The 104,239-nt window shown below is 57.0% G+C and carries 91 protein-coding genes, 2 tRNA genes and 1 pseudogene (1 of these 94 only partly in view); 48 read left to right on the top strand and 46 right to left on the bottom strand.

From position 1 onward, the window contains the following. Positions 1-113 (bottom strand): annotated as a pseudogene (locus NC979_RS09590) (photosystem II D2 protein (photosystem q(a) protein)); the annotation flags it as partial. Between the two features lie 519 nt (positions 114-632). Here NC979_RS09590 and NC979_RS09585 point away from each other — a divergent pair. The 5 genes from NC979_RS09585 to NC979_RS09565 all read left to right on the top strand — a co-directional run bounded on the left by NC979_RS09585 (position 633) and on the right by NC979_RS09565 (position 2,519). Continuing rightward, complete coding sequence (locus NC979_RS09585) at positions 633-908, top strand: UPF0367 protein family (protein ID WP_190514887.1); 276 nt, start codon at positions 633-635, stop codon at positions 906-908. A 28-nt stretch (positions 909-936) separates the two neighbouring features. After that, positions 937-1,626 (top strand): ATP-binding cassette domain-containing protein, encoded by a 690-nt coding sequence (locus NC979_RS09580; RefSeq protein ID WP_190514886.1) that lies wholly within the window; start codon positions 937-939, stop codon positions 1,624-1,626. 111 nt (positions 1,627-1,737) lie between these two features. After that, positions 1,738-1,965: a DNA-directed RNA polymerase subunit omega gene (locus NC979_RS09575; RefSeq protein WP_073610122.1), complete on the top strand. Its 228-nt coding sequence runs from the start codon at positions 1,738-1,740 to the stop codon at positions 1,963-1,965. Positions 1,966-1,988: 23 nt separating this feature from the next. Continuing rightward, positions 1,989-2,357, top strand: a complete 369-nt coding sequence (locus tag NC979_RS09570) for a DUF1818 family protein (RefSeq protein ID WP_190514885.1) — start codon at positions 1,989-1,991, stop codon at positions 2,355-2,357. 88 nt (positions 2,358-2,445) lie between these two features. Then, a tRNA-Pro gene (locus NC979_RS09565) sits at positions 2,446-2,519 on the top strand. Positions 2,520-2,703: 184 nt separating this feature from the next. Here the strand turns inward: NC979_RS09565 and NC979_RS09560 are convergent. Further along, on the bottom strand, positions 2,704-3,489 hold the full coding sequence (locus tag NC979_RS09560; protein WP_190514884.1) for an RNA polymerase sigma factor SigF: 786 nt from the start codon (positions 3,487-3,489) through the stop codon (positions 2,704-2,706). 337 nt (positions 3,490-3,826) lie between these two features. On the opposite strand from NC979_RS09560, the gene NC979_RS09555 reads away from it, so the two are divergent. After that, entirely contained in the window at positions 3,827-4,561 is a 735-nt protein-coding gene (locus tag NC979_RS09555; RefSeq protein ID WP_190514883.1) for an HAD family hydrolase, read from the top strand. A gap of 119 nt (positions 4,562-4,680) precedes the next feature. After that, positions 4,681-5,340 carry an NAD(P)H-dependent oxidoreductase gene (locus NC979_RS09550; protein WP_190514882.1) on the top strand — a complete coding sequence of 220 codons (660 nt, stop codon included), beginning with the start codon at positions 4,681-4,683 and terminating at the stop codon, positions 5,338-5,340. 18 nt (positions 5,341-5,358) lie between these two features. On the opposite strand, the gene NC979_RS09545 is transcribed toward NC979_RS09550, so the two are convergent. The 4 genes from NC979_RS09545 to NC979_RS09530 all read right to left on the bottom strand — a co-directional run bounded on the left by NC979_RS09545 (position 5,359) and on the right by NC979_RS09530 (position 7,834). Beyond that, on the bottom strand, positions 5,359-5,922 hold the full coding sequence (locus NC979_RS09545) for an NUDIX hydrolase (RefSeq protein ID WP_190514881.1): 564 nt from the start codon (positions 5,920-5,922) through the stop codon (positions 5,359-5,361). A gap of 62 nt (positions 5,923-5,984) precedes the next feature. After that, complete coding sequence (folK, locus tag NC979_RS09540) at positions 5,985-6,488, bottom strand: 2-amino-4-hydroxy-6-hydroxymethyldihydropteridine diphosphokinase (protein WP_190514880.1); 504 nt, start codon at positions 6,486-6,488, stop codon at positions 5,985-5,987. A gap of 3 nt (positions 6,489-6,491) precedes the next feature. Beyond that, positions 6,492-6,812 carry a thioredoxin gene (gene trxA / locus NC979_RS09535; protein ID WP_190514879.1) on the bottom strand — a complete coding sequence of 107 codons (321 nt, stop codon included), beginning with the start codon at positions 6,810-6,812 and terminating at the stop codon, positions 6,492-6,494. Positions 6,813-6,973: 161 nt separating this feature from the next. Further along, on the bottom strand, positions 6,974-7,834 hold the full coding sequence (locus NC979_RS09530; RefSeq protein WP_190514878.1) for an alpha/beta fold hydrolase: 861 nt from the start codon (positions 7,832-7,834) through the stop codon (positions 6,974-6,976). Positions 7,835-8,026: 192 nt separating this feature from the next. On the opposite strand from NC979_RS09530, the gene NC979_RS09525 reads away from it, so the two are divergent. From NC979_RS09525 to NC979_RS09505, 5 genes are all read left to right on the top strand, one after another. Further along, positions 8,027-8,806 carry a DUF1350 family protein gene (locus NC979_RS09525; protein ID WP_190514877.1) on the top strand — a complete coding sequence of 260 codons (780 nt, stop codon included), beginning with the start codon at positions 8,027-8,029 and terminating at the stop codon, positions 8,804-8,806. 87 nt (positions 8,807-8,893) lie between these two features. Further along, positions 8,894-9,319: an ATP-binding protein gene (locus NC979_RS09520; RefSeq protein ID WP_190514876.1), complete on the top strand. Its 426-nt coding sequence runs from the start codon at positions 8,894-8,896 to the stop codon at positions 9,317-9,319. Between the two features lie 26 nt (positions 9,320-9,345). Further along, positions 9,346-10,167, top strand: a complete 822-nt coding sequence (locus tag NC979_RS09515) for a TIGR00297 family protein (RefSeq protein WP_190514875.1) — start codon at positions 9,346-9,348, stop codon at positions 10,165-10,167. Between the two features lie 881 nt (positions 10,168-11,048). Beyond that, positions 11,049-13,595, top strand: a complete 2,547-nt coding sequence (locus tag NC979_RS09510) for an EAL domain-containing protein (RefSeq protein WP_190514874.1) — start codon at positions 11,049-11,051, stop codon at positions 13,593-13,595. 283 nt (positions 13,596-13,878) lie between these two features. Continuing rightward, on the top strand, positions 13,879-14,247 hold the full coding sequence (locus NC979_RS09505; protein WP_190514873.1) for a thioredoxin family protein: 369 nt from the start codon (positions 13,879-13,881) through the stop codon (positions 14,245-14,247). Positions 14,248-14,306: 59 nt separating this feature from the next. Here the strand turns inward: NC979_RS09505 and ribD are convergent, their stop codons facing one another. Continuing rightward, positions 14,307-15,440: a bifunctional diaminohydroxyphosphoribosylaminopyrimidine deaminase/5-amino-6-(5-phosphoribosylamino)uracil reductase RibD gene (ribD, locus tag NC979_RS09500; RefSeq protein ID WP_431191049.1), complete on the bottom strand. Its 1,134-nt coding sequence runs from the start codon at positions 15,438-15,440 to the stop codon at positions 14,307-14,309. Positions 15,441-15,566: 126 nt separating this feature from the next. Between ribD and NC979_RS09495 the strand changes: the two genes are divergently transcribed. The 3 genes from NC979_RS09495 to NC979_RS09485 all read left to right on the top strand — a co-directional run bounded on the left by NC979_RS09495 (position 15,567) and on the right by NC979_RS09485 (position 19,148). Then, the gene (locus NC979_RS09495; RefSeq protein WP_190514872.1) at positions 15,567-16,724 is read left to right on the top strand and encodes an aminotransferase class I/II-fold pyridoxal phosphate-dependent enzyme; all 1,158 of its coding nucleotides are present in this window, start codon (positions 15,567-15,569) and stop codon (positions 16,722-16,724) included. 237 nt (positions 16,725-16,961) lie between these two features. Further along, a complete protein-coding gene (locus tag NC979_RS09490) occupies positions 16,962-18,668 on the top strand; it encodes an ABC1 kinase family protein (protein ID WP_431191048.1) in 1,707 nt (568 codons plus the stop codon). Between the two features lie 117 nt (positions 18,669-18,785). Beyond that, positions 18,786-19,148 carry a hypothetical protein gene (locus NC979_RS09485; protein ID WP_190514871.1) on the top strand — a complete coding sequence of 121 codons (363 nt, stop codon included), beginning with the start codon at positions 18,786-18,788 and terminating at the stop codon, positions 19,146-19,148. Between the two features lie 351 nt (positions 19,149-19,499). Here NC979_RS09485 and NC979_RS09480 read toward each other — a convergent pair whose 3' ends face one another. After that, on the bottom strand, positions 19,500-19,697 hold the full coding sequence (locus NC979_RS09480; protein WP_190514870.1) for a hypothetical protein: 198 nt from the start codon (positions 19,695-19,697) through the stop codon (positions 19,500-19,502). 222 nt (positions 19,698-19,919) lie between these two features. Here NC979_RS09480 and NC979_RS09475 point away from each other — a divergent pair, with 222 nt between their 5' ends. After that, positions 19,920-21,827 (top strand): DMT family transporter, encoded by a 1,908-nt coding sequence (locus tag NC979_RS09475; RefSeq protein ID WP_242023799.1) that lies wholly within the window; start codon positions 19,920-19,922, stop codon positions 21,825-21,827. A gap of 218 nt (positions 21,828-22,045) precedes the next feature. On the opposite strand, the gene NC979_RS09470 is transcribed toward NC979_RS09475, so the two are convergent. Beyond that, positions 22,046-22,132: transfer RNA gene (locus NC979_RS09470), tRNA-Ser, on the bottom strand. 137 nt (positions 22,133-22,269) lie between these two features. Between NC979_RS09470 and NC979_RS09465 the strand changes: the two genes are divergently transcribed. The 6 genes from NC979_RS09465 (at position 22,270) to NC979_RS09440 (ending at position 27,497) form a co-directional block, all read left to right on the top strand. Beyond that, a complete protein-coding gene (locus tag NC979_RS09465; RefSeq protein WP_431191047.1) occupies positions 22,270-22,734 on the top strand; it encodes a 2Fe-2S iron-sulfur cluster-binding protein in 465 nt (154 codons plus the stop codon). Positions 22,735-22,777: 43 nt separating this feature from the next. Then, a complete protein-coding gene (locus NC979_RS09460) occupies positions 22,778-23,611 on the top strand; it encodes an inositol monophosphatase family protein (protein WP_190514869.1) in 834 nt (277 codons plus the stop codon). Positions 23,612-23,757: 146 nt separating this feature from the next. After that, positions 23,758-24,714, top strand: coding sequence for a J domain-containing protein (locus NC979_RS09455; RefSeq protein ID WP_190514868.1), 957 nt, complete (start codon positions 23,758-23,760; stop codon positions 24,712-24,714). Further along, positions 24,714-25,955 (top strand): ATP phosphoribosyltransferase regulatory subunit, encoded by a 1,242-nt coding sequence (locus tag NC979_RS09450; protein ID WP_190514867.1) that lies wholly within the window; start codon positions 24,714-24,716, stop codon positions 25,953-25,955. Before NC979_RS09455 ends, NC979_RS09450 begins: the two co-directional genes overlap by 1 nt. Before the next feature lie 128 nt (positions 25,956-26,083). Continuing rightward, entirely contained in the window at positions 26,084-26,311 is a 228-nt protein-coding gene (locus NC979_RS09445) for a 4Fe-4S dicluster domain-containing protein (RefSeq protein WP_190514866.1), read from the top strand. A 64-nt stretch (positions 26,312-26,375) separates the two neighbouring features. Then, entirely contained in the window at positions 26,376-27,497 is a 1,122-nt protein-coding gene (locus NC979_RS09440) for a sensor histidine kinase (protein ID WP_190514865.1), read from the top strand. A 45-nt stretch (positions 27,498-27,542) separates the two neighbouring features. Here the strand turns inward: NC979_RS09440 and menD are convergent, their stop codons facing one another. From menD to NC979_RS09425, 3 genes are all read right to left on the bottom strand, one after another. Beyond that, positions 27,543-29,324 (bottom strand): 2-succinyl-5-enolpyruvyl-6-hydroxy-3-cyclohexene-1-carboxylic-acid synthase, encoded by a 1,782-nt coding sequence (menD, locus tag NC979_RS09435; protein ID WP_190514864.1) that lies wholly within the window; start codon positions 29,322-29,324, stop codon positions 27,543-27,545. A 17-nt stretch (positions 29,325-29,341) separates the two neighbouring features. Continuing rightward, positions 29,342-30,778 carry an isochorismate synthase gene (locus NC979_RS09430; protein WP_190514863.1) on the bottom strand — a complete coding sequence of 479 codons (1,437 nt, stop codon included), beginning with the start codon at positions 30,776-30,778 and terminating at the stop codon, positions 29,342-29,344. Positions 30,779-31,059: 281 nt separating this feature from the next. Continuing rightward, positions 31,060-32,772 (bottom strand): diflavin flavoprotein, encoded by a 1,713-nt coding sequence (locus NC979_RS09425; protein WP_190514862.1) that lies wholly within the window; start codon positions 32,770-32,772, stop codon positions 31,060-31,062. A 535-nt stretch (positions 32,773-33,307) separates the two neighbouring features. On the opposite strand from NC979_RS09425, the gene NC979_RS09420 reads away from it, so the two are divergent. The 3 genes from NC979_RS09420 (at position 33,308) to NC979_RS09410 (ending at position 36,603) form a co-directional block, all read left to right on the top strand. Then, positions 33,308-34,351, top strand: a complete 1,044-nt coding sequence (locus NC979_RS09420; RefSeq protein WP_199308632.1) for a WecB/TagA/CpsF family glycosyltransferase — start codon at positions 33,308-33,310, stop codon at positions 34,349-34,351. A gap of 132 nt (positions 34,352-34,483) precedes the next feature. Further along, positions 34,484-35,320: a 3'-5' exonuclease gene (locus tag NC979_RS09415; protein WP_190514861.1), complete on the top strand. Its 837-nt coding sequence runs from the start codon at positions 34,484-34,486 to the stop codon at positions 35,318-35,320. A gap of 149 nt (positions 35,321-35,469) precedes the next feature. Next, on the top strand, positions 35,470-36,603 hold the full coding sequence (locus tag NC979_RS09410; RefSeq protein ID WP_242023798.1) for a WG repeat-containing protein: 1,134 nt from the start codon (positions 35,470-35,472) through the stop codon (positions 36,601-36,603). Positions 36,604-36,605: 2 nt separating this feature from the next. On the opposite strand, the gene NC979_RS09405 is transcribed toward NC979_RS09410, so the two are convergent. Next, the gene (locus NC979_RS09405; RefSeq protein ID WP_190514860.1) at positions 36,606-37,496 is read right to left on the bottom strand and encodes an alpha/beta fold hydrolase; all 891 of its coding nucleotides are present in this window, start codon (positions 37,494-37,496) and stop codon (positions 36,606-36,608) included. A 209-nt stretch (positions 37,497-37,705) separates the two neighbouring features. Between NC979_RS09405 and NC979_RS09400 the strand changes: the two genes are divergently transcribed. Then, positions 37,706-38,320 (top strand): hypothetical protein, encoded by a 615-nt coding sequence (locus tag NC979_RS09400; RefSeq protein WP_190514859.1) that lies wholly within the window; start codon positions 37,706-37,708, stop codon positions 38,318-38,320. A 15-nt stretch (positions 38,321-38,335) separates the two neighbouring features. Here the strand turns inward: NC979_RS09400 and NC979_RS09395 are convergent, their stop codons facing one another. Continuing rightward, positions 38,336-39,055, bottom strand: coding sequence for a COP23 domain-containing protein (locus tag NC979_RS09395; RefSeq protein WP_242021473.1), 720 nt, complete (start codon positions 39,053-39,055; stop codon positions 38,336-38,338). A gap of 368 nt (positions 39,056-39,423) precedes the next feature. Here NC979_RS09395 and NC979_RS09390 point away from each other — a divergent pair, with 368 nt between their 5' ends. Next, complete coding sequence (locus NC979_RS09390) at positions 39,424-41,442, top strand: AMIN domain-containing protein (RefSeq protein ID WP_190514858.1); 2,019 nt, start codon at positions 39,424-39,426, stop codon at positions 41,440-41,442. Between the two features lie 100 nt (positions 41,443-41,542). Here the strand turns inward: NC979_RS09390 and NC979_RS09385 are convergent, their stop codons facing one another. Beyond that, positions 41,543-41,977, bottom strand: coding sequence for a DUF1824 family protein (locus tag NC979_RS09385; protein WP_190514857.1), 435 nt, complete (start codon positions 41,975-41,977; stop codon positions 41,543-41,545). 98 nt (positions 41,978-42,075) lie between these two features. Between NC979_RS09385 and radC the strand changes: the two genes are divergently transcribed. Continuing rightward, a complete protein-coding gene (gene radC, locus NC979_RS09380; protein WP_190514856.1) occupies positions 42,076-42,807 on the top strand; it encodes a RadC family protein in 732 nt (243 codons plus the stop codon). Positions 42,808-42,970: 163 nt separating this feature from the next. Here the strand turns inward: radC and NC979_RS09375 are convergent, their stop codons facing one another. From NC979_RS09375 to fabI, 4 genes are all read right to left on the bottom strand, one after another. Beyond that, positions 42,971-44,104, bottom strand: a complete 1,134-nt coding sequence (locus NC979_RS09375; protein ID WP_190514855.1) for a hypothetical protein — start codon at positions 44,102-44,104, stop codon at positions 42,971-42,973. Between the two features lie 195 nt (positions 44,105-44,299). Further along, on the bottom strand, positions 44,300-46,915 hold the full coding sequence (locus tag NC979_RS09370) for a CPBP family glutamic-type intramembrane protease (protein ID WP_190514854.1): 2,616 nt from the start codon (positions 46,913-46,915) through the stop codon (positions 44,300-44,302). 161 nt (positions 46,916-47,076) lie between these two features. Next, a complete protein-coding gene (locus NC979_RS09365) occupies positions 47,077-48,237 on the bottom strand; it encodes a serine hydrolase domain-containing protein (protein ID WP_347403883.1) in 1,161 nt (386 codons plus the stop codon). 177 nt (positions 48,238-48,414) lie between these two features. Beyond that, positions 48,415-49,191 (bottom strand): enoyl-ACP reductase FabI, encoded by a 777-nt coding sequence (fabI, locus tag NC979_RS09360; RefSeq protein ID WP_190514852.1) that lies wholly within the window; start codon positions 49,189-49,191, stop codon positions 48,415-48,417. A gap of 126 nt (positions 49,192-49,317) precedes the next feature. Here fabI and hisA point away from each other — a divergent pair, with 126 nt between their 5' ends. Together hisA and NC979_RS09350 are read left to right on the top strand one after the other, a co-directional pair. Then, positions 49,318-50,091: a 1-(5-phosphoribosyl)-5-[(5-phosphoribosylamino)methylideneamino]imidazole-4-carboxamide isomerase gene (gene hisA / locus NC979_RS09355; protein ID WP_190514851.1), complete on the top strand. Its 774-nt coding sequence runs from the start codon at positions 49,318-49,320 to the stop codon at positions 50,089-50,091. A 74-nt stretch (positions 50,092-50,165) separates the two neighbouring features. Continuing rightward, a complete protein-coding gene (locus NC979_RS09350) occupies positions 50,166-50,960 on the top strand; it encodes a hypothetical protein (protein ID WP_190514850.1) in 795 nt (264 codons plus the stop codon). Positions 50,961-51,096: 136 nt separating this feature from the next. Here NC979_RS09350 and NC979_RS09345 read toward each other — a convergent pair whose 3' ends face one another. The 5 genes from NC979_RS09345 to NC979_RS09325 form a co-directional block, all read right to left on the bottom strand. After that, positions 51,097-51,519, bottom strand: a complete 423-nt coding sequence (locus tag NC979_RS09345; RefSeq protein ID WP_488656484.1) for a GFA family protein — start codon at positions 51,517-51,519, stop codon at positions 51,097-51,099. 251 nt (positions 51,520-51,770) lie between these two features. Further along, on the bottom strand, positions 51,771-52,652 hold the full coding sequence (locus tag NC979_RS09340; RefSeq protein ID WP_190514849.1) for a nucleotidyltransferase domain-containing protein: 882 nt from the start codon (positions 52,650-52,652) through the stop codon (positions 51,771-51,773). A gap of 100 nt (positions 52,653-52,752) precedes the next feature. Further along, the gene (locus NC979_RS09335; RefSeq protein WP_190514848.1) at positions 52,753-53,727 is read right to left on the bottom strand and encodes a LysR family transcriptional regulator; all 975 of its coding nucleotides are present in this window, start codon (positions 53,725-53,727) and stop codon (positions 52,753-52,755) included. 236 nt (positions 53,728-53,963) lie between these two features. Further along, a complete protein-coding gene (locus NC979_RS09330) occupies positions 53,964-55,487 on the bottom strand; it encodes a beta-barrel domain-containing protein (RefSeq protein WP_190514847.1) in 1,524 nt (507 codons plus the stop codon). A 131-nt stretch (positions 55,488-55,618) separates the two neighbouring features. Further along, positions 55,619-58,603 (bottom strand): type I secretion system permease/ATPase, encoded by a 2,985-nt coding sequence (locus NC979_RS09325; protein WP_190514846.1) that lies wholly within the window; start codon positions 58,601-58,603, stop codon positions 55,619-55,621. Between the two features lie 422 nt (positions 58,604-59,025). On the opposite strand from NC979_RS09325, the gene NC979_RS09320 reads away from it, so the two are divergent. After that, positions 59,026-59,595 (top strand): hypothetical protein, encoded by a 570-nt coding sequence (locus NC979_RS09320; protein ID WP_190514845.1) that lies wholly within the window; start codon positions 59,026-59,028, stop codon positions 59,593-59,595. A 2-nt stretch (positions 59,596-59,597) separates the two neighbouring features. Here NC979_RS09320 and NC979_RS09315 read toward each other — a convergent pair whose 3' ends face one another. After that, entirely contained in the window at positions 59,598-60,419 is an 822-nt protein-coding gene (locus tag NC979_RS09315; RefSeq protein ID WP_190514844.1) for a carbonic anhydrase, read from the bottom strand. A 228-nt stretch (positions 60,420-60,647) separates the two neighbouring features. Here NC979_RS09315 and NC979_RS09310 point away from each other — a divergent pair, with 228 nt between their 5' ends. Next, positions 60,648-61,067 (top strand): peptide chain release factor 1, encoded by a 420-nt coding sequence (locus tag NC979_RS09310; protein ID WP_190514843.1) that lies wholly within the window; start codon positions 60,648-60,650, stop codon positions 61,065-61,067. A gap of 41 nt (positions 61,068-61,108) precedes the next feature. Next, positions 61,109-62,056 (top strand): hypothetical protein, encoded by a 948-nt coding sequence (locus NC979_RS09305; protein WP_190514842.1) that lies wholly within the window; start codon positions 61,109-61,111, stop codon positions 62,054-62,056. 157 nt (positions 62,057-62,213) lie between these two features. Here the strand turns inward: NC979_RS09305 and rbp are convergent, their stop codons facing one another. The 10 genes from rbp to NC979_RS09255 all read right to left on the bottom strand — a co-directional run bounded on the left by rbp (position 62,214) and on the right by NC979_RS09255 (position 71,514). Continuing rightward, positions 62,214-62,522: an RNA-binding regulator gene (rbp, locus tag NC979_RS09300; protein ID WP_190514841.1), complete on the bottom strand. Its 309-nt coding sequence runs from the start codon at positions 62,520-62,522 to the stop codon at positions 62,214-62,216. Positions 62,523-62,689: 167 nt separating this feature from the next. Beyond that, entirely contained in the window at positions 62,690-62,923 is a 234-nt protein-coding gene (locus NC979_RS09295) for a Calvin cycle protein CP12 (RefSeq protein WP_190514840.1), read from the bottom strand. Between the two features lie 126 nt (positions 62,924-63,049). Further along, positions 63,050-63,676 carry a ribonuclease H-like domain-containing protein gene (locus tag NC979_RS09290; protein ID WP_190514839.1) on the bottom strand — a complete coding sequence of 209 codons (627 nt, stop codon included), beginning with the start codon at positions 63,674-63,676 and terminating at the stop codon, positions 63,050-63,052. Between the two features lie 67 nt (positions 63,677-63,743). Beyond that, positions 63,744-64,166 (bottom strand): DUF29 domain-containing protein, encoded by a 423-nt coding sequence (locus NC979_RS09285; RefSeq protein ID WP_190514838.1) that lies wholly within the window; start codon positions 64,164-64,166, stop codon positions 63,744-63,746. Between the two features lie 42 nt (positions 64,167-64,208). Beyond that, positions 64,209-65,453: a tryptophan synthase subunit beta gene (trpB, locus tag NC979_RS09280; protein ID WP_190514837.1), complete on the bottom strand. Its 1,245-nt coding sequence runs from the start codon at positions 65,451-65,453 to the stop codon at positions 64,209-64,211. A 69-nt stretch (positions 65,454-65,522) separates the two neighbouring features. Next, positions 65,523-66,047, bottom strand: coding sequence for a gamma-glutamylcyclotransferase (locus NC979_RS09275; RefSeq protein ID WP_199308631.1), 525 nt, complete (start codon positions 66,045-66,047; stop codon positions 65,523-65,525). 304 nt (positions 66,048-66,351) lie between these two features. After that, on the bottom strand, positions 66,352-68,166 hold the full coding sequence (locus NC979_RS09270; RefSeq protein ID WP_190514835.1) for a diguanylate cyclase: 1,815 nt from the start codon (positions 68,164-68,166) through the stop codon (positions 66,352-66,354). A gap of 68 nt (positions 68,167-68,234) precedes the next feature. Then, positions 68,235-70,088 carry an ABC transporter ATP-binding protein gene (locus NC979_RS09265; protein ID WP_242023794.1) on the bottom strand — a complete coding sequence of 618 codons (1,854 nt, stop codon included), beginning with the start codon at positions 70,086-70,088 and terminating at the stop codon, positions 68,235-68,237. A gap of 109 nt (positions 70,089-70,197) precedes the next feature. Next, positions 70,198-71,121, bottom strand: coding sequence for a glycosyltransferase family 2 protein (locus tag NC979_RS09260; protein WP_190514834.1), 924 nt, complete (start codon positions 71,119-71,121; stop codon positions 70,198-70,200). 210 nt (positions 71,122-71,331) lie between these two features. Then, positions 71,332-71,514, bottom strand: coding sequence for a CsbD family protein (locus tag NC979_RS09255; protein WP_190514833.1), 183 nt, complete (start codon positions 71,512-71,514; stop codon positions 71,332-71,334). Between the two features lie 195 nt (positions 71,515-71,709). Here NC979_RS09255 and NC979_RS09250 point away from each other — a divergent pair, with 195 nt between their 5' ends. The 3 genes from NC979_RS09250 (at position 71,710) to NC979_RS09240 (ending at position 73,893) form a co-directional block, all read left to right on the top strand. Continuing rightward, on the top strand, positions 71,710-72,393 hold the full coding sequence (locus NC979_RS09250) for an ATP-dependent Clp protease proteolytic subunit (RefSeq protein ID WP_190514832.1): 684 nt from the start codon (positions 71,710-71,712) through the stop codon (positions 72,391-72,393). A gap of 116 nt (positions 72,394-72,509) precedes the next feature. Beyond that, positions 72,510-73,145, top strand: a complete 636-nt coding sequence (locus NC979_RS09245; RefSeq protein ID WP_190514831.1) for an ATP-dependent Clp protease proteolytic subunit — start codon at positions 72,510-72,512, stop codon at positions 73,143-73,145. Between the two features lie 76 nt (positions 73,146-73,221). Further along, entirely contained in the window at positions 73,222-73,893 is a 672-nt protein-coding gene (locus NC979_RS09240) for a J domain-containing protein (protein WP_190514830.1), read from the top strand. A gap of 22 nt (positions 73,894-73,915) precedes the next feature. On the opposite strand, the gene NC979_RS09235 is transcribed toward NC979_RS09240, so the two are convergent. From NC979_RS09235 to NC979_RS09225, 3 genes are all read right to left on the bottom strand, one after another. Next, entirely contained in the window at positions 73,916-74,989 is a 1,074-nt protein-coding gene (locus tag NC979_RS09235; RefSeq protein ID WP_190514829.1) for a glycosyltransferase family 4 protein, read from the bottom strand. A 51-nt stretch (positions 74,990-75,040) separates the two neighbouring features. Continuing rightward, a complete protein-coding gene (locus NC979_RS09230; RefSeq protein ID WP_199308630.1) occupies positions 75,041-76,399 on the bottom strand; it encodes a HEAT repeat domain-containing protein in 1,359 nt (452 codons plus the stop codon). Positions 76,400-76,749: 350 nt separating this feature from the next. Next, on the bottom strand, positions 76,750-77,769 hold the full coding sequence (locus NC979_RS09225; protein WP_190514828.1) for a DMT family transporter: 1,020 nt from the start codon (positions 77,767-77,769) through the stop codon (positions 76,750-76,752). Positions 77,770-78,023: 254 nt separating this feature from the next. Here NC979_RS09225 and sppA point away from each other — a divergent pair, with 254 nt between their 5' ends. Then, complete coding sequence (sppA, locus tag NC979_RS09220; protein ID WP_190514827.1) at positions 78,024-78,878, top strand: signal peptide peptidase SppA; 855 nt, start codon at positions 78,024-78,026, stop codon at positions 78,876-78,878. A 120-nt stretch (positions 78,879-78,998) separates the two neighbouring features. After that, the gene (gene aroH / locus NC979_RS09215; protein WP_190514826.1) at positions 78,999-79,376 is read left to right on the top strand and encodes a chorismate mutase; all 378 of its coding nucleotides are present in this window, start codon (positions 78,999-79,001) and stop codon (positions 79,374-79,376) included. 95 nt (positions 79,377-79,471) lie between these two features. Here the strand turns inward: aroH and crtR are convergent, their stop codons facing one another. Further along, positions 79,472-80,359 (bottom strand): beta-carotene hydroxylase, encoded by an 888-nt coding sequence (crtR, locus tag NC979_RS09210; protein ID WP_190514825.1) that lies wholly within the window; start codon positions 80,357-80,359, stop codon positions 79,472-79,474. Positions 80,360-80,687: 328 nt separating this feature from the next. Between crtR and pyk the strand changes: the two genes are divergently transcribed. Then, positions 80,688-82,478, top strand: a complete 1,791-nt coding sequence (gene pyk / locus NC979_RS09205; protein WP_190514824.1) for a pyruvate kinase — start codon at positions 80,688-80,690, stop codon at positions 82,476-82,478. Between the two features lie 121 nt (positions 82,479-82,599). Here pyk and psaM read toward each other — a convergent pair whose 3' ends face one another. Beyond that, complete coding sequence (gene psaM, locus NC979_RS09200; protein ID WP_190514823.1) at positions 82,600-82,695, bottom strand: photosystem I reaction center subunit XII; 96 nt, start codon at positions 82,693-82,695, stop codon at positions 82,600-82,602. Between the two features lie 245 nt (positions 82,696-82,940). Here psaM and phoU point away from each other — a divergent pair, with 245 nt between their 5' ends. The 7 genes from phoU (at position 82,941) to NC979_RS09165 (ending at position 91,124) form a co-directional block, all read left to right on the top strand. Further along, the gene (phoU, locus tag NC979_RS09195) at positions 82,941-83,597 is read left to right on the top strand and encodes a phosphate signaling complex protein PhoU (protein ID WP_190514822.1); all 657 of its coding nucleotides are present in this window, start codon (positions 82,941-82,943) and stop codon (positions 83,595-83,597) included. Between the two features lie 511 nt (positions 83,598-84,108). Continuing rightward, positions 84,109-86,517: a ribonuclease R family protein gene (locus NC979_RS09190; protein WP_190514821.1), complete on the top strand. Its 2,409-nt coding sequence runs from the start codon at positions 84,109-84,111 to the stop codon at positions 86,515-86,517. Positions 86,518-86,708: 191 nt separating this feature from the next. Next, positions 86,709-87,353 carry a flavin prenyltransferase UbiX gene (locus NC979_RS09185; protein ID WP_190514820.1) on the top strand — a complete coding sequence of 215 codons (645 nt, stop codon included), beginning with the start codon at positions 86,709-86,711 and terminating at the stop codon, positions 87,351-87,353. 49 nt (positions 87,354-87,402) lie between these two features. Beyond that, the gene (locus tag NC979_RS09180) at positions 87,403-88,569 is read left to right on the top strand and encodes a hypothetical protein (RefSeq protein WP_190514819.1); all 1,167 of its coding nucleotides are present in this window, start codon (positions 87,403-87,405) and stop codon (positions 88,567-88,569) included. Positions 88,570-88,621: 52 nt separating this feature from the next. Beyond that, positions 88,622-89,197, top strand: a complete 576-nt coding sequence (locus NC979_RS09175; RefSeq protein ID WP_190514818.1) for a shikimate kinase — start codon at positions 88,622-88,624, stop codon at positions 89,195-89,197. Positions 89,198-89,242: 45 nt separating this feature from the next. Further along, positions 89,243-90,148, top strand: a complete 906-nt coding sequence (gene argB, locus NC979_RS09170; protein ID WP_190514817.1) for an acetylglutamate kinase — start codon at positions 89,243-89,245, stop codon at positions 90,146-90,148. Between the two features lie 133 nt (positions 90,149-90,281). Then, entirely contained in the window at positions 90,282-91,124 is an 843-nt protein-coding gene (locus NC979_RS09165; RefSeq protein ID WP_190514816.1) for an NAD-dependent epimerase/dehydratase family protein, read from the top strand. A gap of 218 nt (positions 91,125-91,342) precedes the next feature. On the opposite strand, the gene NC979_RS09160 is transcribed toward NC979_RS09165, so the two are convergent. Together NC979_RS09160 and NC979_RS09155 are read right to left on the bottom strand one after the other, a co-directional pair. Further along, entirely contained in the window at positions 91,343-91,969 is a 627-nt protein-coding gene (locus NC979_RS09160) for a glutathione S-transferase family protein (RefSeq protein ID WP_190514815.1), read from the bottom strand. Between the two features lie 263 nt (positions 91,970-92,232). After that, positions 92,233-92,976, bottom strand: coding sequence for a metal ABC transporter ATP-binding protein (locus tag NC979_RS09155; RefSeq protein ID WP_190514814.1), 744 nt, complete (start codon positions 92,974-92,976; stop codon positions 92,233-92,235). 107 nt (positions 92,977-93,083) lie between these two features. Here NC979_RS09155 and NC979_RS09150 point away from each other — a divergent pair, with 107 nt between their 5' ends. After that, complete coding sequence (locus tag NC979_RS09150; protein ID WP_199308629.1) at positions 93,084-94,145, top strand: metal ABC transporter substrate-binding protein; 1,062 nt, start codon at positions 93,084-93,086, stop codon at positions 94,143-94,145. A gap of 74 nt (positions 94,146-94,219) precedes the next feature. Here the strand turns inward: NC979_RS09150 and NC979_RS09145 are convergent, their stop codons facing one another. The 3 genes from NC979_RS09145 to NC979_RS09135 form a co-directional block, all read right to left on the bottom strand. Continuing rightward, the gene (locus tag NC979_RS09145; protein WP_190514812.1) at positions 94,220-96,394 is read right to left on the bottom strand and encodes an amylo-alpha-1,6-glucosidase; all 2,175 of its coding nucleotides are present in this window, start codon (positions 96,392-96,394) and stop codon (positions 94,220-94,222) included. 184 nt (positions 96,395-96,578) lie between these two features. After that, the gene (locus tag NC979_RS09140) at positions 96,579-97,964 is read right to left on the bottom strand and encodes a collagen-like protein (protein WP_190514811.1); all 1,386 of its coding nucleotides are present in this window, start codon (positions 97,962-97,964) and stop codon (positions 96,579-96,581) included. An 844-nt stretch (positions 97,965-98,808) separates the two neighbouring features. Next, positions 98,809-101,130, bottom strand: a complete 2,322-nt coding sequence (locus tag NC979_RS09135; RefSeq protein ID WP_190514810.1) for a GUN4 domain-containing protein — start codon at positions 101,128-101,130, stop codon at positions 98,809-98,811. Positions 101,131-101,343: 213 nt separating this feature from the next. Between NC979_RS09135 and NC979_RS09130 the strand changes: the two genes are divergently transcribed. Continuing rightward, on the top strand, positions 101,344-102,282 hold the full coding sequence (locus tag NC979_RS09130; RefSeq protein WP_190514809.1) for a cation diffusion facilitator family transporter: 939 nt from the start codon (positions 101,344-101,346) through the stop codon (positions 102,280-102,282). A gap of 47 nt (positions 102,283-102,329) precedes the next feature. Here the strand turns inward: NC979_RS09130 and NC979_RS09125 are convergent, their stop codons facing one another. After that, on the bottom strand, positions 102,330-104,239 hold the 3' portion of the coding sequence (locus NC979_RS09125; protein WP_190514808.1) for an ABC transporter ATP-binding protein. It continues 25 nt past the right edge of the window; 1,910 of the gene's 1,935 nt are visible here — the last part of the coding sequence; the start codon falls outside the window, past its right edge; its stop codon occupies positions 102,330-102,332.

The raw sequence follows: 104,239 nt of genomic DNA, 5'->3' as shown, positions 1-104,239 counted from the left end.
AACAGCAAAAGGCCCGACCACCCAATAAACACAAAGCGATCGCGCTTTAGCCAGTCGTCAAGGACGTCGAACCATCCTCGCTCGGCTTGCGCGCGTCCCATTGCTATGGTCATACGCTAATCTCCGTAACTATCTAACAACAAGGTATATACACGGAAGATGATGCCGCTACTTCTAGCCCATAAACAGTCGACTGACCCAGTCAACCAACTATTCATAGATTATGAGTAGTGTTTACTATTCTTTACCGTACGTATCATTATAAGGGGTATTTTTAGGAGGGCCCATTGGGGAACCTAGATTATCTTTAAATTTCAACAGTTTTGATAAGTATTTTTGCTTACCTTTTGAGGAATGAATTTAGATTGTTCTAGTTCAAACTTATTCCTTTAAAGTGCTGTAGCTTGGCCCAAGTGTTAAAAGGGACAAGCGGCATTTCCTCACTCTGATTAGGGCTGTAGCTGTCCAATGCTAGACAGCAAGCTACTAGCTATCACCCACACAGATAGCTCTTTACTCTGTCAGAGCTGTAGTTGTCGAGTAGGAACCTTTACACTCTATATATAGATAGGCAAGCTTAGATCAAGCCACCTGCGTCTCTAAATATTCTGTTTACTGAGTAGTAGTCAACCATGTTCACGATCGAGTTAACGCTGAAACACACGCCAATGCCCCTTTCCGTGCAAAAGAAGGAACCAAGTGAGGCACAGGCTCTTTTTGGCTCAATTACAGAGAGCCTACGCAACAGCAATGGCCATCTAATCGAAATCACCTGCGACCAACAGCCTCACAAACGCATCAGCGTCTTGGGTAGCGAGATTGCAGCCGTTCAAATTTTTGAGAAAAGCGGTACGGCTACAGCATCAGGTCGCCCACCGGGGTTCTTCTCCTTAAGTAGCGATCAGTAAGCGATCGCTGCTTAAGGAGTCAAGATCAGTGCCTAGTAACATTGCTTCAGCTCAAGAGCCTAGTGCCATTTGGGTCAATCAGTTGCAGTTTCAATGGCCATCGGGGCTGTCAGTTCTGCAAAATTGTTCGCTCGCGGTGCAGCCTGGTGAGTTCTGCATGCTGCTAGGCAACAACGGTAGTGGCAAGTCAACCTTGCTAAAGATCCTGGGAGGGCTGCTGAAACCTCAAGCGGGAGAGTGGTCGGTTGAAAAGCCCTTGGGGTTCGTTTTTCAGAACCCCGATCATCAGTTGGTAATGCCTACTGTGGGCGCCGACGTAGCGTTTGGCCTAGTGGATGAGCACCTTCCCTTAGCAGAGATTCGCAATCGGGTTGACGATGCATTGTCCGCTATCAATCTGTTGGAGCTCAAGCGTCGACCCATCTATGCCCTCAGCGGCGGGCAAAAGCAGCGGGTGGCAATTGCTGGGGCCATTGCCCGACACTGCCAGGTGCTACTACTAGATGAGCCTACTGCCCTACTCGATCCCGATAGCCAAATCGATTTGGTGAAACGGGTAAGAAATCTGGTTAAAGAGCGGGGGCTAACAGCTTTATGGGTAACCCACAGACTGGTGGAACTTGACTACTGCGATCGCGCCTTTCTGCTGGAAGCAGGGCGGGTACTGGATGAAGGCGAGCCGGCTCGCCTTAAGCAGCGGTTACAAAGCCAAGCCTAAATGTCTTCGATGGCTGTCTGGATCTATCTCTAGGCAGCCAAGTTTAGTCAGAGGCGGTGATACCAAAGATTCTTGGTAGAATGAGGGCTTGACTCATTTATTCAGGTTGTTATGGCTAAGCGCTCCCCTTTCGACAGTACGCAGGTTATGCGACGCACCGAAGACCTGATTCGGGCCGCTTCAAACCGCTACCGCATTACGGTACAAGTAGCTAATCGAGCCCAGCGGAGACGATTCGAAGACTTTGAAAACTACGAAGACCCAAAGATGAAGCCCGTGCTGCGAGCCATCATCGAGATGTCCGATGAGTTGACCCAGCCTGAGATTATTGGCGAGTAGTAACAGCAAGACCGGCCGCGTTCATGGGTGAGCGGTTTACGAAGGAAGGCAATGGGTGGCGGCTCGGCTGGGACGCCACCGCTCCTAAATACTGTGGGCTATTGGCTGGCTCTAATTGGGCTATAGAGTTAACCAAGACTGAGTTTCGTGCCTTTCGACGGTTAGCAATGGAAATAAGTGAAACTATGCAAGCGATTGCCAGCGAACTTATGGACGATGAACGCGTTACCTGTGAAGCAGAAGCCGACCACCTGTGGATAGAAGCAGAAGGCTTTCCAGAAGCCTATGGCATACGGTTTATTCTTAAGTCAGGTCGTCAATGCGAAGGTGAGTGGGACGTGGAGGCGACCCAGCAAATGTTGCAGGCCATCTTCCATTTCACAGTGTTTTGAGGGTTTTCTAGAACAGATTGCAACTTTCTCGGATTTCATCTGGCTATGTACCTCCCTGTGTTATTCTAGTTAAGCACGATCAAAAGACCGGGGCGTAGCGCAGCTTGGTAGCGCACCACTTTGGGGTAGTGGGGGTCGTGGGTTCAAATCCCGCCGCTCCGATATACAAAAAGCCTTGCCAGTTGGCAAGGCTTTTTGCTGTCTAGGATTTCCAGTTTTGGTCTGCCTATCTTTACGGAAGACCTAAGCGGTACACCCTAAAACGGGAAAGCCGTAGATAGTCTTGGACAGACTACCTACGGCGATCGCTCTCGTAACAACTTTAGACAAGGAATCCGTGCTTAGACTAGGGATCCGTGCGAAGCTCTTGAGGTTGCAGATAAGCAATCATTTCATCTACACCCCGTTGAATGCGTCGGGTAACGGTCATAGGGCTGACGCCGATTTTCTCAGCTACCTCTTTGCGGGACAGACCTTTGAAGAAGACAAACTCAATGGCAGTGCGGGTTTTAGCCTCAAGCTGGTTCAACGCCCGCTGGATTTGTTGACGATCTTCTTCCAAAGCTTGCATGAGTTGATAGTGACTGTCAGGTAGGGTCTCACCTAAGGTGATATTAGAGTCAACCTGCTGGCACACAGTTGCATCAAGGCTGAGGGGAAGGCGATTTTTGTGAGCCATTTTGACTTCGCGCCACTCTTTAACCGGTACACCCAGTGCCTCAGCCATTTCGCTATCGCTGGGGTTGCGGCCTAAAGAGCGCATCAGCTCCATCTGCAATTTTTGAGACTCTTTTTGTAGATCTTGCCAGCGGCGGGGAATCTTAACTGTAGTGCCGCGATCGCGCAGGAAGTGCAGCATCTCACCGCGAATATAGGGTACGGCGAAGGAGCTAAAGGCACAGCCTTGACCAGGGTTAAACCGCTCAATGGCACGAATCAAACCGATGTAGCCAATCTGCTCAAGATCTTCATAGGGCTCAGAACACTGGTGGCTGACGCGGTGGGCAATTTTGCGCACTAGTCCAGCATTGAGTTGCACCAACCGGTTACGCAGTTGTACAGAGGGAGACTGCTTGTACTGCATGAGCAGTTCCATGCCACGGGAGCGAATTGTCGAAGTTTGAGTAGCCATATCTGCGGGTGTCCTTACGAGAGCGGGTTCGCTGAGAACTGTCCTTATTCTCGGGATTGACACCGATATTCACCATCGTTGATCCACGGTACTCCGGCGGAAGGTCAACGCTAATCTCCGTAATTTTACGGGGCAAGAATCCGTAGTTCGAAGTGCAGCTAAACGCCTTTAATCTAGAGATGATGTTTGACTGTCATACTGAACTGAACTGATTGGCAATACCGCGAACTCGTTGATCTAAAAGGCCGGAAGAGCCTTTTTTTAGCGGCCAAAACCGGGCTAAGCTAGAGGCTGCGTCCAAGACATTACATCTCTTAACATCCCTCCGATTAGATTAATGGCTCTTAAGGCAGTTTTACTCGACTTCAACGGTGTCGTGATTAACGATGAGGCCATCCATGGGCGGTTGATTGAGGAGTTGCTCCTAGAAGAGAATCTTCGACCCAACCCCCAGGATCTGGCGGAATATTGCCTAGGCCGCTCTGATGCCGCTTGTCTCAGTGAGCTACTTACTCGTCAAGGACGAGTGATATCCGAGGGGTACTTAGAAAAATTGCTTGACCGTAAAGCTGCTCGCTACCGAGAAGTACTGACCGCCTTAGATCAACTGCCGCTATATCCAGGCCTCGATGATTTGATTTACCAAATTAGGGCAGCCCAGCTCAAGCTAGCTATTGTATCTGGAGCAAGGCGCGAAGAAATTGAAGCCGTCCTGACGCAGACAGCTTGGGGAAAGTATGTGGAGCTGATTGTTTCGTCGGATGATCTAACTATCGGAATTAGTAAGCCTTCCCCAGATGGATATTTACTCGCCATTGAACGCCTCAATCAGCAGTTTGCCGATTTAGCTCTACAGCCGACAGATTGCCTAGCCATAGAAGATTCCTTCGCTGGTATTGAAGCCGCTAAACGGGCAGGAGTACCCGTACTAGGCGTGGCCCATGTCTACCCGTACCAGATGATTCACCGTCGCGCTACATGGGCGATCGATCATCTCTACGAACTGAGCCTAGACTGGCTGAAACCCTACTACGGATCTGGGCCTGATAGAACCGAACAGGTTTCAGCGTAAATGTGGTCGGTGTTAACGCAGTGGGTAGCTCCGTGACTTAGGATGCCATACAAGAACGTTGTCCGCAAATCCTATCGTTCTTGTCTTGAGTCTGCTGTTACTGCACTTCCACAACCGCCATGACACATTCACTTACTACTCCTGACCAGGTTATTCAGCAGTTGAACTGGCGCTATGCTACCAAGCAGTTTGACTCAGGCCGCAAAATTTCTGATGACACATGGGCAGCCCTGGAGCAGAGTCTGGTGCTATCTCCGTCTTCCTTTGGGCTGCAACCCTGGAAGTTTTTCGTGGTGAGGAACCCGGCCTTGCGTCAGCAGCTGAAAGAACATGCCTGGGGTCAAGCTCAAGTTACCGATGCCTCTCACCTAGTGGTGCTGGCTATTAAGAAAGACGTGGGTAATACGGAGGTTGACCAGTTCGTAGAGCGCATGGCAACGGTGCGCCAGATGCCTGCCGAAACGCTTGATGGCTATGGCAACATGATCAAGGGTTTTTTGGCGGAGCCTCCTTACCCCATCACCATGGACAATTGGGCAACTCGGCAGGTTTATATTGCTTTAGGGTTTTTGATGTACTCTGCGGCCCTCCTCGGGGTTGATACTTGCCCAATGGAGGGCTTTGACCAACATAAGTTCAACGAGCTGCTGCAACTACCCGAGCAGGGCTATTCGGCGGTGGTGCTATGTGCAGCAGGCTATCGTGCCGACGATGACAAATATGCCACCTTACCTAAGGTGCGTTATGCTCCGGAAACCGTACTGGGATACTACGATTAGCCTAGTTTTTTGACTGACTTATAGAGCTGCTAGCTTCTCTAAATAGGGTTTTGCCAGGTAGAAGCTAGCAATAGATTTAGCGTCTACCGCTTCCCCAGCCAAAATCGCTTTCTCAAGCTGGGCGGGGGTAAGCCGCACGACTTCGATGTCTTCATCGTCATCGGCGTCGGGAGGCAACTCGATAGCATCTAGGTCAGTTGCTAGAAATGCATAAATAATTTCATCTGAGTAGCCAGGAGCCAAAGGAAAGTTGCCAATGGGTAGCCAAGTTTGAGCGCTGTGGCCGATTTCTTCTTGGATCTCTCGACGAATGGTTTCGGCAGGGGATTCATCAGCCTCGATTGTGCCGGCTGGAAACTCTAGCAGTCGCCCAAGCACCGCGAAGCGATACTGACGCACCATAATTAACTCACCACTGGCGGTTACGGGTACAGCTAAGGCCCCGCCAGGATGGCGAATGCATTCCCAGTCGCCTTCTGCTCGGTTTGGCAGGCGCAGGCGATTGACCTCAAAGTTGAACTTGCGACCCTCATAAAACAAGCGCTGCTTGAGCAGTTGAGGAGGCTCTTGACCCAAAGGCATAGGTAACGGCGAAGAAAGGGCGCAGGCGGTCAACCTATTGTAGCGGGCTGAGAGCGCGTAGATTAAGTGAGGGCGCCGATTGGGCCAAGTGGCTGAACTCCAGTAGGGTCAACAGCCTGACGTAGGGAGCGTATCGATTGACCACTGACAGGATCGCGCCAGTGCGGAGCAATCTCGGCTAGAGGGATAAGCACGAAGGCGCGCTCCCGCAGGCGGGGGTGGGGAACTTGTAGGGCTGGTTCAGTGATGATCGATTGGCCATAGAACAGCAAATCGAGGTCAAGGGTGCGTGGGCCCCACCGCTCACGACGCACTCGACCGAAGTGCTGTTCTATGGCTAGTAGCTGAGCGAGTAGGTCTTGGGCTGAGAGGGAGGTCTCGAGTAGAGCACAGGCATTTAGAATATCGGGCTGGGGGGGGCCAATGGCGACAGTTTTATAAAGGCTCGACTGCGCTATGACATCGATGTAGCGATTTTGATGCAGAGCCGTGAGGGCTTGCTGCAAAGTTTTTCGAGAGTCGCCCAAGTTGCTGCCCAGGGCGATCGCACAGGGTACAACCGTCATGCCCTAGCCCAGATGGGGCTGAAGCCGGGCCACCAGCTGGTCAGCTGGCAGCACGCCTTCGATGCGCTCTACGGGCTGCCCGGCTTTGAATAACACTAGCGTAGGCAGGGCTGCAATTCGATGTTGAGAGGCAATTTGCGGATACTTATCGGTGTCGATTTTGACAATTTTGAGCTGTCCTTTGAGCTGGCTGCTGACGGTGGTTAGAATGCCTGCCATCATTTGACAAGGGCCACACCAGGTAGCGTAAAAATCGACCAGCACGGGGCCTGAAGCTCCAGCCAGTAAGTCTTCAAAACTCTGAAACTGCTGTTTAACCGCCATTGCGTACTCCTTTGGTAACCGTATTACCTAAGCAACAGCATTGCCCATTTATTCAGCATAAGCTATCGATTTAGGAATCATTTTATTGTTCTAACTCACTATCCATTGGGCTGAGCCATGGGCAAAGAAAGATGGCATTAACTCGACTCGTCGGAAATTAGCTACACGGCCATCTGACGCAGGAAGATATCGAGGGCGGCGGCGACTTTCTCGGCCCAGTCCTCTTGGGCATAGTGACCAACTTCTTCTAGGGTTTGTAGTTCACCGTTGGGTAGGGTTTGAACGGCAGCCTCAGCTAGACTAACCGGCAGCCAAGGATCCTTTTGACCCCAGAGCACTAGGGTGGGGTGATCCCAGTGGGGCAAGGCTGCGGCGATCGCCTGACTGCTGGCTTCAATATCCATGCGGCGCACAGTGGTCATCAACGCCCGCCCCACGTCGGAGCTTTTTAGAAACGGACGGCGGTATACGTCTAAATCAGCGTCATCGATTTGGTAGGGGCCACCGCCTTCTAAGGTGCGATCGACCAAGAGCGGATCTTGGGTAATCATATCGCCAGCCAGGGGTAGGCCCATCTGGCGAATCTTCCAGGGCAATTTGGCACCAGGGCCAATGGGAGCATTGATCATGACCAGGCGATCGACTCGCTCGGGGTGCTGGAGGGCGTACTGAATACCGACGGAACCGAGGAATCCCTGGGCCACTAGATGCACCTGGGGTAGCTCTAAGGCGTCGATAAAACCACCCAAGGCGGAGGCCAAGGCAGCGGGGGTGTAGTCAAAGTCGCGGCGATCGGGTTTATCGGAGAAGCCATGGCCAAGCCAATCGGGGGCGATCGCTCGAAATCCCCGTTGGGCTAGAGTAGGCATGACCTGCCGCCAGCTGTAGCTTTGCGATACCAGACCGTGGAGCAGCAGTACTGGCAGCCGGGAGGAATCGCCTAGGGGCTGAAGGTCACGGTAGAACCAGGTTAGCCCGTTGACCGATATCGTGCGCTCTACGATCGCAGCATCTTGACTCATAGCCTTTCCTTAACCCAGCCCACCGAGCTTACCGCCCCACGGAATTGGAATCAACAGCGGCAACTTAGCCAGGCCAATCTCCCCAACTCAGCAGCGGTGATACCGCCACTGCCCCAAACTGGCTACAGTAATAAATAGAGAGGGATCCCCCTCCACTGTAATCTTGGGCAAAGGCTACCACTACAAAGCAAAATGAACTGGCAAGAGGTCTCCGGCAACTGGATTTTAGTGCCGCCTAACCCCACGGCGATCGTGCATTTTTTGGGGGGAGCATTTGTGGCAGCTGCCCCCAGTGTCACCTACCAATGGCTGCTAGAGAATCTGGCTCGGCAGGGTTATTTGGTGGTAGCAACGCCCTTTATCAACACCTTCGACCATGCAGCTATTGCCCAGGAAGTGCTGGTCACCTTCGGTCAAGCGCTGCGGTATCTCGACAAGCGAGGGCTAGCTGACTACCGGATGCCCATTTACGGCCTAGGGCACAGCATGGGCTGCAAAGTCCATTTGCTGATCAATAGCCTGTGGAAGGTAGAGCGCGCTGGCAATATCTACATGAGTTTCAACAACTACCCAGCCCGGCGAGCGATTCCCTTTTTAGAGCAGGTGGTGCAGTTTAACCCTGCCTTCAATATGGAATTTACCCCCGACCCTGAGGCTACTCTGGCTTTGGTGCGCGATCGCTATCCTGTGTCCCACAATCTGCTCATTAAATTCCGCAGCGATACTATCGACCAAACTCGTCCCCTGTCGGAGGTGCTGGTGCGACGGTTTCCTCAGTCCACTACCGTTCAAATTTTGCAGGGTTCTCACACTACCCCCATTGCCCAAGAGCTAAGCTGGCAGCCAGGAGAAGCCTTCAGCCCCCTCGATGCTTTGGGGCAATTTATGCGCCAGGAGTTTTATCGAGACCTGACTCACCTACGCCACCATTTGCTGACCTGGCTCAATCTTTCAAGTGTAATGGGTCAATAGGCGATGTAAAACTCTTGCCCTTAAGGCTTTTGCCAAGGTGGGGTTAGGCCTATGATGCAAAGGTGAGCTATCTAGCCGTTGCCTGCTTTGACTTACCAGCACACTAGCCAAATTGAAACCCAAACCGATCCAACGGCGCTAAAGTCGGTACTGGCGTGGTTTGACCAGTTTCAAGCAACGCCTATCCCCCACAACATTTGGCTTCAGTGTCAGCTCGCTCTAATTGAGGGATTTACCAACGCGGTGCGCCATGCCCACGCCGGGCTGCCCCTAGAAACCCCCGTTTGCATTGAAGTGTCGGTGAGCGATCGCACCATCGATATTCGCATTTGGGATCGCGGCCCCGGATTCGATTTAGCCTCAATGCTGAGGCACAAAATTAGCGTCAACACTCCTGACTCAGAGGGAGGACGGGGACTGAAGATCATGTACCTCGTCGCCGATCGCCTCACCTATGAACCTGCCCCCGACCAGGGGAACTGTCTACATCTGCACAAGACCTTTGCCCTATAGGATAACAATGCCTCTAGAGTGACACTATGGCTCTATCTGAAGTTTTCCTAGCGCTAATCCCATCTGTTCAAGGCTCCGGTCAGCTAACCGACTGGCTTATAGGCGGGCTGGTAAATACCCTGCTGCTGGCGATCGCCTGGCAGTTACCCAAAAAGCTGCTGACCCCCGCGGGCTACGGCCACGCCTGGATGCTAGGGGTGATCATTTGGGGCTGTCTAGGCTGGCGAGGCTACATCGTGATGATGGCTTACTTTCTGGCCGGGACAGCGGTTACCCGCCTAGGTAAAAGCCGCAAGGAGGCGGCGGGTATTGCTGAGGGGCGATCGGGGGTGAGAGGGCCAGAGAATGTATGGGGCTCTGCCCTAGCGGCGGCGGTCTGTGCCGGGGCGATCGCAATTCTCAGCGCCACCGCTAGCTTCGCCAGCCAAGCCCTCTGGTTACCGTTGCTAGCGCTGGCCTACGTCAGCAGCCTCAGCACCAAACTCTCCGACACCACCGCCAGTGAGGTGGGCAAAGCCTACGGTCGCCATACCTTTCTGATTACCTCGCTCAAGCCAGTACCAGCTGGGACCGAAGGGGCCGTTAGCCTAGAGGGCACCCTGGCTGGAGTAGCTGGGTCGGTGGTGATGGCGCTGGTGGGCTGGGCCGTGGGGTTCCTTAGCCTCTGGGGCATCATCATTTGTCTGGTGGCGGCCTTTGTAGCAACCACTGTAGAAAGCCTCATTGGAGCCACACTACAAACCCGCATACCTTGGTTAACCAATGAAGTCGTCAACGGTATGAACACGACTCTTGGTGCCCTGATTGGACTCTTGCTGGGCTTAGCAGGAACACAGATAAACCAGTGATGGAGATCGCGGCTAGAATTCCGTAGGTTTACAGATGACTGGTTCAAACCTGCATCAGGAACATCAAGCCATGACGCTACTCCTCTCTCTAGCGCTTACCAAAATCCGGAAAGTTTTAGGAATTTTTATACAATCCTCACAAACTTTTGTCTTGAGTTTGGAAAAGTTCCGTGAATTTTCGTAATCCTAAGTTCCGTGGGTCCTCTGTCGATGGTCATTGCTAGCTTCAGCCTTAATAGATTTAGGCTTTGCTATGTTGTAAAGCGGGCCTGGGTCATTCATGTTGTTTAGGGAGCGTCTAACCCTCAGGTTATTTACATGCCTGAGGACACAACGATAACTGTTATGCAAACTTCACTAGAGCACACGGTTCGTTCTCACCCCTCGGTTCTTGCTATTGGAGCGATATCGCTAGCTATTTTGATCATTTTTCAGGCCCTTGACACAGGGTCAGCTGCTAGCGCCAAAAGCCGAGACGAATTTCCAGGCCGACGCCAGGGTGGCGGCACCCACTGGGTGACTCCGCTTCAACCTAGCGACTACTAGTGAAGAACAATCGCCCCGTGCCATCTATCGCGACGGCGGAAGCAGATTAGCAATAGAGATATTGAAATCAAATATCAATCAAAGGCGGCAGTCCCAAATATAGGGACTGCCGCCTTTGACTTGTATTACAAAAGCCAAAGCCAGCATCACTATCAGCCTTAGCTGTTAGGCTACAGGGGCGATCGCGAGCAACTACCCGACGAGAGCTACACAACTCAATCTGGGCATGCTTAACAAATGTCCTTCACCTCGATTGGCTTTCCGGTTAGGGCACTGGGTGTGCTAGCTGAGAGATTCTTCGTCATTTAGTTTCTGTCTTCAAAGGCCCAGCGATTGTGAAAGCGACGCTCAACAGAATAAACCACCGACTGCGGCGCCGGGTGGTTCCCCAAGTGCTCCACTGGTGGGGAGCGACCCCACTGACCACCGGAGGCAAGATTGTACTGTTGGCCAGTTTAATGGCCAGCGCCCTAGTGACCAGCGCCAAAGTATTGACCGTTTTAGAACCGGCTGAGCTCTTTCTCTTCGACCATCTGGTGCGAACGCGCCCTAGCCAAGACCTCGACCCTCGCATGACAATTGTGGGCATTACCGAGGCAGATATTCGCCAGTACGGCTGGCCCCTCAGTGACGAGCTATTAGCCGATGTCATTAAAACTCTGCAAGTTCATACCCCAAGGGTGATAGGGCTAGACCTCTACCGCAGCACGCTGAGTCCGTCTGGGTCGGCTGACCTGATCGAAGCCTTAGCCGCCCCCAACCTGATGGCCATCATGAATGTGGGCAGTACCCAGGGCCAGGGCGAAGTGCCTCCCCCGCCCACCATTGAGCCAGAGCGGGTCGGCTTCAACGATTTTCCCATCGATTCTGACGGCATTATCCGCCGCAACTTGGTTTTCGTGCGCAGTCCTGACGGTGGCTACTATTCCTTCGCCCTGCGGGTGGTTATGGCCTACAAGGGCTATGCATCCGAGGCTTTAACTGCTGAGGCAAATCACCTCTACCTGGGCGATCGGGCTATTCTAGTGCTCTCTGCCCGAGATGGTGGCTACCAAAACGTAGACAGCAGAGGCTACCAAATTTTGCTGCGCTATCACGCTGACCAGATGCCAGCTCGCCACATCTCCATTAGCCAAGTACTCAGCAAACAGTTTGATCCAGCCTGGATTGACGACAATATCGTCCTCATTGGCACCACCGCCGCCAGCCTCAAAGACCGCTTCTACACACCCTTCAGCTTCAATCAAGACGGCGAACCGACCATGCCTGGGGTAGTCATCCACGGGCAGATGGTGCGCCAGCTGCTTGATATTCTTACCGGACAGCCCGCCAGCTACCGATTCCTGCCGCCCTGGGCCGAAGGACTTTGGCTTTGGAGCTGGTGTTTAGCCGCCGGCACCCTAGTTTGGGTCGTTAAGGGCCCTAGCGAGTTGCTGCTGACCTCCGGACTACTCCTGGGGGGCCTAGGAGTAGTTGGCTGGCTAGGGGTTAATGGATTAGTGTGGCTCCCCTTAGCCGAGCCGGCATTAGGAATGGTAATTGCAGCAGCAGTGGTTTTAGCTTACAAGCTGCTCTACCGCACCACCCATGACTCCCTCACCGGCCTGCCCAACCGCGAAGCCTTTATCAATACTATTCAGCAGGCTCTCTACCACCGACAAAATCCCGATCAGCCTGTGATAGTGGCGTTTATGGGTATCGATCGCTTCAAAGTAATCAACGAAAGTCTGGGGCACCAGGTGGGTGACGAGGTGCTGCAAATGATGGCTGGGCGACTGGTGCAGCACACACCTCCGGAGGCTCAAATAGCCCGGGTCGGAGGCGATGAGTTCGCCCTCCTACTCACCCAGCTCTCTAGCACCGCTGCCGGAGAACTGATGGATCAGCTTCAGTACGTCCTTTCAGAACCTCTAACCCTGCATGGCCAAAAATTGCCCAGCACCCTCAGCATTGGGGTAGCTATCAGCCAGCCGGGGTTAGAGCACAAACCGGCCGATCTGCTGCGCGACGCCCATACCGCCATGTACCGAGCCAAGGCCTTGGGCAAGTCGCGATTTGAGGTATTCGCGGCTGGTATGCTAACCGAAGCAGTCAACCGCCTTCAGCTCGAAAGCGACTTAATTAGCGCTCTTGACAACCACGAGTTTTTGCTCTACTACCAGCCAATCATCAATCTCAAAACGGGAGCACTGGCTGGGTTTGAAGCTTTAGTGCGATGGCACCAGAAAGATCGAGGCTTTGTTCTGCCCAGTGCATTCATTCCGGCAGCAGAGGAAACCGGACTAATCATGGCCTTAGGGCAGTGGATTTTTCGCGAGGCCTGTCAGCAACTGCACCAGTGGCACACCTTACTGCCCCAATATCGCCACCTGACTATGAGCATCAATCTCTCTAATCGTCAGTTTGGTCAAACTGATCTGGTCAGTCAAATCGAAGCCGCCTTAAAAGAAACCCAGGTTGACGGCCACTGCATTCGACTTGAAATTACCGAGAGCATGGTGATGGGCGATGTGGATGCCGCCATCGACCTGATGCTCAAGCTCAAGTCTTTAGACCTAAAGCTGGCTATTGATGACTTTGGGACCGGCTATTCGTCCCTCAGCTATCTGCACCGATTTCCTATGGATACTCTGAAGGTGGATAAGTCCTTCGTAGGGCGCTTAGAGAAAAGCAACGAAGATCGAGCCATTATCAACACTATCTTGACCCTCGGGCAAAAACTTGGCATGGAGGTGGTGGCTGAGGGAGTAGAAACCGCCACCCAGGTCGCCATGCTACAGCAGGAGGGATGCGACTATGGTCAGGGCTATTTTTTTGCCAAGCCTTTACCGGCCGATGAGGCTTTGAACTTACTCCGGCAGCACCAGCCCCTTGGGTGCTAAATCTTTGGCTTGGGGGTCATACTACCTCCCAGATCTTAGATAGAGCAGCTACTTACAACTGCTCCATGACGTAAACCAGCGGCCGCTTCTATTGCCAAAGCCCTGTGTTGGGGCTTTGGCAGAATCCTTATTCTGACCTATTAACTTCCATTCTCAACTGGTCTACAATGATCCCGATAGCAACCGCATATTTTCCTTCAACTTCAACAAAATCATATTTGTTCAGCGGTTCCGCTCAGGAATCGGCCTGGAGAGTTAGTTAAATTCCTTCATTGATTTATAGATGCCGATGTCTGTTGGCGAAGCCACGTTTAGAACAGCTGTGCTTGAGTCAGAACTCCCCGTACTGGTTCATTTTTGGGCTCCTTGGTGTGGGCTCTGCAAGCTCATTATCCCAGTGTTGCAAAGCTTTCAGGCTGAGTGGGAGGGCCATATTAAGCTAGTCGATGTTAATGCCGATGAAAACTTGCGTCTAGCCAACGCTTACCGGCTCTCAAACCTGCCGACGCTGCTGATATTTGAGCAGGGCGAGGTGCGTCAACGAGTAGAGTCATTTCGCGGCAAGGATGATCTACGGCTGGTACTTGACGCCTTTATGCGCAAACGAGAGTTGACCTACGATATTCCCCGACTGGTACGTATCTATCCCTAGCCCTCAATGACAGAACAGTGCTCCATCCAGCTGTAGCAGTCTGCTTTGATGTTGTCGGGCTAACTGTCAGCAGGCAGGTCCAAATAGCCCTCTAACAGCAGATCATCTCCTAGGAGACGCCAACTAGTGCGCTTCAAGGCCAGGGCCTGACCCATGTTCTGAAGGCCCAAGTCACCAATAGGGCTTGGGGCAGCTACACCGCCTATCAGCTTAGGAGCCACAAAGGCCCAAAGCTTATCGATGACGCCATCTCGGATAGCCTGGGCTGCCAGAAAGCCGCCGCATTCCCACAGCACTGTGGCGCAGCCGCGCTGGTAAAGGTGCTCCGTGACTAACCGAGGGGCGAGTGCCGGTAGCGTGACGACATCTACTCCCCTGGTGGCTAAAGCCTGTCGATGTGCTGGGTCGGCATCAGGTCCAGTAAAAACTGTAGTTGGTGCGTCTTCCGTACGCCACAGGTTGGCCTCAGGGGGAAGTTCGAGGCGCCGGCTCATGACGACACGCAGAGGGTTATGGGGGCTATGACCATGGCTAGTTAAGCGAGGGTTGTCGTGACGAACGGTGTTGCCGCCAACAACTACCGCATCGCAGGTGGCGCGCAGCTGGTGTACGGCAGCGCGAGCTGTGGGCCCTGTTACCCAAGCACTGTGGCCGCTGACGGCGGCAATCTTGCCGTCTAAGGTCATGGCATACTTCAGCAGGCCTAGGGGGCGCTGGCGAGTTATTCGCTGCACGAAGGCCTCATTGAGTTGTCGGCAGGCTTCTTCTTCAACTCCAACGATGACCTCAAGACCGGCCTGGCGAAGCCGCTGAATGCCTGAGCCCGACACCCTGGGATCGGGATCGACCATCCCGACGCATACCCGACGCACACCCGCTCGGATCACCGCTTCTGTACAGGGGGGAGTGCGCCCAGTGTGATTACAGGGTTCTAGGTTGACATAGAGGGTGGCGTCTTGGGCACGGGCTCCGGCCTGAGCTAGGGCAAACACCTCAGCGTGGGGTTGCCCAGCTTGTGGATGAAAACCTTCTCCAACCACTAAACCCTGCTGCAATACCACACACCCCACCATTGGATTAGGAGCTGTTTGACCGGCCGCGAGCCGAGCCAGTTCTAGGCAGCGCTGCATCCAACGAGTGTGCTCGTCTCTGGGGATAGACGAGCCAGTAGAAGTAAGAGATAAATCGAGCACGGGAAACTCCTAGACCACAGGGCCATGGGTAGATTGGGCAGGGGCAGCGATCGCCCTTTAGGCAGCACCTAACACGGCCGTGGGGTTAGGGTAAACTAAGCCTATCCACTAGGTGAGTGTGAGCGAGTGAGTGTAATTCCTCCTGTTGATCTTACGGAGCAGTTTCGAGCAATTCAATCTGATGTGAATGCTGCCGTGGCCGAGGTGCTAGCCTCTGGACAATACATCAATGGACCTGTCGTCGAAACCTTTACCCAAGCCTTTGGAGACTATGTAGGCACGAAGCACTGTATTGGGTGCAACTCTGGCACGGACGCTTTGTATCTGGCTTTGCGGGCTTTGAACATTGGCCCTGGCGATGAGGTAATTACTTCGCCCTTTACGTTTATTGCCACGGCGGAAGCGATTAGTGCCGTGGGGGCAACGCCGGTGTTCGTCGATATTGACCTCGACACCTTCAATATAAATGTGGCCAAAATTGAGGCCGCTGTTAGCGATCGCACCCGAGCTATCATGCCCGTGCACCTGTTTGGTCGCCCCGTAGATATGGGGCCAATCATGGATTTAGCTGCCCGCTACGACCTGACGGTGATCGAAGACTGTGCCCAAGCCACTGGCGCGGAGTGGATGGGGCAGCAGGTCGGTCGGATTGGGCATGTGGGCTGCTTTAGCTTTTTTCCCACAAAAAACTTGGGGGGCTGTGGCGACGGCGGGGCCCTTACGACCAACGACGACAATCTAGCAGCCACCGCCCGGATGCTGAGTGAACACGGCAGTCGGGTGAAGTATCACCACGAGGCCATTGGGGTTAACAGTCGTCTCGACTCGGTGCAGGCCGCGATTTTGGCCATTAAACTACGCCACCTCGATCGCTGGAATCAGCAGCGATCGCAGGTAGCCGATCGCTACCACCACCTGCTAGCTCCGGTCACCGAAGTCGTGCGGCCTGAGTCTGTGACCTTTGGCCGCTCGGTGTGGAATCAGTACACCCTGCGTCTAACCCAGGCCACTGCTGAGGGCCAAGAGCGCAACCAGGTACAGCAGCTGATGCGAGAGGCCGGAGTGATCTGCATGGTGTACTACCCACTGCCTCTGCACCTACAGCCCGTTTACCATAGCCTGGGGTATCAGCCAGGCGATCTTCCCCAGGCAGAAACCGCGGCCCAGCAGGTGTTGTCATTGCCCATGTTCCCCGAACTGGGGGAGGCAGCTCAGGATCAGGTGGTGCAAACGTTGAAATCTGTGTTGGCTGAGGTAGGACTTAAGGCCGCCCAGTATTGCTAACCTCGCTGCCACAATCTACTGGCCAGAATCCCGACGAGCCCTTGAATCTCTCACTGGGCTTAGTCGGATTTGTTTGTAGTTTTATATACTATATTTAAGGTAGATTAACCCAGCTTAGGGGTTCTCGATCGCCGCTTGCCTCAACGTGCTATTTGCTCGTTGATGGCATTCCTAAACCAGCGATAGCCCCACCCGCTAGGGCAGCACCGCACAGTAATGTAAGGGGCAGGTGGCACAGTGGCAACGACAGATCCGGCTTTGATGGGCACCTACGATGCAGCGGCGATCGCCCGCTACTTTCGCTGGCGGGTGGGCACCCTGACCTGGAGAATTTTACAGATTTCGTGGTGGTTAGGCACCTTCGTGCTGGGCCTGCAGATGGATCAGTGGTTCGGCCGGGAAGAGCAAAATCGCCCCCGCCGAGCAATTCAGCTGCGTCAGGTACTGACCAACCTGGGGCCAACGTTTATTAAGGTCGGTCAGGCGCTTTCTACCCGGCCCGACCTGGTGCGACAAGACTTTCTCGACGAGCTCACCAAGCTGCAAGACCAGCTGCCGCCTTTTCCCACCGCCAAGGCGATGGCGATTGTCGAGGCAGAACTCAACTACAGCCCTGAAGAAATTTTTAGTGATCTATCGGCTCTACCGGTGGCCGCAGCTAGCCTGGGGCAGGTATATCAGGGGCGGCTGTTTACCGGAGAGGAAGTCGCTGTCAAGGTGCAACGGCCCTACCTACGGCCGGTTCTATGCCGCGACCTGTATTTGATGCGCTGGGCCGCGCGCTGGTTGGGCAACTTTTTGCCCCTCAACCTAGGGCACGATCTGACCCTGATTGTGGATGAGTTTGGTACCAAGCTGTTTGAGGAAATTGACTACCTCAACGAAGGTCGCAACGCCGAGCGATTTGCTGCCAACTTCAAAGATGACCCCACGGTGAAGGTGCCCGTTATCTACTGGCCCTACTGTAGTCAGCGGGTACTCACCCTCGAGTGGATCGACGGCTGCAAGCTCACCGACACGGTCTCGCTCAAGGAGGACAACCTTGACCCCGATCGCCTGATCGAGATTGGGGTGACAGCAGGGCTGCGCCAGCTGCTGGAGTTTGGGTTTTTCCATGCTGACCCTCATCCTGGCAACCTGTTTGCTTTAGCCGACGGGCGCATGGCCTACATCGACTTTGGCATGATGGATCAGCTTGACCAGGTCACGAAAGAGACCCTGGTAGATGCGGTCGTACACCTGATCAACCAGGACTTCGACAGCCTGGGACGAGACTTCGTTAAGCTGGGTTTCCTCACACCTGAAACTGACCTGGGCCCGATTATTCCTGCCCTCCAACGGGTATTGGGTAGCGCCCTGGGCTCTAAGGTGAGCGATTTCAACTTCAAGACTGTCACCGATCAGTTTTCAGAGCTGATGTACGAATACCCCTTCCGGGTACCCGCCAAGTTTGCCCTAATCATTCGCTCGCTGGTCACCCAGGAGGGTTTGGCTTTAAGCCTCAACCCCAACTTCAAAATTATCAATGTGGCCTATCCCTATGTGGCCCGTCGCCTGCTGGTGGGTGAAACCCCGGCCCTGCGTCAGCGTCTGCTGGAGGTGTTGTTTCAGGACGGCCAGCTCCAGTGGCAGCGGCTGGAAAACATGCTGGCGATCGCCCAAGGAGACACTGGCTTCGATCTGCTGCCCACAGCGGGGATGGGCATTCGCTACCTGATGTCTGAGGAAGGGATGCACCTGCGCCAGATGATTGTGCTGGCCCTGACGGAGGACGACCGGCTGCATACCCAGGAGGTGCAGCGGCTGTGGTCGTTGGTGAAGGACGATATCACCCTTGACCGTGTGCTGGGGGTGGCTTGGGGAGCATTAACCAGCTATTCCCTGGAGCGGGCAGAGCAGTTGGTACCGGTCGTTGGCGATCTGCGCCAGGTGCTGCGACCTTAACCCTGAGGCAAGTTCAGCTAGGCCATGTCTAGGGTTAAATGGGTAGGGAGTAAGGGTTAGGGGCAGCTCTCCCCTATAATTTGGAAAAGTAAACTATTGTTTCGTTTTTCTAAACCCGTGTATCCACAACCGCCCTACGTTTTGTTTTTTGCTGGTTTTTTGGCCGCTGTGACTTCGGGCTATGCCTTTAGCACCGCTTTGCAGCAGTCGGTTAACGAATGGAACAGCAAACGCTCCACGCGCATTCTGGCTACCATGCGCGGCCCTCAGCTGCAGATTCCTTTTTTTGGCATCTGTGCCGGGGTCTGCGTTTTTTTGGCTTCGGGCATCGAGCTGTTTGGCTTTTCGGCTAAGGCCGCCTACGCCATGGGGGTACCGATGACCCTGCTCAGTGGTCTGCTGATCTGGTCACAGCTAGGCAAAATTTTGGTGCTGATTGAAGAAGGCGGCTCTAAGGCCCTGGATCTGGACATGTTTTAGGGGGTTTAGCCCTAGCTATAAACGCGATCGCAGTGCACTAAGTTGCTAAGCCTGTCTTCATTTGGGGTAGGGTAACCATCACCTTAGTGCCAGTAGCAGCGGTGATGGTGAGCTGTTCCTGGTTGGCTTCTACAATGCGTTTGGCAATTGTCAATCTTAAGTCACTCGCCGCAACAGCTACCCAAGGAATTTGAACCCCAAAAGAACCGGATTGAGGGAGTCGCGCACCTCATAGATAACCATGGCGGCCAGGCGGACTTGGACTGCCTTGGAAGCTCTGCGATCGCTTGATCTTTCAGCTAGGCCGGCTTGTAGCGTTCGTCAGCCAAAATCAACAGCCCCAGCCGCATCTCAAACTAGCGCGATCGGGCAGGAGGGCTGTCCGATCGCGGTTAGGGTAAGCTGAGGCATTTCACCGAAGCCGCCCGCTTGGGTGCCATCCAGATCGCAGAGCGCCTCACTGAGAATCACCGGGTGGTTTGGCTGTTTTAGCGGTAGCCGTTCAGCATATCGTCCCTGAGAATAGCCAGAACCAGAATTACGTCTCAATCATGACAACTAACAAGACACGGTAGGCAATACGTTTAGATAGCCTAGCCGTTAAGAAATCACCGAGAGATTGTAGTGTTGGGCAAGGCCGGGTCATTCTAAATCTGGCGCTACTAGAGATCTTTTTGGATTTTTTGAGCACAATACTAGCATTCGTGCCGAGGCAGCCTGTAAAGTTGCCTGCCGACCGCAGTTAATGACCGCACCCTGAGAGACATACCCATGGGGCCCTCTGACCATCTACCCAATCTCGCCACTTCGCAGCCTGAGCCTCAGTCGGCTGAGGCTATTTTGCGGATCTTGGGCCACGACCTCGAGACCCTGCACCACCAGGTCTCAAGCTATCTATCAGAGGACATCGCCCATCTCCAGGCCAAAAAGCAGCGGCTGATGGCCGACATTGAGGCTCTGGAGGGAGATTTTGAAACCCTTCAGGCACAGCATCGGCAGTTGCAAACTACCTACGCCGAGGGGTTGAGCCAGCAGCAAATCGCCCAGCAGCAGGCTTGGGCCAAACGCCTGGCGATCGCCCTGGCCACGCACCTGCAAGGACGGCTCGAAACCGCCCTGACCAACACTCACCCCAATGCCCTTCAGGCCACCCCCTATGAGGCCGCAATTCCTCCGCTGGCTAATGCTAGCCAGCGCCTGGCCGCCCTCGACGCAACGCTCCAAAGCACCCTAGCTTCTCTACAACAAGATCTGACTAGCTATCAGAGCAACATCTCTCAACAACTCAGCCGCATGCAGAGTGTTGAACAGCAGGGGGAAGCCATCTTAGAAGCCCTGGTCGCTCGGCTGAGCCAGCAGCTGCAAAGCCAAATGGTGCCTCCTCCAGGAACCACCGCCCCCAGCCGAAACGGATATAGCACTCTGCCCCTCAAGCCTGGCAGCTTAACAGAACCGGCACTACCCCCCAATTCCTACCGAGGGCTCCAGTCCGACCCAAGCTACCCAGGGTCAGAATCTACTCCCTCTGGCTACGCCCCACCATCGCAAGCCATCGCGCAGCACCCCTCAGCAGCTCTGCTGCGATCGCAGCCCAACCCCGCAGAAACTGCGCCTTCGGAGAACAGGCGCCGCTCCTCCCCCACCGATCTCCAACTAGGGCTGCTGATGGTGGTGCTCTCGACGTTGGCCCTGTCATTACATAACGTCATTGTGGGTGTAATCGGCTACGGCGGACAGCTGTTGGGGCGCATTCCCATGGCGGAGGTTTTGTCCTTAACGATTCCTAACTCGCTGCTGCTGCTGTGGTTGCGCATGGTGGTAGTCGTACCTCTGCTGGCGCTGGTAGCCCCTCGCCTCTATCCCAACGTCGGCAACGATATACGCCAAATCTTCCACCGCGATCAAAGGCGTCCCCTAGTACAAGTAATCGCCAGTGGCTTCTTCTTATTTTTGTCGCAGGTGCTGATCTACAAAGCGATCGCCGATGTCGGCCCCGGCGTAGCGGTGACGCTGCTGTTTATGTATCCACTGATCACGGTGCCGCTGGCTTGGTTCTTGTTCGGCGATCGCCCTACACCCCTGCGCCTGGTGGTGATGTTTGCCATCACCATGGGAATTGTATTCACCGCCCTGCCCCGGATCTACACCGACCTCAGCGGCAACGGCGTATCGCTGTGGGGGGTAGGGGCTGCACTGCTGGCTAGCGTTGCCTTTTCGCTATTTTTGATAGCCATGCAGCTCTGCTTTAAACGGCTGCACCCAGTCTCAGCAAGTCTGCTTCAGTTTTCAACTATCTTTATTCTCACCAGTGTGATTTTGATCGTGGGGTCTTTCTTCGGCCTCGACCCTGGTGAGCCCACTCGTTCCCTGGGCCTCTATGTCGGAGCTGGGCTGCTGGGGCTGCTAACGCTGCTGGGCTACCTCTTCAACAACTACGGCGTTAAGTTGCTTGGGGCATCTCAAGCCTCGATTGTGGCCGCCAGCGGGCCGGTGGCGACCGCTATTTTGGCCTACTTAATTACCCCTGGCGAAAAGTCAGCGCTGCTGTTTATCCAGTGGATGGGCGTAATTTTGGTCACCCTAGGGGTGATTTCTTTAAGTTTAGAACGACTGGCCAGCCAGCGACGCCAGGCCAAACGACGCAGTGCCGTGCCCCCCAATACAGGGCAATGGCCCTAGCTCAGCAGCAGCTCAAAGCACACCAGGCAGAATTCAGCGCGAGCACAACCGCCGGTTCTAAAAACTGGCGGTTGTGCGGCTTGACCACGCCAACTTCTCAACCTACCGATCAAAGCCGCCAATTTTGGTGGCTCGATCGCGCCAACCTAAAACGGCCTTCAAAACAAGCTAGCCAAAACCTCAGATTGACCAAGGTAGGAAAGCTAAACCAATTAAAACGGAGAGAGAGGGATTCGAACCCTCGTTAAGGTCACCCCTAAACAGCATTTCCAGTGCTGCGCCTTCAACCGCTCGGCCATCTCTCCAGGGGGCGGCTCATCACCGCTGAGAGGCTATCGTAGCAAACAATGGAGCTAGAGAACAGGGGCCGCGCTAGTTTCTATTGCAGAATTAGGCTCGCCTGCCATAGAGCAATTGTTTCGTGAGACCATAGCAGGGGTAATTGACGGTTGGGGCGCTGGCCCGCGATCGCCCCTTCGACCTCAATTTACCGACCTATTCCGCACCCGCCGTTACTCTGCCAAGACTGACCTACCACATGGCCCGCACCCACACTGTCACCGTCCACCACCGCCAGACCGGGCGCATATACACCGTAGAGGTGCCCGAAGACCGCTACATTCTTCAAACCGCCGAGAGCCAGGGAGTCGAGCTGCCGTTTGCCTGCCGCAACGGTGCCTGCACCACCTGTGCGGTGCGCCTGCTCGAAGGCGAAGTCGATCAACCCGAGGCCATGGGGCTCTCCCCCGATCTGCGTGAGCAGGGTTACGCGCTACTGTGCGTCAGCTATCCCCGCAGCAACATCCAGGCCGAAACCCAGGATGAAGACGAGGTTTATGAGCTACAGTTTGGCCGCTACTTTGGCAAAGGCAAAGTGCGCCGAGGGCTACCCCTAGACGAAGACTAATCAGCCTCACCCCGTTACTTTGAGTCGTCCCAACGCTAATTTAATGTCTCTTCCTGCCGAGTCTGATTTACAGCGCTGGTTAGACAGCGCCACCGAGGCTGCCCTAGCCGCCGGAGCGGTGCTTCAGCACCACTGGGGCAACCTCACCACCATTGATGAGAAAGGTCGGTCTGGCGATTTGGTCACCGAAGCCGATCGCGGCGCAGAGGTCGCCGTGATGGCCGTGCTAGAGCGACACCTCCCCACTGACCACGGCATTCTAGCTGAAGAGTCAGGGGTAATTAGAGACCGAGAGGCCGGTCTGCTGTGGGCCATAGACCCCCTCGATGGCACCACCAACTACACCCACCAGTATCCTTTCTGTGCGGTGTCCATCGGGCTGCTGGCCGATGGAGAGCCGGTGCTTGGGGTGATTTATGACCCGATCCACCGCGATCTCTTTCGCGCGGCCAAAGGTTTAGGGGCCACCCTCAACCGCAGCCCGATCCGGGTTTCAACCACAGATCAGCTGGCTCAGAGCCTGCTGGTAACCGGATTTGCCTACGATCGCCGCGAAACCCCCGACAATAACTACGCCGAATTTTGCCACTTCACCCACCTCACCCAGGGGGTGCGCCGAGGGGGGTCCGCCGCCATCGACCTCGCCTATGTCGCCTGTGGCCGCCTGGATGGCTATTGGGAGCGAGGGCTATCGCCCTGGGACATTGCCGCTGGAATTGCGATCGTGCGAGAAGCGGGAGGCCAAGTGACCGCCTATGATGGCTCGCCGCTGGACGTGGGGACAGGGCGCCTGTTGGCCACCAACGGCCAAATTCATTCAGCCATGAGCCAGACCCTTGGGAAGATTCAGCCGCTAGTACTCCCCTCCCTTCTCTAACCAGTGCGTACCCCAATCTTCGATCCCAGTTAGCCTCAAACCGCTAAAAAGACCAGGGGATGGTTAAACTGAGGTTGACTGGGTAGAGTGAAGAGAATTTAATTTGTGTCTTATTGCTCCCTGAGTCGTCCCTCGGGTAAGTGACCATGAAACCAGATCAAGGGCTGTTTCAACTTGACTTTGATGACCATCACGCTGTGCTGGGAGTGCCAGTAACGGCTGATGCCAAGGCTGTGCGCAAACGCTACCTGGCGATCGCCCGTATGCTGCATCCCGACAGTTTATCTGGGGCCGCCGCTACCGATGCCCAACGGGCCAGCGACATTCTCTCCAAGCTGGTCAACCCCGCTTACGAGGCCTTGACCCAGGAAAAGTCAAGTACTGAGCATGGCATCATGCTCAAGCTCAAAGCGCAGTCCCTACGCCAGATCGGCACAGCACCCACGGTTAGCTCTGCAGAGGCTCAGTCCCTGCTCAAAGCTCCCCATGCCGACGCGGCTTACCGCAAAGCCGTTGGTAGCTTAGCCGAAAGTCAATTCGACGACCTGGAGAATGTGACTGGGGTGATCGGTGAACTGAGTGAGCTCAACCTAATTTATCTGTACCGCAGCAGTGCCAACGATGGCCCATCGGTTGGCTCCCCGGCCAGCGCCGCTAAATCGCGCCCCAACGCTGCCCCTTCCGCCCCTACAACGACAGTGCCAACGGCCCGGCAAAACCAGGCGGCTATTCTAGAGAGCTACGTTAACCGAGCCCAGGAATACGATCAAAACCGCGACTATAGCCGAGCCATTTTAGAACTGCGGGAAGCCGTCAAAGCCTATCCCAACAATGTTCAGTGCCATAGTTACCTATCGGCGATTTATCTCAAGGCCGGTCAGAGCACCATGGCCCGCATCCACGCTAAACGCGCCCTCGAGATCGACCCCAATGACGAAAGGGCGCAGTCCGTTCAGGCTCGGGTAGATAAGACTAGCGGTGGGTCTACATCCGGGTCGACTCAGACCGCCAAATCAAAAGGAAGTAATACCAAAGCCTCTAACTCCAAATCTTCCAACCAGGGCGGTGGTTTCTTTGGCCTGTTTGGAGGCAAGAAAAAGTGATGACCTACCAACCCCCTACCGGCGCGCGCGACCTACTACCCCTTGACGTTGCTCAAAAATACTGGATTGAGAATCGCCTAGAACAGGTATTTCAGCGCTGGGGCTACCACCGCATCATCACCTCCACCGTAGAGCGGATGGATACCTTAATGGCGGGGGGAGCGATCGACCAGGAAGCGGTGATTGAGCTTCAACCCGTCGCGGGTAAGCGTTTGGGGCTACGGCCTGAGCTGACCGCCTCGATCGCCCGCACCGCAGTCACCCGCTTGGCTAGAGTTACCTATCCCCAGCGGCTCTACTACAACGCCAACGTGTTTCGCCAGGCGACTCAGGGTAGCCACGGAGGCCAGCAGGAGTTTTACCAGGCCGGAGTCGAGCTGCTCGGAGCCGGGGCAACAGTAGCCGATGCCGAGATCGTGCTGCTGCTGCTCGACTGTCTCCACAGCCTCTCCCTCGACTCCTGGTGCTTGATCTTGGGCGACGCCCAGCTCACCCAGGCGTTGCTCACCCCCTTTGCTCCTGACCAGCGCCAGGCGGTGCGACAAGCCCTTGCCGCCCTCGACCGGGTAGCTCTCGATGACATGGGTCTATCCCCAGACCTGCACCGGCACGCCCTGCATCTGCTTGACCTACGCGGTCACCCTGAGGACGTGCTCCAGGCTTTGGGGCAGCTTGCCCTAGAACCTGAAGCCCAAACAGCGGTGGAGCGTCTAAAGTCGCTGGTTGCCCTAGTGCGAGACGTCATCAACACGGAAGCCGGGAGTCAGCGCCCTACCCCAGCCCTGACGCTCGATCTCAGCTTGATTCAACCCTTTGACTACTACACTGGGCTGGTATTTGAGGTAGTCACTGGCCCTAAGCAGGGCTGCCAAGTGCTTGGGCAGGGGGGCCGCTATGACCACCTATTAGGTGTTTTTCAGGCGCAAGGTCAGGGGTTCCCGGGTATTGGCTTCGTACTAAACATTGAGGCTCTGCACCAAGCGCTGCTGCCCACGGGCCATCTGCCTCAGGATACGCCCCCTAGCGATTGGCTGGTGGTGCCCACCGTGCCCCAGGCAGCGGCAGCAGCCTTTACCTACGCCCAAACCCTACGAGCCTCAGCTAGTCTGGTGCGGGCTGAGGTGCACCTAGCCGACGGTGAGCTGCCCGCTGCCACCCGCGATCTAGCCCGTCAGCGCCGCATTAGCCGCATTGCCTGGATCGGCCCCGACGGCTTGCCAGATATTGAAGCTCTGAACTAACGTTGGGGATGGCCTTTGCCCTGGCCAAATTTCTTACGGGAAAATAGTTACAGGGTTAGGGTAGCCAAACTGTCTACCCAGGGGAACTTCAATTCCCCGACATTATTTTGTGCCTATGAGGAGAGATTGTGGCCCATACGATTGTGACTAACGTTTGTGAAGGCGTCGCCGACTGCGTCGACGCCTGCCCAGTAGCCTGCATCCACGAAGGTCCCGGCAAAAACACCAAGGGCACCGACTGGTACTGGATTGACTTTTCAACCTGCATTGACTGCGGCATTTGCCTCCAGGTGTGCCCCGTAGAAGGCGCTATTCTGCCCGAAGAACAGCCCGAACTGCAAAACACCCCGACCTAGTTTGGTCTAGCCTAGGGTGCTGGGTCTTCCCTCCCCAGGCAAAACTTCAAGGTCGTCCTGTACTATGGCCAAAATTAGTCTCCGTAGCCGTCTCTTCATCTCTCACCTAGCGGTGATGGGAATTGGCATTTTGGCCCTGGCTATCTTTGGCAGGCTTTACACCCCCCGTCTTTTTGTGATTTCCCTGGAGCGCTATGAGAATGGGGTGCTGAGCGTGCAGCGTCGCACCCAGCTAGTCAAGGGGTTTGAGGCCGCCTGGAGCCGGGGCATGCTGTGGGCGATCTTGGTGGGTGGGGGTACCGCCGGGGGCTTGAGCTACTTGGTGTCGCGGCGCATCATTCGCCCGCTTGATCAGATGACGGAGGTGACGCGATCGTTTGCCGCTGGCCGATTGAACGCCCGCGTGCCGCCCTCAGAAATTTTGGAAATTCAGCGGTTGGCCAGCAGTTTTAATCGCATGGCGGCAGATCTGGAGGGCGTGGAAGAGCACCGCCGCGAGCTGATTGGCGATCTCACCCATGAACTGCGCACTCCGCTAACAATCATCCACGGCTATCTGGAGGGGCTGGCAGATGGCACCGTTGCCCCAGAGCCCGAGCTTTACCAGCGGTTGGCAGGGGAGACAACGCGCCTCCAGCGCCTAGTCAATGACCTACAAGAGCTGTCTAAGCTGGAAGCGGGCTATCTACCCATCCAAGCCCAGACAGTGGCGCTGTGCCCAATGCTGACCGCGCTGGTGCGACCTTTTGCCGACCAGTTTGCTAGCACCGATCGCGTCGCAATTACCTTGCAGTGTCCGCCCGATCTGCCGCTGGTGGACGCCGACCCTAGCCGCATTGAGCAAATCGTGATCAATTTGCTGGGCAATGCCCTGCGCTACACCGAGAAGGGCGCGGTTACGGTCAAGGCATGGGCCCAGAACAGCCGGGTTTACGTCAGCGTGACTGACACCGGCATTGGGATTGCTGAGGAAGACTTGCCCTACGTATTTGAGCGATTTTGGCGGGCCGATCGCTCCCGTAACCGCAATTCTGGAGGCACGGGTCTAGGTTTGACCATCTGCCGCCGCTTGGTCGAGGTGCAGGGGGGCAAGATTGAGGTTAAAAGCACCTTGGGTCAGGGCAGTGAGTTTACGTTTTGGCTGCCCCAGGCGAAGGGAGTGAAAGGAAAAGGGGGAGAGGGGTAGATGAGTAGTTGGGAATGCCAACTGCTGAAACTGGGCTCGTGTAGCCTAAGGATTCTGGTGCAAAAGGTTCGATAGATTCTCTGGAGGAGTGAGGAGCTGTTGTCGCAGGTGGTGGGATTGGGTGCGATCGCACCGTACCTCCAGCAACCTCACACCGGTGGTGGGTAAACTGCTGACGCTGGCCATTAGCTGACTCCAGGTTTCAACTCGCTCGTAGTTCACGCCGTAGGCAGCGCAAAGACGATTGAAGTCAGCGGTTTGAGGCGTGGTAAAAAAGTCTTCAAACCAGCGTTCGCCAGGGATGGGTAGGGTGGCGACGGGCAGTTGATCAAAAATACCGCCCCCCCGGTTGTTGACCACCACCACGGTGAGATGGCCCCGCAGGCGCGGCACGCTGAGCCAACCGTTGATGTCGTGGAGCAGGGCCAGATCGCCTGTAAGTAGCACCGCAGGCGGGCCATCGTGGGCGATTCCTAGAGCTGTCGAGAGCGTGCCATCGATGCCGTTAGCCCCCCGGTTGCAGTAGGGGCGCAGGGCGCGATCGCCCGGCGGCCAAAACCACTCCACGTCGCGGATCGGCATACTGTTAGCGACAACTACCGGAGTCCCTTTCGGCAAACAGCGGGCCAGCAGCCAGGGTGATTTGCCCTCAAAGAGTTCATTCAGCTCTGCTAAAGCGCGATCGAGATACTGACGCAATTCCTTATCTAAAACTAACCACTGGTCGTGGTAGAGCCCCGTCTGAGGCGCTGCTGAGATGGGAGGCAACGCTCGCGACAGGGCGGTGACGCTGAGGGGCACCGCAGTGACCGGACCGTGGAGAGGGTCGAGGCTAGTCCCATCCGGGTCGAGCACCCAGCGGCGAGGCTGAGTATCCTGTAGCCACTGGCGCAGTCGTTTGCTGGTGGGCAGGGGACCGAGCTGAATCACCTGCTCAGGCATCAGATCTTTCGCCCAGGTGGGCTGTCTCAATGCCATGTCATAGGTGCTAACCAAGTGCGAATTCAATGAGGCTGCGTTACGCAGCGGCGATAACCCCTCAGCCAGCACTGGCCAGCCCAGGTAGTTGGCTAGAGCAGCAACGGCCTTGCAGTAACCTAGCGGATCGACGGGCTGTGCCGGCCCAGCGATAATTAGGCCGCGATCGCATCCTCGCCAAGTCTCCAGCCAAGGCAGATCTATCCCTGGTGTCGAGAAGTCTCCCAAAGCTGGCACCTCAACCGCCGCTAGAAAGTCATCGCTGATTTCATCCTTTAAGTGTGTCACCGAGCCATCGGCGATCGGGGCTAAGGGGTCGCGGAAGGGACAGTTGAGATGCACTGGCCCCGCTACTGGATAGAGCGATCGCCCCCAAGCCTGCCCCAAGATCTGTCGCAGATAGCGCAGCATGGCCACTTCCGCCACGGGCACCGCTAGCTCCGCATACCAGTTCGGGAACGTGCCAAACAGCCTTTGCTGATCGATGGTTTGGCCCGAAGCACAGTCGCGCAGCTCGGGGGGGCGATCGGCGGTTAGCACCAGCAGGGGAATGCGGCTTTCTCGCGCCTCAATCACGGCGGGGTAGTAGTTGGCCCCAGCGGTACCGGAGGTGCAGACCAACACCACCGGCTGCCCGGTTCGCCGAGCCAGACCTAGAGCAAAAAACGCCGCCGATCGCTCATCGAGCACCGGCACCGCCTCAATCTCAGGGTGGCTGACCAGGGCTATAGTCAGGGGCGTAGAGCGTGAACCAGGCGAAATTACAGCGGTTTTCAGCCCCAGTCGAGCTAGTGTGGCCGCCAGCACCGAGGCCCAAAGGGCGTTAGTATTGCGAAAATCAAAAGTCATGGATCAATAGAAGGGGCCTACACCAGCGACTCGCCCAGGGCGCGCAGCTTGAGCTTAATTTCTGCCCACTCGCGATCGGGGTTAGACCCTGCTACAATACCAGCCCCGGCGTACAGCCGCACCCAGGTATCCGCCACTAGCGCCGAGCGAATGCCCACAATAAACTCGCTGTCGCCATTGGCCCCCACCCATCCCAAGGGCGCCGCGTAGAGCCCCCGATCAAAATCTTCAAAGCGCAGAATCTGGTCGCAGGCTTCACGGGTTGGCACCCCAGCCACCGCAGGAGTTGGGTGCAGGGCCTCCACAATGTGCAGCGGGTGAATATGACGGGGCACGCGGGCACGCATCGGCGTATGCAAATGCTGAATGTTGGACAGTCGCCGCACCTTAGGCCGAGGCTGGTACTGGGGCCATAGCCCTACGCTCCGGAGCTGCCGGGCCAAAAACTCTACCACCAGCCGGTGCTCTCCTCGTTCTTTGGGATTGTGCAATAGCCCCTGGGCGAGATAGTCGTCCTGAAATGGCGAGCCCCCCCGAGGCGCCGACCCAGCCAAAGCATCGGTGATTAGTTGGCCTTGGGTAAGGCTGAGCAGCCGTTCCGGACTGGCTCCCATGAACGTCTTGCCGTTGCCCTGGCCCACGGAAAATACATGGCAGTCCGGGTAGCGCTGCCGCAGACGCCCCAGGGCCGCCAGAGGCTGTATCGGCTCAGTGCTGACCCAGTCTAGGGCATGGGCCAGCACAATTTTTTGTACCGGATGCCGGGTCATGTAGCTCAGGGCGCGGTCTACGGCCGTCCTGAACTGTTGGCCAGCCTCGGGCACAGGCTGTACCGGTAGCCGAGCCGGATGCAGCGGATCGCGCCAGGGAGCCGTGCCCAGGCGCTCTACTGCTCGCAGCTGGTTAGCCAGGTCGTCAATGATGGTCTCCACATCGGAGGTCGTCGTCACCAGGTGATTTAGCGTCAGTACGCCCTGCCCCCCCTGGCGCACCAGCTGCCACTGGGGTAACACCACCGTCGCGGCAGGAAAGGTCGCCTCGCCATCCTGAGAGTCGGCAAAAAAGGTGAATGCGCAAAAAAATCGGGTTCCATCAGCCCCGCTCAGAGCCGCAGCTGGCCCTGCTTCGCTGTAGCGGTGGGTTTTGCCACGCCACTGCTCAATGAATCGGCGGGCCTGGGCAAAGCGGCGCGCTCCCGCAGTTTCGTAGACCAGCGCGGCACCAAATCCCACCACCGATCGCTGAGCGGCGGGGGTTTCAAGGTACAGGTGGCGATCGCTGCTGGGAGCCAGCCGGGCCAACACCATCAGCGGGTCAACCGGGGGAATATCAAAACTCAGGCTCACCAGCTGGGGCTGATGACTCTGCCGCGCCTGACCCAACCGACGATCTAAAAACCGGTAGGCCGACTGCAACGTCTGGTCGCGATCGGAGCAGTGAGAAACAACGGGCATAAACCTTGGGATTTTAAAGCGGTTTACTGTATGAGCGGTCAACCTCGTCACGGTCGGCGGTGTTGGCTATAGAATGCCCAGCCGCCCCGGTTGTCTAGGCCCACTGAACCCAAACCACCGGCACCCTGACCCAATTTGCCCCACCTGCTGAACCTACGAGCTAGGTTTCATAGCAAGCTGAAACAGGCTCCAGTTAAGCCGCTCAGCCCCTTGGGCAGTATCCCTACTGGTAGCATATTCGGTTATGGCGTAACCACTTCGGGGCCAGTCGTTCACGCAGCTTAATAGTGAGTACCGGTTTTGCGGTGGTGAATGGCGGTTTTACCGTTGCCATCTAACACCCGGCCCGCCTGCACCGTGGCGTATACCAGCCAGTGATCGCCGCACTCCATACGCTGCTCGACGGTGCACTCTAGGTAGGCGATCGCCTCAGTCAAGATCGGCGCGCCATTCTCGGCCACATCAGTTTCAATTTCGGCAAAGCGGTCCTCGCCAGGGGCAAAGGGTTTGAGAAAGTGCTTCATCGGCCCCAGGTGCCGTCCCTCCGCCAAAATATTCAGCACAAACCCATAGCCGGGGTACAGCAGCGACTCGATCGCCCGATCCTTGGCCACCGCCACCGTAAACCCTGGCGGCGCAAAGGAAGCCTGGGACACCCAAGAGGCCAGCATGGCACTCGACACCTCCCCATGGCGGGCGGTGACAATGCACAGCGACCCCACAATCCGGCCGACAGCCTGCTCCACCGCTGAGGCCGGGGTGCGCGGCTGCTTCGCTCGCGTGGCCTTTTTGAGCCCCTGAGCGAAGTCGGTGCCCACCTCTTCGCAATATTTGAGGGTGACATCGGTGGGCTTAAACTTCACGCGAATGGGCTCAAAGGCCAGGCTATAGCCGCCGTCTTTGAGCTTGCTCTCCAACAGATCAATGGCTTCCCCGCTCCAGCCAAAGGAGCCAAACACCCCCGCCGGCTGGGTCTTAGAAGCGGTCGACAGCACAATCCCCAGGGCCGTCTGCATCGGAGTAGGGGTGTGGCCACCCAGGGTAGGCGACCCCATTAAAAACCCAGCCGAGCCTTCTACGGCCGATTTGATTTCGTCGGGGCTAGCCTGCTCAGCATTGATCGACTCCACCGACACTCCGGCCTTGGTGATGCCTCGGGCCAGCGCCTGGGCAATGGTGGCTGTATTGCCATAGGCCGAGGCATAGATCAGCGCCACCGAGAGGTCTTGGCTGGTTTGGGCTTGTCCCCAGTCACGGTAACTCTGTACCAGTTCTCGGGGGCTGTAGCGCACCACCGGCCCGTGCCCAGGAGCCAAGGTCTGAAAGGGTAGGGTGGTCACACGACCCAGGGCTGCGAGCACCTGGCGAGCACTGGCAGCAAACAGACAGTCAAAGTAGTAGCGCCGATCTTCGAGCAGGTCTTGCCAGCTGAGGTCAAAGACCGCATCGTCGCAGCGGTGAGCCCCAAAGAGCTTGTCAGAATACAGCACCTGAGAGTAAGGGTCAAAGGTAGCCAGCCCACCAGGGTAACGCGGGGTGGGAATCAGCTCAAACTGAAGATGATGGCCTTGGCCTAAATCGAGGCGATCATCGCCGCTGCGAATGACCCGAAGGTGAGGTGAGGCTTCAGGCAGCAGGTCCTTGAGAGCTAAGGCGGCAGGGTTTGAGCACACCACAGTAACGTCTGGCAACCGCTTCAGCAGAATCTTTAAAGTCTCGACCCGGTTGGGGTTGATGTGCCCTAAAACGATGTAATTCAGCTGAGATAGGTCAATGTGGCCCTCTAGGGCAGCTAGAAATATGTCGCTGAACGATTCACCAGGGGGGTCGATCAGGGCAACGCGATCGGCCTGAATCAGATAGGTATTTGCCGTAGTGCCGCGCTCTAACCCGTACTCAATCTCAAACCGAAGGCGGTTCCAACTGCGGCAGCGCAGGACCGTGGTGCCTGCGGCCATGGCGTAAAGCTGAACATCGCGAGGAGGAGAGGTCATGGGCAATAGGTAACGGCAGTTTTCAAGCGCCCTGTAGGTAATCTGCACTCGGTGAAAGGCCGTACAGAACCACCAAAGCATTAGTCAGACTGCTGCAATTCTAAAGGATAGAGGGAACAGCAGCCCGAGCTGCTCCTGCCTCAAGTAGCTGTCTCCTGCGATCGCGGTGAAGTCAAAGTCAGCTTCACAGAGGTATTCAGCTTTTATGAACTGTGTCGATGCTGTCCGTGCTTTCTCGCACCCTGCCCTAGACTGAGTGAGTCTCCTAAGACAGTAAGCGAAGATCTGCGCACTGGGTTGAGGTGGGTCACCCCTTTCCACCACCTAACCAGCAAGCATCCCGACAAAATACCGTGATTATACCAATATGACTAGTTATTTTTGTAACACTAAGCTAGTTTGTAGCAGCGGTCGCATTTGCCCAACGAACCATCGAGGGTTGAGCAAGCAATAGGGGTTGTTGGCGTAGGGCAAACAGTTACCTAAGCGCTTTAGTTAATCGGTATCTCTCTGGTTCTTGAAGTTGGATAATCCTATGGAGTCACAGTCTACTGGACAAGTTGTCACATCAGCTATTGATGCAGCTGTTGTCAACGAAGTCGTTATCAATCCAGTTGTGGAGCAGGGCTTAGAGCCCAGCAATTTGTCATCGATTGACCCAGCAGGTGCTTCTCTGGCGGCAGTTCAGGCTGGTGAGCCGGTACCAGCAGAAAACGTCAAGCAGCTGTATCGGCAGTTTCGCAAGGCAGCCCTAGAATCCACCGCCCGAGAGCTGCGCAAACAGCAGTACGAGCGCATTCAAACCCAGGTCGAGATTCTTAGCATTCCGATCGACAACATTTCGGTCAATGACTTTTTGAGCCAGCTTAAGAAGGGCGTGGTATTTACCCCCAACGTCGATCACCTGATGAAGCTCCAAAAGGATATGGACTTTGTCAAGGCCTACAGCAAGGCCGACTATCGCGTCTGCGATAGCCAGGTGCTGATGTTTGCTTCTAAGTTTTTGGGCACGCCTCTCAAAGCTAAGATTTCGGGGTCAGACCTGTTTCCCATGTTTTGTGAGCACCACCGTAACAACGAAGCCATCAAAATCTTTTTGATGGGCGGAGCGGACGGCATTGCGGCTCAGGCGATGGAGCGCATCAATGCTCGCATTGGGCGGCAGATTATTGTGCAGGCCCACTCGCCGTCCTTTGGCTTTGAAAAGAACGAGACCGAGTGCGATCGCATCCTGGAGATGATTCGTCAGTCGCCCGCCAACGTGCTGGTCGTAGGCGTTGGCGCACCCAAACAAGAAAAGTGGATCGCCAAGTACCGCGAGCAGCTGCCCAATATTGATATTTTCCTAGCTGTAGGGGCCGCCATCGACTTTGAGGCGGGCAATAAGCCCCGCTCGCCGGAACTGTTGAGCAAGCTGGGCTTAGAGTGGCTCTACCGCCTGAGCACCGAGCCCGGGCGACTGTGGAAACGCTACCTGGTCGACGATTTTCCCTTCCTGTGGTTGGTGATCAAAGAGCGCTTTGCCCGGCTCTGGCGCAAGCCCACCGTGGATGGAACCGCGTCTCGTAAGGTTGGATAGTCTTACCGGGATATGCTCGATCCGTTGGTTTAGCCAGGTAGCTGTTAGGTTGCCTGGCTAAGTTTTTAGGGTCTGAGCGGTGGCGTCAGACAAAATATGGCACCTTAGGAGGGTTCCCCTAGTCTTTGCCCTATGGTTCCTGTGTCGGTGGGTGGTATTGCTCAATCTGCGCTCTTGACAGACCAGTTGTTGGCCTACTACCGCCAGTTGTCCAAGGGGCTGCTGACGGTGGTAGATGTAGAAACAACTGGGTCTCGTCCAGACGAGGCCAGGGTGATTGAAATTGCGCTGGTGCAGGGTTCGCTAGACCAGGGGATTATTCACGAGGCATCCTTTGTGGTCAATGCCAAGGTGCGCGTACCCCATACCATTACCCGGCTAACGGGCATCACCACCGCCATGGTCGAGCAGGGTACCGCTGCCGATGTGGTATGGCAAGCGCTGCGATCGCCCCTAGACCAAGGGGTGCTCACCGGCCACAACCTGGCCTTTGACTACAGCTTTATTCAGGCGGAGTACCAGCGGCTGGGCCAGGGTTTTAAGCGCCCTGAGGCCCAGCAGTTTTGCACCGTAATTTTGTCGCGGCTGCTGCTGGCCGATCTGCCCTCCCGCAGTTTGCCGCAGCTGGTGCGACACTTCGGCTTTGATGTGGGGCGATCGCATCGCGCCCTAGCCGATACCAAGGCTTGCTGGCTACTGGCCAATTTGCTGTTAGAACGTTTGGCCAACACCTCTGACGATGCCCTGCGGCAGCAGTTTGTCGAGCAGTGGGTGCCCCTGCGGGATGCTGTCAAGGTGTTTGACTGCCCTCGGGTCGACCTGCAGCGGCAGCTCGACGCCCGCGGCTGTGAACGCCGCACCTCAAGGCGAGGCAATCGTCATATGTATCGCCGGGGCGACCTGGAAACCCTTTACCGCGAGCTCTACCCAGAGCAGCTGTCACTCAATCTAGGTGAGGCGGGAGGTTAAAGAGCGTCGCCTGCGTTTAACCTCCACCACACACTAGACCTGGTTTTTTAAATTCTCCCCACAGCCGACAAAAAATTCGTCATGGTTACAGGGGTGGGGGGTTGAGAGAAATGACTATTGCAGGCCTGGGGTGAGGCCAGGGGGATTTTATGGCGCGATCGCACAAACGACAGCGGACGTGGGCCTGGGGTGGAGTAGTCTTGGCGCTACCGACCCTGGTAGCCTGTGGGCCGCCTCTAGCTGCCTTTGAAGGCATGCAGCAGCAGACCACCACAATGCTAGAGTTCATAAACCCTCAACCCATTGCCCTAGCGAGCGCGATGACTAGCCCCCTGCTGTTCGATACCGTCTCAGACTTTGCCGAAGGGGTCGCCTTGGTGCGCCTCAACACCAGCCTGGGCTATATCGATCGCGAGGGCAACTTGAGCATCAGGGTTGACGATGAAAACATTACTGTGGCGGCTGACTACGCCGAGGGGGTAGCAGTTGCCCAAGCCGGAGCCTACTTTGGCTACCTCGATCGCCAGGGCCAGTGGGCCATACCGGTGCAGTTTCGCAAGGCTAAGTCATTTTCTCAGGGGCTGGCGGCGGTGCAGGGGGGCACCAAGTATGGCTACATCAATCTCCAGGGTGAGTGGGTGATTGAGCCCCAGTTTGACCTGGCGGAACGGTTTGTGGGCGATCGCGCTCTGGTCAAACTCGGGGAGACCTACGGCTATGTTGACCCCGAAGGCCGCACCGCCATTCCCCTAGAGCTGAAGGATGCTTGGAGCTTTTCTGAATCACTGGCGGTGGCGCGAATCGATCGGCTCTACGGCTACATTGACCCCAGCGGCACAATGGCGATCGCTCCCACCTACGACGGGGCCTTCAGCTTTTCTGACGGCCTGGCCCGGGTGCGCCAGGGTCGCAACTTTGGCTTCATTGATGCCACTGGGGCCATGGTGGTCGAGGCCACCTTACCCTTTGCCTCAGACTTTTCCGAAGGTCTGGCAGCCGTGCTGATCGAGAGTAAGTGGGGCTACATCGACCGCACGGGCAAGGTCGCCATTGCCCCCGGCTTCGCCTATGCCGCCGACTTTTCCGAAGGATTGGCTGCCGTCCAGAAAGATGGGCTCTACGGCTATATCGACTCCGAAGGAGCCTGGGTTGTGGAGCCTCAATACACAAATGCCGGGCGATTTTCGGAAGGGCGAGCACGGGTGCAGATCGATAACCGCTGGGGTTTTATCGACACCAAGGGCAAGGTGCTCTCCGGGGCCGGTTTCAAAGGTCTGGAGTAACCCTACTGGGCTAACTCGGCCAAAAATTGCTGAATCAGCCCAACAGTGACCCCAGGCTGCTCTAGCTGAGGGGTCAGCCCTACCCCCGGCAGCACCTCAAAGCGACGAATGGCAAAGGAGTTAAGGGCTGTGAACCGGCGGCCGAGCGACACATCAGTCAGCTGCGCTACTTCCCCCCAGAGCAGGGCGGTAGGGGTAGTGAGCTGGGGCAGGTAGGAGGCTAGATCAAAGCTCAGGTCGCCTCGCACAAAGGCTAGGGCGGCGACATCGGCATTGGGCTGCTGGGCCGACATCAGGTAGGCCGCTACAATATCGTCAGAAATTTTGCTGGCGTCGGCAAACTGTCGGTGGGCTAAAAACAGCTTGATGCCGTCGGCGGTGGCGATCGCCCCCCGATAGAGCACTTGGTCAATCACCGGCAGCTTCACGATCTGATTGATCGGAGAGCGGCCGGAGTCTTGGCCAAAATCGGCCAACCCCGCTGGGGCCACCAAAAATAGACCTCGCAGGCGATCGGGGTGGTCGATGGCAACCCGCACCAGCATGGCCCCGCTGAGGGATGAGGACACGACAATGGGTGGAGCCGGGCAGAGCTTGTCGATCAGTTCGCTCAGCAGGCTTAGGTAGTCGGCGGTGGCCAAGGGGCGATTGGGATGGTCAGAGTTACCCCAGCCAATCAAATCGGGGGCCAGCACCGGGTGTTCTGCAGCAAAGGCCGGATATACCTTGGACCACTCGTAGCTCGATGACCCACCGCCAAAACCATGGACAAACAGCAGGGGTACGGACGAGGCTGGGGGGGCAGGCCAGAAGTCGGGGTCAGCTTCGATGTAGGCCACTGTGCCCAAACTCAGGGCCACCGATCGCTGGATAAAACCGGGAGGGATAAACATAGAACCACGCCGTTACTGCCTTCTGATTACCACGAAGCCTTGCCCCTTGCCCACTGGCCGAGACGCAATGATCATCAGCGGGACCATTCCTAAGGCATTAGCGTTGCAGGGCGTTGGCGCAGCCTCCTGTAGGAATCGCGGCAACCATTGCCCCAGCCAACCGTCTTAACCCATAGCAATTTCTAACGAGCTTTTGGGAGCCAACGGCCATGGGACAACGCGTTCAGCAGCTTTCTCTGGTGAGCTTTGGGGGGTTGGTGCTGCTCTCAGCGGGGCTGGCCGGGTTGATTCACCAGGTGTCGCCTCGGCGAGACCCCAGTTTTGAGGCCAATAGCGGTAACGCCGGTACGCTGGTGCCCTGGTTGCAGTGGGTGCCTGAGACCCTGTGGTTGTGGACTAGCTTAGCCCTGGCGGCGCTGCTAGCGATGAGTTTGACCTGGGTACTGAGGCAGTGGAGCCAAGCACCGGAACGAACCGGTCACTGGGCGAGGTGGATTGCGATCGCCGCCGTGCTATTTCTGGCCCTGGGGTTTACCGGCTACACAATGGCCTACAGTTCCTCCGGCTACGGCCCCATCGGTGCCATTAAGCTAGCCGCCGTGCTTGGTCTGCCAGCGCTGCTGACGGTTCACTTCACCGGCATGATTTGGTTTTGGCAGCGGATAAAAACAGCGCTGGCCCAGGACTCTGGGCCAGCGCCAGCAGTGCAGCGGTGGGGGCAACTCTACACCAGCGTTTACTGGGCAGGATTTGCCGCCAGCGTATTTACCGCCTTGCAAGTTTTATTTTTGGGCTATCTCTTTGCCCAGCACATGGTGGACTAGACCGGCCTAGCGCTTCTAGCGAAACGCATCGGGGTTGAGGGACCGGCCGGTGGGGCTGCCGCCGCTCAGACGAGCACCAGTACCGCCATCGGTGGGGTCGAGAAAGGGCTTGAGGTTAATACCGCTGCTGCGCGAGCTGCTAGTGGAACTGGGCAGACCCAAGATATTGCCAATTTGCCCCAGCACGTCGCTATTGCCGCCCGCAAAGGTGGTCACTGCGTCGGTTTGGTCGCCTCGATCGGCGATCGCCAGGTTGTCAAACACGAGATCGCGGGTTGCCATGGCATCTTGCCCCGGCGGTACGGTGAATACGATGCGGCAGGCGGGTGTTGACTCGGTGGTCACGCAGACGGTGTTGTAACCGTTTTCTACCGAGGTTTCAAGAGCCATCAGACCGTCAGGACGGTACTCTTCTAGCCGAGCACTGATGGTGGCACAGCGTCGTTCAGCGGGCCAGGCACTGCCCATGTCTTGGGGTACCGCCCAGGGGTAAGACTGCCCCGGCTGACTAGTAGGGGAATACATCACCGTGTATTTCCCGTCTTGCATTTGACAGGTGAAGCGCGGCGCAGTATCGGCTTCAGCAGGCTCTGTCGAAGTAGTTTCGGGAGTCCCTTCAGGGGTGCTTTCTGGAGTTTGGGCTTGACCCACGGCCCCAAACGGCCCGGTCAGTAGGGCGGTAGTTAGCCCACCCATGAGTACTTTAGCGAACGTGCCAGACGTAGAACGAACCATGGTGTGCTGCCTCCAGAAGTCGATTTGGCGTGTGAGTACATCTTTGCTCAGGGTGCCCCAGAGGCTGAAATACAGATCAGTCCGCAAGGTTGCTTAATCCCAAAAGCAATTCCCTGTAGTGCGCGACGCGATCGCTCCCCTACAAGTTCCCCCCACTCCCTTTGCCCCATCTGAGCGTTACCTTCTTAAACTTTTCTCTACCCCTTGCAATTCTCAAGATTGTGCGTATCCTTAGTTAGGCTTTGGGCTCACGCTGTATTTAGGCTAGGCAGACCTAGGTTTGACGCTGCATCTAGCGTTTGCCGAAAAAATTCATTGATATCTGCGTTCACTCCACACTCACACCGCCCCAGAGGGAGACATAACCCATGGCACACCCAATCCACCATTCTGCTGCATCGCGTACTGGCTACCGTCTAGGTGGCTGGGCGGGCGCTGGTTTAATGGTGTCTACCTTGCTGATCATTAGCCCCGCCGCTCAAGCCGAAACCCTTGCCGCCTGGCAGTTTGACCCAGCGACCCAGCAGCTAACCTTTACCCTGCCCAGCGGCATCACTCCACAGTACGCCGTCGCAGCCGATGCCTCCCAAATTGTAGTGACCTTGCCCCAAACCCAGTTGGGAACGGTAGCAACTCAGCAAACCTACAGCGGTGCCGTCAGTCAGGTGAGCCTCAGTCAGGTGAACGATGCCACTGTGGTGGTGCTCGACCTGGTTGCCAATGCCGAGCTGGCCGCAGAGGGAGTCAGCCTGATCTCCATCGCCGCAGGTGATCAAACCCGCTGGGTGCTCACTGCCTTAGCCGCTGCTCCTAGCACTGCCCCTACGGTGTCTGCGCCCAGCCCCCCCCCCGCATCGGGCAATAGCTCCATGATTGTGGAACTGCCGGTGATTCCAGGAAACAACCCACAGCTAGGCTTTCCGGAGGCGGGCACTGGACGGTTGAGCACCTCGGCCGCCAACCTGATGCTGCCCAGCGATATTGCTAGCCTGACGAACCTGCCTGAAACCCTGCCCGTAGACCCCTTCAACCTCGGGCAGCCCGGAGAACAAATCTCAGTACCCAGCCTGGCAGAACTCGATGCCGTGATCGGCCCTGTGGCCACCGCGCCTCAGCAACCAAGCTTAGCCTCGACCGAACCGCCGATCGCTGGGGCAGCACAGCCTGGCGCGATCGCCCCACTACCTGCCGTACAGCCTCCCGCCAGCACCGGCTCGGTGCTGACCTTTGAGCCACCGTCGCTGGCCGAGGGTGCTGTCCCCAGGGCTGCCCAGCCACCGGTTGCCGCAGCGCCTACCTCTAGTCCCGAAGCAGTAGCAACCCAGCCACCCAACTCCACTGCATCTCCTGCTGCGCCCGCGATCGATAGCGAGACCAGCGGTGTGCCGATTGCGGTTACCCCGCCTGAGCTGCCGACCCCTGGGCAACCAGCGGTAGAGGCTGAGGCGATCGCGGCGGCTCCAACCACTGCCCCTCCGGTCGAAGCCAGCAACCCGACTCCGGTCATTGCTGCCGACCCACCAGCTCTGCCAGAACTGCCCGCTGAAACGGCAATGGTCGCAAACCAGCCCGCTGGGGCGATCGCCGTTCAGCCCGACGCAATCAGCCAAGAGCCCCCTGCGGTGGCCACGATTCCTGTTGAGTTGGCTGGCACCGACCCAAATCTTCTGACCGTACCCACTGCTCCGACTACCACAAGCGAGGGCAATGTAGTCCCCCCGTCTAGCCCAGTGATGTTGGCCGCAGCCGGAGAAGCAATTTTATTTGGCAGCCCACTGCCCGGCAACGGCGATCAGGCAGCTCTACCCAGCGCTATTAACCCGGCTTCTAGCGATCGCCCCCTTTCCCCCGATACGCTGGTGGCAGCGGGCACGGTGCTAGAGCTGCGCTACGTCGGCGATGAGCCCCTCGATCTAAACGCCAGCTCTAGCCAAAACCAGGTGCTGCTGCTGGCCCACGACATTCGTGACCCCATCACCAACGGCATTGTCGCCCCGGCGGGCAGTCAGCTGATTGGCCAGTTTGAACCCACCCCTGAAGGCCAGCGCTGGGTGAGCAAAATGTTGATTGCCCCCAACGGGCAGCAGGTCGATTTTGCCAGCACTACCGAATATATGGTGGGTAACACCGAGGTCAGCAGTCCTCGCCTGGCAGCTGGAACAGGGTTAGGTGCCCTAGCCCTATTGTTGTTGACTGGCTTTAGCGGCATCGGGCTGCTCGGTGGCGCTCTCGTCGGGGCTACGACCGTGGTGGGCACCTCTCCCCAGTACGTTGTCATTGAGCCAAACCAGGTCATTCAGGTGCAGGTGATTCAAGATATTCCCCGCGCCATCCCCATTGCTGCCGCTCCAGAAACCAGCCGCGAGTGGGGTAGCGGCGGCTGGTAGACCAGCCCTAACCAAGCAGAACATGTCAGCAGCAGAAAGGCTTCAGGTAAAACTATATTCCTACCTGAAGCCTTTCTGCTGCACCCTCAACCCCAATCAATTAAGGCTGAGCTGGGAACAGATCGAACGGAAACGGGCCATAGGTGCCCGACAATTCAGTTACCTCAGGGTCAGAGGTGTGAAAGGTGATCAGCACCCCGCGCGACAGGCCGCTGTAGTCATCTAAATACCACGCGCCTTTGAGGGTGTTGAACTTGAGGTAAACCGCTCCCTCACGGGCGGGCAAGTCCAGGCTGACAGTAACCCCGAGAGCTTTCAAAAACAACTCTAGGGCCTGCTGCCCCTCAGCCAGGCTATCGGCGCAAATGCCCAGGGTTTGGTAATCAGACCAGTCGTTAAAGTCGCTCAGGTCAGCCCGCACCTGAGCGGCTTCGGCATCGCTGAGGGTAGGTGGCGTGGTGAGGCAGCTAAACTGGCCCAGCCGTTGGCGGATGGCTGCGATCGCAGCGGCAGCAGGAAAAGGTGAGGTGGTCATAGGGAGTTCTCTGTTGTCTGTTTTTGGGGATGAATTATCCCAAAGCGGTTTGGGCTTACTAGCAGTGGGCCTCTGGCCCAGCTACCAGAGGTGCCACCATGACCTACCATGTCCGCATGTTGGACATGCCGTCGAGCGATCGCCCGCGAGAACGGCTGCTATCTTACGGGGCTAAAAGCCTCTCGGCCGCAGAGTTGCTGGCCATTTTGCTGGGCACTGGCCAGGGGCCAGGTAAGCTGTCAGCGGTGGGGCTAGGCCAGCTCATTCTGCAAGAAATGGGACAAAACCAGCGCGATCCGCTCACATCTTTAAGGGATGTATCGGCCCACGATCTGGAGCAAATCTCAGGCGTTGGCCCGGCTAAAGCCACCACCATATTAGCCGCCATTGAGCTGGGGAAACGGGTGCTGCAAGCGATTCCGCCCGAAAAAACCGTCGTAGACGACCCCGCCATTGCCGCCGCCGCTCTCAGCCACGAGTTGATGTGGCAAGCCCAGGAGCGCTTTGCCGTGGTGCTGCTCGATGTGCGCCACCGGTTGATGGGCACCAAGGTAATTACCATCGGCACTGCCACCGAAACCCTGGCTCACCCGAGAGAAATTTTCAAAACCGTAATTCGCCACGGTGCCGTGCGCTGCATTGTGGCGCACAACCATCCTTCAGGAAATCTTGAGCCTTCCCCCGACGACCTCTCGCTTACCCGTCAGCTACTTCAGGGGGCGCAGGTTCTCGCCGTGCCGGTGCTCGATCATTTGATTATTGGCAATGGCGACTTCCGCAGCCTGCGCCAGACCACCCAGCTTTGGCAAGAAACACCGCAGGGAGTCTAAGTTAGGCTGAACTTCCAGAGCATGCAGGCGCATAACGCCGTCATGGCTGCCCGCAGAATAGGCCGGACTATTCTAAGTAACTAAAAAAGAGGGTGCCGTGGGACCCGCTCCCAAACGAATCAGGCACCCTCCTGGACCACTGTCTGAGAGGATTTGCGATCGCCTAGATCGACGCAGCAGCGGAAGCTTCCAGCGCTGGTGCTACGGTCGCCAGGTCAAAGCTACCGTCAATAGCGCCCAGGGGAGTGGTCAACGAGGCGGTAGCAATGCCACCGCTGACATCAATAACGCCATCAATACCAGCAAAGAAGTCGGCTCCCTGATTGGTGAAGGCCACCACGTCAAAGGTCGTCTCAAACAGCCCCAAGGGGCCTTCGATCGCAGCGTCGAGAACGCCATCGGTGAGCGTACCGGTGCCGTTTAGGTCTTGAACAAAACCGGCCACATATTCACTAGCTACAGGCCCGATGGCTAGCTCAGTCGTTACCGGTAAGCTCAGGCCAGAGCCAATGGGTATCAAGGCATCGAGACTAGCCAGCCCGTCGGCCAAATTCAGCGACCCAGTCACCGCCGAGAGGGGCACCGACAGATCGCCATAGGCACCCAGGGAAGCCACAATGTTGCCGCTGTTGAGGTCAACGGTACCGTTGACGTCGCCCACCAGAGGCAGCACCGTAGCGAAGGGGAAGACCGCGTCATCCTCAAAGTCAATGTCGGCTACTAGCTGGCCAAAAGGCGTGGCCAGATCGAGGTTAAGATCGCCCCCGGCCACATCCACGGTGCCGCTGAGGGGGCCTAGAGCTGTGGCCAGGTCAAGGGTAAACGCGCCGTTGGCAAACGGTACGGTGGCATCAATGGCGTTGATAGCGTCTAGCACGAAGGTGCCAGCGGCAGCAGACAGGTCAACCGCGGGCAAGGTGGCTGTTTGACCATCAGTGGCGATCGCTGCCTCTAAAATTCCCCCATCTAGGGTGAAGGTGCCATCCGAGACAGCGGCCAGATCGGCAAAGCCTCGCAGAGTTGTAGGGGCATCAAAGGTGCCCGTCAGAGCCGTGCCATCGGCCAGCAGCAGGTTGGCATCAAACCGGCCATCCTCCACAGAAATTTGGCCAGTAGCATCGGGCAGGTCGCTGGCAAAATCGGCCACCAGGTTAGCAAAGCCGGGGTCGAAAGCGGCTAGCAGGGTCAGCACACTGGTGCTGCTGAAGAAGGATTCGTTGGGAGTAAATTCAACAACGGCTTCTTCTTCGTTGAAAAAATCTTGGTTGGGCGACAAATCAGTATCAGTCAAAGACATAGGGAACACCCTTGCTTTCCTTCAGATAAACATCAGCGACAGATGACCTGTCGCAGGTGGCTCAGCGCCACCCACTGGTCTGCAATGCTCCGCTGGGTATTGTGCCATAGGAATCTAAGAGTGCCTAGGTAAATTTTTGGGCGATCGCATCGTCATTTCTGCCTATTCCCCTAGCCTTACCACCACAGGCCCATGTTATCGAAACGGCGCAGTAGGCTTGCGCTCGCTGCTCCGAGCCGCCCTCACGCCGCTCAGCCGCGCCCAACCACCAAAGCGATAAACCCACACCAGCACCACCAACCAGTGCATCAGCACCACTAACCAAAGCGAGCCCGTAATCCAGTACGCGGCAATCAGCACTAGCCCCAACCAGCCCGCCAGCACTAAAAAGCGAGGGTCCGAGAGGCCCGCCCTAGCCCCCCTGTACAGGGTTCTATCCAGTACAACGTGATACACAATAAACGCCACAAAGCTGACGATGCCCCACAGCAACCAGCGATCGCCGGGCACCCCTTCCACTTGGTGGGGCAGCAGCATGACGCGGAAGATCGTTTCTTCAAGCAGAGCAGGGGCAATGAAGCGACGCAGGGCATCTAGAGCAAAGCCTATCGAATTAGACGCTGCCTGCTGTCGCACCAAAAATCGATTTCTCAACCCAAAGGGAAGCGCCAGCAGAGCGTAGAGCGACAGCATTACCAGACCTAGCAACCCCATAGGCCAGCTCAAGCCGGTAGCAAAGGCATCGGCCAGCCGCTGGGTGACCCGTCCCAAAATGGGAACACCCCCGAAAAAAGTTGTCGGGGGAACCGGCTGCACCATTGGGTCAAAGCCGCCCACCATATTGGTACGCAAAAACCACAGCTGACCGCCATGCTCTAAAAAAATGCGGGCTACCCGGTCGTGCGCCCAGCGAGGCATCATGCTGTGCCAGGTGAGTATGCCGCTCAACAACCTGCGGCTGCTGGTAAGACCACCAGTTGAGTCAACCCCGGCCAGCGATTCAGCGTTAGCTTGCCAGTCGGGACGCACCACACCGTAGGGCACCAGCATCGCTTCGAGGTCGTTGCCCAGAGCGGCAAAACGTTGGGATCGCTCAACCTCTGGGCTGTCAGGGTTTTGCTGCACCCAAGTGGCAATCTCAGGCTGGCTGTCGATCTGGCGGCGAATCTGCTGAATCGCGATAAACAAGGCCTGGTTGGAGTCTTGCACACAGGAGGTAGCGGGGGTAACTGGAGCCACGCCCGTACCGTCGCCAACGCGGTAGCGAGCCGCAATCACCTGGAGCTGTAGCAACAGTTCGCGAAACAGCGAAATGCGCATGTCGCCAAACTGAAACGGAGCGATGAAGGCGTCGAGCTTAACCACCACATCCGACACGGGGCGACTGCCGAGCCAACCCCGCTGCATGTCGCCCATGTAGTCGGCCCAATCGTGGGCACCGGACACAATGCCGTTGGGGTTGTGAGCGTAGATCTGCTGGTACTGAATATCAAATTGCAGCTCGTTGGTGATGGGTTCGCGCACCACCTGGGCCAGCCCGTACGCAAAATGGCCCGTTATGGTGCCGACCGGAGCAGATTCTGCTTTCTCACCGCCGATACCGCCAAAGAGATGAATCACAAGGCCATAGTCGCCCTCTTGCCACTGAGCCTGAGCGGTGTCGGCGCTGCCTGCGGTGGCGCTCACCAGCAGGCGCTGAAGGGTGCCCTGGCGCTGGGGCGTGCCTTGCCAGTTGTCGCGATCGAGGTAGCGGCGACCTGAGACTAGCCCCAGCACCACATCGTCAGGCTGAAGCTGAACCAGCGCTCTGGGCTTAAGAGCCTGCACGGTGAACAAACCGTCCTCGGCGCGGCTGCCGTAGATATACCAGCCAGCACTGCCGGCGGGCGACTCGGCTAGGTCTCGCAGGTTAGACATGAAGCGATCGCCCGACATCGCCGGCTGCTGCGGGATACGCACGGTGCCCGTAGGACCGCTGAAATTGCCCGACGCGGCGTTATAAAACTGAGCGCGAAAATATTCGGTTGGGCAGGGCGGCTTCCCAGGACAAACTGTAGGACGTGGGGCCTTAACGGTCTCGTCAGGCCCCAAGAGCTTTACCAGGCCATATTCTCTCCCGGTAATTTGAATGGGCTCAAGGCCCACCCGCAGCATGGGGCGATCGCCTTCTACAACCACCTCTACCTCTGCCAAGCGGACGGTAACATCATCGTTGGGTCGCGCCCCCGCTAAAGATTGCAGTGGCCCAACCGCCTTACGACCATTCAGCCGGGTGGGCAATATGTTGCCGTTGGCCAAAGACTGCTCAGCTTGAGCATTAAAGGCAACATCGCGAGTAACGGTTTTCATGTAAGCCTGGGACTGGGCGTTGGGTTTCCAGGTGAGTTTCAGCCTTTGGCCCGCCAGCTCAGGAAAGTCGGGGGAACTGTACCACAGATCCATCCACACCCAGTCGCCGGGAACAGCGGCATACTCGGCCTCGCTAGGAAGCAGGAGCCTACCGTTCCACAGCCCGTTGGGGCGCAGAGAGGGAGCAGTAGGCAGAGGCGTTGGAGGGAAGGTCTCAACTCGATTGGCTGATAGGGTGAGGGCGCGATCGTAGTTGGTCACGACACCGTTGGGCACAGCCTCAGTATCTAGAGCCTGAGAGAGAAAGTTGGTAGCCAGCGGCTCGTGGGGTGGCGGTGCGCCTCCGGTTTTGGTCGCTAGCAACCCCAGAAAACAAACCACGGCAACAATGACAGCAACCCGCTGCACCAATCGCTGAGCACGGGGAGGCAACGGCAAGTCTAGATCAGAAGGCCGTAGCATTGGGAACGCTCATCTCGCGACAGAAAAACGCTAGTAAACCACATTCGGCCCTCCGGAAAGTGGGCCTTAAGGAAAACCAAAGCTTCGCCCTTCTAGGCAGTAGGCCTCAAGCTATGGCATCGCCAGGAGAGTTAGCTTGAATTTCCATAGGAGCGTCTAGGCTACGGTACTGACCCAGTAGGACCGCTTTCCTGCCGCGATCGCAACCCCTCCACAATCGTATTCACGATCACCGCATCGTTCCAGGCGGGAGGCTCTTCGCCCAGGCGCACAATCACTAGCTCCTCTGACGGAATCACGTACACCCGCTGGTGGTGGCGACCATCGAGATAAAACGTGTCGGCGGCAGCAAAGGGAGCCGACGAGGCTCGGTTGACCCGAGGATAGTCGGCAGTGCGGGCCTTGAGCCAAATGTGCAGGCCAAAAGTCGGCTCTAGGGGCGATGCTTCTAGCATTTGCTCCAGCCAGCTTGCGGGGATAATTTGGCGATCGCCTACTTTACCCCCGTGCAGCAGCATTTGCCCCAGCCGCGCCCAGTCTGGGGCGGTAGCGAAAAAGCAGCAAAAAGGTTTTGCGCTTCCCCTCGGACGATCTAGCCAGAGAAAGCCATCTCCGGCACCCAAAGGCTGCCAGAGGCGGCTACTTAGGTAATCACCAAAGGATTCTCCTGTGGCCCGCTCTAGCACCAGGCTGAGCAGTTGCGAATTGAAGTTGCTATAGTCAAACGCTTTGCCAGGAGCGCTTTCTAAAGGAATATCCAGCACAAGCTTTTGAGTATTTGAGCCGCCGTAGAGCTGCACCAGGTCAGAGCGCAGCGTGTCGATACGGTTGTCGTTGCGCAGACCCGACTGCATGTAGAGCAGGTCGACCAGGGTGATGTCGCCCCTGGGGTCATCGGCCCATTCTGAAAGGTAGGTGCTGACAGGATCTTGGATGGAGCCGATATGCCCCTCGTCGATCGCCACGCCAATCAGCAGCGCCAGCAGGGTTTTCACCATCGACATTGAGTTGACGGGGTCGCTGGCTTGGTGGCCCTGCCAGTATTGCTCTAGAACAAGGCGATCGCGGTGCATCACCAGTAGCGCCACCGAATTCTGCTCCTCGGCAAACTCCAACGCCTTTTGCAGCGCTTCGGGAGGAATCTCAGTTGTTTCAGCCTTCACCAATGGTGGAGCCTGGGGACCAACACCGGGGACGAGCTGCTGGGGCCGATACCAGTCCGCCGAGGTGATAGGGGTGTCGGGGTAAGTGAGCGATCGCCCCAGCAGTCGCCAATCCACCGAAACCCGCAGCAGCCCACCCACGGCTACAAGACCTACCACCGTCCATAGCCTAGGCCGAAGGAATGCTCTCGTCATACCGTCGTCGAGTTATTCCCTGCAATCCCAGGCTCTATTCTAGCTAGCTCGACTTAGCCATCTTCAGCAGCCAGATTCCAGGGTTCTTTTTAGCCTTATACCAGGACTCCATGTCATTCAAGAACCCTGAGATCTACGCCCCTACATGCCCATGATGCAGTAGCCAGAATCGACATAGAGAATCTGCCCGGTCATGCCCGTTGATAGGTCGCTGCACAGAAAAGCGGCAGTGTTGCCCACTTCGGTCTGCGTTACGGTGCGGCGCAGCGGCGCCACTTCTTCAACGTGGTGAATCATATCGAGAATGCCGCCGACTGCCGACGAAGCCAGGGTGCGAATGGGGCCAGCGGAAATGCCATTGACGCGAATGTTGTTGGGACCAAGCTCGGAGGCTAGGTAGCGCACATTCATTTCCAACGCCGCCTTGGCGATACCCATGACGTTGTAGTTGGGCACCACTCGCGCGCCACCCAGGTAGGTGAGAGTGACGATGCTGCCACCATCGGTCATCAGCGCTTTAGCCCCGCGCGCCAGGGTAATTAATGAGTAGGCACTGACATCCAGCGCTAGCTGAAAGCCCGCTTTAGACGTGTTGCTAAAGTCGCCCGTCAGGTCATCCCGGTTGGCAAAGGCCAAGCAGTGAATCAAAATATCGAGCTTGCCCCACTTTTCTTGGATGGTGCCAAACACCTGCTCGACCTGGGTTTCGTCCTGCACGTTGCAGGGCAAAAACAGACTGGGGTTGAGCGGGTCAACCAAGTCTTTGACCTTGCCTTCCATCCGGCCTCTTTCGTCGGGCAGGTAGGTGATGCCCAGGTTAGCCCCAGCTTTGTGCAGCTGCTGGGCAATGCCCCAAGCAATGGACTTATTGTTGGCAATACCCGTTACCAGGGCGTTTTTACCAGTCAGGTCTAGCATGGCTCTCGGTGGTGATTCGCATTTAGGAGTCTACGGGAATTTGGGACCGGTGAATAGGGTATAGCCCGATAGAATAGGTAGGCTTGGCGCATAAAATTCTGCCTAACATTTACATCTCCGCTACCCATGGAAGTTATCCCCGCTATTGATTTGATTGAGGGTCGCTGTGTGCGACTTTACCAGGGCGACTATGCCCAGACCGAGGTGTTTAACGACAACCCGGTAGAGGTGGCGCGGCAATGGGTAGATCAGGGGGCAACCCGGCTGCACCTGGTGGATCTCGATGGGGCCAAGTCAGGTAAGCCCGAGAACTGGCAGGCTATAGAGGCGATCGCCCAGGCAGTTAATATTCCCATCGAAGTGGGGGGCGGCTTGCGCGATCGCGCCCGCGTCACCGATCTGTTCTCTCTGGGTGTGCGCTACGCCATTTTAGGCACTGCTGCGATCGAGAACCCCGAGCTGGTCAGCGATCTGGCCGGGGAATTCCCCGGCCAAATTATCGTCGGCATCGACGCCCGCGATGGCAAGGTGGCAACGCGCGGCTGGCTGGAAACGTCGGAGGTGGATGCGATCGCCCTTGCCCAACAAATGGAACAGCGCGGCGCCGCGGCGGTGATCTATACCGATATCCAGCGCGACGGCACCCTGCAAGGCCCCAACATTCCAGCCATGCGAGCCATGGCCGAAGCCGTGTCGATGCCGGTGATCGCCTCCGGTGGCGTGGGTGCTTTGCGCGATTTGCTCAGTCTGCTGGCCCTAGAGAGCCAGGGAGTTACCGGCGTAATTGTGGGCCGCGCCCTTTACACGGGAGATGTGAGCCTTAAAGAAGCCGTGCGAGCGGTGGGTAACGGACGGTGGCAGGATGTGCCCCCATCCCTGGGTGATTCGGCCTTTGCTTGATAGGGACATGAGCAAAGACCGGCCTTTGGAGGCGATCGCAGCCTGTAGGCTTATTGCATGAGGCGAATCTAGGTATGAACTCTGGTTTATTAACTCCTCCCTTTGAAGCTGCTGCCCTGGCAGCGGCCGACACCTCCGCCTTAAAATCTAGCCTGCTAAAGCAGGTAAACGAGCGGGAGTCTGAGCCAATGGCCAAAAAAGTCCGTTTCGCCAACGAGATCCTGCTGTCGCTCTTCAACGAGTTAGAACGCCGCAACCCTACTCCCAATCTGAATCAACAAATTCCGCTGTTGAAAGGGATTTGGCTGCCTATTTGGTCTACTATTCCGTTTCAAGACATTATTCCAGGCCGGGTGCATCACGAGTCTTATCAAATTTTTGACGACAATGGCTTTTACGCCAATCTAGCCCGCTACAAACCTGGCCGTAAAACTCCAATCTTGAGCTGGGTCTCTCGCTGGCTACTCAGCTACGATTTTATGATCATGCAGAGCTACGGAATTCAAGCGCTGGCCGAAGCCGATCACCCCTCCGCCCCAGGGCAAATGGGGCAAGACTATTGGGAAATTCAAAATGTCTGCATCCGACAGGTTTTGCGCTTTGGTTCACCTTCCTTTAGCGCTGATGCGGCTCAAACTTGGTTCAATCAAACTGTAGCCAATCATCAAAAAAATCCTGCATCTCAACCGCAAACCACTAAGCCCGCACAGGGTAAAAATCGCGTCACGACAAAGCAATACGAGCAAATCGCCCAAGCCCGACCCCGCCTCGACCACCTCTATATCGACCAAGATTTTCGCCTTGTCAAAACCCAGCGAGAAAAATCCCAGCGTCCGTCCTACACTGTAGCCCTACGTTTACCGACCTAACCTCTGCGTAGCCGTAAGTTGAGTGACGTGCTAGTAAAACTCAACAAAACTCATTCCAACACAAGTGGGGGCCGAACGGAAGGAACCAATCTATGCCTAAGTGGAGATAGCAAAGATTCGCTTTTTGTAAGCCATATCATTTGGCAAATTCTGCAAGTAACGCCGGAAACTGTTCTGGTGGCGGAAATTTACTGAAGCTATAGGTGGCAGGCGTTGTTACCCAAGGCAGTTTTTCGTCCGTGTATGTTTCGATGAACGGGCTGAACGCTTGAGCATCTTCCAGGAGGCTAGAGCGGATATTAACGAGGTCATCTAGACCTTCGGGGCGGGTGAAAAGCCAGCTCATACAGTGGCCACAGAAATAATGGCGGGTCGCACCATGCAGGACGCCAATCACCGGGCTACCCGATGTAATTTTGAGGCTTTCGCTAGGGTAGAGGGCGCTCAGGGAAAAGGCGCTAGATGTCATTTGCTGACAGCCGGTGCAGTGGCAAGCCATGGTGATCAGAGATTCTGAAGCTACCTCAAATTGAACCTGCCCGCATCTACAACGCCCCACCTTAGGAGAAGTATTATTTGCCACAATTTATTCCTAAGTTTCTCTCAACGTAGCGCAATCTTGCTTGACCATCCAAAGTTTTTATAACGCTGAATCAGCAGATAGTTGTGGTACGAAAAAGGCCAGTTAGACATTTCAGCTCTACTAACGAGGCGACACGATGGGTAGGTAGAGCTACTGAATGACTAGGCCGTGAGCTAGGCATCAACTGAATGAATCCTTTAATCAAACAATATGCTAATTGGCCCCAATCACATTGATAGCGGGTAGCGTGGTTGGTATAGCCCGTCTGTTAGGTCAACTGTCTCCCGAACCAGTTGTGCGACGCTCTCAACAGCAGCGATGAGTTCTGTGGGAGAGGCACCGAGGTGCGCGAGCGTCTTCTGCACCCGCAGCCCAAACTCCCGCGGGGCCTGCTCAAACTCGGCAATCTCCTCAAGGGCCGTCTTGTCGTTGATCAGGTAGGTGTGGTTCAAAGCGAAAAGCACTAATACCAGCTGGTTCACGGCACAGGTCAGGCAAGCTGCCGTCCCATAGCCATCAGAGCGCATGGCAAACTTGCGAGCGAATGCAGCAAGGCCGAATTCTGCCATCCAGAGATAGTCCTGCACTACGGACCGGCGCAGGGCCTCCGGGTAGTTCGCGACCCGCCGCTTCAGCAAATCGAGCCGGGCCTCGGGATCGAACAGGGGAACACATACCTCAACGTCGCCAAGGTACGTCCCGCTGAAGTATCCAAAGGGTGGCTGTTGGGCATAGTGAAGCTCGTACCGGCCTGCTTCTGCCTCGGCGATGACCCGCTCTAGGTGTTCAAGGCTGCGATAGAGGAAATCGACGCGCTGGCCGCCAATGGTCAGCCAGGCTCCACCATTAACCCAGGGACCCCACTCATAGAAGTCTGTAACCACTGGTGCGGCGGTGTCGTCGACGGCGTCAGCCAGCTCACGAAGGCTTTGGATAGAGAAAGGATCTGATTCTGAGTAGAAGATGCCAAGATCGATATCCGACCCTGGCTGAGCGCGGCCGCGGGCATGCGACCCGCCAAGCACGACTGCCCTGATCCCACGGATCATTCCAAGTCGTTTTACGAGCGACGATACCAGTTCGCGTTGTTTGAGCGAGAGTTGTTTCACGGCCAGGGTAGCGATCCCCCAAAGAAGGGGGTAGGTCTATTGGTTAGCCAAGATCAAGACATCTTTTGGAAGGTGGCTTAGGTAGCCTCACCTGCTCAGGCTAGACCTTAGTCAGCAGCTCTGCGCCCTTAGGATCGATCGCAGCTGGTGCTCGACTAATCCCCGGCAGCAGGTTTTCTACCAGGGTATGGCTTTCTTCTAGCAGGTAGTTTAAGAACGCCTGAGAAACCACCGAGAGCTGCTTGCCTGCTAGGTGGGCCACATACCAGTGGCGATCGATGGGGAAATGGTCAACATCGAGAATGGCAAACTCGCCCCTGGTGCCTTCAGAGATAATGGTGTGCAGCGACAGTACTGAGATGCCCAGACCACCTGCGATCGCCTGCTTGATCGCCTCATTGCTACCCAGCTCTAGCCGCACCTTCACATTTATATCGTGCTCGGCAAACAGCTTTTGCACCGCGTGACGGGTTCCAGACCCTGGCTCGCGCATGATGAACTGCTCACCATCGAGGACACTAATGGGCGATCGCGCCTTGCCCACCAGCGGGTGGTCCTGCGGCCCCAGCACTACTAGAGGGTTTTCAAGAAAAGGGTAGATCTTCAGGTCAGGCTGCTCAGGCGGCGTACTGATGATGTAGAGATCGTCATCATTGTTAGCCATGCGCTCTTGAATCTGCTGGTGGTTGGTCACCTTCAGCGAAATATCAATGCCGGGAAACCGCTGACAAAATGGCCCCAGTAGCCGGGGCACAAAATATTTGGCCGTGGTGATCACCGCCAGGCGCAGCTGGCCCTGCTTGAGCCCTTTTAGATCAGACACCGCCATCTCAAACTGATCGAGGCCGTCAAAAATTTCTTGGCAGGTGTCTAACAACTTTTGCCCTGCCTGGGTGAGGTAGAGGCGCTTGCCAATCTGTTCAAACAGAGGTAGTCCCACCGCCTTAGTCAGCTGCTTCACCTGAATCGACACCGTGGGCTGGGTCAGGTAGAGTTCTTCGGCGGCTCGGGTAAAGCTGCCGTGGCGGGCAGTTGCTTCAAAAACCTTAAGCTGGTGCAGCGTGGCATGAATCAACGAACAACCTCCCCAATCAAGCAACAGCGCTTTTTACATAGACGCTATTCTATCAAATCAGGATGACTTAGTCTGCTTTTTCTATGAATGAATCGCCACGGAAAAAATTGGCCTGGGGAAAGGCAGGCAAAAAATGGGGTTAAGGAGCAAGGTTCAGGGCGCGAGGGGCAACCTTAAACCCTACACCTCGCACCTTGAACCTCAGTTAACCAAAGCTTTGAGCACTGTCTTGGCTGCTAACCACCCGTCTTAATCGTGTCGATTTTGCGCACAAACAGGTCAGAGAAGATAGTGATCACCCGTCGGGGCCGGGTCTTGATATTGGCGCTCAGCGACATGCCCGATTGCAGCTTCACGGGCTGCCCATCGATCGCAATCACCTGATCGCCTAGGGTAATCTCTGCCGGGAAGCGAAAGGTGGGGTTGATCTGATCGGGGGGCAGCGCGTCAGAGCCAATCCGGGTCAGAGTGCCCTTCACATCGCCAAACTCGCTGTAGGGGAATGAGTCGATGCGCACATCGACCTCCATACCTTCGCGCACAAAGCCAATGTCGCGGTTGGTGATAAACACCCGTGCCACCAGGGCATCGCTGGGCACAATTTCGAGAATCGGCTCGGTGGAGTTGGCCACGTAGCCCGCCTGGTTGGCCTTGAGGTTAAACACTGTGCCGTTCACCGGGGCGCGCAGCTCTTGGTAGGTGAGGGTCTGCTGGAGCTGGGCGATCTGGCTATCGAGCTCTTGCAGTCGGTTGTCGTTTTCGAGAATAGTTTTGGTCAGCTGGCTGTCGATAGTGGCGATCTGGTTGTTGTTGGCGGCGATGCGCTGCTGCAAGTCGTCTTGGGAGGCGATTGAGGTATTGCGAAATTGCTCCTGGGCTTGGGTGATCGCCAGCTCTAGCCGCTGCCCTTCCTCCACCAGGCGATTCACCTCGGTCTGGCGGTTGTTCACCTCCTGCTCCTGCTGGAGATATTGGATTTCGCCGATGCCCCCGGCTTCATACAGCGGCCGAATGCGATCGAGAATATTTTGGTTGACTCGCAGGGCATCGCGAGCATTGGCTAGCTGGGCCTCGGTTTGGGTGAGCTGGCGACGCAGCTGATCAACCTCCAGGTTGGCGATGCTGAGGCGCGAGTTGAGTTCGGCGTTAGAAGCCCGCAGGCGATCGCGCTGGGCGACAGGCAAGCTCTCCCCCGTCACATCTCCCGCTAGCTGGGCGCGGTAGAGGGCATTTTCGGCCACCAAGGCGGCGCGATTGCTGGTCAGCTGCACCAAACCGGGAGCAATATCCACCGGGGCGCTGGCCTCAATATTGTCGGCTAGCTGCGACTTATAGTAGGCGTTTTCTTCCCGCACCTTGGCGCGAATAGTCTCCAGCGAGGTGAGCTGAGCTTGGGTGGTCTCGGGGTCAAACCGCAGCAACGGGTCGCCCACCTCCACAGCCTGTCCCTCGGTGACCAGCACCTCCCGCACCACGCCGCCCACCGGAGCCTGCACCGGCTGCACCATACCCTTGGGCTCGAGCTTGCCCTGGGCCGGTATGGCCTCCTCAAACTTAGCCAAACAGGCCCAGGCTAAGGTAAACGCTGTCACTCCGACCAGGCTCCACACCACCGCCCGCGACCAGCGAGGCGACTGGCGAAGAATCACTGGTTTGTCGAACTGCACCTTTTGCCGCGAGGGCTGATTGGCCAGCACGGCGTCGCCGTTTGGGTCAGGGGTCTGCGATTGAGTAGGGGGAATGCTGTTGATGCGAACCATGGTTGGGGGATGGGGGAAGTAGGGGAGTCGGGGAGCGGGTGGGTAGATGGGTAATGGAGGGTTTTGAATTTTGAATTGCGGGATAAGAATTAAATTCAAAACTAAAAATTCAAAATTTATCTGCTGCTAGCCTAAACACCGCTGAGCTGCTGTTGGTAGAGAGTAAAGTAGCGCCCCTGGAGTTCCATCAATTCGGCGTGGCTGCCCAGCTCGACCGCTGAGCCCTGCTCCATCACCAAGATCTGGTCGGCCTGCTGAATGGTGTTGAGCCGGTGGGTGATGAAGAATACCGTGCGGCCCTCGGCCCAACCTTTGAGGTTCATCGAGACCTGGTGCTCGGTGTCGTAGTCGAGAGCACTGGTGGCTTCATCCAAAATCAGCAGACGTGGATTTTGGAGAATGGTGCGGGCGATCGCAATTCTTTGTCGCTGCCCCCCCGACAGGGTCGAGCCCCGCTCGCCAACGCGGGTGTTGTAGCCCAGGGGCAAATCCATAATGAAGTCGTGGCAGCAGGCAATTTTTGCTGCCTCAATAATCACGCTGGGTTCGGCGTCGGGGTTGGTGAGCGAAATATTCTCTTGGATGGTGCCCTCAAACAGCAGGCTATCCTGCGGCACAATGCCGATCTGCCGCCGCAGCGAATGCAGCTCCACCTTGCTAATGTCGTAGTGGTCGATCAAAATGCGGCCCGACTCTAGCTCGTAGAGGCGAGGCAGCAGCTTCATCAAAGTGCTCTTACCCGAGCCGCTCTGGCCCACTACACCGATGAATATCCCCGCCGGAAACTCTAGGCTAACGCTGGCCAATTGCAGCGGCCCCGAGGGCGCAAAGCGAAAGGCCACGTTCTCGAAGGTGACTTGCCCAGTAATCTCGGGCATCGGAATCTGGTTGGCCTCGTCGGACTCGGTCTCCTGAGGGTGGTCGATGATGTCAGACAGCCGCTCCAGGGACAGAGCCGTTTCCTGAAAGTTTTGCCACAGCTGGGCCAAGCGCAAAATCGGCGCAGTCACGTAGCCCGAAATAATCCGAAAGGCAATCAGCTGTCCCAGGGTGAGTTGCCCCTCCAGCACCAAGTAAGCCCCCACCCACAGCACCAGCAGGGCCGAGAGCTTGTTGAGAAAGTTGCTGGCCGAGTTGGCGGTGGTGGAGGTCAGCACTGTATTAAACCCGGCACTGACGTATTCGGCGTAGCGCTCCTGCCACTTCCAGCGGGTGCGCAGCTCAATATTCTGCGCCTTGACGGTCTGAATACCTGACAGCGACTCCACCAGCAGCGACTGGGTGGCGGCATTGCGCTCAGCTTTAATGCGCAGCTGCTTGCGCACAATCGGGGCAGTCAGCGCCGTCACCAGCACAAACAGCGGAATCGTTGCTAGGGCCACCAGGGTCAGCACCCAGCTGTAGATGAACATCACCACGATGTATAACACCGAGAACACCGCGTCGAGCACCACAGTCAGGGCTGTGCCGGTGAGAAACTGGCGAATGTTCTCTAGCTCGTTGATGCGGCTGGAGAGCTCGCCCACGGGGCGTTTGTCGAAGTAGCGCAGGGGCAGGCGAAACAGGTGGTCGATGATCTCCGACCCCAGGGCCATGTCGATGCGGTTGGTGGTATCAACAAACAGGTAGGTGCGCAAACTGGTGAGCAGGGCCTCAAAAATGGCCACCACCACCAAGAAGACACCCAGCACTTGCAGGGTGTCGACGCTGTTTTGCACAATTACTCGGTCGATGATGATCTGCACCATCAACGGGTTAGCCAGGCCAAATAGCTGCACAAAGAACGAGGCGACAAACACCTCGATCAGCACCCAGCGATACTTTTGAATCGAGGGCCAAAACCACTGAAGGCCAAACTTTTGCTGGGGGGTTTCGCGGGTGGGCTCCAGCAATAGCACTTCTCCGCTCTCGCCCCAGGCCTCGGCAAAGCTCTCGGGGGTGCGGCGAATCACGCCCACCTCAGGATCGCCCAAAATATAGGCTTTTTCGCTGGTTTCGTAGAGCACCGCAAAGCTCTCCTGCCAGCGGATCAGGCAGGGGGTATTGAGTCGACCAAAGGCCCCTACGGGCACGCGCACCAGCTGGGTTTTGAGGCCCATCATCTCGCTCACCGAACCGCAGATCGGCAGCGACAGCTGACCCATGCGCTCGTGCTGGTTGGCCAAGATGCGGCGAATGACATCTTTGCGAAAGGGCATGGAGAACTGCTGGCTGAGCATGTCAAAGCAGGCCAGCGCCCCATCGACCTCGCCCCGCCCCCGAGCGAAGGGGTAGCGGCGGCTGGGCGACTTCTCTAAAGCTGAGGACGCCTGGGTCCGGGGCACCAGATCGGCCTCGGTGGCGTAGGGAATGTTGTTGACATCCAGCACCTCTACAGATCGAGCAACGGCCTCTGGCTCCAAATCAGCAGGTTCGGGCAGGGTCTCGGCTAACACCGCCGGGGTCATGCCCAGCACCCGCGCTCCTTGGGGACTGAGAATTTCTATGGGGCGATCGAGCGCTAGGGTTGAGCCCACGGGCAAGTTGAGCACCGTGCCGCCGCTGAGCACCCAGGTAAGGGCGCGATCGAGCTGAGCTAGATTATTGGAACCGGTGGGTAAGGTGACGATCGCCGATTCGTCACAGACCGTCTGGGCCTTGGCCCTGAGATCGCCCACGTCGAGGGCATGGGTTTTGGCATGCTCGGCTACCAGGTCAAAGGCCTCGATCGCATAGACGCGATCGCGCACTTCCCCCCCAAACTCTGGGTACTCGTTGAGCAAACTCAAAAACGTGTACGACGGCAGGGTGAGGGCCAGCACCTCACTTGAGGCGATTACCGTTTCGCAGGGCACCCCGCGAATTAAGCTGATCACCCCCAGCATTTCACCCCGGCTAAAGCGCCCTAGGGTCACCGGCTGCTGACTGCGCGGGTCGTAGCCTAGCAGCCGAGCTTGCCCCTCTAGCAGCACAATTACCTGCTGGGTCAGTATCTCCCGCCGCAGCAACGGCTGACCGACGCGGTACTTGAGGGGCTGGGCCGTTTGCAAGAGCTGCTGTAACGCCTCAGCAGGCAGCCGATCAAAAGGCTCCAGAGACTGAAAAGTTTGTTGAATCGAGAGCGACGTTTGGGTCATGGCCAGGGGTATGGACGCACGGTGGGGGCAGCCGGGCAGCTTTAATATGCCAAAGCAGGAGCGTAGTATTCACCAGGTTTGATCAATACGCTCAGTAAGCGATAGGCAGATGCACTAAATCGATACACAACGTAATTTAAGTTTGGCGACGGTTTGATGACCTTTCGTAGCCTGCCCCATCCTAAGCGGTTGGGTGGTCTCAGTAAAATAACGTCGGGTTAAAGTGACCAACTTTTTACCTTCTAGCTCCCGGACCGTAAGTCGTACCCTGGGGAAAGTGCTGCCACAGCGAGGAACGACACACCCGGTTGACCACCCTCTTGTGCCACTTTCATCCTCTGCCGCATTACATATGCGGTCTATACGGAGCGCTGGTAGCGTCTATATACAGACAATCCGTCAATAAACCACCGACCGTTGCTATGCCTACGCTGTCTTCTACGTTTTCTGTACCCCGTTGGCTTCAGACCAGTGCACTGGGGCTAACTCTGGGACTGGTCGCGGGATGCGAGAACTACCTTGCTACAGGCAACACCGTCACTACCGGTACCTACGAGGCTACCGCCACCGTTACCCAAACCTGGCAGGTCGACTACGCCCGCAGCTTTGACCGCCGCCAAACCATTCACCAAGAAACTTTCGAGTCTAACTCCCTCGTCAACCGCAACGGCGTACGCCCTGAAGGTGCCGCCACTGGCCCCGACGACAACGGGCTGTATTGGCCGCCCTTGCCCCCTCGCCCCACCGCCGATGAGCTAGAAGCCCGCAAGCGCGAAGCCATCGAGCAGCGCACCGATCCGATACTGCTCAAGGATGTTAAGTACGCCATTACCTTTGACTACAACGGCCAGCGGCGCACCCTGCCCACCACTCGCACCGTCTACCGCGAAGCTTCCAGCGCCTTTGCCGACCAGCAGGCGCTAGAAGTCACCTTTGGCCCTGGCGAGCAAAGCATTGGCGCGGCCCGGCGGATTGCAAATTTTGATCGGTAGCCCTACACCCCAGCACCTCGGTAAATGCGAGCCGCCTGCTCGGGGCTGAGGCGGTTAGCACCGGGCCAGTAAGGCTGCACCGGTTCGGAAAATTTGGGGAGGGCCACCGAAGGAGCACCAGCACCCGGCCTGACGGTGTCGTTAAACTCCAGGGAAAGCCCACCGGGCTTAACCGACTTAGCATGTTCTAGGTCGGCATAAATTTTGCTGTGGGGCGGTATGAAGGCTTTAGAATCCTCATCGTAGGCCAGAAGCTCGGCGGTATCGAGCTTGTAGATCCAGCCGTGGATGGCCAAGGTGCCTGCGTGCAGCTTTGAGCGCACCGAAGGGTAGGTTTGCAGGTTGTCGATTTGGGTGAGGACGTTTTGGGCCACCAGCAAATCAAGCTTTTCTTTCTTGGGCAAATCACTGTAATGGTCTTCGACCAGCTTGCGGGTGGCTTCGGTGTGGCGCAGCCAGTGGTAGACCAGAGGCATTTTTTCTTCTAGCTCACCGATTTGAAGCAGCCCTTTCATAGCTCCGCACTGGGTGTGGCCGCAGACAATCACCTGGCGAATATCAAGGGCCTCCATAGCGTACTCAATGGTGGCTCCTTCGCCGCCGTTGGTGGCTTCGTAGGGGGGAATAATATTGCCCGCATTGCGGATGATGAACAGATCACCGATATCCGCCTGAGTAATGATAGTGGGGTCTACCCGCGAGTCGGAGCAGCCGATAAACAACACCCGAGGGTGCTGGCCTTTGGCCAACTGCTGGATCAGTTCTTGGTGGTCGGGAATATAGTTTTCCTGAAACTCACGCAGACCTTGCAGCAGCTTTTCCATAGATCACACAGGAAGTTAGGGCAATCAAGCCCAGGCGATCGCCTGAACCCGCATCTATTGTTATCCCATATCTAAGGCATCAGCACCGCAAAGATTTACTTATCACGGCAATCATCCCTGCTTTTGAGGGGGAGCAGGACACCCACCTAGCCTCACAATTGATACCATTCCCACAGCCAGATTGAAAATTCAGCGCAATAATGGGCTTGACTTCCTATTGCTGCGGCTATGCGTAATCCCTTTTGGCGGTTTAAGTCTTTGCCCTGGGCGATTTTGTTTCAGGTGGCTTTGGTAGCGGTGGCGATCGCCACCGCCGCCGACCTGCTGCTAGCTCAGGGGTTAGCCCTATTGCTAGCCAACACCGGCAGCAGCCTAATGCCCCTGATGCAGCTGCTGTTCATGGCGCTGCCCGTCGCCGCCGGCTTTGGCATCGGTGCCCTAGCCCTCACCATTTTAGAACGCTGGTTTAAGAGTGTGTACATCGACACTGGCGTACTGTGGGCATTGGTGCCCTGCATCGCCCTGGTGCTATTTGTCAAAGGGTTTTTGCCCATCCCTACCGCGCTGGTTGCCATGTCTTACCCCCTCCTGGTAGGAGTGCTGCTGGGAATTTTTGTAGTGGGTAAACGCCACTGGCGACGCTGGTAGCGGCAGAATCAACCGGGGCAAGCTGAGCACACGTGTAAGTAATGTCATTAGACATAAAACAGTTGATGAAAGCCATCTTCAAAAGCCTGCTCATCGGTAGCCTGTTGGCCCTAGGCCTGCCCGCCCTAGCAGAAAATCCCCGCATCGAGATTGACTCCGACACTGAGGCGCTCAGCGATCGCGCGATCGAGCAGGGACCCATTCGCGTCGTCGCCAGCTATACCCCGCTCGATTACGATGCCGAAAACGTTAGCGACAACCTAACGATTCAGCTGTTTTATAACAACGAGCTCAAGCTGTCCACCACCGACACCGCCGCTATGTTTGCGGGCATTGAGCTGATCGATCTCGACAGCGACGGCACTTCAGAAGTGGTGGTTCAAACCTACAGCGGTGGTGCCCACTGCTGCCTAGCTACTACTACCTACACTTGGCAAAACGAGCAGTTTAACCCAGTTTATTTTGGCTACCTCGACGGGGGCGGCGGGCAATTCAAAGACCTCAACGGCGATGGGTTGATGGAGTTTGTCACCCTCGACAACTCTTTTTTCTACACCTTTAGCTCCTACGCCGGATCGTATCCACCCAGCGTCATTCTTACCTACGAAAATGGTGAGTACCGCGACACCACCACTCAGTTCACCAACTATTTGGAAGACGCTGCAGCTGATATGCGCTTCACGGTAGAAGACCCTGAGTTTGCCGATCGCAGCGACAAAAACGGCGTATTAGCAGGCTATGTGGCCCAAAATATTCGCCTGGGAAACTATCGCGAGGCCTGGCTTTTCATGCTGGCCCACTACGATCGCACCGATGACTGGGGGCTCGAAACCTACAACGACCAGGGTGAGCTAGCCGGCACCTATCCCGACTTTCCCACTGCCCTCTATGCCTTTTTGCAAGAGCTGGGCTATTTGGATGCTAATGGTAGGCCTCAGCCCACCGTCGATCGCTCTCCGGTGGAGGCCGAGCGGGCAAGTTTTCAATAGTAGCTTTGGGGTTTTAGCCCAGGATTTGCCGAAGGATTGAAAGGTTGAGACGATGGCGAATTTCTGGGCTTTAGCACCCTAGCTTTTCCGCAAAAAAGGGTAGGCCATTGCGGCCTACCCTCCAACATTTAGCGCTTACCGAGTTGGCTAAACAGATCTAGAAGCCGGTGCGACGGTAGTTACCACCATTGCCGCCGCCAGCGCCACTGCTACTGCGAGCATCATCGCGGGGGCGAGCTTTGTTCACCCGCAGTTCACGGCCCATCCACTCAGCTCCATCGAGGGATTCGATGATGGTGTCTTCCTGAGCTTCAGCGGCCATATCCACAAAGGCAAAGCCTCGGGGGCGGCCGGTCTCGCGATCGGTGGGCAGGCTAACCCGCTTGACTTCGCCGTATTCTGCAAACACTCGCTCTAAATCTTCGCGAGTGACATCGTAGGACAAGTTACCAACATAGAGTGACATAGGATTGTCTCCGTACTGTACAAAGTGCAGTGAGTAAACGGAGACAAAGCTGTATCGGAAATCAAAGTGAAATGAAACAAGCGAAATCTACCGAAAACTAACTAAGACAATTTTAACACTCCAAATCTACCCATGGGAGGGGTGAAGTTACCTTCTAGAAGTTGCCTCTAATTGTCGTATATCAAGCCTTCTGGCGCTTCAGGATTGTCTTCTAGATATTGGTCAAAGCCAGTTTTCTTAGGGATCTGGTGCTGGTGCGAAACCTCGGCTCGCATCTCTTCCACTACGTCCCAAGCGGCAGCGGCTTCGGCGGAGGTTTCGCCCTTTTCGGCGGTGATTTGATGGGCGTAGTCGATCGCTTTTTGCAGCTCGTCTTGGAAGTCCTTGCTGTCAACGCTCATAGTCGTTCTCCTCTTAGATCATCTTCAAAGTGGATAGGCCTATCTTACCTGTCTCGCGATCGCCGCAGGCGTTTCCTACACAGAGCCTTTGACGCAGCCTCCCTTAGAGGAAAAGGGGATGGTTAATCAGTGCTCAAACACCCCCTGGTACTGGAGCAGGTCGAGGGCGACGAAGGTAGGCAAACAGTCAAAACAATCCTGCGCTAGCTCCCACCGGCCCTCGCGTTTGAGCATGGCGGTCAGGGTTTGGTGAATGCTGTGCAGGTAGAGCACGTCATTAGCGGCGTAGCGCAGCTGCTCGTCGGAAAGATTCATGGCGTTGCCCCAGTCAGAGCTTTGGGCGGTTTTGTCGAGCTCGATGCCCTCTAACTCTTTGACCAGTTCTTTGAGGCCGTGGCGGGGGCTATAGGTGCGGCTCAGTTTGCTGGCGATTTTGCTGCAAAACACCGGGGCCACGGTAATGCCCAGATTGTGCTTGAGCGTGGCCAAATCGAACCGAGCAAAGTGAAACAGCTTAAGAACGTTCGGCGCTTCCAGTAGTTCTTTGAGTAGAGGGGCTTCTTTTTGGCCAAGTTCGATGCGCACCACCGACACATAGCTGTCTGCATCGGCGAGCTGCACTAAGCACAGGCGATCGCGCTGGGGCAGCAAGCCCATGGTCTCGGTGTCGCAGGCGATCGCGCTGGCCTGCCGATAGCGATCCAACAAGTCAGGGGTGAGGTCGCGATCGCAAATTTCAAAACCGTCGGCCATAGGGGTTCCTAATTGTTGTCAGATAAACCGGGCTGCCACGGGAAACAATTACTGTCCAGGGCTTGCTCTAGGGGAAAGCAGGGGCCGTAGGAACACATCCTTCTTGGACTCCGCTGAGGATCAAGAATAGCTCGCGTCCGTTAACCATATTGCTTTGGGAACGTTGTATCGAGGTGTAGATGCGGCTGGGGCTATCCTCCAAAATCAACTGGATATCGTAGCGATTGTGCAGTACTCCCATAATCCAGTCACGACTGTGGCGATCGCGCTCAGTCTCCCAAAAATTGAGCATCAGCAGCCGCTCACAAATCTGCCGAAGAAAGTTGGGCAGCGATCGGCGATCCTGTCGGGCGAGACTTTTGATTTCCTCAATCCGGTTGTTTAGGTCGAGGGCATCAAAATTGGGCGATCGCAGTTGAGCAGCCGTGGTCTCCAACCAAACGTTGAAGTCAGTGTCGTACAGCGATTTAGGCCCGCCACTTGTGTCCACGGCAATCCGCTCACGTTCCAATCGGTCTGCGACTCAGACCGCCTACTTTAGCCCGCCCAACGCCTTGGCAACGGTGTTGACATCCTTGTCACCTCGGCCCGAGGAGTTGATCACAATACGGGGGTTACCCGTCAGTTGCGGACACAGGGTTTCGAGATAGGCAAAGGCGTGGGCCGTCTCCAGCGCGGGGATAATTCCCTCCAGACGCGATACCCGCTGAAACGCGTCTAGCGCCTCTTGGTCGGTAACGCTGTAGTATTCGGCTCGGCCTGCATCCTTCAAAAAGCTGTGCTCGGGGCCAACACCGGGATAGTCTAGACCGGCACTGATGGAGTGGGCCTCGATCACCTGACCTTCACTGTCTTGCAGGAGATAGCTCATCGCTCCGTGGAGCACGCCAACTCGACCCTCCGTCAGGGTGGCCGCATGCTTGCCGCTGGCCACACCGCTGCCCGCCGCCTCAATGCCGATCATCCGCACCGTGGGCTCGTTGACAAACTCGTGGAACAGACCCATGGCGTTGGAACCGCCACCGACGCAGGCCATCAGAATATCGGGTAGGCTATCAAACTTCTCTTGGCACTGGGCACGGGTCTCCTCGCCAATAATGGCGTGGAAGTCGCGCACCATCATCGGGTAAGGGTGGGGACCAGCTACAGAACCTAGGATGTAGTGAGTATTTTCTACATTCGTCACCCAGTCGCGAATCGCTTCAGAGGTAGCGTCTTTGAGGGTGCCGGTACCCGCCGTCACGCCGCGCACCTCAGCTCCCATCAGCCGCATACGAAACACGTTCAGCGACTGGCGCTCCATATCTTGCACGCCCATATAGATGACGCACTGGAGGCCAAAGCGGGCGCACACCGTAGCGGTGGCGACCCCATGCTGCCCGGCCCCGGTTTCGGCAATGATGCGCTGCTTGCCCATGCGCTTAGCCAGCAGCACCTGACCTAGAGCATTGTTGATTTTGTGCGCGCCTGTATGGTTGAGGTCTTCGCGCTTGAGATAAATATCGGGACCGCTACCGTCAGGACGGCGGTAGTGAGCGGTGAGTCGCTCAGCGAAGTAGAGAGGCGTGGCTCGACCTACATAATCCTTGAGCAGGCCATTTAGTTCAGCGTGAAAGTCGGCCTCGTCGCGATATTGGTAAAATGCCTGCTCTAGCTCAAAGAGGGCGGGCATGAGGGTTTCGGGCACGTATTTACCGCCAAACTGGCCAAAGCGACCCAGGGCATCGGGGCGAGCATCGGTTACAGCAGGGCGAGGCGAAAGCGGCGTCTGGGTCACGGTGGCAGCGGGGTGAAGGGTTGTAAGTAGCCCTCATTATAAGTAATGCTCTGACCCGTTGCTAACGAGTTAGGCCGTATGCCGCAGCGGAGTCGCTACCTGCCGCCGTTGCAGCGAATGAATGTGATGAAATAGGCTCCAGCAATATTCTTCTGGCAGTCCACAAGTGGCGGCTCCTCGCATGACCACGCTGGAGTACCACTCGTTGGGAGCAATTTCTGCGTGGGTCTTGCTGATTACCGAGTAGGTGCGGGTTTGCGCGTAGGCTTGCCCGTTGGCGGTGACGGTGACCATTTCGTGGCAGTAGCCTTCTTCGCGCAGGTCGAGGGCAGGGCTGAGCCGCCAAGGCAGGTGGTAGAGCACGCCCTGCACCGTAGAAGCAGGGTGCGGAACGACATCGAGCACACCGCAGTTGCGCAGGCGCGATCGCCGAAAGAACCCCAGCCGATACCCGGCGAGCGTTGCTGGCCCAACCACATAGTCGTGGGTGCTTTCGCCCAGGGAGCGTTTTAGATCGACTGGGCACATGCAGGAGCCGTAGGCAAAGTAGTAGAAGCGATCGTCCGGGTTGTGGAGGGGAATAACACTCGTCATGGGCGGTCGTTGAGAGCGGAGGGTTGAGAGTAACGGTATTGTTCCCATCCCCTCCTGGGAGGGGATGGAAGCAAGACTAAGGCCAAGAGCAAAGCTCTGCAATAAAAAGGACTACAAACGCAATCTACGGTTTTCCGGTCGGAATGCCGATGATTGGTGCTGTTACTTTCGTTTATATCACTCTATTTCCTAAGGAGAAAGGTTTCTTGATTAAGCCTTGACAAGTCTTTAAAGTGTCTGATCAAAGCTTTTAAACAAGTTGAACAATCCTGTCCCAGATTGTCGATTTAGGGGAATGTAGGGGTCAGGGATTGGCTACGAGGCGATCGCGCCCCTGCTGCTTGGCCTGATACAGCAGCCCATCGGCAGTGCGGATCAGATTGATGGGGTTGAGCGTGGCCGAGGGTAGACAGGTGGCCACCCCCAGGCTAATGGTGACCCAAGGGCCAACGGCAGACTTGGCGTGGGGAAGGTGCAGCGCCTTCACCGCTTGGCGCAGGGTTTCGGCTAGGTAGATGGCTCCGGCTCTATCGGTGTTGGGCAAGATCACCGCAAACTCTTCGCCGCCGTAGCGGACGGGCAGGTCAGTGGCACGACGGGGGGGAATCGCGATCGCCTGGGCAATCTGGCACAGGCAAGCATCGCCCGATTGGTGGCCATAGTGGTCGTTGTAGAGTTTGAAATAGTCTACATCGAGCAAAATTAGCGACAGGGGCAGACGATCGCGCACCGAGCGTCGCCATTCTTGCTCTAGATATTGGTCAAAGTGGCGGCGGTTGGCAATGCCCGTCAGCCCGTCCACGAGGGTGAGCCGCTGTAGCTCTTGGTTGGCGTTTTGCAGAGCTTGCTCGGTCTGGCTGCGCACCTCAATTTCTTGCTGGAGACGATGGTTGGTCTGGTTGAGACTGGCGGTGCGGGCGGCGATCTGAGCCTCTAGGTCAGCATTAAACTGCTGAAGCAGAGTAGTCTGCTGGTCGAGGTTGGCAAATAGCTGGCCCACCGATCGCGACAGTTGGGCAATCTCGTCCTGCCCCGAAAAAACTGGCATGGGGGCGCGGGTGGTGCCGGTGCGCAGACCCTCGGCGGTGTGGGCGATCGCCATGACTGGCTTCACCATTTGCCCAGCGATATACCAGCTGAGAGCACCGCCTAGTACCCCTAGGGCAAGGCCCCAGAGACAAATGCTGTGCTTGAGCGATCGCGCCGCAGCAAAAGCCTCCTGAGTGGGCTGATGCACCAGTACCACCCAGCCCAGGCCGGGATAGCTGCGATAGCCCTGGGTCTGTGCGTAGCCCGTTAGGGTCGGCGCGTTGTCTAGCCAGGGCTCTATCATTGCCTCGGTTTCGCCTTGTTGAGCGGCTTGAAAGCTTTTTAGACCACTCAAATTGACTGGTGCGCTGATATCGTCAGAGCTGCGGCCCGGCCCGAGCAACACGTCTCCAGTGCTCGACAAAATCTGAATTTCTACCTGTTTGTAGTCTTTTAGCGGCTGAAGCAGGTTGTCTCGCAGGGCAGTGGCCCACTGCCAGTAAAGGTGTCCGCCCAGCACTCCCACTAGCGTACCCGTGTTATCGACCACGGGGGCGGTGACATCCACCAGGCGCAGGGGGTCAGAGCTGGGGTTGGGCACCAGGGCGGTGAGCAACTTGGCCGAGTGCACATCCTGCACGTTGGGACGGGTCCGACCTTCAATGAACCAGGGCCGCTTGGAGACATTGGCTCCAGTTAACAGCCCGTGGGTGCTGGCCATCACAATGCCCCGCGAGTCGGTGAGGCCAATCCAAGCGAAGTCGCTGAAGGCCTCTTGCATGCGATCGAGCAGCATTTGTTTTTGGGCGGTAGGGCGCTGGGGCGATCGCATCTCCTCCAGCGAGGCCAGAGTTTGAATTTCTTGATAATAGATAAACATGTCGCGATCGAGCGCCCCTGCCAGCTGGTAGGCCATCTGGGCCATCAGCTCACCACGGTCAGCCTGGATCTGGCGCTGGCTAATGTCACCAACAATACAGGCCAGAAGCACGGAAAAAATGAGGATAGTGGTAGCGATCGCAGCCCCTAGCCGACGACGGAAGCTGCGGCGTAAATTTAGCTGATTTAGCCAAAATTGAGCGGTTCTCAAAGCTGGTAACTGACTCTAGGGGCATTATGCCCATTACCCAATGCGTTGTCGATCCAGACTGGGGGGCGCTACAGGTAGCCAGCCGCCTGCATGGTGAACAGGCGGGCATAGCGACCATCCTGGTGCAGCAGCTCCTCGTGGCTGCCCTGCTCGATTAGCCTACCGTTAGCCAGCACAATAATGTTATCGGCCCGTCGCACCGTCGAGAAGCGGTGGGAAATTAGGATCGCCATCTGATCCTGAGTGGCTTCGCGAAACTGCTCAAACAGACGGGTTTCGGCTTCGGCATCCATGGCTGAAGTCGGTTCATCCAGCACCAAAATATCGGCGTCGGTACGCATAAAGGCGCGGGAGAGGGCGATCTTCTGCCACTGCCCGCCGGAAAGCTCTTGCCCGCCAAAGAACCATTTCCCCAGCTGGGTATTGAAACCCTCCGGCAGGTCTTCGATGAATTCGGTGGCGGTGCCTTTGGCGGCGGCGACCTGCCAGCGCTGGGCATCCTCAAAGTCGGTGACATCGCCGACGCCAATGTTTTCGCCCACCTTAAACTGGTAGCGCACAAAGTCTTGAAAAATCACGCCGATGCGCTGCTGCACCACCTCGGCATCCCACTCCTGCAGGTCGCGGCCATCCAGCAGAATGCGGCCCTGGCTGGGGGTGTAGAGCCGGGTGAGCAGCTTGATCAACGTGGTTTTGCCCGAGCCGTTTTCGCCCACGATCGCCATCTTTTCCCCCGGCTTTAGGTGAAACGAGACGTTCTCTAGGGCCAAGCGATCGCTGCCCGGATAGCTAAAGGACACCTGCTCAAACCGCAACCCATCACCAGGGTCAAGGCCTCGATCGGCTATTCCCATATCCTCCGGCACCGACTGTTCGAGAAACTCGTAGAGGTTGGCCAGGTAGAGCCCGTCCTCGTACATGCCGCCGATCGCCGTGAGGGTGCTGGCAAAGGTGGTCTGCCCCTGTCGAAACACCGTCAGGTACATGGTCAACTCGCCTAGAGAAATGCGACCTGCGATCGCCTCCAGCACAATCCAGCAGTAGGCCAGGTAAAACGATACGGTGCTCAGCAACCCCAGCCCGTAGCTCCAGCCGCTGCGGCGCACGGTCAGGCTGCGGTCTTCTTTATAGAGACGCTGAAAAATATCTTGGTAGCGCTCTAGCAGCAGCGGCCCCAGGCCAAACAGCTTCACCTCCTTGGCAAAATCCTCCCGCGCCAGCAGCGCCTCCAGGTAAATTTGCTGGCGGGTTTCGGGCGATCGCCACTTAAACAGGCGAAAGGCCTCCCCTGCGAACTGGGTCTCAGCGATGAATGCGGGTAGAGTAGCCACGGCCAGCAGCGCCACCGCCCAGCCCGAAAATTGCAGCAGCAATCCCCCAAAGGTGAGCAGCGACAGCAAGTCCTGCACGACTCCAAAGGTGCGGTTGACCATGCTCAGGGGCCGCGACGACGCCTCGCGCCGAGCCTGGGTCATCTTGTCGTAAAACTCAGAATCTTCGAAGTAGGTCAGCGGTAGGGTTTGGGCCTTTTCGAGAATCATCACGTTGACCCGCTGCCCCAGCAGCACCCGCAGCAGCGATTGGCATAGGGTCAAGCCCTGGCGCGCTCCCGCCAAGCCTGCCACCAACACAGCCTCCAGCGCCAGGTACATCAGCGCTGCCTGACGATCGATCGCTAATCCTGACTGGGCCGCCTTGACCACGCCATCGACAATCAGCTTGCCAACGTAGGCGATCGCCGCCGGCAGCAAGCCCGCCACCAATGTCAGCAGCCCCAGCGCCACCGTCAGCCGCCAGTCGGTCTGCCACACCAGCTGAGTGGCGCGCTGCCCATAGCGATACATCCCAAGCGACTGACCCAGATTGCGCCACGAAGCTTTTTTGGGGGGAGCTGTAACCCGTTTTACCCTGTATTCACTCATTTTTCTACGATAGCGCCTTGGCTAGGGAGGGTGAGTGGGTAAGGGGTGAGGGGGATGGGGAAGGCGAGGGAGATGAGGAAGATAAGGGGGTGAGAGAGGGGATGAATGGTTATTGCATCGGCGGGATAGCGACACCGGATGCAACCGGGCCATGCTCTTCCACAGATTGGGAGCTGTTTGAAACAGTGGTTGGCTCTTCTGGCTGTACGCCGGTTAGGTATTCGGGATGCATCAATTCCCGCGCCTTGAGCACAATCAAATACTCATAAAACGCCTGGAGGGTGCACCAAGCGAGCCCGGCTCGGCCATCGCGCCAGCCACCGAGAATAAACATCATGTAGAGCCACCGAGTTAGGGGACGCAGGGGCAGTCGCAGCGAGAGATCCTTCAGCGCTCGCCGCCGCTCGACTTCAGATTTGCCCCAAATCATGGCCCGCCAGTCCACCCTGCCGCTTTGCAACTGCCGCAGGGTTTCAGCCGCCTCGTCAGTTGAGTAGCGGTTGTGCTTATCAATCCAGCGGCTGAGCCCTTTGCTACAGGTGTAGTGGGGGTAAGTCTCCTGCAAAAAGCCGGTGGTGCCGTCCACGATCTCGCGCTCGGTGTGACCGTAGTCGTCGAACCAGACTTTGCCCCGCCGCAGCAGCCGCAGCTGGTAGCGCGGAAACTGGGTGCTGCGGCGAATCCAGCTGCCCATAAACATGACCCGCTCGGCCACGTAGTAGCCAGCTTTATCGCCATTAGCAATCACATCCAAACATTCGGCAAACAGCTCTGGCGTCATGCGCTCGTCGGCTTCGAGAATGTAGGCCCAGTCGTGGTGGTAGGGCACATGCTCTAGCATCCAGGTGCGCTGCTGGCCGTGGCTGGCGAAAGGATGTTCGATGAAGCGAATGGGGTATTGGGTGGCGATGGTTTTGGTGCGATCGCTGCTACACGAGTCCACCACAATTACATCGTCGGACAGCAGGGCCGACTCAATACAAGCGGCAATATCCCGCTCCTCATTGTGGGTCAGTATAAAAATTGAGAACATAGTCGCGGCACATCCCAACGCTAGACAGGAAATCCTCTCTGGTTTAGAGAACCCATTTTGGCTCCCGAACTGAAATTTACCCGGCAACTATATAGCCAGCCATAGTTCTGAAATATCTTTACTTCCTCGTTATTGCTGTCCAACAAAAAGGGGCAGCCAGTGGCTGCCCCGGGGGGTCACTAATAGGTTTCAAACAGTAGGCTGTAGCGCTTAGTCGATGGCTTTTTTCATTGCATCCTTCACATCTTCTTTAGCATGGGTAGCTTGGGCTTCGGCCTGCTTGGCATGCCCCTCGGCCTTGCTCCTGGTATCGCCCGTAATTTCACCCGCAGCCGCCTGCACTTTGCCCTCAATATTTTGAGCAGTGGCCTTGACGCGATCTTCAATAGACATCGGGTTAATTTCCTTAAACGAAAATCTTCCCCCACTTTAGAGTTAAGCCCAATGGTATACATCCCCAGAAAGTAGCAACCGGGCTCTACATTTCGACAGAGACTCAGGTGGGGATATCCGTCTTGGGAGCGGCGTAGAACCCAGCTCAATCCCGCGTTACACTGTTAAAAACGCGTATTTGGGCGTCTTCGGTCTATGAGTTTAGAGATTAAAGCCGTGCAGGCACCGTATGGCGATGCGACGTACCGTACGCCGCCCCCAGATTTACCCTCCTTGCTGCTCAAGGAGCGGATTGTGTATCTGGGCCTGCCCCTGTTTTCAGGGGATGACATCAAACAGCAGGTGGGTATTGACGTTACTGAGCTGATCATTGCTCAGCTGCTCTTCTTACAGTTTGATGACCCCGACAAGCCGATCTTCTTCTACATCAACTCTACCGGCACCTCTTGGCACGACGGCAACATGATTGGCTACGACACCGAAGCCTTTGCCATCTGCGACACCATGAACTACATCAAGCCCCCGGTGCACACCATCTGCATTGGTCAGGCCATGGGGTCGGCGGCGGTGATTTTGGCGGCGGGCACTAAGGGCTATCGGGCTAGTCTGCCCCACGCTCGCATTGTGCTCAACCAGCCTCGCAGCGGTGCCCAGGGCCAAGCCACCGACATCGAAATTCGGGCTAAGGAAGTGCTCGACAACAAGCGCTCCATGATGAGCATTCTGGCTAGGAGCACTGGCAAAACCCTAGAGCAGGTGCTGCGCGATTCTGATCGCATGTTCTACATGAACCCAGAAGAAGCCAAGGAATACGGCATCATCGACCGGGTGCTGTCTAGCCGCAAAGAGCTGCCGGTGCCCGCCGGGGCAGGGCTCTAGGCCCAAGTATCAGGTTGAGGGGCGACGGCGCAGCCTCCCCGGAGGGGAATCGCCTCTCAAAGCCGGTCTTTAACCATCCCACGTCCGTTGTTTTATTTTTAGGTTGAAAGAGCACTATGCCCATCGGCACTCCCAAAGTTCCCTATCGTTTGCCCGGTAGCCAGTACTCCCAGTGGGTCGACATCTACACCCGCCTAAACCAGGAGCGGATTATTTTTCTCGGTCAAGAGGTCACCGACACTCTGGCCAACTCCATCGTGGCAGCCATGCTGTACCTCGACTCCGACGATAACACTAAGCCCATTTACCTCTACATCAACTCCCCCGGGGGGTCGGTGACGGCGGGCATGGCCATCTACGACACCATGCAGTACATCAAGTCTGACGTGGTTACGATTTGTCTGGGTCTGGCCGCTTCCATGGGGGCGTTTTTGCTGGCGGCGGGCAGCAACGGCAAGCGGGTTGCTCTCCCCCACTCGCGCATCATGATTCACCAGCCCATGGGCGGCACCGGGCGGCAGCGTCTCCAAGCGAGCGACATTGCCATTGAGGCCAAAGAAATTCTGCGAGTTCGTCAAGAACTCAACGAAATGATGGCCCGTCACACCGGTCGCTCCATCGAGCAAATCCAAAAGGACACCGATCGCGACTACTTCATGTCGGCAGAAGAGGCTGTTGCCTACGGCCTAATCGACCGAGTAATTGAAGACCGCTCTCAGGAACTTGTCTCTCCTGCCACCGCTGCGGTGTAATTGGCTGCGCCATTTCTGCCGACAGTTGGCAGAATAGGGCCAGCACACGTACCTCATTCTATTGAGTTAGCGAACCATGGCGCTGGCGCACTACTACCGCATATTGGGGCTTAGAACCGGGGCCAGCTTTGGCGATGTCAAGCTGGCCTATCGCAATCTAGCCCGGCTATATCACCCCGACATCAACCCCGGTGATCAGTTAGCAAAAGAAAAATTCATTCAGGTGACTCAGGCCTATCAGGCTCTGGTGAACGCGCTGCCCGTGGAAGCCGTAGCGGCTCAGCGCAAAGCCGCTCCCAGTCAGGTCACTAAAGCACCTGCCCAAACAACCCCATCCGCTGCAGCTCCCCGCCCCTCAGTACCCATCACCTCTCCACCTGCCAAAGAGGTCGAATTCACTGTCAGCCCTACCCCTGGGGGTTCAGAAGCCGATCAACAGCTGAAGGTAAACAGCTTTAAGCAGCTGCGAGAGCTGTTTCAGGGGCAGCGTTTTCCCCGAGCGGTGGCCCTGGTAGAAGGGCTGGTGCAGCGCTTCCCAGATGACCCAGAAATTCGCCAGTGGCACGCGATCACTTATTACCGCTGGGGGCACGACTTGCTCAACCACGGCAACCTTCAAAAAGCTGAAGCCTGCCTGAAAAAGGCCCGCCGCGTCGATCCTCAAAATCGCTCTTTGCGCCAGGCCCTGCACCACGACTTTCAGCGTCTAGAGCAGATGCGTCAGGCCCCTGTACCTCAGGCCCAGTAGCAACGACTTGCGTTAAGGCTTTCTACCGGTTCACAATCAAGCTCTCGAACCATCGCTCGAAGCGAACGGCTAGAGCACTGAGGGAATACTCGGTTTCGGCCTGGCGACGGCAGGCGTAGCGATCGAGTTGATCGATTTTGGCGATCGCACTCACTAACCCCTGCACATCGTCCGGCGGCACTAGCCAGCCGGTCTTGCCCGGCTGCACAATTTCAGCCGGGCCACCGCGGGCGTAGGCAATCACCGGCACACCACAGGCCAGAGCCTCGATCGCCACATTACCAAAAGCTTCGACCCAACGTGGGGTCATCACCAGGGCACGACACTGGCGCAGCACCTGCTGTAGTTCGTGGGTGGGCAAAAACCCCAGGTAGCAGTCGGCCGTTCGGGGAAAGCGATCGCAAAGGCTCTGCCAGTAGGCAGTGTCCTCCAGCTTGCCCAAAATCTTTAGGGGAGCCTGGGCGATTTCGGCTGCCTCTAGAGCATCCTCTAGCCCTTTCTCAGGGGAAATGCGCCCCAGCCAGGCCAGAGCATCGCCAGGGGATGAGCAAAATTCGTATAGCTCTAAATCAATGGCGCTGCTGAGCAGCTCAAAGGCATCGGCCACCCCAAACGTTTCAGCCTGGGTGCGCGTGTAGGCCCCCAAGCGCCGGGGAAACTGCTGAGCCACCTGGTAGATGGCCTCATCCATCGCATCGCTGAGGGAGCCCATAGTGACAAAGTGAGCTACCGGAGTAACAAAAAACTCTGTTAGGTAGAAAGGCAACCAGTCGTAGGCCAGGTTGACGATCAGGTCAAACTCGGCCTGGTGCTGACGGGCGTAGCGCCACATCGCGCCTAGCGCACTGTCTGCGGGGAGCACGACTGGCGCGCTGCGTCCCTGGGTGTGGGCTGTGGGCTGCAACTGTCCCGGCACCGTCACAATGGCAACATCCCCGAGGCTCGACCCCTCAGGGGCCAGTACAGTGACATGGTGCCCGCGATCGCGCATGCCCTGGGTCAAGTTGAGCAGGGTGAGCTCAACCCCGCCCCCCAAACCAGACCCTAGCGGCCCTACGGGAGTTGAGACAAACAACAGGCGAAGGGAAAGAGTCATGGGAGAGATAGAAAGATCGGGAAATAGGGAGGTCAGGGGATCGGGCGCTAGTTAGCTGGGGGGAAGACGATGGCCCTCTGGAGTCAGTCTTTGGCCATCGCTGTCGTAGGGTGAGTCCAAGGAGGCTGTCTCAGGGGGCAGCGCCGCTGAATAGGTCGCCGCGGGGATGCGGTTGAGCTGACTGAGCGCCCACTGTGCAGTCTCCTGCACGCCAGCATCGGGGTCTTGGGTCGCGTGGGCCAACATGTGGCTGAGCTGCACCACCGTGTCGTAAATCCGGCTCAGATCGCGAATGGCATTTTTGCGCACCTCGGGGCTGGGGTCTTGCAGGCCTAAAGCCAAAGCTCTATGCATGGGCTTTAGGCTACGGCTACTAATTTCAGCCAGGGCGGCGAGGATGAGGCTTTTCTCCTGGGAATCAGCATCGAGCAGGCTGTTAATCAGAGGCTGAATAGCTTCAGAATGGCCACGCTGACCTAGCTCCCAAATGGCATGGCGACGTATCGCCCCATCGCGGTTATCTAGCCCGTGGATCAATGAATCCACAATATCCCCCGAGGTCAGACGGGTGGTAGCATCTAGAGTCAGGTCAGTGGCCGTCGCAGGTGGGGTTGCCAGACCGAGGGCCGGGGAGGCTAACACCTCTGTATGTTCCACGGTGCCCAGGGGAGCAGTGGAAGCGTCTGAGGTAAGGGCAGGTTCAGCACCACTCTTGGCCTGTGGGGCTGCGCTGGGTACTCGCTCTAAGTTAGCTGTGGAACGCTTTGCCGATCGCCCCTGCCCCAAGAACCGCCAGCCCCCCAAACAACCGGCCAGCGCCAGCCCCCCCAGCACTAGCCACGTCCAGCGGCGACCCGACTCAGCAGTCTCAACCGGTGGGGCGGTCTCAACCACCGAAGGTTCAGCCCCCTGGTCTTGATCCGCAGGGGTCTGAGCTGGTGCAGCGGGCTCAGACCTAGGCGACTCAGCCGGTGCAGAAGCAGTGGCCAGCCCTGAAGCGGAGGCCTCAGCCACCGCCACCGCAGGCGTCGCTGCTGATGGCGCTGCTACCTCAGTTGTCGGAAACAGCACTGGGGTCTCTGGTTGAGGGGATGTATTCTCAGTCAGCAGTTGAGGCGTGCTCATCCGCTGCCAAGTGGCTTGATCAAGAGTGCCACTGGCGGGTAGCCCAGCCTTTGACTGAAAAGCTGCGATCGCCTCCTGAGTTTGCCCCCTATAACGGCCATCCATAGGCCCTTGGTAGAGACCTAGCAACCGCATCTGCCGCTGGAGCATCATGACATCGTCGCTTTCGGTCCCCGGCTGCAGCAGCACGGGGTTGGGAGCAGATGCCGCTGTCTGGGTGGGCTCTGGGTCGGTAGCGGCTTTGGCGATCGCAGACTCTAACCCCGACAAGCCAGTTATAATCAAACCCGCAACCAGAGTTAAGACAGCAAACCTCACCCCAGAAGCACTGCGGCAGCCCAGACCTCTCCCTGGCGTTAGCATTCTAAGTCTCATATCGGCCCATAGCTGGCGGCGACGGTTGCCCAGTGTGGATGCCCCTAAGGTAACTTAACCTGCTGAGGGCGGCGTGATCTAGGGTGGATGGGTAGGGAGTAGATGGGTGGGGAGTGGCGACTGAACGACTCCACTAGACGTACTCATTTGCAGGATTACCTGACTTCTCCACCTACCCTTTCTTCTCAGCAAGGCTACGGCAGCGATTAGCTCAAAACTCTGCCCTACCCATCCACCCATCTACCCATCCGCTCCCCACCCTAATCCGGCTCCACCGGGGTACTCTCCCCCGAGGTCGCCGTCTCGTAGGCCAAGGTTAACTGCCGCAGTTTCTGAGCCAGGACGTCGCGCTGGTTAATCAGGTAAATGCTGACCAGGGTAAAGCTGACTCCCAACCACTGCAACAGACTTAAGGTTTCACCCAAAAACAGGTTGCCAAACAGCAGGGCAAATACTGGGGTCAAAAAGGTTAGGGCGCTGAGACTGGTGAGGTTACCCTGAGCCGCTAAGAAGAAGAAAATGCCGTAGGCCAAGGCACTACCAAAGATGGTCGCATAGGCGATCGCCCCCCAATCCAACCCCGTTAACCCCTGCCAAGGCTGCACTTCTCCCAGGGATGACAGCACAAATAAAGGAATGCCCCCCAGCACCATGTGCCAGCCTGTGGCCACAACAGGGTCGACATGGCGGCAAACGTAGCGAATCAGAATTGTGCCGGTGGCCATCGACAGGGCAGCCAACAGCATCAGCCATTCGCCTCCTTGCGAAAGGGTGGTGAGGGCCGTGCCATCGGTCAGCCAGGCAGTGTCGCCGTGGAAGAGCGAAAAAATCCATTCGTCGGGCAGGCCCAGCAGACTGATACCCGCAATGCCCCACAACAGGCCAATCCAGCCGAGGGCACCAATGTACTCACCAAACAGGCCTCGCGCCATGACCGCCACCGCTAGGGGTTGAGAGTCAATCATCACCGAGCCGAGGCCTGCCCCAGTGCGCTGTAGGCCCGCCGCCAAAAATCCTTGAAACAGCGCACCATCTACCAAAGCAAAGAGCGCTATCCAAAGCCAGCCCTGGCGGCTAATGGCTTGGGGACGGCCCAAAAACAACCCCACCAACAGTACGAGCATGCCAGCGGGCACCAGCCGTATACCCGCCATAAAGAACGGTGTGGTGTGAGGCATAGCTCCCTTCATCGCCACCATAGCTGTGCCCCACAAAAAGAAGGGCGCAATCAGCACAATGGGGTTGCGAGTGGCCGATTGGGGAACGGAGACTGAGTCCATGGTAGGGAAATGAAGGGAGATAGTTTAAATACCCGCAAGGGCGAGCGCAGCGGCCAAAAAGGCTTTCTTTAAGGAATGTTAACGCAGTTCGGGGTAGGGTGCTGTCCTGCCCAGGATCGCTCAACCCCTAACGGGCTGAGGCGCTAACGCCCCGCCATAGTGTTGTTTTGGCTACAATAGACCCTGGCCCTAGCACGCTCAGTGCCAGGGCTATCTACTGTTCACCCTTGTCCGCCTACAGTTTTAATACCCCTATGATTTGGCCGTTTTCTCGCCGTTCTCGCAAGTCCATTGCCCGCATCGAAGTGACCGGCGTGATTGGGGCCGCCACCCGTAAGCGGATGCTAGAGGCCCTCAAAGAGATTGAGGAAAGGCGCTTCCCGGCTCTGCTGCTGCGCATCGACAGCCCTGGCGGCACCGTGGGCGACTCCCAAGAAATTTACACCGCCCTCAAACGGCTCAAAGACAAGCTCAAAATCGTAGCCAGCTTTGGCAATATCTCTGCCTCGGGTGGGGTCTACATCGGCATGGGAGCCAACCACATTGTGGCCAATCCCGGCACGATCACCGGCAGCATTGGCGTCATTTTGCGGGGCAATAACCTGGAGCGATTGCTCGACAAGGTGGGCGTGTCATTTAAGGTAATTAAGTCTGGCCCTTACAAAGACATTCTCGCCTTCGATCGCGAACTCACCGACCCCGAAAAGGGCATTCTGCAAGAGCTGATCGACGTCAGCTATAGCCAGTTTGTCAAAACCGTCGCCGAGGCCCGCCATCTAAGCGAAGAGACGGTGCGTAGCTTTGCCGACGGACGCATTTTTACCGGCGAGCAGGCCCTCCAGCTCGGTGTTGTAGACCGGCTCGGCAGTGAGGAAGATGCTCGTCGCTGGACCGCCGAACTGGCTGGCCTCGACCCTGACAAGGCCGAGTGCATCACCTTTGATGAGAAAAAGCCTCTTCTGCGAAGGCTGGTGCCCGGCAACAGCAATGTCGCTGTCTCTGGCCTGGCCTATCCTGGGCTGGCAGTACCGGCCCTCAATGCGACCCTAGAGTGGCTGGAGTTTGAACGCTCTACCAGCGGCATGCCCCTGTGGCTCTATCGTCCCTAAGGGCCAGCACAGACCAGTGCCCTGGTAGGATTAAAGCAGTAAAATGCAGTCAACTCTCTGCCCCAATTGTTGCCGTCGGTGCCTTTGAGGCTTTGGAGAATGACCTTTGGAGGCTAACGCGTGGACTGGCGAGTGTGGGCAATTCGGGGAGCGGTAACGGTACCAGAAAATACCGAGGGGGCCATTCGGGAGGCTGTCACAGAGCTGATGGATGCCCTCGAAGAGAGCAACCACCTCGACCCGGCCTGCATTATTAGCGCCACCTTCTCCGTCACCCGCGACTTGGATGCGGTGTTTCCGGCGGCGATCGCCCGCCAGCGACCTCAATGGGACAACGTTGCTCTCCTCGACGTGCAGCACATGCATGTCGAGGGCAGCCTACCCTGCTGCATCCGCATTTTGATGCACGTGCAGCTCCCCGCCCCCCACGGCAAAATTCAGCACGTCTACCTGCGCGGCGCCCGCGACCTGCGCCCTGACTTGGTAGTTACGGGCTAGAAGGAAGGTTTTGACAAATTTTGAACTGCAAAAGCGACCTCAGATTATGGCTTTGTGGGCCTAAATCTGGGGTCGTTTCTTTTGAGCTATCTTTTCTAATGTCGCTTTAGCCGAATGCCTAGAAATAGGTCGTATAGAAAGCCAAAGAAGTCTTTCATTTTCAGCAGCCCAAGGGATTGGGGCGACCCTTTTTCATCCAGCAGGGGCTGCATTACCTCGTAGGTGGGTTTGTACTTATACCAGGGCACTGAGGGCCACAGGTGGTGTACCAGGTGATAGTTCTGACCCATGATCAGCAGATTGAGAATCGGGCTGGGGTAGACCCGGGCATTCTTCCAGCGATCGCGATCTTCAAACGGTCGGTGGGGCAAATAATCAAAGAACAGGCCTAGGGCAATGCCCACCACTAGGGCAGGCGAGAACCAGTAGTTAAAGAGGTAGCCCACAAAGTCGAACCGACAGGCGATGAACACCAGCAGCCCCACCGCAAAGCGACCTAAAAACCACTCCAGCAGCTCCCAGTTGCGCCAAAGGCGGCGCTTAAAAAAGTAAATCTCGTGGTAGAAAAAGCGCGCCGCAATTAGCCACAGCGGCCCACCCGTCGAGACAAAATGATCGGGGTCGTTCTCAGGATCGTTAACGTGGGCATGGTGCTGCAGATGCACCCGCGTAAACACCGGAAACGAGAACCCTAGGATCAAGGCGCTACCGTGGCCCAGTAGGGCATTCACCACGCGGTTGCGGTGAGCCGAGTTGTGGCTAGCATCATGAATAACTGTCCCCGCCAGGTGTAGGGACAGAACGTTCATTAAAAACACACACCAGTTGATCCAATGCCAGCAAAAATAGCCCACCGTAGACAGACTAATTAGCCCGACGGAAGCTATAAACATGAGAGAGTTGAGGCTCAATCCGCCTTCGGTTTTGAGTAACTCAGGGGGAACCGTCTTTCGAACCGTCAGGGCTTCAGCTGCCACCGACATGATGCATCGCTCCTACATCAGTGCCTTCGGTAGTATACGTTACGATGCTTTATTAATAAACTTTTGTGACATAGCCTAAAGATAAACGCTGTCTCCGGCAGCTCACCGTCGGTAGCGCGCCATAGAAGGTGCCAGACGAGCGGTACCCGCCTCACCTCCTTACTCCATGCTCATCGTCGGTGAAAACGCTGAAATTCTTGCTGGTTTTGGGGTGACGCGTAAAGCCCATCGGCATTCGTGCTACTATCCCTGTGCTTTATGGCTGCTAGTCTACGGGCTTGATTGAAGGTCCGATGCGGTAGCGTTTTACTCTCAGTAGAGGTCGTTTATGCCCCTGCGCAACTCTGTCCGCCGCACCAAAATTGTTGCCACCATCGGCCCTGCCACCCAAAATGCCGATGTGCTGCGGGAGCTGATTGAGGCTGGGGCCACCACCCTGCGGCTCAACTTCTCCCACGGCAGCCACGACGATCACCAGCGCAGCATTCGCCTGATTCGGCAGATCTCCTTCGAGCTCAACCAGCCGGTGGGCATTCTGCAAGACCTCCAAGGGCCAAAAATTCGCCTCGGCAAGTTTGAGCACGGCTCCATCCAGCTAGCTAAGGGCGACCCCTTCGTGCTCACCAGCGAGATTATTTTGGGCACCCAAGAGCGAGCCTGCGTCACCTACGACAAGCTCGCCCAAGAAGTGCCCGCTGGCTCCACGATTTTGCTCGACGACGGCAAAGTTGAAATGCAGGTGGAGTCGGTCGATCTGGTGGCCCAGGAGCTTCACTGCCGTGTGGTGGTAGGCGGCACCCTATCGAACAACAAGGGGGTTAACTTCCCTGGGGTGTACCTCTCGGTCAAGGCGCTCACCGACAAAGACCGCGAAGACCTGCTGTTTGGCCTCAACCAAGGGGTTGACTGGGTAGCTCTCAGTTTCGTGCGCAACCCCCAAGACGTGCTGGAAATCAAGGAGATTATCCACGCTGCTGGCAAGAATGTGCCGGTGATCGTCAAGATTGAAAAGCACGAGGCCATCGAGCAGATGGAGGCCATTCTCTCCCTCTCAGACGGGGTAATGGTGGCCCGGGGCGATTTGGGGGTGGAGCTACCCGCCGAGGAGGTGCCAATTCTGCAAAAGCGGCTGATCGCTATGTCCAACGCCCTGGGCATTCCGGTGATTACCGCCACCCAAATGCTCGACAGCATGGTGTCGAACCCCCGCCCCACCCGGGCCGAGGTGTCTGACATTGCCAACGCCATTCTCGACGGCACCGATGCGGTCATGCTCTCTAACGAAACCGCCGTGGGCAAGTTTCCGGTGGAGGCGGTGGCGACGATGGCAAAGGTGGCCGTGTGTACCGAGCAGGAGGGGCTTTCCCTGAGCGATCGCAAGGACAGTAGCGGGGCCCGCTCGATTCCCAACGCCATCAGCCAGGCAGTAGGCCGCATTGCGACGCAGCTCAACGCGGCGGCGATTATGACCCTGACCAAATCGGGGGCCACCGCCCGCAACGTGTCGAAATACCGTCCCCAGACGCCAATTCTGGCGGTGACGCCCCATGTTCATGTGGCGCGGCAGCTTCAACTGGTGTGGGGGGTGCGGCCGCTGCTGGTGCTGGATTTGCCCTCTAGCACCCAAACCTTTCAGGCAGCCATGAGCGTTGCCCAGGAAAAGGCCCTGCTCAACGACGGCGATCTGGTGGTGCTAACGGCGGGGACGCTGCAAGGGATCTCAGGTTCTACCGATTTGATCAAGGTAGACGTGGTGACAGCGGTGCTAGGGCGAGGTTTGGGCATTGGCGAAGCCTCGGTAAGCGGCCGAGCCCGAGTCGCCCACACCAGCCTGGAGGTCAACGACTTTAACGACGGCGAAATTTTGGTGGTGCCCCACACCAGCGCCGACTTTGTCGAAGCTATTCGTCGGGCGGGCGGCATTGTCACAGAAGATGACAGCCCCACCAGTCACGCAGCGGTAATTGGTCTGCGGCTGGGGGTGCCAGTGATTGTGGGGGTTAAAAACGCCACCGAGATCATCCGCGACGGCAGCATTCTTACCCTCGATACCCGGCGGGGGCTGATCTACTCTGGGGCCTTGGGGCCAGTTAAGAATGAGCCCGCCATGAGCTTTTAGCGCGTCTTGGCCAGCCCAACTGTCAGTCGGTCAAAACAAAAGACTTCGGCACCTGGGTGCCGAAGTCTTTTGTTTTGGTGAACTATGCCTTTGGGACGTTAAAATAATGCCCCGCCTTAACCTATTTATATAGCTCAGTGGATAGGCGAACTGCCAAAATACCAGGCAATAGAGCTACGGCTAGGGCGATAAAGACTTGGGTATCTGAAAGAGGCATAAAAAATACTCCTCAAGCTGAGTGAATAACGCTTGCTTAAGCAAAGACGCTGGGTCTAGACAGATTGTTAACTAAGATGGGAGCTTTCGCGAGGCCAGCCAGCCTAACTGTTACAGAGCTTAACGGGAACATCTCTAGGCAGCGCTAGGGTTTCTGTTTGGGGTTAGCCCGGGTGGGCTGCTAGGCTGAAGAGCCACAATCGCTGCGGTCTTCCTTTTTACTCGGTGTGCTTCGCGATGCTTGATATGGATACAACTCAACCCGTGCGTGGTGACTTTGATCGGCAGCTGCTGCGGGTGCAGCGCGACCTGCTACGCATGGGGGCGCTGGTTGAAAACTCCTGTGTACTGGCTCGGGAAGCCCTGTGCGATCGCAATCTCGATTCTGCCCAGCGGCTCCACCGTCACGATAAGCAGATCGACAAGTTCTACCGCCAAATCGAGATGGACTGCATGCACCTGTTTACGCTCCAGGCACAGCCAGAGGCCAAAGACCTACGGCGCATTGGGGCCTTTATGCAGCTAGTGCGCGACCTAGAACGCATCGGCGACTACGCCGAAGATCTGGGGGAAGTAGCGCTTAAACTCTTCCCTTACCCGGTACACCCTTTGATGGGGCGAGTGCAGACCATGCTCGATCGCTGCCGCTCAATGGTCGCGATGTGTCTGCTGGCCCTCTCTGACCTTGACGCGAAAAGCGGCCTAGAGATTAAGCAAAAAGACGACGCCATCGACGCTGACTATGAAGAGCTATACGCCCTGCTAGCCCACCAGACCAACCTGATCGGCTCGGTCGAGCCGACAGTACTGCTGGTGCTGGCCATTCGCTACATGGAGCGGATTGCCGACCATGCCACCAACATTGGCAAGCGGGTGGCCTACATTGTCACGGGCGAACGGTGAACTAGGGCATAGGGTATACGGTATAGGGTCTAGGGATAGCCTTGAACCCTACACCCTATACCCCACACCCCTTTACAAAACGTTGCCTTCCATTGACAAAAAGATTTGACAGCGGTCCATTTCCTGAGAAACTGTAGGGTGTAACCGACTCCCCATCGTTTGAGGGGTTTAGCCTCCCTGAGAGGCTGGGCCTGAGGTGAGGGTTACTTTCTCCTGCCGGGTTCATCCACGGCTGTAGCAGTTACACTTGGGCGTTGGCTACCCCAGTCTGTCGGTTGTCCTCTCGGCCATAGCTAGAGGAGGGAGCCAAAGCGCTTGTCTGCAACCTTGCCTTGAGGAAGACGAATCGAGGCCAGTTGCCGCTACGGCTTCACCCCCAGCACTGGTTTCGGCGTCGCCTCGTTGCCACAGGCAGCGTACTGAGACCGCATCCCTGGTGCTCACACGGGTTGATGACCTGTCGTAGCCCGGGGCACCCCAGTCATGAATAGTTTTAGGAATCAGTCGCTACATGGAACTCTCGATCGCGGCCTTACTGGCAAGCTTTGCCAAAGATAAAACCCACACCCTCAAGGGTCTAGAGAAAAAGCTGCACTGCAACGACGATACTAGCCAGCGCGACCTGCAGATTGCCGTTGACGCTCTAGAGCGGATTGGGGTGCTAGTCAAAGAGCGGGGCAAGTATCGCCGCGAGCTGGGGGAGAATGTGATTGAGGGCAAGCTGCGCTGCTCAAGCAAGGGCTTTTGTTTTGCCATTCAGGACGAAGAGGGCGCCGACGATATCTACGTGCGTGAGAGCCAGCTGAATACGGCCTGGAACGGCGATCGCGTGCTGGTCAAAGTCACTAAAGAGGGCAGCCGTCGCCGCAGCCCCGAAGGCGAAGTGCAGCTCATTCTAGAGCGGGCCAATGCCTCAGTGCTGGCCCGCGTCAAGCAAGAGGCCAACGACTACCGCGCCGTACCCCTCGACGATCGCCTGCTGTTTGAGCTTGCCCTGGTAGCCAACGGTGGCGACTTAGCTGATGCCGTCGACCAGCTGGCCCATGTCGAAATCGTGCGCTATCCCCTGGGGCAACACCCGCCCCAGGGCCGGGTAGCCCAAATTCTCGGCAGCGACGCCGAGGCCGCCGCCGACATCGACATCGTCTACTGCAAGCACGACCTGCCCCGCAAGTTTTCTGACGCGGTGCTCACTGCCGCTCAGGCTCTGCCTACCCGCGTGCTTAAAGCCGACATCAAAGACCGCATTGACCTGCGCGATGCCCTCACCGTAGCCATTGATGGCCCCAACGCCCAGGTAATCGACGACGCCCTCAGCCTGGAGCGTACCGCCGCTGGTCAGTGGCGACTGGGCATTCACATTGCCGATATTTCCCACTACGTCCCGGCTCATTCTGCCATTGACCAGGAGGCCTGCAAGCGCGGCACCTCGGTCTATCTAGGCGATGAGGTCATTCCCATGCTGCCGCCGCCCCTGTCGGGTCCGCTGGGGTCGCTGCTGGCGGGCAAAGACCGGCTGGCGATTTCGGTGCTGGTCACCCTCGACGACACGGGTGCCGTGAAGGAGTACGAGGTGCAGCCCACGGTGGTGGCCGTAGACCACCAAATTTCCTACCAGGAAGCCCAGGGGATATTGGAGCGCGATAACTCCGATGTCCTCGAGAGTTTAGGCATCAAGCCAAAGGCCCTCAAGGCCCTAGAGCCGGTCTACGACCTGATGGATAACCTGCTCTACCTGAGCCAGGCGATCAAGCGGCAGCGCCTTCACCGTGGTTCCTTTGAGTTAAATTTGCCCGAGTACGACTTTCCTGCTGATGCGGGCGAACCCCTGGCCCACTACCGATCGCCCAAGTTTCAGTATGACGATGAAGGACTGCTGGGGGTGATGGTGACGGCCACTAGCCTGCCCTCTCGGCAGATTGTGACGGAGTGCATGCTGCTGGGCAATCAGCTAATTGCCCAGCAGCTCAAGGCTCTGGGGGTGCCCGCTATCTACCGGCTGCACCGTGCTCCCGATGCCAGTGACGTTCAAGAGCTGGTGAAACTGGCTGAGAACATGGAGATCCAGCTCACTCTCAATGATGAGGCTACTCCCCAGCCAAAAGACTACCAGCGGTTTGTGGAGCAGTTTGCCGCCTCAGGGGCCGAGAAAATTCTCACCTACCTACTGCTGGAGACCATTCAGCCCGCTTTCTACAGCACCCACGCCGACCTGCACTTTGGGCTGGCTCTTACCGAGGGCTATACCCACTTCACCTCGCCCTCCCGCCGCTACGCGGATCTGCTGATCCACCGCATTCTCCATGCGGTGTTTGAGTCGGGCCGCGATCGCCGCTCCACCCGCTCCAAAGACCCAGCCAACCTACGCCACAGCTCCTGCCACGGTCAAGTCAACTGGAATGTGCTGCCTCCCGAGATTCAGCACGAGCTAGAGGACGATCTGCCCCGCATCGCCATTCACTTGACCGAGCGCGAGCGCTTGGCCCAGGAGGCTGAATCAGACCTAGAAGGGCTGAAGAAAGCAGAGTTTATGCGATCGCACACGGGTGAGGTCTTCCACGGCCTGATTACCGGGGTGCAGTCCTACGGCTTCTTCGTTGAAATCGAAGAATTGCTGGTAGAAGGGCTCGTCCACGTTAGCTCGCTCAAAGACGACTGGTACGAGTATCGTGCCCGCCAGCAAAAGCTCGTCGGCCGCAAAAACCGCCAGCAATACCGTCTCGGCGACAAAGTTGACGTGCAGGTCAAGAGCGTCGACTACTACCGTCAGCAGATCGACCTCGTCGCCGTCGGCGGCGGCAGCCAAGCTCCCGAAGACGAAGACAACAACTACAGCGAAGACGACAACGGCGAACTCATTGAGGAGCGCGAGGAAGGGCGCGACGATGGACGCGACGGTGGACAGGATGAGAGTGAGTAGAGGGTGATTTGGGTTAGGGGTGCATGGGTGCATGGGTGGATGAGTGAGGGGATGGGGTGATGAATTAGCTCCAATTCCCCTGGCTCGTTAGGATGAGGAGGGCAAAAGCGTTAGCAGCGATCAAACAGAGCGATCGCCCTTTAATTCACCCATACTCATCGACCCATCCACCCATTTACCCGTCCACCTAAATGCCCTCCACCGACTCACCTACCTTCACCCGTCCCCTCATCGTGGGAGTCACCGGGGCATCGGGTCTGATCTACGCCGTGCGCACCCTCAGACATGTGCTCAACGCCGATGGGGTAGTCGACTTAGTCGCCTCCAAGGCATCGCAGATAGTGTGGCAGGCGGAGTCGAGCATTCACATGCCCCTCGACCCTGACAAGCAGGAGCAGTTTTGGCGCGACCAGGCGGGGGTGCCCACCGCAGGCAAGCTGCGCTGCCATCCCTGGGGAGATGTGGGGGCTACCATTGCCAGCGGCTCGTACCGCACAGCGGGGATGGTGGTGATACCGTGCAGCATGAGCACCGTGGGACGATTAGCAGCGGGCCTGAGTTCCGACCTGCTAGAGCGAGCCGCCGACGTCCAGCTCAAGGAAGGCCGCAAGCTAGTAGTGGTGCCGCGCGAAACTCCCTTTAGCCTGATTCACCTGCGCAACCTGACCACTCTAGCCGAGGCCGGCGCGCGCATTGTGCCTGCCATTCCGGCCTGGTACCACCAGCCCCAGACCATCGACGACCTGGTGGATTTTGTGGTGGCCCGCGCCCTCGATCAGCTCGACATCGACTGTGTGCCCCTCAACCGCTGGCAGGGGCACCTATCTAACGTCTAACCTCCGCGAGTCACGATAGGATGGGCAGGACGACGCTATAGGGCTAACCATGGCTACCATACGTCTAATTGTGGTCTTGCTGGTTTTGGGTGCAGTGCTGCTGCTGGGGGTGCAAAACTTGGCCCCGACTCTACCTCTGGTCTTTTTTGGCGGCACAACCCAGGCTCTGCCGCTTGGCATCTGGCTAACCGGGGCCGTGGGTCTGGGGGCGTTAACCACTCTGGCCTTGACCGCCCTGCTGGGGTCTATTGGCCCTAGCGGCGGTAGTCGCTCCACAGCCTACAAATATCGGCCTCAGTCCTTCTACGAACCCACCGGTTCATCTTCTGGGACGGGCTCGACAAGCCAGACTGGACGCAACGCGCCGCCCTACACCACACCCGGATCGAGGAGTGGCGGAGCGGGGCGATCGCCTGCCTCCCCAGGCACCAGCAGCAATAATCCCACTGACGATGACCCCAGCTGGCGAGCCTGGACAAATTTGAAATCGCCCGCCCAGTGGAGCGACTGGGAATCGCTTAGCCAAGCCCCTAAACCCGAAACCACCCCGTCATCCTCCCCAGCTTCAGGGATAGTCGATAGCGTCACCACCTGGTTTAGCAGCAGCAAGCAACAGGCCAAGCAGCAGCAGCGGGTCAACGAGTCGCTGCGGGAGCTCGACACCGACTGGGACGAGCTGGAAAACCGCCCCTATCGAGCGCCTGGCGTTAGCCCCGTAGAAGACCACCTGGATGACATCACCCAGGGCTGGGAACAGAACAGTGACCCCCGCCGCGGCCCCAACCGTGACTTTGAAGCCTCCCAAGCGCCGCGCCGAACGTATCGCGATGGCTCACTGTATTCCTACAGCTATCGCGATGAAAACGACCCGTCACCCCAGAGTGGCCAGGTTGACAACATCTACGCGCCCCCTGATGACGTCATCTATGGCAGTGACCCAGACCCCCGGTATGTTGACACTGCCTACGCCAGAGGCTCGGTGTATGCTGCCGACAACAGTGCCTACAACAGAGATGAGGAGGACGGTGACGACCTAGGTGAGCCCGAAATTGCTGAAGATGGCGTCGTCGATGCGGACTATCGAGTAATTGTGCCTCCCTACACCGCCGCCGAAGCCACCACAACCACCACAACCTGGACCGATCGCAGCGAATCTAACCCAACCCGCCCACCCAACGATGAATGGGACGACGCCGACGACGCCCTCACACCCTAACGCCCGCCCCCTACCCCTCACCCTCCCACCCCCTTACTCCCCCACTCCCTCCATGACCCTGACCGATCGCCTCAGCGGAATCAACCTCTACCTCATCGGCATGATGGGCGCTGGCAAAAGCAGCACGGGCGCGGCCCTAGCCCAAATGCTCGGCTATCAGTTCTTTGATACCGATGCCGTAGTAGAAGCGGCAGCGGGGCAGACCATTCCCGACCTCTTTGCCAGCCAGGGAGAAACCACCTTTCGTCAGCTTGAAACCGAGGTGCTGGCGGAGCTTTCGGCCTACCGGCGGCTGGTGATCGCCACAGGCGGCGGCATTGTCACCCAGCAGAAAAACTGGAGCTATCTGCACCACGGCATTGTGGTGTGGCTGGATGTGCCAACCGCAGTGCTGCAAGGGCGACTGGCGGGAGAAACGGGCCGTCCGCTATTGCAGGGGCAGGATTGGGAAACTCAGCTGACCACCCTGTTGGAGCAGCGGCAGCACCTCTACGCCCAGGCCGATGTGCGGGTGACGGTGGGGGCTGGGGATGACGTGGGGGCGATCGCTGCCCGCATTCTCGACCTGGTGGCCGAAAGAATTCGTTCTGAGGCTAATTCTGGTACCGATTCTGCCGTGCTCAATTGATACACTACTGGCAGCTTAATTTCCGCCAACCCTATCGGTAGCGCCATGGTTCAGTCTCCTTCTTCACAAACAGACAGCATCCACGAGGCTGAGGCCGCTCGAGTTCGCATTCTCAGCGAGGCGTTGCCCTACATTCAGCAGTTTCGGGGCCGCACGGTGGTGGTGAAGTACGGCGGCGCGGCGATGAAAGACGGCAGCCTGAAAGCGGGCGTAATCCGCGACATTGTGTTTATGTCTTGCGTAGGCATTCGCCCAGTGGTGGTGCACGGCGGCGGCCCCGAAATCAACATTTGGCTGGGTAAGCTGGGCATTGAGCCCCAGTTCAAGGACGGCCTGCGGGTCACCGATGCCCCCACGATGGATGTGGTGGAAATGGTGCTGGTGGGCCGGGTTAATAAGGAGCTGGTGTCGCTGATTAACCAGGAGGGGGGCAAGGCCGTGGGCCTTTGCGGCAAAGACGGCAGCCTGATCACCGCTCGCCCCCAGGGCTCGGCCGACGTGGGTTTCGTCGGCGAGGTGAGCAACATTAACTCGGGCATCATCAAAACGCTGGTGGAGGCGGGCTACATCCCCATCGTGTCGAGCGTAGCCAGCGACGAAACGGGCCAAGCCTACAACATCAACGCCGACACCGTAGCGGGGGAAATTGCCGCTGCTCTGGGGGCCGAAAAGCTGATTTTGCTCACCGACACCAAAGGCATTTTAGAGGACTACCACGACCCTTCTACTCTGCTGCCCAAGCTCGATATTCAGCAGGCGCGGCAGCTGATTGAGAGTGGGGTAGTGTCTGGCGGGATGATTCCAAAGGTGAACTGCTGCGTGCGATCGCTCGCCCAAGGGGTCGGTGCTGCCCACATTCTCGATGGCCGCGTGCCCCACGCCCTGCTGCTCGAGATCTTTAGCGATCTAGGGATTGGCTCGATGATTGTGGCTTCTGAGTTTCGGGGGTAGAGGGAGATTATTGCTCGAGAGAGTAATTTCTGATCTCAGCTTTTAAGCAACCCTTAAATGTCAGGCACCTTTGAGTATTTCAAGTCAATTCCAAGGTTCAAGCTGAGCCTTGTACAGGGGCATCAGGCAAACAGTGAGAGTTCTAGTTACCGGTAGTCGTGGAGTAGTTGGCTCACAAGTTGTATCAGATCTAACGAGTCTTGACTATGAGGTCGTGGAGTACGATCTGGCCCAGGGTCAAGACATCCTCGATCCTAATTCACTGTTTCATTCAGCCAAAGAATGCAACGCCATTATTCACTCAGCAGCTCTGCTTGGGCTTCCTGAGCAAAGTGATACCGACATTATGGCGGTGAATCTACAGGGGACCTGGAATGTTTTGTCTGTAGCGAAAAAACTAAGCATCCCAAGAGTTGTCTTTTTGAGTAGCGTTGATGCGTTGGGGGTCTTTAAGGGTGAGCGATCGCCAGACTACTTGCCCCTTGATGACTCTCATCCCTGCTATGCAGCTACACCCTACGCAATATCCAAATATCTTGCAGAAGTGATGTGTCGTCAGTTCTCTGCATCTGCCGATGTTTCAGTTGTCTGTCTTCGACCACCCGGCGTGTGGACGGAGGAAACATATAGCTGGATTCAATCAGAACGGGCAAAACATGCTCAGTTTGAATGGCACCCTTTTTGGGAGTACGGCGCATTTATTGATGTTCGCGACTTATCGCAGGCCTGCATTTGTGCACTGACATGTGATGTTGATCGGTTCACATGTCTACTGGTTTCTTCTGCGGACATCACTACCTCAGGCAGGACAAGCCGTCAGCTTGTAGAATTCGTACTGCCAGATGTTGAATGGCGAGGCGGAATTAATTATGAAACAGCTCCTTTTCGTTCACTGCTAGACATTGAAAATGCTAAGAGTAGCCTTGGGTGGACACCAAAACACTCGTGGCAATCCTACGTCGCCAGGTGTGGTTAATAACGGTTAAGTGAAACTTTGGTAAGGATAGTTCAGAGGTGCTTTCTCAAGGGGCGAGGTCACCGAAGTGTGGGCCAAGGATGCGTTGTTGACAACTTCAACGCATCCCAATTTTTAAGAAGCCTAGAGACACTCTGCAACGGCAACAACCTCGCCCAGTCTGTTGAGGCGAAAACCTTTGTGTATCTAGACCCTTTTCATCCTTCTGCTTTGTAGCTCTAGGCAATCACCTCTAAAAAGCTGGGGCGATGACTGACCTCAGCCCACCAGGCATTGAGTTTGGGGATTTGGCCAGTGACGGCGGCAAATTCTGGCGTCTTAGACAGATAGAGCATCACCGGCATCAGATAGAAGTCGGCCAAAGTAATGGTGGGGCCAAGCAGGTAAGGGCTACAGGAGGCGATCGCCTCAATTGCCTCCAGTGCAGTCTTCGCCTTAGGGGTAGCTTCGGCCACAGCAGCCTCGTCGGGTTGCCCGCCTTGACTGGGCACAATCAGTCGCTGAATGGTGATTGTGCTAATGGCCGGGGCGTAGAGATAGCTATCGACGATTCCCATGATTTGGCGCATGCGGGCCTGGCCCATGGGGTCGGCGGGGGTGAAGGTGCGATTGCCCACTACCGTGTCGAGATATTCCACAATGGCGCAGGTTTCGTAGAGCGGTTCCCTATCCACCTCTAGAGTGGGCACCTTGCCAAAGGGATGCTTGGCAAGGTATTCAGGGTCGCGATCGCTAAAGATATCGACCTCTTTGAAATCGTAGGGCGTGTTGGTCTCCGCTAAAATCATGCGGACGGTGCGCACGTAGGTGCTAATAGTCGGTCCGTAGAGCGTATATTGGGTCATCTCGGTTAGCAGGTAAGTTTCAGTGCCACAAGCGGCTTCTTCAAGCTACCGCGAGATATCGTCCTATGCCGGTATTGCAGCTTCTTGCCCCTAATACCGTCATCTGCAGTGGCGCAGCTCGCCCTAGCGCAGGTGATCGTGCTGGGTAGTGATTGTGACCCTTCAAACACTATCTTTCAAGGTGCTTGAGGCCAGTACTAGCAAAGTTCAAGCTCAGGTAAAAGACCGCTGAAGCCTTGAGCAATTCGCCCAAGGCTATGCCATCAGCAAAAGAAGTCGGCGTAGGAGGCGATCGCTCCGCTGGGTTCTGGTCCCTGGCCGTAGGCCCGCTGAATGTTGTCAAAGGTCATCACCGCTTGAGGGGTGTCATCGGCTAGCAGGCAGCGGTTGAGCAGCAGCAGGCGATCGTAGCGGTGTAGGGCGTCGCCCCACTCGTGGCTGCACACCACCAAGGTTTTGCCCTCGGCCTGGAGTTCGGCAAAGATCGCCAGCATTAGAGCTTCGGTCTTTTTATCAATGCCGGTGAAGGGCTCGTCGAGCAGCAGCAGGTCGGCATCTTGGGCCAGGGCGCGGGCGAGAAACACGCGCTGCTGCTGACCGCCGGAGAGCTGACCAATGGGGCGATCGCACAAATGCAGCATATCCACCCGTTCCAGAGCCACCGTGACTCGCTGCTTTGCCCGCCGACTGGGCCGCCGAAACCATCCTGCCAGCGCCGATTGGGCCATCATCGCCACCTGCCCGGCAGTAATTGGGTAGTCCCAGTCGATGCGCGATCGCTGGGGTACGTAGGCCACCGACCGCCGCCGTCGCCGCAGCGGTGCGCCCTGAAAGAGCACCTGCCCCCGACAGGGCACCAGCCCCAGCAGCGCTTGAATCAAGGTGCTTTTGCCCGCGCCGTTAGGGCCGATCAATCCCACCAGTTCTCCCGTCCCTAGGGAGAGAGAAACGTTCTCTAGGGCCGGCATTCCCCGGTAGTTGACAGACAGGTTTTGAACCTCTAGCATGGCACCCATGAAATGATAACCATTATCACTATCATATTAAAGCAGTTATCTGTTTCTGGGAGAAGTAGGCCATGTTTTTACACCGGGTTAACCCGCTGGCGCCTCTAATGTCGAAGCGTTGGGGTGCTGCGATCGCCCTGGCAGTAGGGCTAGTCGGGTGTAGCGGCAACAGCGGCCCGGTTGCAGAATCCGAAGCCGAGGCCCCGGTGGCAGCAGACAGTCCAGTGGTCGTCGCCACAACCAGCGTGCTCTGCGACCTCACCCAGCAGATCGCTGAAAACACCGTCACCCTCACTTGCCTGCTCGACCCCGGTACCGACCCCCACACCTACCAGGTCAAACCCTCCGATCGCCAGGCCTTAGAGCAGGCTGACCTGATTCTCTACGACGGCTACGGCTCGGCCCCCACCTTAATCGAGATGGTAGAAGGCAGCACCACTGAGGCACCGCGGGTGGCGGTGTACGAACAAGCGGTACCGACGCCCCTAATGAGCACTCACGACCACGAAGCCGACCACGCGGAAACCGATGATCATGCTCACGAACCCAGCGCCGAGGCAGCCCAGGAACACAGCGATGAGTCTGCTGACCACACCGATGAGGCAGTAGCGCCTGATCCGCACATCTGGCACAGCGCTACCCACAACGCCGCCATGGCATCAGTAATCGCCAATCGCCTAGCTGAAACGAACCCTGACCAAGCCGATCTCTACGCCGAGAACGCCAGCCGTCTAGTCTCACAGTTCGAAGAAATCAACCGCTGGATTCAAACGCAGGTGGCCACCATACCCGCTGACCAGCGCCAACTAGTGACAACCCACGATTCCTTTGGCTACTTTGCCGATGCCTATGGTTTCGAGGTCAAAGGCGCGCTCAGCGGCCTCAGCACCGACCAAAAGCCAACGCCCGGTGCACTCACGGCACTAGTTGAGCAGGTCAAAGCCGCCCAGGTACCTGCTATTTTTGCCGAAACCACCACCAACCCCCAGCTGATTGAAACCGTCGCCAAGGATGCGGGAGTGACTGTAGCGGAACAACCCCTCTTTGTGGAAGGGCCAGGTGGCCCTGGCAGTGCCGCCGAAACTATGCAGGATGTGCTGGTGGTAAATACTTGCGTGGTGGTCGAGGCGCTGGGGGGAAGCTGCGATCGCGACAGTGCGCCGATTTAGGGGGAATCAAGGTACAAGGTATAGGGTTTAAGGGAAGACCTTACACCCTGTACCTTATACCCTCAACCTTGCTCCTACTCCTTCATCAACGGTCTGAGCAGTGCGCTTACCCGCAGCACCTCTGCCACTGACCAGGCCTGGGCAAATGTGCCGCGTGGCTCCATAGGGGCGTCGCCGTCAAAGATTTCGCTGATGCTGCCTAGGCAGCCCCCGCCGTGCAGGTGGTGAACCAGCGGGTCGAGAAAGCTGTGGGCCAGATCGGCATCTTGGTAGACCCGCCAGTGAGCCTGTACAAAGGGGCCAATTAGCCAGCTCCAGACGGTGCCCTGGTGGTAGGCTCCGTCGCGCTGCACCAGGTCGCCGCCGTAGTGGCCGCGATAGTCGGGGTGGGCCGGATCGAGCGATCGCAGCCCGTGGGAGGTCAGCAGTCGCTGGGCCACCACATTTACCACCGCCCGCTGCTGCTCGGCACTTAGGCAAGGTTCTCCCAAAGCGGCATCGGGGAGGGAGACGGCAAAAATTTGGTTGGGCCGCAGGGCCGCATCTTTGCCATCAGGGCCATCCAGCAGGTCGTAGCAGTAGCCCAGATCGTCACTCCAAAAGCGCTGAAACCCGTGGCGGGTTTGGGACGCCAACTCCTGAAACTGCCCGACGGGCTGACCCAAAATTCCCGCAAAATCGGCCATCACCAACAGAGCGTTGTACCACAGGGCGTTGACCTCTACCGGCTTGCCAATGCGGGGGGTGACCACCCAGTCGCCTACCTTGGCATCCATCCAGGTGAGCTGCACTCCCGGCTCCCCGGCGGAGAGTAGCCCATCGGTGGCATCGACTTGAATGCCGTGGCGGGTGCCTTTGCAGTGCCAGGTAATTACATCCTGAAGCTGGGGAAAGAGTTCTTCGATCAACCCCGTATCTGCGGTGGCGTGGTGGTAAGCGCGCAGGGCCTCAAAGTACCAGAGGGTGGCATCTACGGTGTTGTAGTGGGGCGCTTGGCCATTCTCAGGAAAGGCATTGGGCAACATGCCCTGGTCAAGAAAGCGGGCAAAGGTCTGCAAAATCAGCCGAGCCAAAGCCGGACGCCCGGTGGTCAAGGTCAACCCGGACAGGGCGATCATGGTGTCGCGGCCCCAGTCACCAAACCAGGGGTAGCCCGCAATTACGGTTTTGCCTGGGCTGGCAGAGGTGAGGTCAGACCATTCTGCCGCCTCATCTGCTGGTTGGGAAGCAGTGGGGATCTCCTGTTTCACCTCATCCTGCAGACTGGCGACAGGCGCAAAGTTCCCCAATGGGAGGGGGGTAGGGGTGCCTTCGAAATCCCTGGCCCCAGTGGAGTCGTTAGCTTCAAGCGCTGTAATGGGACGGCTGACAATAAACTGATCAGCAGCCAAGACTAGCTGGCTTACCCAGGCGGGCGGCGAGTCGTCGGGTTGAGCCGTCTTGCCCTGGGTCGTCAAATGTTGCTCGTGGGCCAGGCGGCGGAGTAGGGCACTTTGCCCTGAGCGATCGGCCTCGGCCTCGGTGGTGGCCACCAGAGTAAATGACTGACCCTGGCCCAGGGTAGGGGCAAAGGTAGCAACGTGCAGGTGGTCGTCGTAGGGGTGAATGCCCCGGTAGGTTTCTACGGCGAGGCTGTAGCCGTTGTTCCAGGTGTGGGCGGGTATAGCTGGGGCGGTTTCGCTAAGCAAGTAGAAAGGCTCAACGTTTCCTTTGGCCTGAATGCGCAGGCCCTGGGGACAGTCTGCGATCGCCATTTGCCAGCCCTTGCCCTGGGTGCTGTGGTGGTGATGGCGGTGATTGACCAGCACTTTTAGGGTGAGGTCCATAGGGGCGCTGGCGCGGCTGACGGTGTAACGCACGTAGGTGGTGTTGGCCCCCGGCTCCATCCAAACGCGCTTTTCGAGTCGGGCATCGGCGATCGCATAGACCCAGATTGGGATGGTGCCCTCTAGCCGAAACGACTCTAGGTACAGAAAGCCCTCGGGTTGCAGCGTGCCATCGGTCCAGCGATCGCAGTACAGCGTGTGGGACTGACCTAAGTAAGTTGCGGTTTCGTCAACCTTGGTCACCAGCAGGGTGCGCTCCAGCGGCGGCTTGAGCGCGGCCACCAGCAGCCCATGGTAGTGACGCGTCAGCACCCCAGCCACCGTGCCAGAGCCATAGCCGCCGATGCCGTTAGTCACCAGCCATTCCTGCTGGGTAGCGATCGCCGCATTGCCACACAGGTGACGCCCCAAGGAAATAGTCATACGTTATCCACCCGTGTTTTGCCAGCGAGGATGTTTACTCGCCGCTACTATAGCCAAACTGCGGCAGGTCGCACTGCTACCTAAAGGGCGATTACGTCCTTCACGTCGAAGCTTTACAAATATTTCTTCAAACCCTTTGCACTCACCCATCCATCCACCCCCTACCCATCCACTCATTCACTCTCTAAAACTGCCCCTGCCACGAAATCGACTGCTCAGCACTGTTAGTCCCCAGCGATCGCACCGCCGTAATCTCAATCTGGGCGTACTTGCCCCGGGTCAGGGGGCCGCGATCGATGGGCAGGCGACCCAGGGCTAGCTCAAAGCGGTTGCCCGATAGGCTCACCAGTTCTGCTGGCACCACATCGTCGTAAACCGTGACATAGCGCAGGCGGCGATCGTCACTGGGGTCGCCGTCGGTAGTTTTCAGCGTCAGGCGAAATTGGGTAGTCAGGTAGGCCGACTCACCGGCCAGGTCGAGCACCACGGCTTTGAGGTTGGCACCGCTGCCCTGCACCCCTCCCAAAGCCAGACGGGTGACATCGCTGGCCCGCACCGCATTGGTGACGGTGATGGTGAGCTGATCAGCTTGGCGACTGGTGGTGTAGTCGGCCCAAAGGCTGTCGGGGAAAGTGGCAGTCAGCGACCCATCGGGCTGAATCTCGGTCCGCACGTCGCCCCCCGCAAAACTTTCCAGGGGTCGGGGGGCCTGCCAAATGAGGCTGACATCTCCTTCTACGCGGCCGGTGTATTCGCGGTAGATGTCGTTGACCCGCGACCCCGGTGCCAGCAGGGCGTTGGCTCCCGATTTTTCAGCCCATAGGTTGCGAGAGAGACGCACGGGTTGGTCGACCAAAGTTTGCAGCCCCACCGCGATCGCTGGGGTTTCGCTCAGCAGCGGCTCAAGCTGGTTGACAATCCACAGCTGGCCATCGGCACCGGCAGCCCCGTCGCGGCCAAAGGAACCGTTGGCACCGCTGCTGCCGTCGTAGCAACGGTAGCGGTTCGCCCGGCATTGATAGTCAGCCTGGCCAGGGGTGCCGGTGCAGGTTTGAATTTCCCACTCGTGCACAGCACAGCGACAGCCGATGGTGCCGTTGCCGCCGCGTCCGCCGCGCCCCGATCGCCCGCCGCGAGCATCTACCGAAAGCCGTTGCAGAGCCGCGCGATCGCCATAGTAAACCGTCAGATTGCCGCCGCTGCCGCCGCTGCCACCGCTGCCGCCGTTGCCGCCAGAGCCACCGTCGGGGGCGCGCAGATTGTAGTTAACGTTGCGGGGCTGACCTCCACAGGAGGGGCGATAGCCGTTTTCGCCATTCTCACCGTCTTCGCCATCACTGCCAGCGAGGGTAAAGCTGACAGAGGTGCCATCGGCCACAGTAGTTTGGCTCGGCCCCGCCTCACCATCACGCCCCGATCGCCCGCTGCGGCCATCGCTGCCATCGCTGCCGTAGGTGCGGGTTTCTTGCGCCCAGGCCAGCATCGAGCAACCGTTTAATGTCGGCAGCGGCAGGGTGGTTACAAGACCTAGACAAAGCGGGGCCAGGACAAAGGCAAGGGCGCGTTTCATAGCAGGGTTTCTCGGTGGGCAAAGCACCCCAAGGGTAGCTACGGGCACGACTGGATGGCGCGATCGATGTGCCAGAATTTGTGGTAAGTAACCTCGGATCTAGAAAGCCGAAGAGGCTCAGTTGGTGAACCCTGCATTAATAGCTTGAGCGTGCGAAAGAAGAATTGCCCTACGACAATGGTGTTGTCGATTGACGGCATCCTAAATTAGGCTGCTGCATTAGCATTGTGAAGCCATACATTAATATCGCAAGGCACCGAATTTTGGATGGGCGGTTAGCGCTCTAGAGCATCGGCAAACCCAGGGGGCGCATCGGGTAAGCCCGGTACGGAACTTGATCGCCGAGCTGTGTTACTTAATTGCGACGGGCTACAGATAAGTAATGCTCGAAGAAAACTTGATTGTCTTACAACGTTACTTATTTATAGAGTGCCATAGTTAAGTAATGCCTAAGCGAACTTGATTTCGTCATAGCGTTACTTATGAATAGGGATTGCTCATCAAGTAACATCCGAGTGAAACTTGATTTCCTCCCTTCGTGAGCAATACAACCCGAGAAACGCAACCACTGAGGCAGAAAAAAGCTGGCTAGGCTACAGCTAAAGGTAAAGGCAAAGAAGGTAAGCCCCGGTAGAAAGAGATAACTGGAAAGCCCGATGGATGAGATTATCAAAACTGCAAAAAATTTGTGTTGGCAAATTGTTTTAACCCCAACATTACCGCTGCGCAATTTACGAATTTTACCTAACCACATGTACCACGTAAGAAATCTTTGAAATACCGATAATCAGGTACTAAAAGAGGTCGCAATAAAATTTTTGAATTGAGCTGAAGTGCCTATCTGCTAAAGTTTACAAGTCTCGATGCGAAAGAAGATAACCCCCACCAATCCCACCCTCCCATAGGCAGCTCGCACATCCCACACACAAAACCAGGGGAGGTGCCCCTTAAGAGCAGAGGTGTCCTTAGAAGCAGAGGTGTCATATTTTATAGGGAACTTCCAGTTGCCGTTTTCTCGCCAGCCCACACGATCTCCAAATCCTTTAAAAACCTCTTTGTAGTACATTCCATCTGCAATGCCGCCGACCTCTTTTGACAGATAGATCTCCTTTTGCACACTAAAGCCAAACCTGCCTTGGCTATGCTTCACCCACAGCCTGTCGATCATTAAAAGCTCCTCACAGGGAAAGCTCAGTAACTCATCAGGCTCAAAATACTGTCCCTCTTCTTTGCCCACGGCAGTAATCATCAGGCGATAGGTTTCCTTATCGGCTTCTTCCCACTGGCCGGTTTTCAAATACTGCTCCAACTGCTGGTAGCGAGAGGCGGCTACAGTTTGCTTCAATCCCCTAAGTTCTTCTTCTAGCGCTGGGTCTAAACGTTTGGTAGTGTCTTGCCAGCAAACGTAGACAAGGTCGGTAGCTCCCCGGTCGATCATTTGCCGCATTAACCGAGCAGGTTTTATCTGAGCTGCATAGAGCAAAATTGTGGGCTTCCACCAATCATCCTCAAAGCGGTCATACAGCAGAGCCTCTTGCTGAGTGCGGGCAACTTCGGCAGCAGCTAAGTATTCTTGAAAGCTCAAATGGGCAAACTCGTACTCGTCTTCTTGCTGCACCAGCAGTTCGCTAATTTGCACCACTTGGTCGAGAAACTCGACAGCGTTAATTGGTTCATCCTGTTGCGCCAGGCAATAGGTCAAAATCTGCCGCATATCATATTGGGCAATGCGTTCAATTCGCTGCTGCATCATGTGCAGTGCCAGCATTTGCAGCACGGTTTGAGCCTCACACTGGGTTAGTAGCGTATCCAGTTGGCGGGCACGGGGGCGATCTCTCAATTGCAACTGGCAAATTTCTTTGTACAGCTCCACCCGTCGCTGGGGCAGCCGCGCCCCAGGATACCGCCGATGAAAGGTGACGATCATATTTATCAGCAGTGGATTTTTGGCCAAGTCTTTTAGTTCTTGGCGGTCTTCAATCTGGCACAACAAGTCTTGGGCAGCTTCGTTGGCAAGTTGTTTTACATCGGGGGTATCTCTGCCGCCGTGGGCGTAGCGCTCTTGGCACTGGTACCATCGGGCGACAAAATCGTGCCGCTGGGTGGCATCAAAGTCGCGCACCCAAAGAGCGGTCGAAAGCTCTAGGCTGTGGGCAGCGTCTTGGTCGCGGTAGGCTTTTGGCCGCGAGGTGACGATAAAAACTGAATTGCCGTAGCGGCGCATTTGGGTGTTAATCCAGTTTGCTACCGCAGGGCGTTGGTCTTTCGCAACTTCGTCAAAACCGTCAAGCATAATCACCGCATCTCCCCGGCGCAGCACATCCGTTGCCCAGTTAGTGGGTACGGGCATGTCTCTGCCTTCTTTTGGCAAGCTGGGGATATGACGTTCGGTAATGAGTGTTGGCAGGTCGGGCACGTTCTCGCTGGCTAGCAGGTCGCGATACTTGCGCAGCACCAGCAATACCGGAATCCGCTTTTTGACCTGATGACGACTGTTCTGCTTAGTAGCGTAAATGTAGGCGATGTGCTTGAGTAGCGTGGTTTTGCCGTAGCCACCCCAGGCTAGTATTACCAACTGGCGAAAGGGTTTCGTTTGCTCGGCCTCACGCAAAAAGTGCCAGATTTTAATGTTTGTAGCTGGTTCCAGTTCTTGAGGATTGAACGACTCTGCTGCTTTAAAACCAGGTAATGTGCCGCTGTAATCCAGCTCTAGAGGCACAAACACTTCCTCCAGCAGAGGAGTCGTTATGGCAGTACGTCTGTCGTTGCCTTTTGGAATACCTGAGTACTGGATCATGCCTTCCGGGCGGTACGACTGGCAATCCCATGCTTGGCATTGCAGATACCAGTCTTCAAATCCGCTGAGGCGAGTCGTGACCTGCTCGGTTCTACGGTCTATGCCCTGGTCGATGGCTTGCCCGGCCTGCTCTAGCCGCCGCCGATTGCCTTTGTCGATGGGTTTGAGCAGCGTTGTTCCATAGGCAATGCCTAGGCCGATCACCGCAGAGGCAATCGCTTTAAGAATGCTGCCATCATCTTTGATGAGTTGCCAAAAAGCGGTTGCCCCACCTGCGGTCAGGCCCCCAGCAGCGATCGCTTTAAGCAACAGTTCGGCCACTCGCTCATTCAAGGGAGCGTTAGGGCCTAGGGGCGGGGTTGGTGTCATGGGTCGGCAGCGGGGGCAGGTTGCCTCTCATTTTGGCCTACCCCAACGAAAACCGATGCAGCATCGTAGAGTTCATCTTGTCTGCGGAGAAGTATAGGCATCAGTTCTAAAGCGAGTACTTTCTGGTCAAGGTCACCCCATCAAAGTTAACTACGCCTCTGGCTGAGCTGGGCACGCCCCTACAATGGGTTGCAATTGTATAAGAAGGCGAGCATGGCTGGTGGTGAATCCAAAGTTTCAATCTATGCCGCATTAGGAGCCAATATCGCCATTGGCATTGCCAAATTTGTCGGAGCTGCCATCAGCGGCAGCTCGGCCATGCTGTCAGAGGGCATCCACTCTGTGGTCGATTCCGTCAATGAGCTGCTGCTACTCTACGGTCTCAAGCAAAGCGAGGCTCCGCCAAGCGATCAATTTCCCCTGGGTCATGGGCAAGAACTGTATTTTTGGTCGCTGATGGTTGCGGTGCTGATTTTTTCCCTGGGGGGTGGCGTGTCGATGTATGAGGGGTGGCATAGCTTTCAACACCCTGAGGTCGGCGACCATGCCTTAGTTAGCTATATCGTGCTGGTCACCGCTGCCGTGTTTGAAAGCTTAGCCCTAGCCGTGTCTATCCGGCAGTTTAACAAAAGCTATCCCCGCAAAGTGGAGGTTAGTTTGTGGCAGGCCATTCGCGACAGTAAAGATCCCGGCTCATTTATTGTCATTGTGGAAGATGCCGCTGCGCTGGTCGGCCTTTCCATTGCCTTTGGCGGAATTGTGCTCACCCAAATGTTCGACAATGCTGTCTATGACGGCATTGCTTCCATCATGATTGGGCTTTTGCTCATCGTAGTCGCCATTCTGTTGGTCATCGAAACTAAAAGTCTACTAATGGGGGAAAGCGCTTCTGTATCGGTGCGAGACAGCATCAAAACCCTCGTCAAGGCTGACCAGGCCGTCTGTGACATGGGACCACCGATTACCCTGCACCTAGGCCCAAGGGATATCATGCTGGCGATGAATATTGAATTCTGCAATCATCTCTCTGCCGATGAGATCGAAGCGGCGGTACGCCGTATCGAGCACAGCATTCGCACCACCCATCAAGACGTGACTCGCATCTTTATTGAAGCAGCCTCTCTTGATAGCTCTGAAATACCCAGAGCTTGAGAGCTATCCTATAAAGCAATGAGCGCCAAAGCCCTCCGACAATTGTTCTAGGCTACCGAGGCTCGATCGCGCTGCAACTCCTGAATGCGATCGAGGCTGCCGATTGGAATCGCGTTGATCAGCGCCTGGGTGTAGGGGGTTTGGGGCTGGCGGTAGACCTGCTCGGCGGGGCCAATTTCTTCGACCCGGCCCTGGTTCATCACCATGATGCGATCGCTCATAAACTTCACCACTGCCAGGTCGTGGGAAATAAAGATATAGGTGAGGTCAAACTCCGCCTGAATCTCTTTGAGCAGGTTGAGCACCTGGGCCTGCACCGACACATCCAGGGCCGACACTGACTCATCGCAAATGATGAACTTGGGGTTGAGGGCCAGGGCGCGGGCAATGCACACCCGCTGGCGCTGCCCACCCGAAAACTCATGGGGGTAGCGGTTCATGGCGCTGGCAGGTAGACCGACGCGATCGAGCAGGTAAGCTACCCGTTCCTGCTGGTTGCGCCTGCTTTTAATCACGCCATGAATTTTGAGCGGTTCGGCGATCGCCGCCCCAATGCTCATGCGCGGGTCTAACGAGCTGTAGGGATCTTGGAAGACAATCTGCATGTCGCGCCGCAGCTGCCGCAGCGGTGACGAGCCCAGCCCCAGCACGTCGCGGCCCTCAAACCAAATCTTGCCGCCCATGGCGGGCACCAGCCGCAGCAGCGCCCGGCCCAGGGTGGTTTTGCCGCAGCCCGACTCGCCCACCAGGCCAAAGGTTTCGCCTTTTTGAATTTGAAACGACACATCCTGCACCGCCATGATGTGGCTGCGGGTTTTGCCAAAGATACCCCGCACCGGGTAGCCCACCTGAAGATTTTCCACCGCCAGCAGGGGGCCGTTGGCCGCTAGGGCTGCGGCTCGTGCCGTCAGTTCTTCCTCTGTCAGGGGTGCAAAGCGGGCCTGGGCCTCGGCGTCGAGCACCCGCTCGCGAATGACGGGAGCTGCACCCTCCACTGGCTGACCGCCATTGGCCGCTGCAGCATTAATCTCGGTGCCCGCCAGCTCCACCGACATAAAATCGGCCACCGTGGGCAATAGCCGCAGCCGCTGGTTGGGCTGGGGACGGCAGGCCAGCAGCCCCTTGGTGTAGGGGTGTTGGGGCTGAGCGAAAATGTCCCACACTGGGCCGGCTTCAACAATTTTGCCCTGGTACATCACCGCCACTTGGTCGGCGATCTCAGCAATAATGCCCAAGTCGTGGGTGATGAAAATCAGCGACATGCCGCGGCGATCGCGCAGTTCGCGCAGCAGATCGAGAATCGTCGCCTGCACCGTCACATCTAGCGCCGTGGTGGGCTCGTCGGCAATCAGCAGAGCCGGGTTGCAGGAGATCGCCATGGCAATCATCACCCGCTGAATCTGCCCGCCCGACAGCTCGTGGGGGTAGCGATCGAGAATGGCCTGCTGACGGCGATCGACCTCTTCCTTCAAAGATTCGTCATCGATGCGCGGCTTTTCGGTTTTGATGGTGGCTGCTAGGGCAGCGTCGGCAGGCAGCAGTTTGACCTCTTGCAGACGGGCGATCGCCTGCTGACGGGCCGCTTCCTTTGAAATATTCTGGTGCTGACGAATCGCCTCCACCATCTGAAATCCAACCGTATAGACCGGGTTTAGCGAGCTCATCGGCTCCTGAAAAATCATTGATATCTGACCACCCCGGTAGCCCTGCAGCTGAGTCTCACTCAGCGCAGCGAGATCCACTGGGGCGCCGGTGCCCGAATTAAACCAGATTTCACCATTGACAACCTTGCCCGGCGGATTGGGCACCAGCCCCATCACCGCTAGCGATGTCACCGATTTCCCCGACCCCGACTCACCCACAATACCTAGGGTTTGCCCCCGCTGCACCTGAAACGAAATGTCATTCACGGCCTGGATGAGCTGGCCGTCGACCTCAAAGTGAACGGTGAGGTGCT

The sequence above is a fragment of the Leptolyngbya subtilissima AS-A7 genome (genome assembly GCF_039962255.1).
Classification (GTDB): Bacteria; Cyanobacteriota; Cyanobacteriia; order Phormidesmidales; family Phormidesmidaceae; genus Nodosilinea.
The sequence above is the reverse complement of the archived record's forward strand: the minus strand, read 5'-3'. Positions and strand labels throughout refer to the sequence as shown.

Excerpts from the sequence above, each read along its gene's own strand:
- NC979_RS09585 (WP_190514887.1), top strand. The coding sequence starts at position 633 with ATGTTCACGATCGAGTTAACGCTGAAACACACGCCAATGCCCCTTTCC.
- NC979_RS09575 (WP_073610122.1), top strand. The coding sequence starts at position 1,738 with ATGGCTAAGCGCTCCCCTTTCGACAGTACGCAGGTTATGCGACGCACC.
- NC979_RS09570 (WP_190514885.1), top strand. The coding sequence starts at position 1,989 with ATGGGTGAGCGGTTTACGAAGGAAGGCAATGGGTGGCGGCTCGGCTGG.
- NC979_RS09560 (WP_190514884.1), bottom strand. The coding sequence starts at position 3,489 with ATGGCTACTCAAACTTCGACAATTCGCTCCCGTGGCATGGAACTGCTC.
- NC979_RS09555 (WP_190514883.1), top strand. The coding sequence starts at position 3,827 with ATGGCTCTTAAGGCAGTTTTACTCGACTTCAACGGTGTCGTGATTAAC.
- NC979_RS09550 (WP_190514882.1), top strand. The coding sequence starts at position 4,681 with ATGACACATTCACTTACTACTCCTGACCAGGTTATTCAGCAGTTGAAC.
- NC979_RS09545 (WP_190514881.1), bottom strand. The coding sequence starts at position 5,922 with ATGCCTTTGGGTCAAGAGCCTCCTCAACTGCTCAAGCAGCGCTTGTTT.
- folK (WP_190514880.1), bottom strand. The coding sequence starts at position 6,488 with ATGACGGTTGTACCCTGTGCGATCGCCCTGGGCAGCAACTTGGGCGAC.
- trxA (WP_190514879.1), bottom strand. The coding sequence starts at position 6,812 with ATGGCGGTTAAACAGCAGTTTCAGAGTTTTGAAGACTTACTGGCTGGA.
- NC979_RS09530 (WP_190514878.1), bottom strand. The coding sequence starts at position 7,834 with ATGAGTCAAGATGCTGCGATCGTAGAGCGCACGATATCGGTCAACGGG.
- NC979_RS09525 (WP_190514877.1), top strand. The coding sequence starts at position 8,027 with ATGAACTGGCAAGAGGTCTCCGGCAACTGGATTTTAGTGCCGCCTAAC.
- NC979_RS09515 (WP_190514875.1), top strand. The coding sequence starts at position 9,346 with ATGGCTCTATCTGAAGTTTTCCTAGCGCTAATCCCATCTGTTCAAGGC.
- NC979_RS09505 (WP_190514873.1), top strand. The coding sequence starts at position 13,879 with ATGCCGATGTCTGTTGGCGAAGCCACGTTTAGAACAGCTGTGCTTGAG.
- NC979_RS09475 (WP_242023799.1), top strand. The coding sequence starts at position 19,920 with ATGGGGCCCTCTGACCATCTACCCAATCTCGCCACTTCGCAGCCTGAG.
- NC979_RS09460 (WP_190514869.1), top strand. The coding sequence starts at position 22,778 with ATGTCTCTTCCTGCCGAGTCTGATTTACAGCGCTGGTTAGACAGCGCC.
- NC979_RS09455 (WP_190514868.1), top strand. The coding sequence starts at position 23,758 with ATGAAACCAGATCAAGGGCTGTTTCAACTTGACTTTGATGACCATCAC.
- NC979_RS09450 (WP_190514867.1), top strand. The coding sequence starts at position 24,714 with ATGACCTACCAACCCCCTACCGGCGCGCGCGACCTACTACCCCTTGAC.
- NC979_RS09440 (WP_190514865.1), top strand. The coding sequence starts at position 26,376 with ATGGCCAAAATTAGTCTCCGTAGCCGTCTCTTCATCTCTCACCTAGCG.
- menD (WP_190514864.1), bottom strand. The coding sequence starts at position 29,324 with ATGACTTTTGATTTTCGCAATACTAACGCCCTTTGGGCCTCGGTGCTG.
- NC979_RS09430 (WP_190514863.1), bottom strand. The coding sequence starts at position 30,778 with ATGCCCGTTGTTTCTCACTGCTCCGATCGCGACCAGACGTTGCAGTCG.
- NC979_RS09425 (WP_190514862.1), bottom strand. The coding sequence starts at position 32,772 with ATGACCTCTCCTCCTCGCGATGTTCAGCTTTACGCCATGGCCGCAGGC.
- NC979_RS09420 (WP_199308632.1), top strand. The coding sequence starts at position 33,308 with ATGGAGTCACAGTCTACTGGACAAGTTGTCACATCAGCTATTGATGCA.
- NC979_RS09415 (WP_190514861.1), top strand. The coding sequence starts at position 34,484 with ATGGTTCCTGTGTCGGTGGGTGGTATTGCTCAATCTGCGCTCTTGACA.
- NC979_RS09410 (WP_242023798.1), top strand. The coding sequence starts at position 35,470 with ATGGCGCGATCGCACAAACGACAGCGGACGTGGGCCTGGGGTGGAGTA.
- NC979_RS09405 (WP_190514860.1), bottom strand. The coding sequence starts at position 37,496 with ATGTTTATCCCTCCCGGTTTTATCCAGCGATCGGTGGCCCTGAGTTTG.
- NC979_RS09400 (WP_190514859.1), top strand. The coding sequence starts at position 37,706 with ATGGGACAACGCGTTCAGCAGCTTTCTCTGGTGAGCTTTGGGGGGTTG.
- NC979_RS09395 (WP_242021473.1), bottom strand. The coding sequence starts at position 39,055 with ATGGTTCGTTCTACGTCTGGCACGTTCGCTAAAGTACTCATGGGTGGG.
- NC979_RS09390 (WP_190514858.1), top strand. The coding sequence starts at position 39,424 with ATGGCACACCCAATCCACCATTCTGCTGCATCGCGTACTGGCTACCGT.
- NC979_RS09385 (WP_190514857.1), bottom strand. The coding sequence starts at position 41,977 with ATGACCACCTCACCTTTTCCTGCTGCCGCTGCGATCGCAGCCATCCGC.
- radC (WP_190514856.1), top strand. The coding sequence starts at position 42,076 with ATGACCTACCATGTCCGCATGTTGGACATGCCGTCGAGCGATCGCCCG.
- NC979_RS09375 (WP_190514855.1), bottom strand. The coding sequence starts at position 44,104 with ATGTCTTTGACTGATACTGATTTGTCGCCCAACCAAGATTTTTTCAAC.
- NC979_RS09370 (WP_190514854.1), bottom strand. The coding sequence starts at position 46,915 with ATGCTACGGCCTTCTGATCTAGACTTGCCGTTGCCTCCCCGTGCTCAG.
- fabI (WP_190514852.1), bottom strand. The coding sequence starts at position 49,191 with ATGCTAGACCTGACTGGTAAAAACGCCCTGGTAACGGGTATTGCCAAC.
- hisA (WP_190514851.1), top strand. The coding sequence starts at position 49,318 with ATGGAAGTTATCCCCGCTATTGATTTGATTGAGGGTCGCTGTGTGCGA.
- NC979_RS09350 (WP_190514850.1), top strand. The coding sequence starts at position 50,166 with ATGAACTCTGGTTTATTAACTCCTCCCTTTGAAGCTGCTGCCCTGGCA.
- NC979_RS09330 (WP_190514847.1), bottom strand. The coding sequence starts at position 55,487 with ATGGTTCGCATCAACAGCATTCCCCCTACTCAATCGCAGACCCCTGAC.
- NC979_RS09325 (WP_190514846.1), bottom strand. The coding sequence starts at position 58,603 with ATGACCCAAACGTCGCTCTCGATTCAACAAACTTTTCAGTCTCTGGAG.
- NC979_RS09320 (WP_190514845.1), top strand. The coding sequence starts at position 59,026 with ATGCCTACGCTGTCTTCTACGTTTTCTGTACCCCGTTGGCTTCAGACC.
- NC979_RS09315 (WP_190514844.1), bottom strand. The coding sequence starts at position 60,419 with ATGGAAAAGCTGCTGCAAGGTCTGCGTGAGTTTCAGGAAAACTATATT.
- NC979_RS09310 (WP_190514843.1), top strand. The coding sequence starts at position 60,648 with ATGCGTAATCCCTTTTGGCGGTTTAAGTCTTTGCCCTGGGCGATTTTG.
- NC979_RS09305 (WP_190514842.1), top strand. The coding sequence starts at position 61,109 with ATGTCATTAGACATAAAACAGTTGATGAAAGCCATCTTCAAAAGCCTG.
- rbp (WP_190514841.1), bottom strand. The coding sequence starts at position 62,522 with ATGTCACTCTATGTTGGTAACTTGTCCTACGATGTCACTCGCGAAGAT.
- NC979_RS09295 (WP_190514840.1), bottom strand. The coding sequence starts at position 62,923 with ATGAGCGTTGACAGCAAGGACTTCCAAGACGAGCTGCAAAAAGCGATC.
- NC979_RS09290 (WP_190514839.1), bottom strand. The coding sequence starts at position 63,676 with ATGGCCGACGGTTTTGAAATTTGCGATCGCGACCTCACCCCTGACTTG.
- NC979_RS09275 (WP_199308631.1), bottom strand. The coding sequence starts at position 66,047 with ATGACGAGTGTTATTCCCCTCCACAACCCGGACGATCGCTTCTACTAC.
- NC979_RS09265 (WP_242023794.1), bottom strand. The coding sequence starts at position 70,088 with ATGAGTGAATACAGGGTAAAACGGGTTACAGCTCCCCCCAAAAAAGCT.
- NC979_RS09260 (WP_190514834.1), bottom strand. The coding sequence starts at position 71,121 with ATGTTCTCAATTTTTATACTGACCCACAATGAGGAGCGGGATATTGCC.
- NC979_RS09255 (WP_190514833.1), bottom strand. The coding sequence starts at position 71,514 with ATGTCTATTGAAGATCGCGTCAAGGCCACTGCTCAAAATATTGAGGGC.
- NC979_RS09250 (WP_190514832.1), top strand. The coding sequence starts at position 71,710 with ATGAGTTTAGAGATTAAAGCCGTGCAGGCACCGTATGGCGATGCGACG.
- NC979_RS09245 (WP_190514831.1), top strand. The coding sequence starts at position 72,510 with ATGCCCATCGGCACTCCCAAAGTTCCCTATCGTTTGCCCGGTAGCCAG.
- NC979_RS09240 (WP_190514830.1), top strand. The coding sequence starts at position 73,222 with ATGGCGCTGGCGCACTACTACCGCATATTGGGGCTTAGAACCGGGGCC.
- NC979_RS09235 (WP_190514829.1), bottom strand. The coding sequence starts at position 74,989 with ATGACTCTTTCCCTTCGCCTGTTGTTTGTCTCAACTCCCGTAGGGCCG.
- NC979_RS09225 (WP_190514828.1), bottom strand. The coding sequence starts at position 77,769 with ATGGACTCAGTCTCCGTTCCCCAATCGGCCACTCGCAACCCCATTGTG.
- sppA (WP_190514827.1), top strand. The coding sequence starts at position 78,024 with ATGATTTGGCCGTTTTCTCGCCGTTCTCGCAAGTCCATTGCCCGCATC.
- crtR (WP_190514825.1), bottom strand. The coding sequence starts at position 80,359 with ATGTCGGTGGCAGCTGAAGCCCTGACGGTTCGAAAGACGGTTCCCCCT.
- pyk (WP_190514824.1), top strand. The coding sequence starts at position 80,688 with ATGCCCCTGCGCAACTCTGTCCGCCGCACCAAAATTGTTGCCACCATC.
- psaM (WP_190514823.1), bottom strand. The coding sequence starts at position 82,695 with ATGCCTCTTTCAGATACCCAAGTCTTTATCGCCCTAGCCGTAGCTCTA.
- phoU (WP_190514822.1), top strand. The coding sequence starts at position 82,941 with ATGGATACAACTCAACCCGTGCGTGGTGACTTTGATCGGCAGCTGCTG.
- NC979_RS09190 (WP_190514821.1), top strand. The coding sequence starts at position 84,109 with ATGGAACTCTCGATCGCGGCCTTACTGGCAAGCTTTGCCAAAGATAAA.
- NC979_RS09185 (WP_190514820.1), top strand. The coding sequence starts at position 86,709 with ATGCCCTCCACCGACTCACCTACCTTCACCCGTCCCCTCATCGTGGGA.
- NC979_RS09180 (WP_190514819.1), top strand. The coding sequence starts at position 87,403 with ATGGCTACCATACGTCTAATTGTGGTCTTGCTGGTTTTGGGTGCAGTG.
- NC979_RS09175 (WP_190514818.1), top strand. The coding sequence starts at position 88,622 with ATGACCCTGACCGATCGCCTCAGCGGAATCAACCTCTACCTCATCGGC.
- argB (WP_190514817.1), top strand. The coding sequence starts at position 89,243 with ATGGTTCAGTCTCCTTCTTCACAAACAGACAGCATCCACGAGGCTGAG.
- NC979_RS09160 (WP_190514815.1), bottom strand. The coding sequence starts at position 91,969 with ATGACCCAATATACGCTCTACGGACCGACTATTAGCACCTACGTGCGC.
- NC979_RS09155 (WP_190514814.1), bottom strand. The coding sequence starts at position 92,976 with ATGCTAGAGGTTCAAAACCTGTCTGTCAACTACCGGGGAATGCCGGCC.
- NC979_RS09150 (WP_199308629.1), top strand. The coding sequence starts at position 93,084 with ATGTCGAAGCGTTGGGGTGCTGCGATCGCCCTGGCAGTAGGGCTAGTC.
- NC979_RS09145 (WP_190514812.1), bottom strand. The coding sequence starts at position 96,394 with ATGACTATTTCCTTGGGGCGTCACCTGTGTGGCAATGCGGCGATCGCT.
- NC979_RS09140 (WP_190514811.1), bottom strand. The coding sequence starts at position 97,964 with ATGAAACGCGCCCTTGCCTTTGTCCTGGCCCCGCTTTGTCTAGGTCTT.
- NC979_RS09135 (WP_190514810.1), bottom strand. The coding sequence starts at position 101,130 with ATGACACCAACCCCGCCCCTAGGCCCTAACGCTCCCTTGAATGAGCGA.
- NC979_RS09130 (WP_190514809.1), top strand. The coding sequence starts at position 101,344 with ATGGCTGGTGGTGAATCCAAAGTTTCAATCTATGCCGCATTAGGAGCC.